Annotated in this window: 116 protein-coding genes, 1 tRNA gene, 5 pseudogenes and 3 other annotated features (1 of these 125 running past the window's edge); of the genes and pseudogenes, 85 read left to right on the forward strand and 37 right to left on the reverse strand. The window is 48.2% G+C overall.

The features are described from left to right. Window positions 1-329: 329 nt before the first annotated feature. Entirely contained in the window at window positions 330-704 is a 375-nt protein-coding gene (locus IEW48_RS00005) for a YtpI family protein (protein ID WP_188622038.1), read from the reverse strand. 139 nt (window positions 705-843) lie between these two features. Between IEW48_RS00005 and IEW48_RS00010 the strand changes: the two genes are divergently transcribed. Together IEW48_RS00010 and IEW48_RS00015 are read left to right on the forward strand one after the other, a co-directional pair. Further along, on the forward strand, window positions 844-1,575 hold the full coding sequence (locus IEW48_RS00010; RefSeq protein ID WP_007504352.1) for an ABC transporter ATP-binding protein: 732 nt from the start codon (window positions 844-846) through the stop codon (window positions 1,573-1,575). Further along, window positions 1,568-2,761, forward strand: coding sequence for an ABC transporter permease subunit (locus tag IEW48_RS00015; RefSeq protein WP_188622039.1), 1,194 nt, complete (start codon window positions 1,568-1,570; stop codon window positions 2,759-2,761). The genes IEW48_RS00010 and IEW48_RS00015 overlap by 8 nt, the downstream gene beginning before the upstream one ends. Before the next feature lie 402 nt (window positions 2,762-3,163). On the opposite strand, the pseudogene IEW48_RS00020 reads toward IEW48_RS00015, so the two are convergent. Next, a pseudogene (locus tag IEW48_RS00020) lies at window positions 3,164-3,934 on the reverse strand (transposase). A 314-nt stretch (window positions 3,935-4,248) separates the two neighbouring features. Here IEW48_RS00020 and IEW48_RS00025 point away from each other — a divergent pair. Beyond that, a complete protein-coding gene (locus IEW48_RS00025; protein WP_188622040.1) occupies window positions 4,249-4,560 on the forward strand; it encodes a hypothetical protein in 312 nt (103 codons plus the stop codon). 13 nt (window positions 4,561-4,573) lie between these two features. On the opposite strand, the pseudogene IEW48_RS00030 reads toward IEW48_RS00025, so the two are convergent. Together IEW48_RS00030 and IEW48_RS00035 are read right to left on the reverse strand one after the other, a co-directional pair. Then, window positions 4,574-4,762, reverse strand: a pseudogene (locus IEW48_RS00030) (IS1634 family transposase N-terminal domain-related protein); the annotation flags it as partial. A gap of 191 nt (window positions 4,763-4,953) precedes the next feature. Then, the gene (locus IEW48_RS00035; protein WP_188622041.1) at window positions 4,954-5,844 is read right to left on the reverse strand and encodes a manganese catalase family protein; all 891 of its coding nucleotides are present in this window, start codon (window positions 5,842-5,844) and stop codon (window positions 4,954-4,956) included. A 138-nt stretch (window positions 5,845-5,982) separates the two neighbouring features. On the opposite strand from IEW48_RS00035, the gene IEW48_RS17570 reads away from it, so the two are divergent. Then, window positions 5,983-6,309 (forward strand): transposase family protein, encoded by a 327-nt coding sequence (locus IEW48_RS17570; protein ID WP_371874788.1) that lies wholly within the window; start codon window positions 5,983-5,985, stop codon window positions 6,307-6,309. Window positions 6,310-6,520: 211 nt separating this feature from the next. On the opposite strand, the gene IEW48_RS00045 is transcribed toward IEW48_RS17570, so the two are convergent. Then, window positions 6,521-7,690, reverse strand: a complete 1,170-nt coding sequence (locus IEW48_RS00045; RefSeq protein WP_188622043.1) for an IS256 family transposase — start codon at window positions 7,688-7,690, stop codon at window positions 6,521-6,523. An 80-nt stretch (window positions 7,691-7,770) separates the two neighbouring features. On the opposite strand from IEW48_RS00045, the gene IEW48_RS00050 reads away from it, so the two are divergent. The 7 genes and pseudogenes from IEW48_RS00050 to IEW48_RS00080 all read left to right on the forward strand — a co-directional run. Next, entirely contained in the window at window positions 7,771-7,929 is a 159-nt protein-coding gene (locus tag IEW48_RS00050; protein ID WP_229703887.1) for a zinc ribbon domain-containing protein, read from the forward strand. A 464-nt stretch (window positions 7,930-8,393) separates the two neighbouring features. After that, window positions 8,394-9,593, forward strand: coding sequence for a CRISPR-associated protein (locus IEW48_RS00055; protein WP_188622044.1), 1,200 nt, complete (start codon window positions 8,394-8,396; stop codon window positions 9,591-9,593). A gap of 2 nt (window positions 9,594-9,595) precedes the next feature. Next, the gene (locus tag IEW48_RS00060) at window positions 9,596-9,922 is read left to right on the forward strand and encodes a TM1812 family CRISPR-associated protein (RefSeq protein WP_188622045.1); all 327 of its coding nucleotides are present in this window, start codon (window positions 9,596-9,598) and stop codon (window positions 9,920-9,922) included. A gap of 109 nt (window positions 9,923-10,031) precedes the next feature. Next, complete coding sequence (locus IEW48_RS00065) at window positions 10,032-10,229, forward strand: hypothetical protein (protein WP_188622046.1); 198 nt, start codon at window positions 10,032-10,034, stop codon at window positions 10,227-10,229. A gap of 1 nt (window position 10,230) precedes the next feature. After that, the gene (locus tag IEW48_RS00070; protein ID WP_188622047.1) at window positions 10,231-10,569 is read left to right on the forward strand and encodes a LapA family protein; all 339 of its coding nucleotides are present in this window, start codon (window positions 10,231-10,233) and stop codon (window positions 10,567-10,569) included. Between the two features lie 65 nt (window positions 10,570-10,634). Then, window positions 10,635-10,811, forward strand: a complete 177-nt coding sequence (locus IEW48_RS00075) for a hypothetical protein (protein WP_188622048.1) — start codon at window positions 10,635-10,637, stop codon at window positions 10,809-10,811. 108 nt (window positions 10,812-10,919) lie between these two features. Continuing rightward, window positions 10,920-11,192, forward strand: a pseudogene (locus tag IEW48_RS00080) (winged helix-turn-helix domain-containing protein); the annotation flags it as partial. Window positions 11,193-11,263: 71 nt separating this feature from the next. On the opposite strand, the gene IEW48_RS00085 reads toward IEW48_RS00080, so the two are convergent. After that, on the reverse strand, window positions 11,264-11,680 hold the full coding sequence (locus IEW48_RS00085; protein ID WP_188622049.1) for a hypothetical protein: 417 nt from the start codon (window positions 11,678-11,680) through the stop codon (window positions 11,264-11,266). Window positions 11,681-11,876: 196 nt separating this feature from the next. On the opposite strand from IEW48_RS00085, the pseudogene IEW48_RS00090 reads away from it, so the two are divergent. After that, window positions 11,877-12,022 (forward strand): annotated as a pseudogene (locus tag IEW48_RS00090) (MgtC/SapB family protein); the annotation flags it as partial. Window positions 12,023-12,211: 189 nt separating this feature from the next. Here the strand turns inward: IEW48_RS00090 and IEW48_RS00095 are convergent. Then, window positions 12,212-12,775, reverse strand: coding sequence for a GbsR/MarR family transcriptional regulator (locus IEW48_RS00095; RefSeq protein ID WP_188622050.1), 564 nt, complete (start codon window positions 12,773-12,775; stop codon window positions 12,212-12,214). 73 nt (window positions 12,776-12,848) lie between these two features. On the opposite strand from IEW48_RS00095, the pseudogene IEW48_RS00100 reads away from it, so the two are divergent. The 5 genes and pseudogenes from IEW48_RS00100 to IEW48_RS00120 all read left to right on the forward strand — a co-directional run. Beyond that, window positions 12,849-13,463: pseudogene (locus IEW48_RS00100) on the forward strand (CBS domain-containing protein); the annotation flags it as partial. Then, entirely contained in the window at window positions 13,456-14,307 is an 852-nt protein-coding gene (locus IEW48_RS00105) for an ABC transporter permease (protein WP_188622051.1), read from the forward strand. The pseudogene IEW48_RS00100 and the gene IEW48_RS00105, both read left to right, overlap by 8 nt. A gap of 7 nt (window positions 14,308-14,314) precedes the next feature. Then, window positions 14,315-15,247, forward strand: coding sequence for a glycine betaine ABC transporter substrate-binding protein (locus IEW48_RS00110; RefSeq protein ID WP_188622052.1), 933 nt, complete (start codon window positions 14,315-14,317; stop codon window positions 15,245-15,247). Between the two features lie 220 nt (window positions 15,248-15,467). After that, window positions 15,468-16,328 (forward strand): sensor domain-containing diguanylate cyclase, encoded by an 861-nt coding sequence (locus IEW48_RS00115; protein ID WP_268236510.1) that lies wholly within the window; start codon window positions 15,468-15,470, stop codon window positions 16,326-16,328. A gap of 82 nt (window positions 16,329-16,410) precedes the next feature. Beyond that, the gene (locus IEW48_RS00120) at window positions 16,411-16,623 is read left to right on the forward strand and encodes a YtpI family protein (RefSeq protein ID WP_229703888.1); all 213 of its coding nucleotides are present in this window, start codon (window positions 16,411-16,413) and stop codon (window positions 16,621-16,623) included. A 158-nt stretch (window positions 16,624-16,781) separates the two neighbouring features. Here the strand turns inward: IEW48_RS00120 and IEW48_RS00125 are convergent, their stop codons facing one another. Continuing rightward, complete coding sequence (locus IEW48_RS00125; RefSeq protein ID WP_188622054.1) at window positions 16,782-18,407, reverse strand: methyl-accepting chemotaxis protein; 1,626 nt, start codon at window positions 18,405-18,407, stop codon at window positions 16,782-16,784. Window positions 18,408-18,620: 213 nt separating this feature from the next. Between IEW48_RS00125 and IEW48_RS00130 the strand changes: the two genes are divergently transcribed. Together IEW48_RS00130 and IEW48_RS00135 are read left to right on the forward strand one after the other, a co-directional pair. Beyond that, window positions 18,621-19,304, forward strand: coding sequence for a DsbA family protein (locus tag IEW48_RS00130; protein WP_188622055.1), 684 nt, complete (start codon window positions 18,621-18,623; stop codon window positions 19,302-19,304). 92 nt (window positions 19,305-19,396) lie between these two features. Continuing rightward, entirely contained in the window at window positions 19,397-19,864 is a 468-nt protein-coding gene (locus tag IEW48_RS00135) for a disulfide oxidoreductase (protein WP_007503683.1), read from the forward strand. 79 nt (window positions 19,865-19,943) lie between these two features. On the opposite strand, the gene IEW48_RS00140 is transcribed toward IEW48_RS00135, so the two are convergent. Together IEW48_RS00140 and IEW48_RS00145 are read right to left on the reverse strand one after the other, a co-directional pair. Next, entirely contained in the window at window positions 19,944-20,237 is a 294-nt protein-coding gene (locus tag IEW48_RS00140) for a GGDEF domain-containing protein (protein ID WP_188622056.1), read from the reverse strand. Next, window positions 20,209-20,736 carry a hypothetical protein gene (locus tag IEW48_RS00145; protein WP_188622057.1) on the reverse strand — a complete coding sequence of 176 codons (528 nt, stop codon included), beginning with the start codon at window positions 20,734-20,736 and terminating at the stop codon, window positions 20,209-20,211. Before IEW48_RS00145 ends, IEW48_RS00140 begins: the two co-directional genes overlap by 29 nt. 102 nt (window positions 20,737-20,838) lie before the next feature. Between IEW48_RS00145 and IEW48_RS00150 the strand changes: the two genes are divergently transcribed. Further along, a complete protein-coding gene (locus tag IEW48_RS00150; RefSeq protein ID WP_188622058.1) occupies window positions 20,839-21,849 on the forward strand; it encodes a HEAT repeat domain-containing protein in 1,011 nt (336 codons plus the stop codon). Between the two features lie 66 nt (window positions 21,850-21,915). On the opposite strand, the gene IEW48_RS00155 is transcribed toward IEW48_RS00150, so the two are convergent. The 10 genes from IEW48_RS00155 to IEW48_RS00200 all read right to left on the reverse strand — a co-directional run bounded on the left by IEW48_RS00155 (window position 21,916) and on the right by IEW48_RS00200 (window position 28,757). Continuing rightward, on the reverse strand, window positions 21,916-23,322 hold the full coding sequence (locus tag IEW48_RS00155) for a glycosyltransferase family 2 protein (RefSeq protein WP_188622059.1): 1,407 nt from the start codon (window positions 23,320-23,322) through the stop codon (window positions 21,916-21,918). 90 nt (window positions 23,323-23,412) lie between these two features. Continuing rightward, window positions 23,413-23,733, reverse strand: a complete 321-nt coding sequence (locus IEW48_RS00160) for an SCP2 sterol-binding domain-containing protein (protein WP_188622060.1) — start codon at window positions 23,731-23,733, stop codon at window positions 23,413-23,415. A 49-nt stretch (window positions 23,734-23,782) separates the two neighbouring features. Further along, window positions 23,783-24,130 carry a TraB/GumN family protein gene (locus IEW48_RS00165; protein ID WP_188622061.1) on the reverse strand — a complete coding sequence of 116 codons (348 nt, stop codon included), beginning with the start codon at window positions 24,128-24,130 and terminating at the stop codon, window positions 23,783-23,785. Between the two features lie 16 nt (window positions 24,131-24,146). Continuing rightward, a complete protein-coding gene (locus IEW48_RS00170) occupies window positions 24,147-24,902 on the reverse strand; it encodes a P-II family nitrogen regulator (RefSeq protein WP_188622062.1) in 756 nt (251 codons plus the stop codon). Continuing rightward, window positions 24,874-25,623 (reverse strand): DUF1538 domain-containing protein, encoded by a 750-nt coding sequence (locus tag IEW48_RS00175; RefSeq protein WP_188622063.1) that lies wholly within the window; start codon window positions 25,621-25,623, stop codon window positions 24,874-24,876. The genes IEW48_RS00170 and IEW48_RS00175 overlap by 29 nt, the downstream gene beginning before the upstream one ends. Further along, a complete protein-coding gene (locus tag IEW48_RS00180) occupies window positions 25,623-26,315 on the reverse strand; it encodes a DUF1538 domain-containing protein (protein WP_188622064.1) in 693 nt (230 codons plus the stop codon). The genes IEW48_RS00175 and IEW48_RS00180 overlap by 1 nt, the downstream gene beginning before the upstream one ends. 280 nt (window positions 26,316-26,595) lie before the next feature. Beyond that, entirely contained in the window at window positions 26,596-26,784 is a 189-nt protein-coding gene (locus tag IEW48_RS00185; RefSeq protein WP_188622065.1) for a YtzJ family protein, read from the reverse strand. Window positions 26,785-26,942: 158 nt separating this feature from the next. Further along, the gene (locus IEW48_RS00190; RefSeq protein WP_188622066.1) at window positions 26,943-27,449 is read right to left on the reverse strand and encodes a sporulation membrane protein YtrI; all 507 of its coding nucleotides are present in this window, start codon (window positions 27,447-27,449) and stop codon (window positions 26,943-26,945) included. Then, complete coding sequence (locus IEW48_RS00195; RefSeq protein ID WP_007505691.1) at window positions 27,446-27,784, reverse strand: YtrH family sporulation protein; 339 nt, start codon at window positions 27,782-27,784, stop codon at window positions 27,446-27,448. The genes IEW48_RS00190 and IEW48_RS00195 overlap by 4 nt, the downstream gene beginning before the upstream one ends. Before the next feature lie 166 nt (window positions 27,785-27,950). Continuing rightward, complete coding sequence (locus tag IEW48_RS00200) at window positions 27,951-28,757, reverse strand: Cof-type HAD-IIB family hydrolase (RefSeq protein ID WP_007505693.1); 807 nt, start codon at window positions 28,755-28,757, stop codon at window positions 27,951-27,953. A 156-nt stretch (window positions 28,758-28,913) separates the two neighbouring features. Here IEW48_RS00200 and IEW48_RS00205 point away from each other — a divergent pair, with 156 nt between their 5' ends. The 9 genes from IEW48_RS00205 to IEW48_RS00245 all read left to right on the forward strand — a co-directional run bounded on the left by IEW48_RS00205 (window position 28,914) and on the right by IEW48_RS00245 (window position 39,509). Further along, the gene (locus IEW48_RS00205) at window positions 28,914-32,366 is read left to right on the forward strand and encodes a DNA polymerase III subunit alpha (protein ID WP_188622067.1); all 3,453 of its coding nucleotides are present in this window, start codon (window positions 28,914-28,916) and stop codon (window positions 32,364-32,366) included. A 105-nt stretch (window positions 32,367-32,471) separates the two neighbouring features. Next, window positions 32,472-33,707 carry an NADP-dependent malic enzyme gene (gene ystJ / locus IEW48_RS00210; RefSeq protein ID WP_188622068.1) on the forward strand — a complete coding sequence of 412 codons (1,236 nt, stop codon included), beginning with the start codon at window positions 32,472-32,474 and terminating at the stop codon, window positions 33,705-33,707. 39 nt (window positions 33,708-33,746) lie between these two features. Then, window positions 33,747-33,932, forward strand: a complete 186-nt coding sequence (locus tag IEW48_RS00215) for a glutamate decarboxylase (protein WP_188622069.1) — start codon at window positions 33,747-33,749, stop codon at window positions 33,930-33,932. A gap of 26 nt (window positions 33,933-33,958) precedes the next feature. Next, on the forward strand, window positions 33,959-34,828 hold the full coding sequence (gene accD / locus IEW48_RS00220; RefSeq protein WP_188622070.1) for an acetyl-CoA carboxylase, carboxyltransferase subunit beta: 870 nt from the start codon (window positions 33,959-33,961) through the stop codon (window positions 34,826-34,828). Beyond that, complete coding sequence (accA, locus tag IEW48_RS00225; protein WP_188622214.1) at window positions 34,825-35,796, forward strand: acetyl-CoA carboxylase carboxyl transferase subunit alpha; 972 nt, start codon at window positions 34,825-34,827, stop codon at window positions 35,794-35,796. The genes accD and accA overlap by 4 nt, the downstream gene beginning before the upstream one ends. Before the next feature lie 73 nt (window positions 35,797-35,869). Then, window positions 35,870-36,829 (forward strand): 6-phosphofructokinase, encoded by a 960-nt coding sequence (pfkA, locus tag IEW48_RS00230; RefSeq protein ID WP_188622215.1) that lies wholly within the window; start codon window positions 35,870-35,872, stop codon window positions 36,827-36,829. A gap of 69 nt (window positions 36,830-36,898) precedes the next feature. Continuing rightward, window positions 36,899-38,653 (forward strand): pyruvate kinase, encoded by a 1,755-nt coding sequence (gene pyk / locus IEW48_RS00235; RefSeq protein ID WP_188622071.1) that lies wholly within the window; start codon window positions 36,899-36,901, stop codon window positions 38,651-38,653. A gap of 15 nt (window positions 38,654-38,668) precedes the next feature. Then, complete coding sequence (locus IEW48_RS00240) at window positions 38,669-39,082, forward strand: acyl-CoA thioesterase (protein ID WP_188622072.1); 414 nt, start codon at window positions 38,669-38,671, stop codon at window positions 39,080-39,082. Between the two features lie 34 nt (window positions 39,083-39,116). Next, window positions 39,117-39,509 (forward strand): FxsA family protein, encoded by a 393-nt coding sequence (locus IEW48_RS00245; protein ID WP_188622073.1) that lies wholly within the window; start codon window positions 39,117-39,119, stop codon window positions 39,507-39,509. 77 nt (window positions 39,510-39,586) lie between these two features. Here IEW48_RS00245 and ytvI read toward each other — a convergent pair whose 3' ends face one another. After that, window positions 39,587-40,699 carry a sporulation integral membrane protein YtvI gene (gene ytvI / locus IEW48_RS00250; RefSeq protein WP_188622074.1) on the reverse strand — a complete coding sequence of 371 codons (1,113 nt, stop codon included), beginning with the start codon at window positions 40,697-40,699 and terminating at the stop codon, window positions 39,587-39,589. 381 nt (window positions 40,700-41,080) lie between these two features. On the opposite strand from ytvI, the gene citZ reads away from it, so the two are divergent. The 12 genes from citZ to IEW48_RS00310 all read left to right on the forward strand — a co-directional run bounded on the left by citZ (window position 41,081) and on the right by IEW48_RS00310 (window position 54,024). Further along, complete coding sequence (gene citZ / locus IEW48_RS00255; RefSeq protein WP_188622075.1) at window positions 41,081-42,190, forward strand: citrate synthase; 1,110 nt, start codon at window positions 41,081-41,083, stop codon at window positions 42,188-42,190. Between the two features lie 117 nt (window positions 42,191-42,307). Next, on the forward strand, window positions 42,308-43,609 hold the full coding sequence (icd, locus tag IEW48_RS00260) for an NADP-dependent isocitrate dehydrogenase (protein WP_188622076.1): 1,302 nt from the start codon (window positions 42,308-42,310) through the stop codon (window positions 43,607-43,609). 27 nt (window positions 43,610-43,636) lie between these two features. Further along, window positions 43,637-44,578 (forward strand): malate dehydrogenase, encoded by a 942-nt coding sequence (mdh, locus tag IEW48_RS00265; RefSeq protein WP_188622077.1) that lies wholly within the window; start codon window positions 43,637-43,639, stop codon window positions 44,576-44,578. Between the two features lie 147 nt (window positions 44,579-44,725). Further along, a complete protein-coding gene (locus IEW48_RS00270) occupies window positions 44,726-45,421 on the forward strand; it encodes a response regulator transcription factor (RefSeq protein ID WP_188622078.1) in 696 nt (231 codons plus the stop codon). Next, window positions 45,414-46,808 (forward strand): two-component system histidine kinase PnpS, encoded by a 1,395-nt coding sequence (pnpS, locus tag IEW48_RS00275; protein WP_188622079.1) that lies wholly within the window; start codon window positions 45,414-45,416, stop codon window positions 46,806-46,808. The genes IEW48_RS00270 and pnpS overlap by 8 nt, the downstream gene beginning before the upstream one ends. A 32-nt stretch (window positions 46,809-46,840) precedes the next feature. Further along, window positions 46,841-49,486, forward strand: coding sequence for a DNA polymerase I (polA, locus tag IEW48_RS00280; RefSeq protein ID WP_188622080.1), 2,646 nt, complete (start codon window positions 46,841-46,843; stop codon window positions 49,484-49,486). 66 nt (window positions 49,487-49,552) lie between these two features. Beyond that, window positions 49,553-50,404, forward strand: coding sequence for a DNA-formamidopyrimidine glycosylase (mutM, locus tag IEW48_RS00285; protein ID WP_188622081.1), 852 nt, complete (start codon window positions 49,553-49,555; stop codon window positions 50,402-50,404). 71 nt (window positions 50,405-50,475) lie between these two features. Then, entirely contained in the window at window positions 50,476-51,132 is a 657-nt protein-coding gene (ytaF, locus tag IEW48_RS00290) for a sporulation membrane protein YtaF (protein ID WP_188622082.1), read from the forward strand. A 21-nt stretch (window positions 51,133-51,153) separates the two neighbouring features. After that, window positions 51,154-51,762, forward strand: coding sequence for a dephospho-CoA kinase (gene coaE, locus IEW48_RS00295; protein WP_042685773.1), 609 nt, complete (start codon window positions 51,154-51,156; stop codon window positions 51,760-51,762). After that, window positions 51,759-52,337: a lytic transglycosylase domain-containing protein gene (locus IEW48_RS00300; RefSeq protein ID WP_007505715.1), complete on the forward strand. Its 579-nt coding sequence runs from the start codon at window positions 51,759-51,761 to the stop codon at window positions 52,335-52,337. Before coaE ends, IEW48_RS00300 begins: the two co-directional genes overlap by 4 nt. A gap of 103 nt (window positions 52,338-52,440) precedes the next feature. Continuing rightward, a complete protein-coding gene (locus tag IEW48_RS00305) occupies window positions 52,441-53,478 on the forward strand; it encodes a glyceraldehyde-3-phosphate dehydrogenase (protein ID WP_188622083.1) in 1,038 nt (345 codons plus the stop codon). A 153-nt stretch (window positions 53,479-53,631) separates the two neighbouring features. Beyond that, window positions 53,632-54,024, forward strand: coding sequence for a cytosolic protein (locus IEW48_RS00310; protein ID WP_188622084.1), 393 nt, complete (start codon window positions 53,632-53,634; stop codon window positions 54,022-54,024). Window positions 54,025-54,166: 142 nt separating this feature from the next. Here IEW48_RS00310 and IEW48_RS00315 read toward each other — a convergent pair whose 3' ends face one another. Beyond that, window positions 54,167-55,024 carry a metallophosphoesterase gene (locus IEW48_RS00315; RefSeq protein WP_188622085.1) on the reverse strand — a complete coding sequence of 286 codons (858 nt, stop codon included), beginning with the start codon at window positions 55,022-55,024 and terminating at the stop codon, window positions 54,167-54,169. A 262-nt stretch (window positions 55,025-55,286) separates the two neighbouring features. Here IEW48_RS00315 and nrdR point away from each other — a divergent pair, with 262 nt between their 5' ends. From nrdR to IEW48_RS00335, 4 genes are all read left to right on the forward strand, one after another. Next, window positions 55,287-55,745: a transcriptional regulator NrdR gene (gene nrdR / locus IEW48_RS00320; protein WP_007505721.1), complete on the forward strand. Its 459-nt coding sequence runs from the start codon at window positions 55,287-55,289 to the stop codon at window positions 55,743-55,745. 53 nt (window positions 55,746-55,798) lie between these two features. After that, complete coding sequence (locus IEW48_RS00325) at window positions 55,799-57,373, forward strand: replication initiation and membrane attachment family protein (protein ID WP_188622086.1); 1,575 nt, start codon at window positions 55,799-55,801, stop codon at window positions 57,371-57,373. Between the two features lie 3 nt (window positions 57,374-57,376). Beyond that, window positions 57,377-58,315 (forward strand): primosomal protein DnaI, encoded by a 939-nt coding sequence (gene dnaI, locus IEW48_RS00330; RefSeq protein ID WP_188622087.1) that lies wholly within the window; start codon window positions 57,377-57,379, stop codon window positions 58,313-58,315. A 76-nt stretch (window positions 58,316-58,391) separates the two neighbouring features. Next, window positions 58,392-58,467 (forward strand) — tRNA-Ala (locus tag IEW48_RS00335). 255 nt (window positions 58,468-58,722) lie between these two features. Here IEW48_RS00335 and IEW48_RS00340 read toward each other — a convergent pair. Beyond that, the gene (locus tag IEW48_RS00340; RefSeq protein WP_188622088.1) at window positions 58,723-59,496 is read right to left on the reverse strand and encodes an anti-sigma factor; all 774 of its coding nucleotides are present in this window, start codon (window positions 59,494-59,496) and stop codon (window positions 58,723-58,725) included. After that, entirely contained in the window at window positions 59,493-60,086 is a 594-nt protein-coding gene (locus tag IEW48_RS00345; protein ID WP_188622089.1) for an RNA polymerase sigma factor, read from the reverse strand. The genes IEW48_RS00340 and IEW48_RS00345 overlap by 4 nt, the downstream gene beginning before the upstream one ends. A gap of 217 nt (window positions 60,087-60,303) precedes the next feature. On the opposite strand from IEW48_RS00345, the gene IEW48_RS00350 reads away from it, so the two are divergent. The 3 genes from IEW48_RS00350 to IEW48_RS00360 are packed head-to-tail and all read left to right on the forward strand — an operon-like array spanning window position 60,304 to window position 63,481. Then, window positions 60,304-61,491 (forward strand): COG1470 family protein, encoded by a 1,188-nt coding sequence (locus IEW48_RS00350; RefSeq protein WP_229703889.1) that lies wholly within the window; start codon window positions 60,304-60,306, stop codon window positions 61,489-61,491. 3 nt (window positions 61,492-61,494) lie between these two features. Next, window positions 61,495-62,448, forward strand: a complete 954-nt coding sequence (locus IEW48_RS00355; protein WP_188622090.1) for an ABC transporter ATP-binding protein — start codon at window positions 61,495-61,497, stop codon at window positions 62,446-62,448. Next, the gene (locus IEW48_RS00360; protein ID WP_229703890.1) at window positions 62,429-63,481 is read left to right on the forward strand and encodes an ABC transporter permease; all 1,053 of its coding nucleotides are present in this window, start codon (window positions 62,429-62,431) and stop codon (window positions 63,479-63,481) included. Before IEW48_RS00355 ends, IEW48_RS00360 begins: the two co-directional genes overlap by 20 nt. Before the next feature lie 136 nt (window positions 63,482-63,617). Here IEW48_RS00360 and IEW48_RS00365 read toward each other — a convergent pair whose 3' ends face one another. After that, window positions 63,618-64,040: a hypothetical protein gene (locus tag IEW48_RS00365; RefSeq protein ID WP_188622091.1), complete on the reverse strand. Its 423-nt coding sequence runs from the start codon at window positions 64,038-64,040 to the stop codon at window positions 63,618-63,620. A gap of 232 nt (window positions 64,041-64,272) precedes the next feature. Here IEW48_RS00365 and IEW48_RS00370 point away from each other — a divergent pair, with 232 nt between their 5' ends. From IEW48_RS00370 to IEW48_RS00445, 16 genes are all read left to right on the forward strand, one after another. Beyond that, a complete protein-coding gene (locus IEW48_RS00370; RefSeq protein ID WP_188622092.1) occupies window positions 64,273-64,440 on the forward strand; it encodes a DUF1427 family protein in 168 nt (55 codons plus the stop codon). Window positions 64,441-64,501: 61 nt separating this feature from the next. After that, complete coding sequence (locus tag IEW48_RS00375; RefSeq protein ID WP_188622093.1) at window positions 64,502-65,719, forward strand: NupC/NupG family nucleoside CNT transporter; 1,218 nt, start codon at window positions 64,502-64,504, stop codon at window positions 65,717-65,719. A 499-nt stretch (window positions 65,720-66,218) separates the two neighbouring features. Then, window positions 66,219-67,118, forward strand: coding sequence for a branched-chain-amino-acid transaminase (ilvE, locus tag IEW48_RS00380; protein WP_188622094.1), 900 nt, complete (start codon window positions 66,219-66,221; stop codon window positions 67,116-67,118). A 124-nt stretch (window positions 67,119-67,242) separates the two neighbouring features. Then, window positions 67,243-67,504: a binding site (T-box leader), on the forward strand. A gap of 72 nt (window positions 67,505-67,576) precedes the next feature. After that, on the forward strand, window positions 67,577-69,301 hold the full coding sequence (gene ilvB, locus IEW48_RS00385) for an acetolactate synthase large subunit (protein WP_188622095.1): 1,725 nt from the start codon (window positions 67,577-67,579) through the stop codon (window positions 69,299-69,301). After that, window positions 69,298-69,828, forward strand: coding sequence for an acetolactate synthase small subunit (ilvN, locus tag IEW48_RS00390; protein ID WP_188622096.1), 531 nt, complete (start codon window positions 69,298-69,300; stop codon window positions 69,826-69,828). Before ilvB ends, ilvN begins: the two co-directional genes overlap by 4 nt. A gap of 64 nt (window positions 69,829-69,892) precedes the next feature. Further along, window positions 69,893-70,924 carry a ketol-acid reductoisomerase gene (gene ilvC, locus IEW48_RS00395; protein ID WP_188622097.1) on the forward strand — a complete coding sequence of 344 codons (1,032 nt, stop codon included), beginning with the start codon at window positions 69,893-69,895 and terminating at the stop codon, window positions 70,922-70,924. Continuing rightward, window positions 70,911-72,479 (forward strand): 2-isopropylmalate synthase, encoded by a 1,569-nt coding sequence (locus IEW48_RS00400; protein WP_188622098.1) that lies wholly within the window; start codon window positions 70,911-70,913, stop codon window positions 72,477-72,479. Before ilvC ends, IEW48_RS00400 begins: the two co-directional genes overlap by 14 nt. Beyond that, a complete protein-coding gene (gene leuB, locus IEW48_RS00405; protein ID WP_229703891.1) occupies window positions 72,476-73,564 on the forward strand; it encodes a 3-isopropylmalate dehydrogenase in 1,089 nt (362 codons plus the stop codon). The genes IEW48_RS00400 and leuB overlap by 4 nt, the downstream gene beginning before the upstream one ends. A 90-nt stretch (window positions 73,565-73,654) precedes the next feature. Beyond that, complete coding sequence (leuC, locus tag IEW48_RS00410) at window positions 73,655-75,094, forward strand: 3-isopropylmalate dehydratase large subunit (protein ID WP_188622099.1); 1,440 nt, start codon at window positions 73,655-73,657, stop codon at window positions 75,092-75,094. Beyond that, entirely contained in the window at window positions 75,072-75,710 is a 639-nt protein-coding gene (gene leuD, locus IEW48_RS00415; RefSeq protein ID WP_188622100.1) for a 3-isopropylmalate dehydratase small subunit, read from the forward strand. Before leuC ends, leuD begins: the two co-directional genes overlap by 23 nt. A 147-nt stretch (window positions 75,711-75,857) precedes the next feature. Continuing rightward, complete coding sequence (ytxC, locus tag IEW48_RS00420; RefSeq protein WP_188622101.1) at window positions 75,858-76,802, forward strand: putative sporulation protein YtxC; 945 nt, start codon at window positions 75,858-75,860, stop codon at window positions 76,800-76,802. 410 nt (window positions 76,803-77,212) lie between these two features. Beyond that, a complete protein-coding gene (gene thrS / locus IEW48_RS00425) occupies window positions 77,213-79,150 on the forward strand; it encodes a threonine--tRNA ligase (RefSeq protein WP_007505746.1) in 1,938 nt (645 codons plus the stop codon). Window positions 79,151-79,218: 68 nt separating this feature from the next. Then, window positions 79,219-79,336: a sequence feature (ribosomal protein L20 leader region), on the forward strand. After that, a complete protein-coding gene (infC, locus tag IEW48_RS00430; protein WP_188622219.1) occupies window positions 79,331-79,906 on the forward strand; it encodes a translation initiation factor IF-3 in 576 nt (191 codons plus the stop codon). Its footprint overlaps the feature before it by 6 nt. 16 nt (window positions 79,907-79,922) lie before the next feature. Next, window positions 79,923-80,120, forward strand: a complete 198-nt coding sequence (gene rpmI / locus IEW48_RS00435; protein ID WP_188622102.1) for a 50S ribosomal protein L35 — start codon at window positions 79,923-79,925, stop codon at window positions 80,118-80,120. A gap of 98 nt (window positions 80,121-80,218) precedes the next feature. Beyond that, window positions 80,219-80,569 carry a 50S ribosomal protein L20 gene (gene rplT / locus IEW48_RS00440; protein ID WP_188622103.1) on the forward strand — a complete coding sequence of 117 codons (351 nt, stop codon included), beginning with the start codon at window positions 80,219-80,221 and terminating at the stop codon, window positions 80,567-80,569. A 188-nt stretch (window positions 80,570-80,757) separates the two neighbouring features. After that, a complete protein-coding gene (locus IEW48_RS00445; RefSeq protein ID WP_188622104.1) occupies window positions 80,758-83,160 on the forward strand; it encodes a glycoside hydrolase family 31 protein in 2,403 nt (800 codons plus the stop codon). A gap of 53 nt (window positions 83,161-83,213) precedes the next feature. Here IEW48_RS00445 and IEW48_RS00450 read toward each other — a convergent pair whose 3' ends face one another. Together IEW48_RS00450 and IEW48_RS00455 are read right to left on the reverse strand one after the other, a co-directional pair. Continuing rightward, window positions 83,214-83,957: an arginase family protein gene (locus IEW48_RS00450; RefSeq protein WP_229703892.1), complete on the reverse strand. Its 744-nt coding sequence runs from the start codon at window positions 83,955-83,957 to the stop codon at window positions 83,214-83,216. A gap of 161 nt (window positions 83,958-84,118) precedes the next feature. Next, entirely contained in the window at window positions 84,119-85,882 is a 1,764-nt protein-coding gene (locus IEW48_RS00455; RefSeq protein WP_188622106.1) for a glycoside hydrolase family 13 protein, read from the reverse strand. Window positions 85,883-86,253: 371 nt separating this feature from the next. On the opposite strand from IEW48_RS00455, the gene IEW48_RS00460 reads away from it, so the two are divergent. The 5 genes from IEW48_RS00460 (at window position 86,254) to IEW48_RS00480 (ending at window position 92,275) form a co-directional block, all read left to right on the forward strand. After that, window positions 86,254-87,552, forward strand: coding sequence for an extracellular solute-binding protein (locus IEW48_RS00460; RefSeq protein ID WP_188622107.1), 1,299 nt, complete (start codon window positions 86,254-86,256; stop codon window positions 87,550-87,552). Between the two features lie 216 nt (window positions 87,553-87,768). After that, window positions 87,769-89,088: a sugar ABC transporter permease gene (locus IEW48_RS00465; RefSeq protein ID WP_276529761.1), complete on the forward strand. Its 1,320-nt coding sequence runs from the start codon at window positions 87,769-87,771 to the stop codon at window positions 89,086-89,088. Then, window positions 89,085-89,927 (forward strand): sugar ABC transporter permease, encoded by an 843-nt coding sequence (locus IEW48_RS00470; protein WP_188622108.1) that lies wholly within the window; start codon window positions 89,085-89,087, stop codon window positions 89,925-89,927. The genes IEW48_RS00465 and IEW48_RS00470 overlap by 4 nt, the downstream gene beginning before the upstream one ends. 103 nt (window positions 89,928-90,030) lie before the next feature. Next, on the forward strand, window positions 90,031-91,068 hold the full coding sequence (locus IEW48_RS00475) for a LacI family DNA-binding transcriptional regulator (RefSeq protein ID WP_188622109.1): 1,038 nt from the start codon (window positions 90,031-90,033) through the stop codon (window positions 91,066-91,068). A gap of 124 nt (window positions 91,069-91,192) precedes the next feature. Continuing rightward, window positions 91,193-92,275: a M42 family metallopeptidase gene (locus IEW48_RS00480; RefSeq protein WP_188622110.1), complete on the forward strand. Its 1,083-nt coding sequence runs from the start codon at window positions 91,193-91,195 to the stop codon at window positions 92,273-92,275. A gap of 132 nt (window positions 92,276-92,407) precedes the next feature. Here the strand turns inward: IEW48_RS00480 and sspI are convergent, their stop codons facing one another. Next, a complete protein-coding gene (sspI, locus tag IEW48_RS00485; RefSeq protein ID WP_007505323.1) occupies window positions 92,408-92,614 on the reverse strand; it encodes a small acid-soluble spore protein SspI in 207 nt (68 codons plus the stop codon). 141 nt (window positions 92,615-92,755) lie between these two features. On the opposite strand from sspI, the gene IEW48_RS00490 reads away from it, so the two are divergent. From IEW48_RS00490 to IEW48_RS00550, 13 genes are all read left to right on the forward strand, one after another. Then, window positions 92,756-93,571: a TrmH family RNA methyltransferase gene (locus tag IEW48_RS00490; protein WP_188622111.1), complete on the forward strand. Its 816-nt coding sequence runs from the start codon at window positions 92,756-92,758 to the stop codon at window positions 93,569-93,571. A gap of 61 nt (window positions 93,572-93,632) precedes the next feature. Beyond that, window positions 93,633-93,779: a hypothetical protein gene (locus tag IEW48_RS00495; RefSeq protein ID WP_188622112.1), complete on the forward strand. Its 147-nt coding sequence runs from the start codon at window positions 93,633-93,635 to the stop codon at window positions 93,777-93,779. Between the two features lie 93 nt (window positions 93,780-93,872). After that, window positions 93,873-94,676 (forward strand): glycosyltransferase family 4 protein, encoded by an 804-nt coding sequence (locus IEW48_RS00500; protein ID WP_188622113.1) that lies wholly within the window; start codon window positions 93,873-93,875, stop codon window positions 94,674-94,676. A 31-nt stretch (window positions 94,677-94,707) separates the two neighbouring features. Next, complete coding sequence (gene phnD / locus IEW48_RS00505) at window positions 94,708-95,631, forward strand: phosphate/phosphite/phosphonate ABC transporter substrate-binding protein (protein ID WP_188622114.1); 924 nt, start codon at window positions 94,708-94,710, stop codon at window positions 95,629-95,631. 12 nt (window positions 95,632-95,643) lie between these two features. Next, window positions 95,644-96,402, forward strand: coding sequence for a phosphonate ABC transporter, permease protein PhnE (gene phnE / locus IEW48_RS00510; protein WP_188622115.1), 759 nt, complete (start codon window positions 95,644-95,646; stop codon window positions 96,400-96,402). Between the two features lie 27 nt (window positions 96,403-96,429). After that, complete coding sequence (gene phnC / locus IEW48_RS00515) at window positions 96,430-97,176, forward strand: phosphonate ABC transporter ATP-binding protein (RefSeq protein ID WP_188622116.1); 747 nt, start codon at window positions 96,430-96,432, stop codon at window positions 97,174-97,176. Window positions 97,177-97,263: 87 nt separating this feature from the next. After that, window positions 97,264-97,544, forward strand: a binding site (T-box leader). Window positions 97,545-97,654: 110 nt separating this feature from the next. Beyond that, the gene (gene pheS / locus IEW48_RS00520) at window positions 97,655-98,689 is read left to right on the forward strand and encodes a phenylalanine--tRNA ligase subunit alpha (RefSeq protein ID WP_188622117.1); all 1,035 of its coding nucleotides are present in this window, start codon (window positions 97,655-97,657) and stop codon (window positions 98,687-98,689) included. A 27-nt stretch (window positions 98,690-98,716) separates the two neighbouring features. Then, window positions 98,717-101,137, forward strand: coding sequence for a phenylalanine--tRNA ligase subunit beta (gene pheT / locus IEW48_RS00525; protein ID WP_188622118.1), 2,421 nt, complete (start codon window positions 98,717-98,719; stop codon window positions 101,135-101,137). A gap of 29 nt (window positions 101,138-101,166) precedes the next feature. After that, a complete protein-coding gene (gene zapA, locus IEW48_RS00530; protein WP_188622119.1) occupies window positions 101,167-101,439 on the forward strand; it encodes a cell division protein ZapA in 273 nt (90 codons plus the stop codon). Continuing rightward, window positions 101,436-101,948: a CvpA family protein gene (locus IEW48_RS00535; protein WP_007505313.1), complete on the forward strand. Its 513-nt coding sequence runs from the start codon at window positions 101,436-101,438 to the stop codon at window positions 101,946-101,948. Before zapA ends, IEW48_RS00535 begins: the two co-directional genes overlap by 4 nt. Window positions 101,949-102,103: 155 nt before the next feature. Beyond that, the gene (gene selD / locus IEW48_RS00540) at window positions 102,104-103,153 is read left to right on the forward strand and encodes a selenide, water dikinase SelD (protein WP_371874785.1); all 1,050 of its coding nucleotides are present in this window, start codon (window positions 102,104-102,106) and stop codon (window positions 103,151-103,153) included. Window positions 103,154-103,297: 144 nt separating this feature from the next. Beyond that, window positions 103,298-103,900: a spore germination protein gene (locus tag IEW48_RS00545; protein ID WP_229703893.1), complete on the forward strand. Its 603-nt coding sequence runs from the start codon at window positions 103,298-103,300 to the stop codon at window positions 103,898-103,900. Between the two features lie 10 nt (window positions 103,901-103,910). Then, window positions 103,911-104,066, forward strand: coding sequence for a hypothetical protein (locus IEW48_RS00550; RefSeq protein WP_229703894.1), 156 nt, complete (start codon window positions 103,911-103,913; stop codon window positions 104,064-104,066). Window positions 104,067-104,089: 23 nt separating this feature from the next. On the opposite strand, the gene IEW48_RS00555 is transcribed toward IEW48_RS00550, so the two are convergent. The 5 genes from IEW48_RS00555 to IEW48_RS00575 form a co-directional block, all read right to left on the reverse strand. Beyond that, on the reverse strand, window positions 104,090-104,890 hold the full coding sequence (locus IEW48_RS00555) for an ABC transporter permease (protein WP_188622122.1): 801 nt from the start codon (window positions 104,888-104,890) through the stop codon (window positions 104,090-104,092). Then, window positions 104,877-105,650, reverse strand: coding sequence for an ABC transporter ATP-binding protein (locus IEW48_RS00560; protein WP_188622123.1), 774 nt, complete (start codon window positions 105,648-105,650; stop codon window positions 104,877-104,879). Before IEW48_RS00560 ends, IEW48_RS00555 begins: the two co-directional genes overlap by 14 nt. 64 nt (window positions 105,651-105,714) lie before the next feature. Further along, a complete protein-coding gene (locus IEW48_RS00565) occupies window positions 105,715-106,710 on the reverse strand; it encodes an ABC transporter substrate-binding protein (RefSeq protein ID WP_188622124.1) in 996 nt (331 codons plus the stop codon). A 184-nt stretch (window positions 106,711-106,894) separates the two neighbouring features. Beyond that, complete coding sequence (gene pckA, locus IEW48_RS00570) at window positions 106,895-108,484, reverse strand: phosphoenolpyruvate carboxykinase (ATP) (protein ID WP_188622125.1); 1,590 nt, start codon at window positions 108,482-108,484, stop codon at window positions 106,895-106,897. 202 nt (window positions 108,485-108,686) lie between these two features. Next, window positions 108,687-109,226: a gamma carbonic anhydrase gene (locus IEW48_RS00575; RefSeq protein WP_188622126.1), complete on the reverse strand. Its 540-nt coding sequence runs from the start codon at window positions 109,224-109,226 to the stop codon at window positions 108,687-108,689. A gap of 186 nt (window positions 109,227-109,412) precedes the next feature. Here IEW48_RS00575 and IEW48_RS00580 point away from each other — a divergent pair, with 186 nt between their 5' ends. The 3 genes from IEW48_RS00580 to IEW48_RS00590 all read left to right on the forward strand — a co-directional run bounded on the left by IEW48_RS00580 (window position 109,413) and on the right by IEW48_RS00590 (window position 112,416). Further along, window positions 109,413-110,498 (forward strand): tetraprenyl-beta-curcumene synthase family protein, encoded by a 1,086-nt coding sequence (locus IEW48_RS00580; RefSeq protein ID WP_188622127.1) that lies wholly within the window; start codon window positions 109,413-109,415, stop codon window positions 110,496-110,498. Between the two features lie 29 nt (window positions 110,499-110,527). Beyond that, on the forward strand, window positions 110,528-110,923 hold the full coding sequence (locus IEW48_RS00585) for an OsmC family protein (RefSeq protein ID WP_188622128.1): 396 nt from the start codon (window positions 110,528-110,530) through the stop codon (window positions 110,921-110,923). A gap of 128 nt (window positions 110,924-111,051) precedes the next feature. Continuing rightward, window positions 111,052-112,416 carry a YjiH family protein gene (locus IEW48_RS00590; protein ID WP_188622129.1) on the forward strand — a complete coding sequence of 455 codons (1,365 nt, stop codon included), beginning with the start codon at window positions 111,052-111,054 and terminating at the stop codon, window positions 112,414-112,416. 118 nt (window positions 112,417-112,534) lie between these two features. Here the strand turns inward: IEW48_RS00590 and IEW48_RS00595 are convergent, their stop codons facing one another. The 4 genes from IEW48_RS00595 to IEW48_RS00610 form a co-directional block, all read right to left on the reverse strand. Then, complete coding sequence (locus tag IEW48_RS00595; protein WP_188622130.1) at window positions 112,535-113,392, reverse strand: ATP-binding cassette domain-containing protein; 858 nt, start codon at window positions 113,390-113,392, stop codon at window positions 112,535-112,537. 75 nt (window positions 113,393-113,467) lie between these two features. Then, on the reverse strand, window positions 113,468-114,289 hold the full coding sequence (locus IEW48_RS00600; RefSeq protein ID WP_188622131.1) for a hypothetical protein: 822 nt from the start codon (window positions 114,287-114,289) through the stop codon (window positions 113,468-113,470). Next, window positions 114,270-114,842: an RNA polymerase sigma factor gene (locus IEW48_RS00605; RefSeq protein WP_188622132.1), complete on the reverse strand. Its 573-nt coding sequence runs from the start codon at window positions 114,840-114,842 to the stop codon at window positions 114,270-114,272. Before IEW48_RS00605 ends, IEW48_RS00600 begins: the two co-directional genes overlap by 20 nt. 16 nt (window positions 114,843-114,858) lie before the next feature. Continuing rightward, window positions 114,859-115,343 carry the 3' portion of a hypothetical protein gene (locus IEW48_RS00610; RefSeq protein ID WP_188622133.1) on the reverse strand. Its footprint extends 211 nt past the window's final position, so only the last 485 of its 696 coding nucleotides appear in the window; the start codon falls outside the window, past its right edge; the stop codon is at window positions 114,859-114,861.

The raw sequence follows: 115,343 nt of genomic DNA on the forward strand, positions 1-115,343 counted from the left end.
TGTTGGCTTCCTAGTCAACTGAACCGTGGGACACACGGGGATCGCTTGGTCAATAAACGGCTGGTAGGCTGTTGTTCCCAAGAATCCCCCACCTCTAAGCGAAGCGTAGGTGGTGGGAGTGTTCAATGCCGATCGCGATAAAAAGCAAATTCCGCCCGAAGTGCAACAAGAACTGCTGGACATGATTGCAGCGATGATGGATCATCAATCTCTTCTTGATTAAATAATTAATGAAAGTTAATGAAAAAAGGGTAAAACGGCAGGGGTTGCCCCACGATATGAGTCATTTCTAAGTGGGCAACCCCTATTTTTCGTTCCGGAATAAAGCATTAAGTATTCTTGGCTGTATCTGCGTACACTTTGGGGGCATACGTCCGATAATGGCGGATGCCCATGATCAGGTTAAACAGGCCCAGAGCTAAAAAAGCAACAGCCACGCCGATCACCCAGCCATTAAGGTCACTGAACATAAACTGAATCATGGCCATAGCGGTCAGCATTGTTCCCATGGCAATATTGGTTTTGGCGTTGTAGTATTTCATCATGTGAAATGCTTGTTGCTCTTTCTTTTTGGGTTTCTTTTTTGTCTTTTTAAAGGCTGCAATTTCGTAGTATTGTTTACGGTAAGAGCGGGTTTTGAAGCTGTAATAGATAGAAAAGCTGGCGGCAATTACGACTGTAAACATCAACAGAATATGTATCATTGCCGATCACTCCTTTTGTTATTCTTTTGCCGTGCTGGACATCTTCTACTATTGTAGCTTGTTAAGCATCATAATTCTACCTTTAGGAAGCGGTGGTATATACTAGAGAGGTAGTTTGTTGAGGGAAAGGAGCTCGGTTATGATCCGTGTTGAAGAGCTGACCAAAGCCTTTAGAACAACAGTGGCCATCAAACATCTCTCATTTTCAATTGGCAAAGGAGAAGTGGTGGGTCTTTTGGGCGAAAACGGTGCGGGGAAAACCACCACTTTGCGTTTGATCGCCAGTGTGTTGAAACCTACGTCGGGCAGGATTGAGGTCGCGGGTTTTGATACAGTGAGACAGGCACGGGAAGTAAAAAAGCGCGTGGGCATTTTATTTGGCGGGGAAACAGGGCTGTATGACAGGCTAACAGCAAGGGAAAACATCGCTTATTTTGCCCGGCTTTATGAACTGCCAGAAGAGGAAACGGAACAGCGCATCACACGGCTGGCCGATATTTTTGACATGTATGATTTTCTTGACCGGCCGGTGGGCGGGGTTTCCAAAGGGATGCGCCAAAGGGTGGCCATTGCCCGCTCCATCGTGCATGACCCTGAAATCATTTTGTTTGATGAGCCTACCTCGGGATTGGATATTATTGCGGCCAACGACATGCGCGGCTTGATCCGGCATTTCAGTGAGCAGGGTAAAACCGTTGTTTTTTCCAGTCACATTATGAGTGAAGTGCAAAAGTTATGCCAACGTGTGCTTATATTACATAGAGGCGAATTGCGTTTTGACGGTACGCTGGAAGCATTGTACGCCGCTTACGGTCATGATGACCTGGACCGGATCTTTTTGGCGGAGATAGGGAGGGAGAGACATGTTTAAGCAAAGCTGGCCCATATTTAAGAAAGAGATGACGGATCTGTTCCGGGACCGGAAAACCTGGATGACCAGTATCTTGCTTCCTGTCGTGCTTTATCCGGCCATTATGTTTTTGATTGGATTTATTATGCAGTCAACGGTGGAAAATGCCCAAAGCGATATTCCCATAACCATTAACGATCCATCGGGTATCATTGAAGCCCATCTGTCCCAGCACAATGTTTTCCGCATTCTGCCTCCCAAAGATGATGTGGAACAGGCCATCCTCCAGGGAGAGATCCGTTTTCATGTTGAGGTGGATCCCCACTTTGAGTCCCAGCTGGCCAATATGGAAAGCGGCAGCATTATCATCTACTACGACCGTTCCAATACTAATTCGGAAATTGCCTATGCCGTGCTGAGAGAGATGTTGGCTCAAAAGTCAACCCAGTTGCTGGAGGAACGTCTGGCTGCCCTTGGTCTTAGTGATGCTGCAATCCAACCTTTGGAGATTAAGGATGTCAGTGTGGCTCCCGAAGGCCAGGAGATCGGCAGCTTCTTGTCGTTTATTATTCCCTTGTTTTTATTGATCAGTTGCATTTCTGGAGGATTGCCTGCCTCAACAGATCTTGTGGCGGGAGAAAAAGAGCGCGGTACATTGGAGGCGCTGATCACAACACCTGTAGGCGGAGGACCCATAATGACCGGTAAACTGTTGACGGTGACGGTGATGAGTTTTCTCAGTGCCATTCTCACCTTTCTCAGTCTCATATTAGTTTTTGCCGTGATTCCGGTTTTGTTCCCGCTCTATTTACCCGAAGGGAATATAGTGAGCTCCATCTTTACATCTGAATTTTTCCTAGTCAGTGTCATGTTGCTGCTTTTGGTCTCTGCAATGATCGGTGCTTTGCAATTGTCCATCAGTACGGTGGCCAAAAGCTTTAAAGAGGCCCAAGCGTACAACACGATTGTGGTGTTTGCTGTCATGTTGCCTGTCTATTTACTGATGATGACGCCAGCTGTGGAGATTCCCTTCCATTACTTTTGGCTCCCTGTCATCAATGTCGTTGCGATTTTTAAAGAGGTGTTTGCCGGGCTGATTCATCCGCTTCACCTGTTTATCTCCATGATCAGCAGCCTGTTCTACGTGGTGGTCGCCATTGTGTTGTTTGCCTATCTGTTTAAAAAAGAGCGGTTTATTTTAAAGTAACCATTACTCAATAATAGCCAAACATCGCCCAGGACTTAAGGGTTTAGTCCTGGTTTTTTTGGCTTGTATTATATAGAAGTAGAGGCATTTTGGCAGGGTCTATGGAACCATTTCAGGAATCTGAGGACCAATTTTAGGAAAATATGTTTACAAACAAATGGCTTAGTTTTATACTTCGTGGCAAATGGAAGAAAAATTTGCCAGTAGAAGCCAAAAAATGATTATCGTTGTCTTTTTTGTCGAGTACCGTCAAGAATTTTGTGTAATGTAAGATAGATAGGGTTTCTCTGAAATGGATTTGGAATGAATAGGGAATCGGTTTCCTCCACACAGGAGACTGAATATTCAGTCTCATGTGAGGAAAGGGAAAATCCCCCTATTTTGTTTATTTACAGTATTTGGTTAATGATAACGTTCTTCAAACATTCGTTGAAGGGCTTCATGCGCTTCGGCAAATCCTCGCAACTTTCGCCCTGCCCATTTCTCGTTAAAGTCCTGTATCGTCAAATATACGACTTTTTCAGCGGCTTCTAAACTGCTCAAACTGTTCATCGATTTTAGGCGTTTCCGAATCTCCTTGATCGTTCGTTCGATGGCATTGGTCGTATAAATCACACTTCGAATACTGCTTGGATAGTCCATAAAGGTGAGAAGGACATCCAACTCATTTGCTCAAGATTGGACTTCTCTCGGATACTTGCTGGACCATTTCGACTCAAACTGTTGAAACATTTGTAACGCCATCTCCTTATTCGGCGCGCGATAAATCAGCTTGAGATCCTCGGCCACTTCGAATTGGTCTTTTTTCCGAACACGGCTGAGGGTGTTGCGGACTTTGTGCACGACACAGCGCTGCACATCGGCTTTCGGATACACCGCCTTAAAGGCTTCCTCCAGCCAGCCCGTGTGCCGTTGGTAAGGGGCAAACAACTGTGTTTGAAATTCCCCGTTTCGGTCTCTTGGAACCAAAAGACCCTCAATCCTGCCATATTGCGTATCTAGATTTCGTTGATAGTAGCCGTTTCTCATATTCGGCGTTCCAGCCTGTTCGATTTCGAGGAAATTTTTGATTTCTTCCCGCATGATCAGTTCTAATTTTTCTTTTACAAACTGACGAATGACACTTTCCTGTTGATTTGCCCAGTCGACATTCGGTATACTTCTTTTAGACATAGGTAGGGTACTCCTTTCTCTAAGATTTTTGGTCCAATCAGAGAATACCCTACCTTTTTTCTTTTGTTCTAGCAAAATGCTTTACACAAACTTTTATACATCATCATGAATCTTCTCTTGAAAAAAATTAGTTACACCATTATTTACATTATCTTTCGTTTGAATAACTTCATTTTGAATTCTCATAATGTTATCACCTCCAAAAATCATAAATAACTTTTTTACCGGCCAGAGGCCGGTAAAAAAGTTACACGGATTAATTAGGATTTGCTGAAAAACAAAAAAATGTTGATATTTAAGGAAAAAAATGTATTATGGGCGAAATTAAGTGCAAGGGTTTTTCAAAAACCACCTACAAAAACCTTGCACTTGGAGGTATTACTGTGTATCGCCATAACCAGGATCAGCTCATCATGCCACATGAATTCTTCCTGCCTTTTGGTGGTCAACTGGACCCCAACAACCGTTGGGTATTACTTCCTCAAAGAATCCCATGGGGCAAAGCGGAAGATCTGTATATCGGGAAGCTCAAATCAACAAGTGAAGGCCGTCAGGCCTTTTCTGTGCGCATGGCTTTGAGTGCGCTTATCATTAAAGAGCGTTTAGAAAGAGCGTTTAGGCACTAGCGATCGTGAAACAAAGGAATCGCGAAATGCTTTTGGTCAGACGCTCCAGGACCGCACGGTCCAATTCATCTTCCCGACCGAAAGAATAGATCACCTTCGCTTTTGAATATTTGGCCTTCGGATCCCATTCGTTATGAGCAAGTTGAAGATAAGCGGTGACAGATCCATCTTTGTTTTTACGAGTGACTCGACGTATATACATGCCTACTGTCGAACTCAGGCTTCAGATTCCGCCTCACGGCGGACACCCTTGCTTTCAGCTAACGGTAGGCGCTCGCCAGCCCCCGTTCGGGACTTTCACCCTATAGTCACGCACTCATGCCGGACGTACCAAAAAAGTAAACTCCTGTCCTTAAGCAGACAGGAGTTTCTTCAGAATTTGGCTTGATGCCATTAGAGATTTTTTTGCAGTTTCTGGGCAATTTCATACAAGTCTTCCGGTGTAAAGCCCGGGGCGTAGGATTCAGGCTGCGCCTCCATTTCCAGCACGGGTCCCCCTTCGGGCAATGTATCTGAGACAATCAACTCTTGCCCATCATCTGGGTGTGTTCCGTTCCAGATCAATTTAATGTCTTTATAGTCATCTGGGCTGAAGCGATACAAGGTACGGTGGTATCCTTTGTCTTCAAATTTTCTGGCCTCAGGGAATTTGCTGTTATCAATGTCTGGAATAGGGAGCATTTTCTTCACATCAACGCCAGTTAATGTTTCCAGTGCTTTGGCATAAGCCAGTGCGTGAACACCCCCGCGCACCAGCAAGTAGCCAATCATCTCCCGGGCCACGGGATTGTCTGTCATTTGATACACCCGGATTTTCTGGGTGCGTGCCCCCACTTCAAGGAAGAAATTATGGAGCAGATCAAGAACCAAGTTACCGCTGTTGAAGACATAATCTCCTTGCCAAGGTTGTCCCATAGAATTTCCAACCAGTGTTGCTTGTCCCGTTGCTATGAAGTGATGGGTATTGCGGACATCCTTGGCAAAGCCAAAAGGTGTTTGATCCGGAGCCTTGTTAGGTGCCGTATTTTCCAGCAACGCATTCACCGTAGCGGAAACCAATTCAATATGCCCCAATTCTTCTGTGGAAATATTGGCAATTAGGTCATAGTAAGGTTTAAGCTTCTTCTTTTCGCGGAAATTAAAAGACTGATACATATAATTCATCAATGTAGACATTTCCCCAAAGCGTCCGCCCAGCAACTCCTGCACAGCAGCTGCAGCGTTGGCATCCCCTTCTTTTGGATTGGGCAATTCAATTTGTAACTTGTCGACACGCATGAACATAGATGATCTCCTCCTTTGTTGATTCATGGTCATTTTTTGCGAGTGAAAACAGATATCCGTTTACCACTAGGATTGCCAGAGTTTATGGTTTTAAAACAAGAAATCACGGAAAATAAAGTTGTGATTCAGGTGGAGACAATGGATCCCCCTGAGCGTTGTCCTTACTGTGGTTTTCAAGAGTTGAAAAAGCATGATCAACGCCTGAGAAGCGTACGTGACCTGCCCATTCATAACCGACCGGTTTATTTGATCATCCAACTCAAGCATTGGCACTGTACCAACTGTCAGAAAATCTTTGATGATCACCTCCCATCTGTACCAAAAAGCAAACATCAAACTCATCGTTTCAGAAAATATGTTTTCGACATGTGTCACGGAGTGACCATCAGTTATGTGAGCGGCAGGTCCATCTGCCCTATAAGACCGTTGAACGCATTTATTACGACCTCGCTGAACAGGAAATAAATAGGGTTTGCTGAAAAACACAAAAATGTTGATATTGAAAGGAAAAGACCGGTACCGTCAAGAATTTTGTGTAATGTAAATGGGGTAGGGTTTCTCTGAAATGGATTTGGAATGAATAGGGAACTAGTTTCCTCCACACAGGAGACTGAATATTCAGTTTCCTGTGTGGAAAGGGAGAATCCCCCCTATTTTGTTTATTTACAGTATTTGGTTAATGATAACGTTCTTCAAACATTCGTTGAAGGGCTTCATGTGCTTCGGCAAATCCTCTTAACTTTCGCCCTGCCCATTTCTCGTTAAAGTCCTGTATCGTCAAATATACGACTTTTTCAGCGGCTTCTAAACTGCTCAAACTGTTCATCGGTTTTAGGCGTTTCCGAATCTCCTTGATCGTTCGTTCGATGGCATTGGTCGTATAAATCACACTTCGAATACTGCTTGGATAGTCCATAAAGGTGAGAAGGACATCCAACTCATTTGCCCAAGATTGGACTTCCCTTGGGTATTTGTGAGACCATTTGGATTGAAACTGTTGAAACATCTCCAATGCGATTTCTTTATTCGGAGAACGATAAATGAGTTTCAGGTCCTCCGCCATTTCGAATTGGTCTTTTTTCCGAACACGGCTGAGGGTGTTGCGGACTTTGTGCACGACACAGCGCTGCACATCGGCTTTCGGATACACCGCCTTAAAGGCTTCCTCCAGCCCCGGTAGTCCATCGAATACGCCCAGAAGCACTTCCTTGACGCCTCTTTTGTAGAGCTGTTGGAGAATCTCCCGCCATCCATAGGCGCTTTCTTGTCCTCCCACGAAGAAATCCAGAATTTCGCGATATCCTTCTTCATTCACTCCTAACACCACATAAATAACTTCTTTCTCTACCGTATCCCGGCGAAGTTTCACGTACAAGCCGTCCAAATATAAGACAGAATAACGTTTGGATAGTGGACGATGGTGCCATTTCTCGATGTCTTCTTTCACAACATCGGTAATCCGGCTGATCGTCGCTGGAGAATAAGCATTTCCTAGAATTCGTTCAATAAACTTGCCAATTTCCCGTGTACTCATGCCACTTTGATACATCCTGATGATGGCTTCCTCCAGCCAGCCCGTGTGGCGTTGATAAGGGGCAAACAACTGTGTTTGAAATTCCCCGTTTCGGTCTCGTGGAACCAAAAGACCCTCAATCCGGCCATATTGCGTATCTAGATTTCGTTGGTAGTAGCCGTTTCTCATATTCGATGTTCCGGCTTGTTCTATTTCGAGGAAATTTTTGATTTCTTCCCGCATAATCAGTTCTAATTTTTCTTTTACAAACTGACGAATGGCATTTTCCAGTTGATTTGCCCAGTCGACATTCGGTATACTTCTTTTAGACATAGGTAGGGTACTCCTTTCTCTGGAATGTGTTGTGGTCCAAATCAGAGAATACCCTACCTTTTTTCTTTTGTTCTAGCAAAATGCTTTACACAAAATTTTATACATCATTCCGGGTGAACGTGTCTCTATCGCTTTCCGAACGTCTATTTCGTTGTGCATGCGGTTTTGTGGCAAACAGAGACACCAACGCCGCCATCAATATCCACAAAGAAGGCTTGAAACAGTTAGGGATTGCCTGACTGGATCTCGAACCGTGGGGCACACGGGGATCGCTCGGTCAACTTCCCATCATGAGATGGGATTACCCGAGAAGCCCCCACTTCTAATCGTTAACGTAGGTGGTGGGAGTATGTCACGGAAGATTGGAGAAATTAATTTTTTTGTTATTTTTAGAGGAAATTCTAAACATCTTGACGAATGTCAAAAATATAAGATTTACCTGCATTCCGTGACATGATGACTTATAGACACCAAAATGATCACAAAATATTTAAATATCTACATGCAGACTGTCCCCTGCCTGGCAGATTTTGATGGCATGTCAGAGACGCCCTGGTCACAAGGCGTTTGAGTGACACAGGTCAAATGTCTGGGGGAGGTTGCTGATAGGCAGTTCTAGTGTAGCCAAGCTGATGAGGATTAAGAGCTGAGCCTTCCCGATCAGGAGGCCGATTGAAGACTGAAGGAGGTCATTTTGTCAAATATGTACCACACAGTTGTGTTAACTGCTGGTATTTCGATGTTTGTAGGAAGGAATAATGTGTTTGCCATCCACCGGGAGGATCTCCCCAAAATCCCTGTTTCTCTTCAGGACAGGCTATCAACTCAGGAAATTCAAGGCCAAATCGACGATTGGATCGATAAATTAAAACCTTTTTTTGAACAGATCAAGGAGAATCATTCACGAGTCAGTGCCGAATATTCTATGGTTCATACCCTGAAAAATCAGGGGAAGCTGGGTGACCGCCCGCTTATCATTATGTTTGTTACGAACACAGTCGGTGGATATGCCGGCGAAAAGATTCACCGGGAGCTTTTTGAGAAGCAATTTCAGGCGGATGTCAAGGTGTTTTATGTCGATATTCACGTAGATCATCCAGAAGACTTGAACAGAGAAATAGGTGAATATATGAAAAAACTTGCCGAAGCCCTTGAGGCCGGTGAACCAAACACGACTTGTTTTGCGCCGATTGGCGGCTACAAGGTCATGACATCTTTCGGGTATATCGTCGGTTCTTTTCTCGGTTATCCTACCGCTTATTTACATGAGGATCATCAAATTTTGCATGAAATTCCTCCGGTTCCTATCCAAATAGATCTCGAACAAATTGAACATTACACCTCACTCCTTCGTCAATGTCAAGCCGATTATGTGGAAATTGATAACTTGGGGTACGATGAAAAACAGTTTATCAAACAGTTTCAATCGCTGTTTTATGTTGAAGATGGTTGGGCATGTTTAAATCCGTTTGGACGATTCTTGTTTGAGCGTACGAAGTACAAGCACATTTTTGAAACCAAGTATCTTGTTTCAGACCAAGTCCGTTCATTTATGAAGACGTCCAACCCCCAGTCTTTATTTATCAAACAACAAATGCGGGAACTTGTAAAGAAGCTTCAGAGTGGGGAAGCACGGCAAAACGAAATCAGGCATGAACTTGACTTTGCAACATTGGAACGGGATAAAATTCAGTTTCATCTGTATAAGGGCGCAAGCAATGGCCGACATGTATTTCGATTAGCCTATCGTTATGACGACAAAGATGATGTCCTTTACGCCAATTACGTCTGGCTTGATCACAATCGTTATGAACGGGAAGCGTCTGTGGGCAAAGGCCTTTATCATCCGGTTTCGGAATTCACCGATATTGCGGAACGTGAAGTGATGTCTAAGGAGCGATGACCATGACCAGACATGTGTTATTCTCATTTTTGGGTAAAAACCGGTACATACCTTGTTACTACGTATTTAGGAGAAAGAAAGCTTCGTACAGCCGGTTTGTCCAGACTGCCATTTATGAGCATGTGAATGATGATGCACATTTAGAAGTGGTGATTTTTGCGACCAAAGGAGCGATCGCGGCAAACTGGCATGACAATGGTAAACAAACGGACCATTCGTATGAAAATGAGGGATTACAGAGCGCTTTTAAGCGAATCGCTCCAGAAGCAAATGTTAAGAACACGGATGGATACAGCCAGGCTACACATCACTTCAGGAAAACGTCGTGACAGCGATTTGCAAAGCCTATGGTGTAGAGCCGACCGGTCATCAGAAAAGAACGCAAATCACAGTTGTTGAAGTTATTGTCATGTGCAGCAGAGTGGACGGCAAAAGCGCTTGAGGCAAAAAAAGGAAATTGAAAGAAGAAAAAAACGTCAGGCAGAAGAAGCATGGTTAGCCCAAATGAGTGATGAGGAACGTTTGCTTTACCGCATAACAAATTTGACAGATAATCAGGAAGATGAACGCTTTAAGCAAATCAGACATTTACGCAGAAGTGATAAGGCAGAAAAATGTGGAAAAAGGAGACGGTAACGTGAGCGGTCAATGGCGGTTGATCCTGGCTCTGGCGGCCTCATTGGTGGTGGCTGTGTTTGCCGTGATTAATGTGGATCCGGTGCAGGTGGATTACCTGTTTGGCACAGCTGAATGGCCTTTAATCTTAATTATTATCGGTTCTGCTCTCTTGGGGGGTTTGATGATTGGCTCGGTGGGAATGTGGCGCATTTACAGGCTGCAGCAAGAGATTAAACAGTTGCGCCACAAAGCAGAGCATCATGAGCAGTCAAGCACGGACACCCCCTCTCCGTCAACCGGTCTGAAACGTCAGGAAGCCGGACAAGAAACCGAACAAAAGGATGAGCCGAAAGCATAGATCTTGCTGGCAAGGATGGACCGGTCAATCTTGGGCTAAACCTGGCTGGTTCAGGCTGTGCATCATTGAAACGGGCGGTCAAATATACGGCAAACCAGATGGAAAATGAGTTGGACAATTACACTTTCGAAACGTTGTTCAGCGTCAAAGTGGGCGAACAAACCTTGTACCAGCAAATGACCGCGACCATGGCTAAAATTGACCGCGGACAGATGGCCATGGAGGAAAAAACGGTTTCCTAGCAAGCTGACGGACAGATCTATGCCAGATATTTTTACCGGGATCAGACGATGTCCATCAGCAGTAATAATACAGGAGAGACCTACTATGTGTATGAATTTGGACATTAAGTGGATAAGAAGGCGCGCCGGGTGTTTGTCGATGGCCGGGAAGTGGTGCTGGCTCACAAGGAATTTGACTTGCTCCTGTTTTTGATGGAGCATCCCAACCGTGTTTTCAGCAAGGAGGCGTTGTTTGAACGGGTATGGGGGATGGATGCCTTGAGCGACGCCTCCACCGTGACGGTGCACATCGCCCGTATCCGTGAGAAAATCGAACAACACCCCTCCAAGCCCCAAAAAATTGAAACGGTGTGGGGATCAGGATACAGGTTGAGGGTGTGAACGGTATGTGCGTCTGCTGCTGGCTAAAGGCAACAGCCCGCATGAATATCAGCATGCCTGTCAGGCAAGGTTCAGCAATTGGGGACGGCCCAACCAGTAGCCTTGCCCTTTTGCAATAAGAACAGAAAGCTTTCTTTCTCCATCTTTTCCAGCCATACGTCAAGCGGTTGGGCTTCTTCCCACCATTGGAACGGTTGGGTTTTCGGAGGGCTTCCGTTTAACGCCTGGTCTTTCCGAAGTTTGATCAAGATATGATTGTCGGCCAGCCGGGGATTATGGGGCTGGAGAAGTTTGGCCAGTTGGAAAAGATCTTCCCTGGCTTTAAAATCAGCCATGAGTGACAAAGGCAAGGTTTGTTTGACCTCCCAGGAGAGGAGTGTCTCAAGCTGCGCCAGCAGATGGGCTGGCAAGGGGGTTTGACTCGTCAGTTGAATCTGCCCTCTGACAGGCAAACTTAAGGTTGGATGGCAACGCTGGCAGTCGTTCATGTTTCTCTTCCTTTCATGCGGGGCTCACGATGCTGTGTAACATCTTGCGGGAAATGGTTTACAAACGTTTACATATACTTGTATACTTTACCATCTATATCATCATTCGAGTTCTATCCTGCTAATTCCTGCTGTGGGGCAAATTTTTCTTTCTGGTTATTCATTGCAGTCGCAATGACATACGATGATGGATCCTATGCCTCCTATGCCTTTAGCGGCCCAAATCGTCAGGGGCATCGGCTTTTTGGAGCTGGTGTCATTTTGCGTCGCAGCAACGCTACCATCACCGGTTTAACGACTGCAGCGATGATCTGGGCTTCTGCCGGGATTGACATTGCCGTTAGTCCATAGTGCAGAATGACCGTTTGAACACATATAACATTCACTGGGAAAAAAGGGGTGGGATGTTGGTGCATGAAACGGCCTGCTAGAAAAATAGCCATGCTAACAGGGGATCTCTGTAAGACAGAGATCCCCTGTTACTGTTGAAAAGCGGATGGATCGTCATCCGGAGGAATGTTTCGGTTTTTGTTAGGTGGATTTACTTTTTTTGGGTATCCATTCAAAGATCTGTCCGGATTCAAAACTGGCCACCAGGCGTCTGAGCCAGTCATAATAGTTTAGCGAGTGCTCCAGTTTGGCTAGATCGCATTCGATTTTGGAACGTAAGGATTTATCAGTGCATTCCTGATACAGTTCGGTTAAGGCGGTGAAGGCTTGCCGCACCTGTTGTTCGTTGCTTTCCAACGCTTTTTTCCATTTGGTCCCGAACAAGCTGACAAAGGTTTGGTACCAGTCTTCTTCAACTTGGTATAAGTCTTTACGCACTCCTTTTTGCCAGATTTTGTGGACCATCTGTATTTCCTGCAGCGCCCGCACACCGGTGCTCATACTCGTTTTACTCATCCCCAGGGCCTCACACATTTCATCCAGCGTCATGGGCCGGTCTTCAAAATACATGATGCCGTACAAACGCCCTACACTGGGGGTGATGCCAAATAAGTGCATGTTCTGGGAAATGGTTTGGATCACTTTTTGCCGGACCTGGTGCCACCTTTGCCACTGTGTATGCGCTTGTTGTTCATTGCTCTGCATGTCAGGGGCCTCCCTCCAGCCGAAGCTGTTCATGGTTCATCGTTCGTTGTCTCACATTTGATTGTATCAAAGGGATCCTTTGATTCGCAAAGACATGCAGGATGAGCTGCTGGAGTTGCAGGCGCAGATGAAGAAAACGATTGTGTTTATTACGCATGATCTGGATGAGGCTTTGCGACTGGGAGACCGCATTGCGCTGATGAAAGACGGCCAGATTGTCCAGATCGGCACACCGGAAGAAATTTTGATGCACCCAGCCAATCATTATGTGGAACGCTTTGTAGAAGATGTGGATTTATCCAAAGTGTTAAGGGCGGGTCAAGTCATGAAGCGGGCGGAGGCGGTGACCTTGGGCAAGGATGGCTTGCGCGTGGCTTTAAAGCGCATGCAGGACCAAGGCCTGTCCAGCATCTATGTGATTGACCGCCACAAGGTGCTGGTGGGTGCGCTCACCGCAGACCAAGCCCTGCAAGCCTTAAAAGACGGGCAGACAGATATGGAAGAGATCATGATCCGCGAGATCCCCACGGCTGATCCCTCTACCCCTCTCTATGAACTCTTTGAACGGGTCTATGATACGGCCATTCCGCTGGCGGTCGTGGATGACAAACAGCGTTTGCGCGGTGTGGTTGTACGGGGGGCCATTCTGGCTGCGCTGGCCGGAAACGGGGGAAAAGCGGATGCTTAACTGGCTGAGTGAGGGCATCCCCCTTGGAGACTGGCTGGAAATGCTCGTGGAGTGGCTGAAGCAGTTTACCTTCTTCTTTGATGGGATAGACTGGATCATTTCGACGATATCCAGCAGCTTGGAAAGCGTGCTGTTTTTGTTCCCGGTATGGCTGCTCATCGGGCTTTTGGCCCTTTCTGTGTGGTGGAAAGCGAGAAGCTGGGGTTTGCCTCTGTTTATTGTGCTGGGTTTGGGACTGATTTGGAATCTGGGTTACTGGGATAATATGGTTTATACGTTGTCCCTGGTGTTAACCGCCGCCTTGATCTCTGTGACAGTGGGCATTCCTGCCGGCATTGTGGCCGCCAGAAAAGGGTGGATCAGGGAGCTTTTGACCCCTGTGCTCGATTTGATGCAGACGATGCCGGCCTTTGTCTATCTGATTCCGGCTGTATTTTTCTTTGGTATTGGCACGGTGCCAGGGGTGGTGGCTTCGGTGATCTTTTCTATGCCGCCGGTGATCCGCTTGACCATTCTGGGCATCCGGCAGGTTCCTGCGGAAATTGTGGAAGCGGCTGACGCCTTTGGTTCAACAAACTGCCAAAAGTTGTTCAAAGTCCAGCTGCCCTTGGCCAAGCAAACTATCATGGCCGGTGTCAATCAGACCATCATGCTGGCTTTGTCCATGGTGGTGATCGCCTCCATGATCGGGGCCCGCGGCTTGGGGCGTGATGTTTATCAAGCGGTGACCCAGAATCAGATGGGCAAAGGGTTTGAAGCCGGTTTGTGCATTGTGGTTTTGGCTATTTTGTTAGACCGCATCACCCAGTTGATGGGTCATAAACAACAAACTAAGAAAGGATGATGAACAGATGTTTGTGTGGCAAGGAAAACGTCGTTGGGGATGGTGGGTTGTTTTGATCAGTATGGCTGTGATTGCGGCTGGATGTGGAGCTGAAGAGGCGCCTGGTACAGAGGAAACAGGCGTTGACAGTGAGACAGAAGCCGCTGAGCCTGCTGCGGGAGGATTTGACCATATTACCGGTATTGATGCCGGAGCGGGGATTATGCAAGCAACCGAAGAAGCGATAGAAGCTTATGGTCTGGATATTGAGCTGGTACCCAGCTCCAGTGCGGCCATGACTGCGGCTTTGGCCTCCGCCATTGAAAATGAGGAGTGGATTGTGGTGACCGGGTGGACCCCGCATTGGAAATTTGCTGCTTATGATTTGAAGTATCTGGATGACCCGCTGGGTATTTATGGTGAAGAAGAAAGCATCCATACCTTGGTGCGCCAAGGGCTGGAGGAAGATCATCCCAGTGCGTATCAAGTGCTGGACAATTTTTACTGGACACCGGATGATATGAATCAGGTCATGGTGGACATGGCCCAGCATGGCTTGAGTGAAACAGAAGCGGCCCGGCAATGGATTGAGGCTAACCGTGAAGTGGTGGACAGCTGGATTGAGGGTGTGGAACCGGTTGACGGTGATCGGATTGAGCTGGTCTATGTCACCTGGGATTCGGAAATTGCCTCAAACAACGTGATTGCGCTTGTTCTGGAGGAAATCGGCTATGAAGTGGAATTAACACCGGTTGAAGCCGGAGTGATGTTTGCCGGGGTGGCTAGCGGAGAAGCCGATGCGATGGTGGCCGCTTGGCTCCCAGGCACCCATGCTGCTTATTATGAAGATTTCAAGGATGACCTGGTTGATTTGGGGCCCAATTTGGATGGAGCGAAAATCGGGTTGGTTGTGCCCACGTATGTAGATATTGACAGCATTGAGGAGATTCGTCCGCGGTAAAAGCAAGGCATCGTTCAAGGAAGGCATGTTTAGCCGGACACGAGTCACCTTGTCCAGGCTGGCTGGTTGCTTTTCGGTAAGACAGGATTGAAAAAGGCTGCCCGTTTTGACGGGCAGCCTTTGTTGGTACGCCCGGCATGGGTGCGTGACTATAGGGTGAACGTCCTTAAGCACGGTTAAATATAAAAGGAAAGCGATCAATAAAGCCTTCCGCAATACAGTGGAAGAGACCGGATACAGCGGGATGGAACTGTTTGGCCCCCAACAGCGCTGGAAAACACTGATTCATGCAGAGGACCGGTACAAGCTGCTGGAAGCTGAAAACAAGGTACTGCGGGGCCTGTCAACGCAAGTGGAAATTAGATTGAAACATCCGGAACAGGGTTTTAAGTGGTTTGCGGCACGTCTCAGACCCCTCAAAGATCAGGAGGGCAACGTCACGCAGATTGCTGCCCATTTTGTGGATATCAACGGTTTCAAACAAAAAGAGGAACAATTGCGCAAGATGGCGTATTATGATGAGCTGACCAGTTTGCCCAACCGGAAAATGCTCCATGTCCACCTGCAAAAAGTGTTGGCCAAATCACAGCGGCATCAACATACCTTTGCCGTGATGTTTATTGATATCGATGATTTCAAGCAGGTGAACGACACTCTTGGGCACGAAGCGGGTGACCAACTTCTGAAATTGATCGCCCGCCGCATGGAAGCCAGCATCCGTCAAGAAGATATTGTGGCCCGCCTGGCTGGTGACGAATTTGTGGCTGTCTTTGAAGAGGTGTCCCAGGAAGAAGTGAAAAACATTGCTCAACGGCTAATCCGCTCCGTTTCAGCGCCGTATCAGATTAAAGAACAGAAGACAAAGATCTCCTTAACGATTGGGGTCAGTTTTTATCCCAATCATGGCGAAGACTTGTTCACCTTGCTGGACCGGGCCGACCAAGCCATGTATATAGCCAAGAAAAAAGGAAAAAACCGTTTCGAATTATATGATGACAAATTGATGCAAGAACTGAAAGAAAGCGGAAAGTTATTGGAACAGTTTCTGCACTACTTTCGCAGGGAATACCGTAAACCTTGACTTCAACCTTCTCTGGATTGTGTCAGCTGCCAGATTGTGTCTCACACGCTACAATAGTAAGAAAGAGGAACATGTTTATCACATGATGAAGTATTACAACGCGAAAACCAATATTGCCATGGGAACCATGCTGTCCGCCATGGCCATGATTCAGTTTATGTTCAGTGAGCTCACCGGCTGGGTGATCGGTGTGGCTATAGCTTTTTTAGCGTTGGGCTTGTTTAATCTGATCATGGGCATCCGCCATTACCGGATGTATGCCCCAAAAGTGTACGCAGACACCAAGCATACCTGACCCTTTCTGCCGATAGGGGGATTGGATGTAGCGCGGTTAATCGTGATAAATCATTTTCACCGTCATGCCGCTGTCAACGACCAGATTTTGTCCCGTGATAAAGGCCGGCACCACTTGGGCGGGTTGCTCAAGTACCATTTTCTTGTTGAGTGGTTTAATCAGCCAATGTTAAACCGATTGACAATGGCCTTCAATTCTTGAGACTGTTGAGCTAACACTTGGGCTTCTGTGGCTAATGTTTGTACCACTTGTACTTGTTCGTCCATAGCTGTCGAGGTTTGGACGGCCGCTTGGGTAAATTCATCTCCGATTTCGCCTAAACCATCGATCAATTGATTTAACTCCTTGCATTCTGTTAACAATTGGGCCGCTTGTTGGTGATTCACGGCAATTTGGTCGCGGGTTTGCTGCACAATATGATAGAGTGCCTTAATGGATCGCCCGGTATCAGTCACCGCACTGACTCCCGACTTGATGGCTTCCACACTCTCATGCACTTCTTTCACGGTTTGATCCACCTCGTCTTTCGTTTTGGCCAAAATATCGATGATACTTTTGGCAAAGACAGATGTGGATTCAGCGAGATGACGCACTTGTTCAGCCACGACGGCAAAACCCTGCCCGGCTTCACCGGCACGGGCCGCTTCGATCGAGGCATTTAAAGCGAGCATGTTGGTCTGTTTAGCGATATCTGTTATCGCTGATACTTTGGATAACACTTCCCCTGCGTCATGTGAAACCCGCTCAATCATGCGAGCCGTATGATTGACGGTCTGCTCAACACGCCTCATCTTGTCCTCAGTTTCTTGGACGTAGCGGCTGCCTTGATTGGCGGTGGAAAATGCATCCTCTCCTAACTGCAGCGCGTGTTGAGTGTTAAGTCTTGTTTTTTCAATGGTGGCTTGGACATGAGCAATCATCTGTTTGGCCTGTTGCAGGGAAGCCAGCTGCGTTTCAGCTCCCGCCCGGAACGCTTCTGTCACAGTCTGTAAGTTTTGAAAACTGCTAGACAGCTCTTCAGCTTCCTGAGCCTGGGCTTGGCTGATTCGTCCCGTTTGATCAGCGGCAGCAGCCAGTTCGCTCACGATCGTCTTGAGACCTAAAGTCAGCTTATTCAATTCTAAACCGATTTGTTGAAACCGGTCTCGGGAATGTTGCTCCAGTGTGACGGTTAAATTTCCCGCTGAAATCTGTTTGCTCAACTTTAGCCACTTGTCCACCTGACGGAAAATATGCCGGACCACGACATAGGCGCCGGCACCGCCTGCCAGCAAACCGCTTCCTGTCAGCACGGCCACTGTTGACGTTTCGACGCCCAGAGCAGCAGCTGCGCCACCCGCTGCCACAGCGGGAAACAAACCGGCTGTCCAAATCAGAGGAGCCAGAAAAGGACGGTGCACAATTCGCCCAAGACGCAAGTTGTAATGGCGGCCCCTGCCACGCACAATGGGGCAGGAGGCATCGATCAGCCTCTCTTTTGTGTCCCGCTCGTAAAGTTGGATCAGTCCTGTCTCCGTCCGGGCCGCTTTAAGACCGACCGGATCGTTGAATAAAAGACCTTCCCGCAAACGGTTGGTATGAACCAACGCTCTTCCGTCCCGGTCCACCACCAACAAATATTCCTCAAATTGCAAATGTTCGTCCAATATTTGGCGCACCTTGTCGCTCACTTCTGAAAATTGATGGACGTCCTCTAACACCGGTTTCAGTTTGGCAGCAATTTTTTCGGCGCGCTTTAGCGCCTGTCTGGCTCTTTTCTTGCTGAGCAAGGCTTGGTCATTCACCTGACATGCCCCCTTCGCTTTTCATGCTTTTCTCTGGTCTGAGAGATCTCAATTCATGGGTGTTTAGGCAAAAACAGATCCTCAATAATATTAATCGTCAGATGGCCCGTCTAATTTAATAACCATGAACGATCTGTTATATAAATCGGCCATCAGATTGACACCCAAAATCGTACGACAGATATGCTAGAATAGAGAGCAGAGGTGATCCACATGGCCCAACAGAATAAACTGGCCAGAACCTTAGTGCTTTTTACTGCCATTTTTGCCGTTTTGATCGTGCTGTTGATTATGATCAACCGGATCACGGCTAATTCTCCGGAGAATATCATGACAGATATGGCACCGCCGGTTGAGGGACAACCCCTGTACGGAGACCCTGAAGCCAAGGTCAATATCATTGTGTTCAGCGACTATTTGTGTCCCGCCTGTAAAGTATGGCATGAGCACATTTTTCCCCGGTTGAAAGCCGGTTATGTTGAGGACGGAACAGCCAACATCGTGCATATTAATACTTTGTTTCATGGCGAACAGTCGCTGCTGGCCTCCTTGGCGAGTGAAGCAGCCTGGGCTCAGGATCAAGAAGGATTTTGGGCGTTTCACGATGCGTTATATGACCATCAGCCAGCTGAACACAGTGAGACAGCCTGGGTGACCGCAGAACTTCTGTTGGAGATTGCCGAATCGGTTCCTTCGCTCAGTGCGGCCCAGCTGATTGAAGATGTGCTGCAACAGACGTTCCTGCCGGAGGTGGAAGAGGATATGCGGCTGGTTCGGGACTATCAAATTCAATATACGCCCAGCGTGATGGTGAATAATGTTTTATTGGCTGATCCATTTGATTATGATGAGTTGGTGAACGTGATTGAAAGGGCGTTAACAGAGGAATCTTCTTAAGTGAGGAAAGTGGGCGACCGGGCCAGTGCCGGCCGGCAGGCAAACATGGTGAACATAACCAAGGAAAGGAACCAGGGAAAGGAGGTGCTGCCGTGTCCAAAGACAGCCTTTCCCACTCAACCTGGCCTGCTTATACCCTTTATCTGGCCTGGCTGGTAGCTGTTGTGGCTACGCTAGGCAGTCTGTATTTCAGTGAAGTGCGGGGATTTGTGCCTTGTGAATTGTGTTGGTACCAGCGCATTTTCATGTACCCGTTGGCCGTGATGCTCGGCATTGCCGCCTATCGTGGGGATGCGGGGATCAAAGTGTATGTTTTGCCTCTGGCCATGGCAGGGGGATTGATCTCCTTGGTGCATTATTTACAACAGAAAGTGCCCGCTTTGGGGGCCATTGCTTTGTGTACCCAGGGAGTGCCTTGCACGGCCGTTTATATCAATTGGCTGGGCTTCATCACCATTCCCTTTTTGGCTCTGATGGCGTTTGGTGCCATTACCATTTTGATGCTAGTGACGCCAGGATCAAAAACTGCCTGTTCCAGGCCTGAGATGTTGCGGCATTGATGAGAACACTGGTGCTGGCCAAGAACGGAATTGGAACCATCACATACCACACACATGGTCGGTCTTGCATTGATCGGCGTTAGCGCTGAAAAACAATGACCCGGTTTTTGCCTTGCTGTTTGGCGGCATACAGGGAACGGTCAGCCTGCTGAAACAAATGGTCCACCGATTTGTGCGGATCGTCCTGGGACCAGCTAGCCACCCCGCAGGAGACCGTGACACTCGGACTGCTGTAACGTTCCACTTTGCCTCTGATCCGTTCGGCTACCCGCACAGCCTCGCAAAGACCCGCACCGGGCAGATAAACGGCCAGCTCTTCTCCTCCCCACCGGGCCGGGATATCATCAGGGTTCCTGGGCTTTGTGCACCGCATCCAATATCGGACAGTCATGTCTATTGAATCGTTTGTCAAGGGCGCTTGGCGAGGATGAAGCCACCACTTGATAGGCCCGTTCACCGGTTATATACAGCAGAAAGTGTACACTTTGCGGAGCAAATATTTCTTTAATTTTGGCCACGGTGTATTGGATGCTATGCTGGACATCAAGCTGTCCATGTAACTGTTGGGCGGCCTCATTGATCAGTTGCTGTTCCTTAAGCAGCCCTTGCAATTGATGGTACAGCCGGACTCTTTCTACCGATTTCCCCAGCGCTTCAGCCAGAGAAACGATCATGTCCAGCTCCGTTTGGATACTGTCCCGATTTTCAAAAAAACCGATTTCCAATAAACCATAAGTGCCCTGTTTTCCTTTAACGGGGACGTAAACTGTGCAGCCATCCTCTGATGTGTCAATTTTTACCTTTCCGTGCAGAAAAGCTTGATGAGCCAGTTGCAGAGGCCTCTGATGCACATCAAGCAATTTAACCGGCACATCAGCTTCCACTTCCTGGGAGGACCAGAGCGTCAGGTCTAAAGCAGGATAAAATTGCCGAAATGCATTTACAAATGTGGTAACGAAAAGGAGTGTGGGCACTTGCTGGTTGCTGTTACAGTCACTTTGTTTGTGCTTCAAATCTTGCTGTGGATGTCCATAGCCATCAAAAGGATGTGGGAAAAATGGCTGGCCACCAGGGAAGCAGAGTGGAAAAAGCGGCTGCAGGCTTTGCTGGATTTCGTGCAACAGAGTGAGACCGCGCTGCCGCGCTATAAAATTCGCAAGCGGCATGAGGCCCTGTTCATGGCCCGTGAGTTGAGCAAAACGGTTCGTGAGATGACGCCGCAGATGCGCCGCAAGGTTGGATATGTGGCCGATCACCTTTTGTCACCTTGGCTGGGGCAAGAGCTGGAAAGGGGCCGGTGGGCCAGCAAGTTGAATGCCCTTTATTATATGGAGGATCTCGGTCTGAAAAGTTTGGCTGATCAAGCCTGGCGCGTGGCGCAATCTGCCCATGGACAAGATGAGCAGCTGGCTGAACAAGCTTTACGGGCTTTAGCAAAGATAAAGGATCACAGAGCCTTGGCCATTTTGTTAAGGGATGAACATTTTCCGCCCTATTTTTATCTTGATCTGTTGCGGCGTTACAGTCCGCTTCATCTGTCTGACCTTAAGCGGGTCTGGAACAGTCACGCCAAAATGAGAAGGGGATTGGTGTTGACGCTGCTTGAGCATCAACAGCCCTGGGAGCAAGAGTTGCTCAGGCAAGCAATGGATAGCGAAGAGCTGGATATTCGTTTGGCCGCATTAAAGGTACTTGCCACGAGACCTGAACTGTGTCCGCCTCATGGCCAGCTGGACCGTTTTTTGCACAGCCCCCATTGGCAGGAACAGGCCCGGGCGGCCTATTTGATTGGCCAGCTGGGTTGGGATCACTATTTGCCGGACCTGGTAACACTGCTTCAGCATAAGATGTGGTGGGTCCGCTACAGAGCCGGGGAAGCGTTGGTAAAGCTGATGGATGCTGCTGAACAATCTTATTGGAGCAGCCGGGTGACAGACCGCTATGGAAGGGACATGCTCCAACACTGGCTCACGGTGTACCGCTGATGCATCACCATTCTTCAATGAAGTTTTTGCAGCGGACGTGAAGTGCGCATTGTGACATAGACAGCTTCAGCCTTGTTCCGTCAACCCTTTGCGCTCCATTTCCCCCCATGTTGATTCTCCGAGCCAAGCCTTGTACTTTCCTTCCAAGCGGACAGCCAACAAAAAGGGACGGTACCACAGGGATTCGCTCAACGCCCACAGGTAAAGATAAAACAACTGGCTCAGCCGGCGGTGACGGTGTGAGGTCCATTCGGTCAACAACAATGCCAAGGAACTGAGAAATGAACCGATGGCAAAGGTGGCCAGCATCCACAGCAAAAACAGCGCTGACTGTCCGGAATCGGTGATCCACAGCACGAGGAAAGCAATTAAACCGAGAACTTCAACAATAACGGATAACCATTCCACCAAAAAATAGAAGGGCATGGCGATCAGGCCCACTTTGCCATAACGGGGATTGAACATCATGACTCGATGCCGCCATAAAACCTCGGTCAACCCCTGATGCCAGCGGCGTCGTTGGCGGCGCAACACCCGCAGGGAGTCTGGCGCTTCTGTCCAACAGACAGGATCGGCAATGTAGATGATACGGTGGTTCCCTTGTTGCTCCTTAATCAGACGATGAAGACGCACAGTCATTTCCATATCTTCAGCAATCGTATCTGTGGCAAATCCTCCTGCCCGAATCACCCATTCTTTGTTAAACACCCCGAAGGCACCGGACACAATCAGCAAGGAATTTAATCGGCTTAAAGCGATGCGGGTCAGCAAAAAGGCCCGTATATATTCAATCACTTGCATGATTAAAACTGGTTTTGTGGGCAGGCGCTGTTCAATGACCGCTCCATCCCGCACCACCGAACCATTGGCAATACGGACTGTGCCTCCAGTGGCAATCACGCCTTGTGGGTCACGAATGATCGGCAACATGGTTTTGACCAGCGCGTCCTTGTCCAGGAGACTGTCTGCATCGATGCAGCAGAAATAGGGGTAACTGGAACAATTAATCCCGGCATTGATGGCGTCAGAACGGCCACCGTTCAGTTTGCTGACCACCACCAGCTCTGTCAAGTTTCTTGAACGGTAAACCGCTTTGACTCTCATACAAGCCAGGCGCATGTGCACCGGTCTTTCTACCTCGTACAGGTCAAAATGTTTTTTCAAGACGGCCAACGTTTGGTCGGTGGAACCGTCATCCACAACGATGATTTCTTTCTCGGGATAGTTGACTTGGCGCAAAGAATGAACGGTTTGGACAATCCCCCGCTCTTCGTTATAACACGGGACAATAATGGAGCATGGGAAAACTTCCATATCCTGCAACACATCTTCTACCACCTGCCGCCGGTCAACCCCATGTTCTTTGCGGACGGCACCTATTGCCAGGCTGAACAAGCCCAGCTGCATCAGCACAACCAGAAACAGATAAGTACTGATCACATATAAACTGGTATTGAGTATCCCCTCAAACATGCCAGTAACAAAGATTTCCTCTCCCTCTGAAATATGTCGTCACCCATTCCCGGGTCTGGGCTAATAATTGTAGCGGCGGTGGCCAGCATGTCACAGCCGTGACTTGAGCAGGTTTTGCAGCTTCATGGCCTGGCTCATATCTCCTTGTATTTTCAGTTTGCCGGTCATAAACGCGGTTACTGGATTAAGTTGTCCATTCATCAGTTGGTGAAACGTCTGGTCAGACAGCTGGACCGTGCAATCGGGCTGATAAGGACATCCTTCAGCCAGTACCGCTTTTTTATTTTCCACCTTCACTTGATAAGATTGGCCGGAGACATTAAACTGATAGACAGTGTTCAGCCCGGCGAGTGTTTCCGGAGACTGATTGGCCCGCTGGACAACCGACTCTAATACAGCATAGACGGACATGGACTCCATCCTCCCTCAACAATATCATTAATTTTGGCATCATTTTGTACTATATACCAAAGCAAAAGAAGAGTAAAGCGATCAGGCTTTGGATCTCGGTCATCACTATGATTTGGAGCATTTCAAAAAAGAGACCCAGCAAGTTGTTATGCGCATATTGTCTGGTTGTTAACGAGCAACACGATTTAAAAATATCCATCTGCTGCCACTGGTCTCCGGCTACAAGCGCTTGATATCTGGACTGATCCAGTTCCACACAGACGGCATCGGGCTGTTCTGTTTCAATCACTTGTTGCACCTCTTGGACACTGTGACGGGAAATATGGGCGGTGGCCACCAAAATGATCTCTTTGTTTTCCCAGGTTATTTTGTGGACGTTCGTGTGCACGTGCTCCATTGGATCGTTTCCTTTTTCATTTCTGCTTTTTCTTCCAGTGTTCATTAATCATGCGGTTTAAGGCATGATTGATTCCCACTACAGTGTCCACTGGCAAGACAAAGGCAATGCCTTTCCCCGGTTTGTTCAATTCCGCTTCGTCTAGGATGCGTTCGAGTACCTGCTGGGTCAGCTCCCGGTTGATCAGGGTGAGCACCACCTCTTTTTCAGGTTCAATCAAGATGTTAAACAACTTGGCATGTTCATGAATACCGGTTCCCCGACCGGAAAGAATGGTTCCTCCCTCGGCTCCTGCTTTCCTGGAAGCTTCCACCACAGTCTCCGCATGTCCTTTGTTGACGATGGTGACGATCAAATCATACACAATTGGTGTTTCTGTCATCCGGTTTTGTTCCTCCTTGTGCGTTTTTGCCCGTTCCCCCGGTTTTGGCCCGCTGGTTGACTGGGAGAGATGGCAGATGCCCCCCACCTGTGTGGTATCGATCACAAAACCGATACCTTTTCCCGGTTTGTTTAAGTCGGCCGCTTCAACCACCGCTCTAAGCACGCTGGCCACATAGGGCTCAAGCACAATCATGACGATGATTTCTTTCTCCGGCTCAATCTCTATGCCCCAAAAACGGGCTTTTTCACGGATGCCTGTACCTTTGCCAAACAGTGTGGTGGCCCCTTCTGAGCCGGCTTGTTTGGCCGCCTTGACCACTGTAGATGCTTGTCCCTTTTTGACAATGATGACGATCAGTTTACAGTTCACGTCCAAGGTCGCGTTCATTTTCCCTCTCCTTTCTGCGATACAGAAGTCCCAAGACAAGCACGGTCAGAATGGGGGCCAGTGCAACCAGGGCAATCATGCCGAAACCGTCCATCAACGGGTCCCTGCCTTCAGTGACCGAGGCCACCCCCACCGAGATGGCCAGAATGAAGGTGACGGTCATCGGACCGGTTGCCACCCCGCCGGAATCGAAGGCAATAGCCACAAAATTTGGCTTGGAAAAATAGATGAGCACCAATACCAGTATGTAGCCGGGAAGAATAAAGTACCAAAGCGGAATGCCAGCCAAGATGCGGAACATGGACAAGGCAATGGACAAGGCGACACCGAGTGACAGGGTATACAGCATCACTTTTTGGGGAATGTAACCGCCGGACACTTTTTCTACTTCATGATTTAAGACGCGGACGGCCGGTTCGGCAAATGTGGCCACAAACCCCAGAATAAACCCCAGGGGAATCAGTATCCAGGCATGGTCCACAGCACCCAGACTTTCACCCATGCGCTCCCCGGCAGGAAAGAAACCCACTTTGACACCTTGCAGGAACAGAGCCAGACCCAAAAAGGCGAGAATCAGGCCTTTGATCACATCTTTCATTTTCTTCGTGGGTAGCTTGAGGAAAAAGATTTGAAAAAATAGAAAGAAAATGATCAGCGGGATCAGGGCCAGAGCGACTTCGATTAGTATATCTCCAAAACCAGTAAATATGTTGATGTCCATTATCCGTACATCACCCCTAACAGCATCACGGCCAGAATGGGACCGATGGAAGCCAGCGCCACAAGGCCGAAACCATCAGCGGTGGAGGATTTGCCTCCCAAAACAGAGGCCACACCGACGCCCAAAGCGAGGATAAATGGCACGGTCATCGGGCCCGTGGTCACGCCTCCCGCATCAAAGGAGATCGGGATAAATTGGGGGGGTGTAAAAGCAGCCAGCACAAACACCAGACTGTATCCCCCTGCCAGTAAATAGCTGAGCGGAATTCCCAGTATGGTGCGCAACATGGCCAAGCCGACAAACAGGCCCACTCCCAGCGCAACCGAGTAGATCAACACACGGCTTGAAATTTCCCCGTTAGAGACAAGATCGACTTGCATGGCTAAAACCCGCACATCCGGTTCAGCCACTGTCACGACAAAACCAAGCAAAAAACCGAAAAAAACGATCAGCGGCACGCGTCTTGTTTGGGGCAAGGCGGCACCGATGGCTTCGCCGACCGGCAACAGACCAATATGCACGCCCAATAAGAACAGGGCTAAACCCAAAGTGACCATGACAGCGCCTATCAGAAACTGAACAAACAGCTCCCAGGGCAGCCAAATCAGGGTGAATTGCAAGATGATAATCACCACCGTTAATGGCAAGACGGCATACACCACTTCACTAAAGGTGTCTTTCACGTTTTGCATGTTGTCACTGTTCTCCCCTCATCAAAATGGCTCCGGCTTACGGCACCTCTTTAGACATTATCTTCATTATAATGGATCAAACAGACGGCTGTAAATGAACGGCCGTATCTACACGCACGGAGGAGGACACAGCTGGCGTTTTTTCCTGTCATCCTGAGCGCGTAAAAAGACCGGTCTTTGCTATCTGTGGCAGAAAGACCGGTCTTTTTACGGGGGTTGAGCCCCAGTCTCATCCTGGGCGTCGTAATTAATGTTAACTGAAGCGATATTCATTACTAGTTTACTCCTCGTCTTTAATTGGGATAAACCATGAACCTAAAGGTGTGCGGTCAATATGGACGCGAAGGCTATGTTTCTTAATCTCCCGCTCCAAATGAAAAGCAACTTCTGTTGACTCTGTATAAGCAGAATATCCGTTTTTAAGTTGTTCAAGTTTTGCTTTTGCCAGATGTTTACGACTGATAACCAATATATATCCTCCTTTCCTTACATTACAATTTAAAATACCGTACATTTATTGTACATAAAAAAAGCGCGCGAGGCGAGGGGTTTGTATGAAGTTCCACAAAATGTTCATGCTTATGCAAAATATCATCTCTAATGCCTGTACACCTAAAAATGATGGCACTAACTCATTTTATGCACGGAAATTTTAAAGGTGATGGTCGTATGAATAATCATGGAGTGGAGTTTCACTTCATATTCATCATTGGTTTCAAATTTGATCGTTTTGCCATCAATCAGCCTGGCGTGGGTCTCGGCTGTTTCTGCCACGGATTGGACAGAATAGCCCTCTTTAATCAAGTACTTTAACTCTTCACGCAAGCGCTCGATAATGTCCGTGGCGGTGAAGCCGTCAATCTCCTCCTCGTTGACAATGACAATTTCTATTTTTTTAACCGAGATCTCTTCCTGATTCTGTTTGTTGAGATCCTCTGCTTTCTTCTCCAGATAAGCCACTTCATCCCGCAGATCTGTCAGTTCAAGTGCGAGGCGGCGGTTTTCGAACAAGATTTTGTCCAACATGTGGGCGTGCTGGTAGTGAAAGATCAGGGCGCCCATAACCATCCCTAATATGAAGGAGACGAGCAAACGGCCCCAGGTGCGAGTTTGGGCTGGATGGGGGGGCTTCATTGGATATCCCCTATCATCCAGCGGATAAGCAGGCTGGCCGTATGAGCACCGAAAAAAGCACTGCCGATGTAGAGCAGATGTTTCACCATTTCGCCGTAGTATTCATTGAAGACGCCCTTTTCAATCGCGGTAATGGTGTCAAAGGTGCCCCCGATCGCGGCGACAAGGGCCCAGATCTTTAGCTTATCCACATGATTTTGCACCCAGTTCATAGGGGGTTCACCCACGAGAAAAGCGCCTAATCCGCCAATGAGACACCCGCCGAGCAAAACCCCAAAGGCGACAAAATAGTCAATGATCATCATGGAGACCAGGCTTCTCATCTCCTCGTTCACTCGTCTCACGTCCTTTTTAAGTCTTTTTGCGTGGGTGTTCAAACCGTGTCATATCTATATATATGGACGGGAAAAGAAAGATATGACAGGCCCGGGTGACGGCGTGAGACGGAAGCTTAAGCAGCCTGAAGCATCGAGGCTAACCGGCCGTGTTCTTAACATGCTTTCAGACCAGAACGTATTTAGCCAAGAAACGGGCGATACCGTCATTATCATTATCCAGTGTGACGACATCGGCCACTTCTTTAATCTGCTTGATGGCATTGCCCATGGCTACGCCGCAGCCGGCAAACTGGAGCATTTCCACGTCGTTGTCTTCGTCTCCAAAGGCGATCACATTTTCAGGGGGAATGTTCAGGGAGTGGCACACTTTTTCCAAACCGACGGCTTTATTAATGCCAGCCCGGATAATTTCAATCACGTGCCAGGGCGCTGCCCATTGGCGATGGTCGACCACCTCGGCATGGTGGTCGCTCAAATACTGGCGCAGCTGGTCAACATGGTGTTCATAGGGATGAATGAGTACGGATGTGGGCTTGGTGTGTATCACCTGGGGCAAGGTGTTCACATCTACCGGCGGGTCGAAGAAAGTTTGCATGATAACTTCGTCGTGTTCCTTGAGATAGACTTCATCCATTACTTCAATCATGATATTTTTGACGCCAAATTTTTCTGCTGTACGAAGCACGTCTTGGGCAACATCAAGGTCGAGGGGCGTATGGAAGAGTCCCCAGCGGGGATCGTGTGGATGGTGGACCAGCGCCCCGTTAAAATTGACAATGGGAGTATCCAGGTTTAATTGGTCATAGTAGGCTTTGCTGGACCGGAATGGCCGGCCGGTGGAAATGACCACATAATGGCCCTGGCTGGCAGCCTGTTGTAAAGCGTGCTTGGTTTTGGGGGAAATCTGTTTTCTGCTGGTCAGCAGTGTGCCATCCAAATCAACGGCAATGAGCAGAGGCTGTTTTGGCATAGTACCTTCAACCCTTTTTTGATATGATTAAAGCATGGAATGGACGTTTTTTTCAGTTACACAGTTGGACTGAGATGATGTATTTTACCTATTATAACGGATTTTGGCTTGGATGGAAAAGTGTTTGCCGGCTTTCTCTGTGAGAGGGGATGGAAGATGCAGCACACAGATTTTGTCCATCTGCATGTCCATAGTGAATACAGCTTGCTAGACGGGGCCAGCCGCATTACTGAGCTGGTTAAGGAAGCAAAACGGCTGGGCATGAAGGCGCTGGCTCTGACCGACCATGGGGTCATGTACGGCACCATTCCGTTTTACAAGGCATGTCAGGCGGAAGGCATCAAGCCGATAATCGGGGTGGAAGTGTATGTGACCAACAAGCCGTTGGATGAGAAGGTGAAAAAAGGGGAAGAGCATTTGTACCATTTACTGCTTTTGGCCGAAACATATGAGGGCTATCAAAATTTGATGAAGCTCTCCACCAAGGCCCACCTGGAAGGCTTTTATTATAAGCCGCGGGTAACCAAGCACTGGCTTCGTGAATATCACCGGGGACTGATTTGTCTCAGCGGCTGCCTGGCCGGAGAGCTGCAACAAGCGCTTTTGGCTGGTGACGTCGAACGGGCGAGAGCAGTTGCTTTGGAACATCGGGACATCTTTGGCCGGGATCACTACTTCATTGAATTGCAGGATCATGGATTGCCTGAACAGAAAAAGCTGAATCCCCGTCTCATCCGCTTGGCCGAGGAACTGGATATCCCTCTGGTGGTGACCAATGATGTCCATTACACCCGGGCAGAGGATGCGGTGGCCCATGATTGCTTGCTTTGCATCGGAACTGGCAAAAAAATACAGGATGATCACCGTCTCAAATTTCCCTCCCCAGAGTTTTATTTGAAAAGCGGGGAGGAAATGGCCCAATTGTTCCCCCACCTTCCCCAGGCCTATGAGAATACGCTGCGCATTGCCGAGCGTTGCCAGGTGGAGATCCCTTTGGGTCAGGAGATTTTGCCGTCTTATCCGGTACCCCAGGGAATGACCGCTATGGGCTACCTGCGCCAAAAATGTGAAGAAGGCCTGCAAGAACGCTATGAGATCATTACGGATGAGATCCGCAAGCGGCTTGACTATGAGCTGGAAGTGATCGGTCAGATGGGCTATGCCGATTATTTCCTCATCGTCTGGGATTTTATGCGCTTTGCCCATGAACAGGGAATCATTACCGGGCCGGGGCGGGGATCCGCTGCCGGCAGTTTGGTGGCTTATGTGTTAAAAATCACCAATGTGGACCCGATCAAGTATAATTTGTTGTTTGAACGCTTTCTTAACCCCGAGCGGGTCACAATGCCTGATATTGATATTGATTTTTCCGACCGGCGGCGGGACGAAGTACTCCATTATATCGTAGAGAAGTATGGAAAAGACAGGGTGGCCCAGATCATCACCTTTGGAACGCTGGGAGCCCGGGCCTGTGTCCGTGATGTGGGGCGTGTGCTGGGGCTTCCCGTTCCCGTGGTGGACCGTGTGGCCAAATGCATTCCGGCTGGTCCGGGCATGACGCTGGACAAAGCGCTGGCTTCCTCCGCAGAACTGCGGCAGATGATGGAGGAAGATGAACAGGTACGTCAGCTGATCTTAATGGCCAAGCCCTTGGAAGGTTTGGCCCGGCACACTTCCATCCATGCTGCAGGGGTGGTGATCAGTGAAAAGCCGCTCACCCATTATGTTCCCTTGCAAGAAGGACAGGACGGCATTCCGCTCACCCAGTATCCCATGGAAGATTTGGAAGCCCTGGGTTTGTTAAAAATGGATTTACTGGGCTTACGCAACTTGACCATGCTGGAAGAAATATTGCGGATTATCAATCACGGCCGCCGGGAAGATGAACGCTTGACGCTGGATGATATTCCCTTTGATGATGAAGCGACATTCCGTTTGTTAAGTGAAGGGGACACCGCTGGGGTCTTTCAGCTGGAGTCGGATGGAATGAGGAGCGTGCTGAAACGGCTCAAACCCACAACATTTGAAGATATTATCGCTGTTTTAGCTTTATACCGGCCCGGTCCTATGGATAACATCCCCTTGTTTATCCAAGCGAAGCACGGCAAAACAAAGATTGAGTATCCCCATCCCGACTTGGAACCCATTTTAAAAGACACCTATGGCATCATTGTTTATCAGGAGCAAATTATGCAGATTGCTTCTAAGATGGCGGGGTTCAGCCTGGGTGAAGCCGATTTGTTACGCCGGGCCGTGGGTAAAAAGAAGCGGGATATTTTAGAAAGGGAGCGGGATCATTTTATTAAGGGCTGTCTGGCACGGGGGTACGAACAGGAGGTAGCGGAACATGTTTACGATCTGATCGTCCGTTTTGCCGATTACGGGTTTAACCGTTCCCATTCTGCCGCTTACGCTGTCATCGCCTACCAATTGGCCTATTTCAAGGCCCATTATCCGGTCGCTTTTCTGGCTGCACTCCTGTCCATGAACCTTTCCTCCCCTGAAAAAGTGGCTGACTATTTGCATCAGGCAGCCAAACGGGGCATTAAAGTGCTGCCACCTTCGGTGCTGCACAGTGAAGAGGGGGTCACGGTGGAACAGGGTCACATCCGCCTGGGCTTGAGTGTGATCAAGAATGTGGGGGCGGCCGCTGTCCGGGAAATTAAGCAGGCCAGGCAGGAGGGGCCGTTTAGAAATGTGCTCGATTTTTGTCAACGGGTCGATTTACGCATATGTAACCGCCGGGTGATCGAGGCGCTCACCCTGGCAGGGGCACTGGATGAGCTGGGGATGCACCGGGCACAGGTGCTGGCCAATTTAGATGAGATATTGGACATGGCTGAAAGGGCACAAGGGTTAAAAGCCAGCGACCAGCTGTTCTTTTTTGCCGATGAACTGCCTGATGATTACACCTGGCATGAAGTGACGCCTTTTTCCGCCCATGAGCAGTTAAAATATGAAAAAGAGGTGCTGGGTTTTTATTTATCCGGCCATCCATTGGATGCTTACCGCGATCAGGTGAAGCGCTTTGGGGTTATCCCCCTCCCTGAGCTGCTAGAGACACCACAAGGGAAGCGGGTGCGCACTGTTGGCTATGTGTACCGGGTCAAAAGGATCACCACGAAAAAAGGAGAGGCGATGGCTTTTGTCCAATTAGAAGATCAGGGCGTAGAAATGGACACTGTCGTTTTCCCTCAAGTGTTTGCCAAAGAGCCTACTTTGTACAGGGAGGACAATCTGCTTTTGGTGGAGGGCAAACTGGAGGAACGGGAAGACCGCAAACAGTTGATCATCACCCGCGCCGTTGACCTGACTAAACTGGAGCCCCAAAAGCAGCAAGATCAGCTTGTGAAGGAGGATGCCTGTCAGCTCTTTGTCAAGATCGCCCCTGAAATAGAAGAAGGCGGAAAATTAAAGGCTTTGGAAGCATTGTTACGCCAGCACGGGGGGAAAACGCCAGTCTATTTGTTCTATGAGCGCCAGCGCAAAACCATCCGCTTGGGGGAGAGTTACCATGTTCAGTTAAGCGAAACCTTACTGGACAAGCTAAAAACCCTCTTAAACGACCCAGAAGCGGTTAAGGTCAGAAGAGTGTCCCCGCCCCGGTGAAGTTAGAAGCAGGTGTTAAAAATAGCTGTTGTACTCTGTTTACACTTATTCTCCATTTGTTATAATGAAAATCAAGTGATCAGTTTCGATAAGGAGCGTGAAACGATGCCCACCATCAGGGAAGAGTCCTTGCATTTGCACCGTCAAAACAGGGGGAAACTGGCGGTTAAATCCAAGGTACCTGTGCGCAATGCCAAAGATTTGAGTTTAGCTTATTCGCCAGGGGTGGCAGAACCTTGTAAAGAGATTTTCGATAATCCGGAAGCGGTTTATGAATATACCATGAAAGGAAATGCGGTTGCCGTTGTATCTGATGGAACGGCTGTCCTCGGCTTGGGCAATATCGGGCCGCGGGCAGCGCTGCCTGTGATGGAGGGAAAAGCGGTCTTATTCAAATCATTTGCCGGTGTCGATGCCTTTCCTATTTGTTTAGATACGACGGATGTGGATAAAATTGTAGAGACGGTAAAATTATTGGAACCGACCTTTGGCGGGGTCAATCTGGAAGATATTGCGGCTCCCAATTGCTTTGAAATTGAAGAACGCCTCAAACGGGAAACGAATATTCCTATTTTCCATGATGACCAGCATGGCACAGCGATTGTGACCCTGGCCGGACTGGTCAACGCCTTAAAAGTGGTTGGTAAAGAACTGTCCCGTGTCAAGGTTGTCATCAATGGTGCCGGTGCAGCTGGCATTGCCATTATCAAGCTGTTGTATCGCATGGGCGTGCGGGATATGATTTTATGTGACTCTAAAGGGGCTATTTACGAGGGACGTCCCTATGGGATGAATTCCATTAAAGAGGAAGTGGCCAGAATAACCAACCGCCACTTTATAAAGGGCGCATTAAGCGATGCCATCCGCGAAGCAGATGTGTTTATCGGGGTTTCTGTGGCCGGAGCTCTCACGAAAGAGATGATTAAATCGATGAATGAGGACCCAGTTATTTTTGCCATGGCCAATCCGGTGCCTGAAATTATGCCGGATGAAGCTTTTGAAGCGGGGGCCAAAGTAATGGGCACCGGCCGTTCCGACTTCCCCAATCAAGTGAATAACGTTCTGGCTTTCCCCGGCATTTTCCGGGGTGCCCTGGATGTCTACGCTACGCATATTAACGAGGAGATGAAGGAAGCAGCGGTATATGCTATTGCAAACTTGATTAGTGATGATGAATTATCGGCCGACTATGTGATTCCGGCTCCGTTTGACCCCCGGGTGGCTCCCGCTGTGGCTGCGGCTGTGGCCAAAGCGGCAATGGAAACAGGGGTGGCCAGACGCCGGGTTGATCCTGAAAAAGTGGCCCAGAAAACCAGGGCACTGGCCATGATCGAGGGCTAACCAACTGTGTGTTGATAAAACAAGGAGGACAAATCGGCAATGTGGACGGTCATTTATATTGCACCCAGTGCCAAAATAGCTGAAAAAATTCAAGATCGTCTGACCGAAGAAGGTTTTCTGGTGAAAGTGAGATCAATCCAGCATGGCAAACAGTATGAAGTCCTTGTACCTGAAAGTGAACTTGATGATGTGCGTGAAGCACTGGCTTACATCTTACAATCCTAAACATGCTTAACATGTGAGGTGTTCATGTGTTAAAGGATCTGTTTTCCAAACGTCGCAGGTATGCCACCATCCTGTCTGAGCAAGCAAAAAAAGAGATTCCGGAAGGGTTAATGACCAAGTGCAAGCAGTGTGGAACGATTACCTACACCAAAGAACTAAAGAAACAGCTCATGGTGTGCGCAGCATGCGGCTATCATTTTCCCGTGACTGCCCGCGAGCGGATTGAGATGACCCTTGATGAAGGCCGGTTTTTTGAATATGATAGCGATATGGTCTCCAAGGATCCCCTTGGCTTTCCCGATTATCCGCAGAAATTGAAGCAGGATATGGAAAAAACAGGGCTTCATGAGGCTGTGATTACGGGTGAGGGAACCATCAAGGGGTACCCTGTGGTCATAGGTGTGATGGATGCCCGTTTCCGCATGGCCAGCATGGGCTCCGTCGTAGGAGAAAAAATTACCCGGGCTATTGAACGGGCAATCCAGAAACGCTACCCCTTTGTCTTGTTTTCTGCTTCTGGCGGAGCACGCATGCAAGAAGGGGTGCTCAGCCTGATGCAGATGGCCAAAACCAGCGCTGCTTTAGCCCAGTTGGATAAAGCAGGCATTCTGTTTATCTCTGTTTTGACCAATCCAACGACCGGCGGGGTGTCGGCAAGCTTTGCTTCCCTGGGCGATTACAACATTGCTGAGCCCAAAGCCCTGATTGGTTTTGCCGGCCGGCGGATTATTGAGCAGACGATCCGTCAAGAATTACCAGATGACTTTCAGACGGCTGAATTTTTGCTCTCCCATGGACAACTGGACATGGTTGTTCACCGCCAGGAGATGAGAGACCGTCTGGCCGATATCCTTGACATTCATGCCCATGTCCATGCCGAACGGAGGGGGAAATAATGGCAGTTTTGCCCTTTGAGCGCCCTCTTATTGAGTTGCGCAAAAAAATAGATGAGTTGAAGCAATTTACCAAAGAAAAGGGAATTGATTTTTCAGAGGAGATCAATCGCCTGGAAGAAAAAGCACGGCGCTTGGAAGAAGAGATATACAGCAACTTAACGCCTTGGCAGCGGGTTCAAATTGCCCGTCACCCTGACCGGCCCACTACCTTAGATTACATAAGCTTGATCTTTGAAACCTTTGTGGAAATTCATGGCGACCGTCTGTATGGAGATGACCCGGCCATAGTGGCGGGCATCGCCAAGCTGGACGGCCAGCCTGTGACCATTGTTGGCCATCAGAAGGGAAAGGATACGAAAGACAATATCGCCCGTAATTTTGGCATGCCCCATCCCGAAGGCTACCGCAAAGCGCTCAGGGCCATGCAGCAGGCCCATAAATTTTCCCGTCCCATTATCTGTTTTATTGATACGCCCGGGGCCTATCCAGGCAAAGCGGCTGAAGAGCGGGGACAAAGCGAAGCGATCGCCCGCAATCTACGGGAAATGGCCCGCTTTGAAGTCCCTATCATCTGTGTTGTGACAGGAGAAGGGGGAAGCGGCGGTGCCCTGGCTCTTGGCGTAGGTAACCGTATTTACATGCTGGAGAATGCCATCTACTCTGTCATTTCTCCCGAAGGAGCGGCAGCCCTGTTGTGGAAGGATGCCGGACTTGCCCAGCGGGCGGCAGAAACAATGAAAATCACCGCTCAGGATTTGTATGATCTCAAGATTATAGACGATATCATTCCTGAACCGCGAGGAGGCGCCCATCGCAATATGCAAGAGCAAGCCAAGCAAATCAAAGCGTTTCTGCTTAAAGGACTCGAAGAGTTACAGGGATTGGATGGAGCTGCTCTGGTGGAACAGCGTTACCACAAGTACAAAGCCATCGGGGAATACGGTTTTGTAACCGATTCCAATAGCTAGAGTTCGTGTGCTTCTGTTTGGTGCAGAAGCACTTTTTATATAAAATTAGGAGAAATAGAAAGGGTTGAGTAAGATGAAAAGAATTGGTGTACTCACAAGCGGAGGAGACTCCCCGGGTATGAATGCAGCGGTGCGTGCTGTAGTCCGTAAGGCCATTTATCACAATGTGGAGGTTTACGGTATCTATCAAGGTTATCATGGCTTAATGAACGCCAGTATCAAAAAATTGGACCTTGGCTCTGTAGGAGATATTATTCATCGCGGCGGAACCATTTTAGGGACGGCCCGCAGCGAAGAATTTAAAACGGAAGCAGGACAAGAGAAGGCTGTACAGGTACTGCGCCAGTATGGCATTGAAGGCCTTGTTGTCATCGGCGGCGACGGCTCTTTCCGCGGGGCGGAAAAGTTAAGCCAGAAAGGCATCGCCACCATTGGTGTGCCTGGAACGATTGACAACGATATTCCCTGCACTGATTTTACCATCGGTTTTGACACTGCGCTAAACACCGTGATCGAAGCCATTGACAAGATCCGGGATACAGCCACGAGTCACGAACGCACCTTTTTGATTGAAGTGATGGGACGCAATGCGGGAGATATCGCCTTGTGGGCCGGGTTGGCCGATGGAGCGGAAACGATTCTGATTCCGGAAGCGGAATATTCCCTCGATGAAGTGGTCGACCGTCTCAAACGGGGGCATAAGCGAGGCAAAAAGCACAGCATCATTGTTGTGGCAGAAGGAGTGGGCAGTGCTGTTGAGATTGGTAAGGAAATTGAAGCTAAAACGGGCTACGACTGCCGTGTGACTGTGCTGGGCCATATTCAGCGCGGTGGTTCACCTACCGCCTTTGACCGCATGCTGGCCAGCCGGATGGGCGCTTTTGCCGTGGAGTGTTTGTTAAGGGGTGAGAAAGGTAAAATGGTGGGGATTCGCAATAACCAGATGGTTGCCACGCCCATTAGTGAAGCCTTGGCTCAAACCCATACGGTTGATTTATCTCTCTATCAATTAGCCAAAGAACTGTCCATATAGTAAAGTTGACCGGATGCCCGGTTTAGATGCCTGCCAGCAAGATAAAATAAAGCCAGAGGAGTGTGGAGAATGAGAAAAACAAAAATTGTGGCCACGATCGGCCCGGCAAGTGAAGCAGTGGAAACTTTAAAACAACTGCTCCAAGCAGGTGTGGACGTGGTGCGTCTTAATTTTTCCCATGGTGACTATGAAGAACATGGCCAGCGCATTAAGAATGTGCGCCAAGCTATGCGGGAAACAGGAAAAAATGTGGCCATTTTGCTGGATACCAAAGGGCCGGAGATTCGCACCGGCGTGTTGAAAGAAGAGCCGGTTGGATTAAAAGAGGGCGAGACCTTGATCTTAACCACAGAGGAGCTGCAAGGGGATGCCCGTAAAATCTCGGTGACTTACGCTGGTCTCCCCCAGGATGTCCGGCCAGGCAGCAAAATTTTGATCGATGACGGCCTGATTGAAGTTGAAGTGGAGAAGGTGGAAGGAAACGAGATCATCACCCGTATCTTAAATGGGGGTGAATTGAAAAGCCGGAAGGGAGTCAATGTGCCGGGAGTGTCGATCAATCTGCCCGGCATTACAGAGAAGGATGCTAACGATATCCGTTTCGGGCTGGAACAAGGCGTGGATTTTATAGCCGCTTCCTTTGTCCGTAAAGCGAGCGATGTCCTAGAGATCAGAGAGATTTTGGAGGCCACCGGTCACACAGATGTGCAAATCATTGCCAAGATTGAAAACCAGGAAGGCATTGACAATCTGGATGAAATTTTAGAGGTGGCCGATGGCATCATGGTGGCCCGCGGTGACTTGGGTGTGGAAATTCCCGCTGAAGAGGTTCCGCTGATACAAAAAATGATGATTGCCAAATGCAACCAAATGGGCAAAGTGGTGATTACGGCCACCCAAATGCTGGATTCCATGCAGCGCAATCCCCGCCCCACACGGGCCGAGGTCACCGATGTGGCCAATGCCATCTTTGACGGAACTGATGCCATCATGCTTTCCGGGGAAACGGCGGCGGGGAAATATCCGCTGGAATCGGTCAGAACGATGGCCCGCATTGCTGAACGGACAGAAGAAGCGATTGAATACCGGGAATGGCTGTATCATCGCCGCACGGACCAGCAGGAAACCATTGCCGGTGCCATCAGTCAGGCCGTTTCCAATGCAGCTTTGGATTTGAATGCTTCCGCTATTTTGACGGCAACGGAAAGCGGCTATACGGCCAGACTGATTTCCAAGTACCGCCCCAAGGCACCCATTATTGCTGTGACGCCCCATGAACAAGTGGTGCGTAAGTTGGCCTTGTCCTGGGGGGTGTATCCCATTTTGGCCCGCGAAGCCAACACAACAGATGAAATGCTGGAAATCTCTGTTGACGCTGCCTTAAAAGCAGGATTGATTTACTATGGCGATCTTGTGGTGATTACGGCTGGCGTTCCTGTGCGTGAAACCGGCACGACCAATCTGATGAAAATTCACGTGGTGGGCGATATTGTCGCCAAGGGGCAAGGGATTGGCAAAAAAGTGGTCACAGCCAAGGTGGTGGTTGCCCAGAGCAGTGAGGAAGCGGTGCAAAAAATGGAAGAGGGTGCGATCCTGGTCGCCACAGCGACCGACAAGGATATGATCCCTGCCTTTGAAAAAGCAGCCGCAGTGGTGACAGAAGAAGGGGGGCTGACCTCCCATGCAGCCATAGTGGGGCTCAGTTTGGGCAAACCGGTTATTGTCGGCGTGGAAGGCGCCACGGAAAAGTTTAAAGACGGAATGGAAATTACAGTGGATCCTGTCCGGGGCCACATTTATACCGGACATGCCAAGATTTTATAAAAGGGAGCACCTGTGATGGGTAAACAAGCTAAAGCCAGTTTGCGGGTCCGGTACCAGGAAACAGACCAGATGGGTGTCGTTCATCATGCCAATTACATCAAATGGTTTGAAGTCGGACGAACAGAATTGTTGCGGGAATTAGGAACGGATTACCGGACGGTGGAGGAGCAGGGACTGTTGCTGCCCGTGATAGAAGTCACGTGCCAATATAAAAAACCGGCCCTCTATGATGATGAAATTCTTATTCTGTCCAGGGTCAGTAAATATACGGGCGTTAAACTTACATTTGCTTACGAGGTGTATCGTGGAGATGAATTGCTGGTCACAGGGACCACGACCCATTGTTGGACAACCCCTCAGTTTAAACCGGTCAACCTGAAAAAAGCCTGGCCAGAGCTGCATCAGCTGATTGCCAGCTGTGTCAGCTGAGCGTTCAACAGCCACAAAAAAGGAGTTGCCCTCAATGTTTCGTATTTTAGCTTTATTGATGATCGTTGTCCCCGTTATGGAATTATGGGTGCTCATGACTGTGGGAAAATGGATAGGTGCTTGGTACACGATTGGGCTGGTCATTTTAACCGGTGTGATAGGGGCGTGGCTGGCTAAGCGTGAGGGGCTCCATACGCTGCAACTGATCCGCCTCCAGCTTTCACAAGGCCAGATGCCGGGTTCCGCATTAATTGACGGAGCCTGTATCCTGGTGGGCGGGGCCACCCTGCTCACCCCGGGCTTTATTACTGACGCCGTCGGATTTTTGCTGCTTGTGCCCTATACCCGCAATATCTTCAAAGCCTGGATGCGCCGCTTGTTCGAACGGTGGATCAAAAACGGGACGTTTATTATCATCCGGCGCTGAGTGGACACGAAAAGAAACTCCCCTGTTTATTCCAGACAGGGGAGTTTCTTTTCGTTTAAGGGAGTACAGCAACAACTTTACGCTGTTCCTTTCACAAACTGCCACAAATCCCGGAACACCCCGGCCCGGTGCAAGGCACCCAGGAACACCATGCTGACAGGGCCGATGATGAGGCCGATCATGCCGAACAGCTTGAAGCCCACAAACAGGGAAAAAAGGGTGACCAAAGGATCGAGCCCCACATTGTCTCCTAAAATTTTGGGTTCAATCATTTGCCGCTGGATAACCACAATGGCATACAAAACCGACAGTCCGATCACCAGAAAGTAATTGCCGCTGATAAACAGATAGATAATCCAGGGGATGAAAATGAGACCGGGGCCCAGATAGGGAATCAGATCCACCAAGCCAATAAACAAGGCGATCGTTAACGCGTATTCCACCCGCAGAATCCAAAACCCGATTAACACAATCAGAAACGTAATGGACATCAAGGTGAGTTGAGCGCGAATGAAACCAATAAAAGCGCTTTTTAAATCTTGGATCACGGAGCGGCTGCTGACCTGTACCCGCTCCGGAATGACACGCAAGAAGAAAGCCTGCCACTTTGGCCAGTCTTTGCTAAGGAAGAAAAAGGCCAAAAGGGAAATAATAAAGGCTGTTGCGATCATGGGAATAGAGCGGAGAAAGGACAGAATGCCGTTAATCAGCCCTCTTCCTGCTTCCGTTAAGGATTCAGCCATTTGTGTGGAAAAATTTTCGACCTGATGTTCAATGTTGCGCTGAACCTCCCCATCCAGGGTGCCGTAGAGGGAAATAATGCGGTCATAAATCGGAAAGAGCTGGTTTAATATGAAGAATTCTACTTGGGCCATATAGTCCGCAAACAGATAAGGCAGGTGCTCTTGCAGCCGGTTCAATTCAGATACAATTTCCACTATAACCAAGGTGATCAGCGCGGCAAGCAGGGCCAAGAGCAGGATGATGGTCGATAAAACGGCCAGCCATCTTGGAAAACGCCCCTTTTCTTCCAGCCAATTGACGACAGGATTCATGATTAGGGCTAAGAGTAAGCCGAACAAAAAGGGATAAACGAGTGGAAAAATGAGGTATGCAGCCAGAATTAAGCCTGTAATTGCAGAGATTACCACTAAGCCACGTACGGAAGCAAGCAAAATGGACCGTTCCAAAAATGAAACCTCCCCCAAACTAAAATATCCGCTAGCCGGTCGTAAGTAAAAGCTTACCTAAATATTACCTGTTATTATGCGGCATGACAATGCATGACGATTCAGCCCGAGAATAAAACAATCGGGGTAGAAATAAAGACAACTTGTCTGATGTATGTTAAAATAATAAGGGTTTGATGTAATCGTTCCCAAGCGCAAGCTCATCCCTTATACTTATTCGTAGCATTGATATTCATCATGTAGCATTTGATATTCATCATTATGCTGCTGCTTTAACCACTATTTAAGCCTTGCTGTATTTCCCTTAAGTTTATTTAAATAATTTTTTATTTAAAGTGTTGGTATATTTCCCTTAAATTATAGATAAAGGAGAGATGCCAAATGACCACGAAAGGATTGGAAGGAGTAGTTGCAGCCGAGTCATCTATCAGCTCCATCATTGACGGTGTTCTCACTTACCGGGGCATTCATATTGATGACTTGGCGGAAAACGCCAGTTTTGAAGAAGTGATTTATCTTCTCTGGTACGGAAAACTGCCTAACAAAGCAGAGCTGGATCAGCTGAAGAGAGATTTGGCTGTCAATGCCCACATCCCCGATGAATTAATCAAACACTTGAGTCTTATGCCCAAGACGGTCCATCCCATGGCTGTTCTGCGCACCGCAGTCTCTGCCCTCAGCCTGTATGATGACGAAGCCGATCAGATGGACAAGGAAGCCAACTTACGCAAAGCTGTGCGCCTGCAGGCCAAGATTGGCACTATCGTAGCTGCTTTTGCCCGGTTGCGGGAGGGAAAAGATCCTGTTGCTCCCCGTAAAGATTTAAGTTATGCAGCCAACTTTTTGTATATGTTAAAAGGGACAGAACCTGAGGAAATCCAGGAAAAAGCCTTTAACAAAGCGTTGGTCTTGCATGCTGATCATGAATTTAACGCCTCTACGTTTACGGCACGCGTCACAGTGGCCACCTTGTCTGATATTTACTCTGGCATCACATCTGCCATCGGTGCTTTGAAAGGTCCCCTTCATGGCGGTGCAAATGAACGGGTGATGGCCATGCTGGAAGAGATTGGTGAAGTGGACAAAGCCGAAGCGTATATATTGGACAAGCTGGCCAACAAGGAGAAAATTATGGGCTTTGGCCATCGCGTCTACAAAAATGGTGATCCCCGGGCCAAACACCTGCGTGAAATGTCCCGTCAACTGACGCAATTGACTGGTGAACCCAAATGGTTTGAGATTTCCGTCAAAATTGATGAAGTCGTTCAAAGGGAAAAAGGCTTGCTGCCTAACGTTGATTTTTACTCTGCATCGGTCTATCAAAGCTTGGGAATTCCCCGCGACCTGTTTACGCCTATTTTTGCAGTGGCCCGTACGTCAGGATGGGTGGCTCACATTCTTGAACAGTATAACAACAACCGCTTAATCCGTCCGCGTGCCGAGTATGTGGGTCCGCAAAAACAGGCTTATGTGCCTCTTGAACAGCGTTAAGCGTTGAATGATAAGGAATGATAAGGCAGAAACAGGGAAGCGGAGATACTGGCTTCTTAGAGACATATAGGTTTGTAGTGAAAACCAATAAACTTCATAAAGGTGGAGGTATGAATCATGGCAAATTTCAAACTCTTTGACCCGCCAGCTACTGGTGAAAAAGTGACAATGGGTTCAGATGGAAAATTAAATGTGCCTAATCATCCCATTATTCCATTTATTGAAGGAGACGGAACAGGGCCTGACATTTGGGCTGCTGCGTCCCGTGTGTTGGATGCCGCTGTGGAAAAGGCCTATAAGGGCGAAAAGAAGATTGCCTGGTATGAAGTTTATGCCGGGGAAAAAGCCTATCACAAATTTGGTGAGTGGCTGCCTGAAGATACTTTAACAGCCATTCGTGAATATTTAATTGCCATCAAGGGTCCGTTAACCACACCGGTTGGAGGCGGGATCCGTTCTCTGAACGTGGCTTTGCGCCAAGAACTGGACTTATATGTCTGCTTGCGTCCGGTACGCTGGTTTACCGGAGTGCCCTCGCCAGTTCGCCATCCTGAATTGGTGGACATGGTTATTTTCCGTGAAAATACGGAGGACATTTATGCGGGCATTGAATGGCCGGCTGGCTCAGACGAAGTGAAAAAAGTGATTGATTTCTTGCAAAAGGAAATGGGTGTCACCAAAATCCGCTTCCCAGAAACATCAGGTATTGGCATTAAGCCTATCTCCAAAGAAGGAACAGAGCGCCATGTCCGCGCAGCCATTGAATATGCGATCGCAAACAACCGCAAGAGCGTGACCCTGGTGCATAAAGGTAATATCATGAAATTTACCGAAGGGGCTTTCAAAAACTGGGGCTACGAACTGGCTGAGCGGGAATTCGGTGACAAAGTGTTTACTTGGGCCCAATATGACCGTATTGCTGAGGAGTCCGGCAAAGAAGCCGCCAACGAAGCCCAGGCTAAAGCTGAAGCAGAAGGGAAAATTATCATTAAGGATGCCATCGCTGATATCTTCTTGCAACAAGTCTTAACCCGCCCGGCTGAGTTTGACGTGGTGGCCACCATGAACTTAAACGGCGACTATATTTCCGATGCCTTGGCCGCTCAGGTCGGAGGAATCGGTATTGCCCCCGGTGCCAACATTAACTTTACCACTGGCCACGCTATCTTTGAAGCCACGCACGGGACGGCACCGAAGTATGCCGGTTTAGACAAGGTCAATCCGTCTTCCGTGATTTTGTCTGGAGAGATGATGTTGCGTCACCTTGGCTGGCATGAGGCTGCTGATTTGATTATTAAAGCAATGGAAAAAACCATTGCCTCCAAAGTGGTGACTTATGACTTCGCCCGTTTGATGGATGATGCAACTGAAGTGAAATGTTCCGAGTTTGGCGATGCCTTAATTAAAAATATGGAATAAATATGAAGCAAAGGAGAGGAGCCACAAATGGCAATTAAACGGCGTAAAATTTCAATCATCGGCAGCGGCTTTACAGGTGCAACCACCGCTTTGATGGTAGCTCAAAAGGAACTGGGTGATGTGGTTTTGGTGGACCTGCCCCAACTGGAAAATCCCACCAAAGGGAAAGCGCTGGACATGTTGGAAGCCGGTCCTGTGCAAGGGTTTGATGTGAACATTACCGGCACAAGCAACTACGCAGAGACGGCTGACTCCGACATTGTGGTGATTACGGCCGGTATGGCCAGAAAGCCTGGCATGAGCCGCGATGATCTGGTCACCACTAACGCCAAAATCATGAAGTCCGTGACGGAGCAAGTGGTGAAATACTCACCCAACAGCATTATCATTGTACTGACCAATCCGGTTGACGCCATGACTTATATGGTGTACAAAACATCCGGCTTCCCCAAAGAGCGGGTAATTGGCCAGTCGGGAGTGCTTGACACTGCCCGCTTCCGCACCTTTGTGGCCCAGGAGTTGAATGTATCTGTGGAAGACGTAACCGGCTTTGTGCTTGGCGGACACGGTGATGACATGGTGCCGCTGATCCGCTACTCTTACGCCGGTGGTATTCCGCTCAGCAAACTGATTCCCCAAGACCGTTTGGATGCGATTGTCGAACGCACGCGCAAAGGCGGCGGTGAAATTGTCAACTTGCTGGGCAATGGCAGTGCTTATTATGCCCCTGCTGCTTCACTGACGCAAATGGTGGAAGCCATTCTGAAAGATAAGCGCCGCATTTTACCTGCTGTGGCCTATCTGGAAGGGGAGTACGGCTATTCTGATATGTTCCTTGGTGTGCCAACCATTCTGGGCGGAAATGGTTTGGAAAAAGTGATTGAGCTTGACCTGACGGAAGAAGAAAAACAAGCGCTGGATAAGTCGGCACAATCTGTGCGTAAGGTGATGGCGTTGCTTGATCTTTAATGCCAATATTTTCTAGGGGGCCCTGCCCCCTTTTATTCTTTATGGCAATTTTTGCTTGCCCTTTTTTGGTCAGAAGCTGGTGATGTACCAGAGGGGCCTGTTTGTTGTATAGTAATGTTATAAGATGACATTACTGGAGGTTAACGCATGACCAAAAAAATTTTAGTTGTAGACGATGAACACTCCATTGTCACACTGCTCCAATTTAATCTGGAGCAAGCGGGCTATACTGTGGTGACGGCACTGGATGGAAAAACCGCATTGTACCTGGCTGACAAAGAAAATCCTGATCTGCTCATCTTGGACCTGATGTTGCCGGAAATCGACGGACTGGAAGTATGTAAAACTTTGCGTAACCGCAATAATTTGACCCCCATCATGATGCTGACCGCTAAAGATGACGAACTGGACAAAATTTTGGGACTGGAACTTGGAGCCGATGATTATTTAACCAAACCATTCAGTCCCCGGGAAGTGGTGGCCAGAGTCAAAGCCATTTTAAGGCGGACCGATCAAAATAAGGGGGAAAATGCCCGTCCCGCTCAAAAAATTGCCATTGGCGATCTGGTCATTAATCCCGAGCAGTTTGAAGTGCGCTTTAAGGATAAAATCGTGGAACTTACCCCAAAAGAGTTTGAACTGTTGTTGTATCTGGCCCGGCATAAAGGACGTGTCCTGACACGGGAACAACTGTTAAATGCCATATGGAACTATGACTATATCGGTGATACACGCAGTGTTGATGTGCACATTTCCCATTTGAGGGATAAAATTGAGCCTTCTATGATTAAAACGATAAGAGGGCTGGGTTATAAACTGGATTGGCCTGATCGCGATGAATAAATGGTTTGTGCGCTTTTTATTCCCCATTTTGGGCATGACCGCCCTCATTCTGTTGATTTTCGGTTACTTTTTATATCATTTTCCCTTTCTGACCGGCCGGCTGCCTGCGCTGGTCATCACCTTGTCTCTGCTTTACCTGTTTATTGCCTTGTGGACAGTCGCCTATTTGCGCCGTCATTTAAAACCTTTCGACGAGATTCTCGCCATGATCAAAGGTTTGAGTAAAGGGCATTACTGGCGGCGCGTCTACCCTCCGCTTTCATCCGGGATCGGGAAGGAGTTGGCCGTTTATGCTAACCGGCTAGCCGAGCGGCTGCAAGCCGTGACAGAACACCAGCATATCCATGCCGACCGGCTGCAAGCCGTTATTGAGCATATGGCCAGCGGACTGCTGTTTATCGATGACAAGGGGCGCATTGTCCTGACTAATAATAAACTGCTTGAACTTCTCAAATGGAGCGACCCCCATCACCAACAACTGTACTATGAATCCCCCTTGCCTGAGACGATTATCGAGATGATCCAAAACACCTTCACGTTTGAAAAGGAACAGCAGCAAGAAGTGACAATTGAGGTGGGAATCAAGCGCATTGACCTCGAGGTGCTGGTGGCTCCTGTGCTTGACCCGGAGGGGCATAACCGTGGGATTGTCATCGTTTTTCACGATATCACCCAGTTGAAAAAACTGGAAAGGATACGGCAAGATTTTGTGGCCAATGTGTCCCACGAATTAAAAACCCCCATTACCTCAATCAAAGGTTTTGCAGAAACCTTGCTGGACGGAGCCATGTATAAGGAAGAACATCTTAAACACTTTTTGTCTATTATTCACAAGGAGGCAGAGCGTCTTCACCGGTTAGTAGAGGATTTGTTGCAGCTGTCCCAAATTGAACAGCGCCGTTTTGGACTGAACTGGCAAGAGATCAATTTAACAGAAGTGCTGCATAACAGTTTGCAGGTTGTCAGAGCCAAAGCAGAGGCTAAAAATATTGAGCTGATTTTTATGCCGCCAGATGAACCCGCTGTGGTGGAAGCAGACCCCGACCGGGTGCAACAAATTGTGATTAATCTGTTAAGCAACGCCATAACCTATACGCCTGAAGGGGGAGAAGTCCGCCTCAGTATTGACCCATGGCCAGATAAAGGATACCGTATATGTGTAAGTGACACGGGAATGGGCATCAATAAAGAAGAAATTCCCCGCATTTTTGAGCGTTTCTACCGGGTGGACCGGGCCCGCAGCCGGGCTTCCGGGGGGACCGGCCTGGGATTGGCCATCGTGAAACACCTGGTTGAAGCCCATCGCGGAGAAATTACAGTAGAAAGTGAACCGGGGAAAGGAAGCAACTTTTGTGTTTATCTTTATCAAAAAAGACAAGAACAATAAAATGACAGAAAATAACTAAAGACAGGTGATAGATGTTGAAAAAATTAGTCCTGATCGACGGAAACAGCATTGCTAACCGGGCCTTTTATGCCCTGCCTTTGCTTAATAACGATCAAGGGATGTATACTAATGCTGTCTACGGCTTTACAACCATGCTGCTAAAGCTCTTGGAAGAAGAACAGCCAACCCATATGTTGGTTGCCTTCGATGCAGGGAGGGAGACGTTCCGCCATCAGGAGTATAAGGAATACAAAGGCAAGCGGCAAAAAACCCCCTCTGAACTGCGGGAACAAATTCCTCTCATCCGGCGTTTGCTGGATGCTTTTTCCATACCCCATTATGAACTGGACAATTACGAAGCCGATGATATTATCGGCACGCTGGCCCAAGCTGCTGACCAGAAGGGTATTCCCACCCGGATTGTGACTGGGGACAAAGATTTGTTGCAGCTGATTACAGACCATGTCCATGTCATGTTGACTAGAAAAGGCATCAGCGAAGTTGAATATTATGATCAGCAGAAACTGGAAGAAAAATATGGCTTAAAGCCCTGGCAAATCATTGACATGAAAGGACTGATGGGGGACAGTTCAGATAACATTCCCGGCGTGCCGGGGGTTGGGGAAAAAACGGCCTTAAAATTGTTGCACCAATTTGGCTCCATTGAACAGATCTATGGAAATCTGCATGAGGTGAGCGGCAACAAGTTAAAGGAGAAGCTGGCCCAATACAAAGACCAAGCGCTTTTGAGCAAAGAATTGGCCACGATTGAAAAGGAAGCCCCGGTCACCGTTACCCTCGATGACATCGCCTATTCCGGTTTTGATAAACAACAAGTGATCCCGCTGTTTAAAGAATTGCAATTTCAATCTCTCCTGGAACGGTTGGGTGAAGATGAGGACAAGACAGAAGCGGCTCAGCCGGCCCTGAACGTGACATCAATTACCAGCACTGATGATCAAGCATTTGACCGGGCCCTGACTTCACCAAGTGCGCTGATTGTGGAACTTGAGGGAGAACGGTACCATCAAGCGGCCCTTAAAGCATTTGCCCTGTGCAACGAAAACGGACTGTTTTTTATCGATGCCAAGACAGCGTGCCAGACGTCAACTTTCCGGGAGTGGCTGGCCGATGAAAAACAACAGAAATGGGTATATGGCGCCAAAAGAACCCGCGTGGCGCTTAAGTGGCATGGCATCACCTTAAACGGCATTGCCTTTGATTCCTTTCTCGCTTCCTATCTGCTTAATCCAACGGAGGCGGCGCACAGCTTGAAAGACATTGCCCGCAAATATGCCAACCTCTCTATTAAGGATGATGAAGAGGTATATGGCAAGGGGGCGAAACGGAAGGAACCGGATCAGAAGACCCTGGCCCAGCATCTGGCTTCCAAGGCGAAAGCGGTGTATGACTCCTATCATGCCCTCAAGGAAGAACTGGACAAGCACCATCTCTTGTCTTTGTTTGAAGATTTGGAGCTGCCCTTGAGCCACATCCTTGGTGACATGGAATTACATGGTATTAAAGTGGATCAGGGCCGGCTGAAAAAAATGGGCGAAGACTTAAAAGAGCGGATTGAAACGCTGACCAAGGAGATTTACGAACTGGCAGGGGGCGTGGAATTTAATATTAACTCGCCCAAACAATTGGGAGAGATCCTGTTTGATAAATTAGGGCTGCCGGTGATCAAAAAAACCAAAACTGGATATTCCACCAGTGCTGATGTATTGGAAAAATTGGCGCCCCAGCATGAAATCGTGAGCAAAATCCTGGATTACCGGCAGCTGGTCAAACTGCAAACCACCTATATTGAAGGCTTGTTGAAAGAAATCAATGAACAGACAGGTAAAGTGCATACCACCTTTCAGCAAACGATCACGGCCACAGGACGGCTCAGCTCTACCGATCCTAACTTGCAAAATATCCCCATTCGTTTGGAAGAAGGGCGGAAGATTCGCCAAGCTTTTGTCCCTTCCAGCGAAGACCAGGTGATTTTGGCCGCAGACTATTCCCAAATTGAACTGAGGATTTTGGCCCATCTTTCTCAAGATCAGGGGCTTGTCGAAGCGTTTCGCCAGGGAGAGGACATCCATACCAAAACAGCGATGGATGTGTTTCATGTCAAGCGGGATGAAGTTACGCCTTTAATGCGCCGGCAGGCCAAGGCGGTTAATTTTGGCATTATCTACGGCATCAGTGACTATGGGCTGAGCCAAAACCTAAACATCAGCCGCAAGGAAGCCAAAGCGTTTATTGAACGGTATTTTGCCTCTTACCCAGGTGTCAAAGCTTATATGGATCAAATTGTGAAAAAAGCCCGGGAAGACGGTTATGTGACCACATTACTTCACCGCCGGCGCTATATTCCTGAGATTAACAGCCGCAATTTTAATTTGCGCAGTTTTGCTGAGCGGACCGCTATGAACACCCCCATTCAGGGGACAGCAGCCGACATTATCAAAAAGGCGATGGTAGAGATTGCAGAGCGTTTAAAAGAGGAACAACTTTCCTCCAAACTTCTCTTGCAGGTGCATGACGAACTGGTTTTTGAAGTGCCCAAAAGCGAACTGGAAACCATGATGGAACTGGTGCCTCAGGTGATGGAGTCCACCATTACCTTGGCAGTGCCACTCAAAGTTGATCTGGCCTATGGGCCCACTTGGTATGATGCCAAATAGGAGTGGTTCTTGTAGTGCACGTTGTATCATACAGGAAGACGATGAGATGTAAAAGAGGGAGAGCACATGCCAGAACTGCCAGAAGTTGAAGTGGTCAGACGAACCCTTACAAAGGAAATCACCAATAAAGTCATTAAGCAAGTTGACGTGTTCTGGCCCCGCATCATTACCTATCCTGATAACCAGGACGAGTTTAAGCTGGGGCTGGAAGGACAAAAAATTGGAAAGTTGGGGCGCAAGGGAAAGTATTTGCTCATTGAAATTGGCCAGCATCACGAACTTGTGGTTCATTTCCGCATGACCGGTAAATTTAAACTGTTGCCACCAGAGGAACGCTTCCAAAAACATATTCATCTTTTCTTTCATTTCCAAGGGGAAAAGGAAGGCCTGGCTTATCACGATGTGCGCAAATTCGGGGATTTTTTTCTGGTGCCCAAAGGAGACTATCGCGTGATCAAGGGGTTGTATCAGGCAGGAATTGACCCGTTGGATGCGTCCTTCACCTATGAGCGGTTTCACGGGCTTCTCAAATCAAGGAAGCGCCAGGTAAAAGCCTTGCTTCTGGATCAATCGGTCATTGCTGGCCTGGGCAACTATCTATGTGATGAATTGCTGTGGTTCCCAGGTGAACAAGGGGTTCACCCCGCCCGGTTAAGCCATGAGTTAAACGAACGGGAAATGAAAGGCATGTATCACAGGATGCTGGACGTGATCCACCAATCCATTCGTTTGGGCGGCAACAGTTTCCGTGACTTTTCCTATGGGAATGGCATCAAAGGGCAATTTAAACAAATGCTCAAGGTGTATGCCCGTGAAGGGGAACCTTGCTTTAACTGTGGCACGCCGATTAGAAGAGAAACAGTGGCGGGAAGATCTTCCCATTTTTGTCCCGCTTGCCAGCCTGATTCAATCTCATAGGCAGATGTCACCCTTTTTATCCTCTTCCATATCATATACTATCGAAGCCTTGATATGGAGGAGGAGAAGCGGTGATTGAATTTGCCTCTTTATTGGTCTTAGCATTTGCCGTCAGTTTAGACAGTTTTGGAGTCGGGATGACCTATGGGTTACGCAAAGTGCATCTTCCCCTTCGTTCCATTGTGATTATCGCGTTGTGTTCATTCACCATGATTTTTGTGGCCACTGGTGTGGCCCAGGGAATACTTTATTTCCTTTCCCCTCATGGCACAGAGAAAATGGGGGGCATCATTCTGATCGGGCTGGGCTTGTGGGCTTTGTATAATGTTTCTAATTCGAAAGACCACGGTCATCTCCCCGTGGCGGTGAATGAACACCCCCAAGATAAAATGATCTGGACCCTTGAATTAAAGAAGATAGGCATTGCCATTCAAGTGCTGCAGAGACCCATGGTGGCTGACATGGACCGCTCCGGCGTCATCTCTGGCGCTGAAGCACTCATTTTAGGCTTCGCCCTTGCTCTTGATGCTTTTGGGGCGGGGATCGGGGCGGCACTGATGGGGTATGCGCCTTGGTTAACAGCAGTTAGTATCGGTGTCATGAGCAGTTTGTTTGTTTTCCTAGGCATAAAGTGCGGGGCCCTGTTCGCTGAACTGAAATGGATGAACCGCCTGATCTACTTACCGGCCGTTATTCTTATTTCGTTTGGCATAATGAAACTATTATAGTTGCTAACTAAAAAAGGAAGGATAGCCATGGTGATCGGTTTAACTGGAGGGATAGCCAGCGGGAAATCAACAGTCTCGAGGATGCTTGATGACCTCGGGGCTGTTATTATCGATGCGGACAAGATTGCCAGAGAAGTGGTGGAGCCTGGTCAAGCGGCCTGGCAGAAGATCAAAGAGACTTTTGGCGAAGACGTCCTTCAACCAGACGGGCGGCTCGACCGGGCAAAATTAGCAGAGATCATCTTCCGTGACCAAGAACAGCGCCGGAAGTTGAACAGCATTGTTCACCCGGAAATCAGAAAACAGATGCTGAAGCGGAAAGAAGAGGCGCTTCAACAGGGAGAAGAGCTGATTGTGCTGGATATCCCCCTCCTGTTTGAAAGCAAGCTAGAGCATATGGTTGATAAAATCCTGGTGGTCTATGTCCCCGAAGAGGTTCAGATCCGCCGTTTAATGGAAAGGGACAAGATTGACAGGAAGTATGCTATACAAAAGATTGAAAGCCAAATGCCCCTGGAAACCAAAAAAGAGATGGGACATGCCTATATTGACAACTCCGGAACACGGGAAGAAACACGAAGACAATTGTTGCACATTTTAAAAGAGTGGGGGATTAAAATCGAGGTATGAATGTGGCCATTGTCATACACTTTACTAAAAAACAGTGGTTGTGCGCCATCCTGTTGTTTCTTGTGTTCCTTGTCCTCAACAGCACCACCTTTTGGAAATTGATGTACCCTATTCAATATGTGGAGGAAGTCAAAGAAGCTGCTGAACACTTTCAGGTGGATCCCTTCCTGATTTTAGCCGTCATGAAAATCGAAAGCGGTTTTAAGCAGGAGCGGTCCTCTAGAAAAGGGGCGGAAGGCTTGATGCAACTCATGCCTGAGACGGCCCGGTGGGCCAATGAACAAAGCGGCTTAAACAAAGACCCCCATTCTTACCGGTACGACCCCAGGGACAATATTTTGCTAGGAACATGGTATCTCTCGTATTTATTGGAAAAATACGAAGGGGATTATGTCAAAACACTTGTGGCCTATAATGCCGGGCAAGGAAATGTGGACCGTTGGCTGGATGAAGGGGTGTGGGACGGACGGGAATACACCGTTGACCAAGTTCCTTTCGGTGAGACACGCCACTATGTGAAGCGCGCCTTGTTTTACTATGACCGCTATAAAACGATCTATAAGGATGAATTTTAGTAAATTATGACATAAAAATACGGGTTACAGCTTGCTAAATGTGTTATACCGAATATAATATAAATAGGATACAGTGTGTCATATTTTTTAAGGAGGCGCGCAAATGACGACAACAATAGGGATTAATGGCTTTGGACGCATCGGACGCATGGTATTTAGGAAGGCCATCACAGATCCGGAACTGGACGTTGTGGCCATCAATGCCACGTATCCCGCTGAAACATTGGCTCACTTAATCAAATATGATTCCGTGCACGGATATTTTAATGTTGACATAGAAATTGAAGAGCAGGCCCTTATCGTGAATGGACGCCGTGTCCGGCTTCTGGCTACCCGCGATCCGCTGGAGTTGCCCTGGGGTGATCTGGGGGTTGACGTGGTGATTGAAGCCACCGGAAAGTTCAGAGACCGGGAGGGAGTGGAAAAGCATTTTGCCAGCGGGGCCAAGAAAGTGGTGCTGACTGCCCCTGGAAAAGAAGAGGATGTCACTATCGTCATGGGGGTCAACGAACACGTTTATGATCCTGAGCGGCATCATTTTATCTCCAATGCTTCGTGTACCACAAACTGCCTGGCTCCCATTGCCAAAGTAATTGATCAGCACTTTGGCATTGAACAAGGCTTGATGACAACTGTTCACTCTTTTACCAATGACCAGCGCAATCTGGATAACCCCCATAAGGATCTGCGGCGGGCCCGTGCTTGTGCCCAGTCCATCATTCCCACGACGACAGGTGCGGCTAAAGCGGTGGGGAAAGTGCTGCCCCATCTGGCTGGAAAATTAAATGGGCTGGCCCTGCGTGTGCCTACGCCTAACGTCTCCATTGTGGACCTTGTGGTTGATGTGCGTGAAAGTGTCACTGTGGAGCACGTAAACCGGGTCTTGAAAGAGGCCAGTGAAGGAGAATTGCGAGGGATTATCCAGTATACAGAAGAACCTTTGGTTTCAATCGATTATGTGGGCAATGAACATTCAGCCATCGTTGACGGTTTATCCACCATGGTGATGGGTGAAAAACAATTGAAGGTGTTAGCCTGGTATGACAATGAATGGGGTTATTCTTGCCGGGTGGTTGATCTTGTCAAATATATTGGCCGCACAATGGGCGTTGTACCAGCCTACTCTGGCGCTACCGTGTAGATCCCTGGCTCAGGGAATGGTTCAGGTGATTTATTTGACAGCGTGAGGGTAGGAAAAACAAAAAGATTGTGATAAACTTATGGGAGACAGTGTACCGACAGTGTGCTGTCTCCTTATTTTTTATGGCAGACCCGGAGGCAGGAGGTTAACTGAATGGGCTGGCGAGATTTTTTTAGCAACAGAGTTGAAACAAGTGACACACATCCCAACGAGAATTTAAAAACCCGTTACTACAAAACCACCCAACAGCAAGCGATGCGGTTTTTAAAGGATCTGATTGAGCAGGATTCAAGACTTCGCTTGCTCAGCTATTCAGAAGAGCATGCTGAAATCACAGCGGAATATATCAAGCCCAAAAAAGCATTTATGGTGATCAGTGTCATCATGGTCTTTCCCTATCGCACCGCTGTTGATTTTACCATTTCGACCCAAACCCTGTGGCCCACCGATTGGGGTTTTAGCCGGAATCAGGTTCAATATTTTTACCGGAAATTGGACGGGCGCTTTGAATTTGCCGGAACGGGCTTGGGAGCGCAAAAAGGCTAAAATGGAAGGACCGAAGGATTAAAAATAAATGGAAATACGGGATCAATAAAAATACCGGATCCTGAGACCAGGAATCCGGCTATTTATTTGTATTAACTCTGTAGCTGTCATCATGTTTAGTATGAGCGCCAGGCAGCCATCCTTATCCTGCGTGGGCGACCCTTTCATCCGCTGCGGCCTGATTGGACTGGGACACCTGCTCAATATGGTGAATGGTAATCTCCGGCCGGCAGCCGATTCTAAGGTTGGCTCCTGTCTGCCCCAGCCCGCCACTAATGTAGTAGGTTCCTTGCCTAGAACGATGCAAACCGCACAGATGTTTGCGAAAGGGTTTGATCCCCCAGGTCAGGGAATGGAGGGGCAAGGGGTAATAGATTTGCCCCGAATGCAAGTGGCCGCACAACAGATAATCAAAGGGATAAGGCATGTGATTGACGATTAGGGGATCATGGGTTAAGACTAGGCGAAATCCGTTCTCCGGCACATCTTGGAACGCTTGTTCCACATTGCTGTGACCTGAATGATGGTCATCGATGCCAATAATATGCAACTGTCCCCCAGAATGGCGGGTGGTCACCGACTCATTGCAGAGTACCGTGACCCCCAAGGATTCCATTTTCTGCTTTAAGCGGGGAAGGTGCGGCCCGATAACCCAGTCATGATTGCCCCATACGGCATAAATCCCGAAGCGGGTTGGAATCTGGGTGATCCCCTTTAAAAATTGAATAAAGCGGTCAATGCTTTTCACTTTATCCAAATAGTCCCCTGTCAAGGCGATAAAATCGTAGGTTTCTTTTCCAGCCAGTTGGATCACCTTTTCAGGGGTGACTGATAGTTTCTCAATGTGTATATCAGACAGATGTAAAATTCGCATTTGTTTTGCACCAAGGTTGTGAACGGTTTTTAAGCGGATATGTTTCACCTCAGGGTGGAAAGTATTCCAATATCCTTTGGACAAAAGGCACAGTCCCCCCAAAGTGAGTGCGCTGGTTAACAACATTGGCGGTTTCTCTCCCTTTTTGTTTCCTTGATCTGATGTACCCGGCTTTACGCCTCTTGAGCGGACAGTGATCTTTAGCTCATGCTGAACACATGAACAATAAGTCTATATACCATCATAACGGATTTGGGAGCAAACCGCACTGTTAATTTATGGGCTGATGGTTGTGCTAGACTGGGATGAGAACTTTCCTGGCACTGACTTGACGGAACGGGCAGAATAGGCCACACTAAAGGTAACAACAAAGTGGAGATGATCGGTGATGCGCTGTCCGTATTGCTCTCATCTGGGAACCCGGGTGCTGGATTCCCGTCCCTCCAATGAACATCGTTCCATTCGGCGCAGACGGGAATGTGAAAAATGCCAGCGCCGCTTTACCACCTTTGAAATTGTGGAAGAGCGTCCGATTATGGTGATTAAGAAAGATGGAACACGGGAAGAGTTTAGCCGGGAAAAAGTGTTGCGCGGACTGATCAGAGCGTGTGAGAAACGGCATGTATCCCTGGAAACGCTAGAGAACATCGTCAATGAAATCGAAACCGAGCTGCGCAACGGAGGAAAACAAGAATACCCTAGCAAAGAAATTGGCGAAAAAGTGATGGACAAACTCTATCATGTGGATGAAGTGGCGTATGTCCGTTTTGCTTCGGTTTACCGCCAATTTAAAGATATTAATGTGTTTGTCAAAGAGTTGACGGAGCTGTTGCGTAAATCCCGCTAGGAATCCCCGGAACGGATGAAACATCAAGATGAATGCTCAGATGGAGTGGTAACATGGCCGCAACATGGAAATATGTGCGCCCTATTGACCGCTATAAAGTCAGGATTATGGATCAGCCGGATGCTTTTCAGCTGAAAGTTTTGAGTCAGCTGTACCAGCCTTTGATCGGTCCTGAAGCCATTTCCCTATATTTCACTTTGTTTAGTGAGACAGATGGGGACCGCCGCTATTCGGCAGAGAAACAGCATCACTGGCTCATGAAGGCCATGGCCCTTCCCCTGGACCAGATTTATTATGCCCGCTTACGTTTAGAAGCGATCGGTCTGTTAAGAACCTACCGCAGGCAAACAGAAGAAGGGGCGCTGTTCACATACGAACTGTATCCCCCGCTTTCAGCCGAGCAATTCTTTGCCGATGATGTACTCAGCATTTGGTTGTATAATCAGGTTGGACCGGCACATTTTAAACAGTTGCGCGCCCGTTTCTCCTATTATCTGGTAGAAGAAGGGGAAGCGGTTCAGGACGAGGAGATCACGAAGCCGTTTCATGAGGTGTTTACCTCCATTCATCCTTCGGAGCTGGCTGTTCAGGAAGGGAGTCAGACCGAACAAGATCTTAAGGAAGCAGCCCAAGCGTATCCGTTGCCACTGCCTAAAGGAAGGGAAAGGAAACCTCTTTCCTTTGACGGTTATGAGTTGGACGTGGATTTATTGAAAAGTTTGCTGATGAAAGGGCTGGATCCAGATTCGATTTTAACCCATGAGAATGTTCAAGAAATAAAAAAGGTCGCTTTTTTTTATCAATTGGATGAATGGCGGTTGAGCCAGTTGATCCACGATGCCTTGACACTTGATGACCGTTTAGATATGGCTCAATTGCGGCGCCAGGCCAAATGGTATTATCGTTACCAATACGGTCGTCCTCCCCAAGTGCGCATGCGCATGCCTGCGGAAACCAAGAACAAGAGTAGGCCACAGGCCGAAAGGGAGATAGCCACCAGTCAGGAGACCCGTCCCGAAGAAATGACTGAGGAAGAGCGGCATCTTTACGTGCTGCAAACGATGAGTCCGCTTGAGCTTTTGGCTGCCTATCAAGATGGGGGAAAGGTGGCTGAAGCGGATGAAAAGTTGGTAGAAGAGCTGATTTTTGATTATCAACTTGAACCAAGCGTGGTCAACGTTTTGATTGAGTACATTTTGCTGACCAACGACTTCCGGCTGCCCCGCAGCTTGGTGACCAAGGTGGCTGCTCACTGGAAAAGGCTGAAGATTACCGACATGAGACAGGCCCTTGAAGTGGCCAAAAAGGAGCATCGGCAGTATAAAAAATGGCAAGAGAAACGGCAGCAAGGGGAGCGTCAAACGGCTCAACAGAGCACCCCTGCACGGGCCAAGGAGATGTCCGCCACAAAGGGGAAAGGAGTGCGCAAAGACGTTGTTCCATCCTGGGTTCAAGAGCAAGAGCGGGAACAATCCCTGGATTCCAAAAAGTCCCTGGATTCTAAAAAGCGGCAGGAGCAGGGTGAGAATCAACCCGCGTCAGGTGCCCAAATTTCCACACTGAGCGAGGAGCAAAAACGGGAGCGCATCAAATCTTTGTTAAAAGCATTGGGAGAGTGGGAGGAATAGGCCATGGAAGCCATCAAGCGGTCATTGGAAGCCTTTGTGAAAGCGCGGAATCTGGAACAAAAAATCCAAACTGACCTGTCTGCTTTGTTAGATCATCCCCTGGTCGAGGACTGGCTGAGCCGGCATCCCCAGTGGACGAAGACGAAATTGGAACGTTTTTCTATAAAAGTGAAGCACTATATACGGGAAGAAGAAAACTGTCAGAAGTGCCCTGGGCTGGACAGATGCCCCAATTTACTCAAAGGGCATAAAGCGGAGCTTTTAGCCTATAGTGGCATGGTGGATGTGACCTATACTCCTTGCCGTTATCAAAAGCGAGCCCTTCAAGAAGCCAGGAAAGCCAAATTGATTAAAAGCCACCACATTTCTGCCGATATCTTGCAAGGAAGTTTCCGCCATTTTGACCGGAACGATGCGGGCCGGCTGGATGCCTTTCAAGCCGTGCTGGACTTTTGCATGACCGTACAACCTGGGAAAAACCCGATGGGAATCTATCTCTATGGTCCGTTGGGGGTGGGGAAAAGCTATTTGCTGGGCGCAGCAGCCAATAAATTGGCTGAACGGGATATCGCGACATATATGGTCTATACCCCTGAATTTTTTAGGGAAGTGAAAGGTGCCATTGCTGAACAGAAGGTAGAGGAAAAGATTGAAGCGTTGCAGAAAGTGCCAGTGCTCATATTGGATGACATCGGTGCTGAAACGATTACAGCCTGGGCGAGGGATGAGGTGTTAGGTGCCATATTGCAGTACCGGGTGATTCATAAACTGCCTACCTTGTATACATCCAATTATGATTATGACCAGTTGGAGGATCATCTGGCCTATTCTCAAAAGGGCGGTATTGAACAGATGAAGGCCAAGCGGATTATGGAGCGCATTCGCCATTATACCCGTGCCTACTTTATGGAAGGACCTAACCGCCGTACCCAAATGAAGTGATCAACAAAAAAATTTGCGGTGCCCCCTTGCATTGTCTGCATGGACCTGCTATAATACACATTGTCGGTAATGACACGGGGCATTAGCTCAGCTGGGAGAGCGCCACGCTGGCAGCGTGGAGGTCAGCGGTTCGAGCCCGCTATGCTCCACCATACATAAACGAAAGCAAAGCACGATATCTGGTCTGGATATCGTGCTTTTTAGTTTGGCATATTTAAAACGGTTTTTGTTTTTCACATTAAAAAAAACAGTTAGTTAAGATGTTTTGAAACGGCCGATCAGTTGATACAAGTTGTTGGCCATCTCGTTGAGGGCATTGACTTATTTAGGCTTATGTTAATAGTCCAAAAGACCTATACCAGCTGTTAATAAAAACCCCCAAGAGACTTGTTCTCTTGGGGGACCGGTTAACGGGTATGATATTGATATAAGGGGATAAACAGGGCTTCTGGCCCAGTAGGCACCTGGCTGCCTCCTTTGGGCTCAATACTGATCCGGATAAATTCAATTTGTGTTGAGTCCTCGCCGCTCCAATATATATAACCTTTTCCTGAATCCATTTCAACCACACCTGCATTGTTTTCCCGTTGGCCAGCACTGATCCACACCTGATAATCCCTGTCAGCCAAAGGGCGTAACCCCTCAAGAAAGATAATGACTTCCTGGCTGGTATGGTTGATCCACAGATTTCCGTTTACGTCATAAGCGAGCAATCCGCTTTGCCGGGAATGGGGGTTGTTGGCCATGCCGATGCGGTAATGCACCGTTTGCGGGTCAATCAAAAATTCAGCTTCCCGGAAGACATGACTTTGGTGTTGGGATGTTTCCTGGTAAATCTCTTGGTTCACATGCCATCCCTTGGCAAAACTGAGACCAATAAACAAGCAGAGCGTAAGGATAACCACCGCTGGTTTTCTCCACAAGGGAGTGGGTCTCCGCTTGTGCAAGCCGATGGTCTTCTTTAACCGCTTATGAATTCGCGGCAATGCTGTCGCTATTTCCTTGTCCACTCCAGGTTGGGATTGTGCCTGAAGCAGCGTCATCCATTCATTGCGGCTCCTCTGGCATCGTGCACACGCTTGAAGATGGCGCTCAATCTCTTCCATTTGCTCAACCGGAAGTTTGGCCAACAGGCTGTCGACGATCATTTCATCAGTTAAACACTGCTTATGATTGTTCATCGGCTTTCCCCTCCTCCTGGCCCGCTCCAATTCCATTCTTCAAGCTGTTTCCTCATGTTTTTCAGACCGTAACGAATCAGGGATTTAACCGTTCCCAGCGGCCGTTTCAACTGTTTTGCAATTGAGCGGTGGCTTTCTCCTTTGAAATAGGCATGTAGAAGCACCTGCCGCTGGGCTGCCGGAATCTGATTTAAAGCTTTGGCCAGTGCTTCTTTTAACTCCCGGTATAAAGTGTGTTCCGCCGTTGGGTCTTCAAAAGAAGCAGGACGGCGGATGTTGACAGCTTCTTCCGCTTCTTGTAACAGATGTCTCTTGTGAATTCTCAGGCGGTCCAAACATTTGCTTTTGGTTTTGACAGCCAGCCAGGATTCAAAGGAACCTCTGGAAGGGTCATAACGCTCCGGGTGATTGAGCACCTCCAAAAAAATGTCATGGCACACATCTTCAGCTTCCTGCCTGTTTTTTAACATCGCCATCGCTATGCGTAAAATGAAAGGAAGGTATTTTTCGTACAGATAATCAAAAGACTCCTCTGATCCCCTCTTTACCCGTTCAACCAATAGCAGGACCTCTTGTTCCCTTTCCGCCATTTATCTCCCCCCAACAACTCTTGCCTCTCTTTTTTATGTACCAAATTTTTTGTCTGTTGGAAACCTGTCTCTAATGGCCTGTAACTGTGAAATGTTACCGCTATTTTGACGCAAAAAATTTTAATCTTCCTAAATCCAGTGAACGGTTTTCATCGTAAATACAATGAAGATACCTATCCAATGGAAAAAACAAAACAGTGATGCAGGAGGGACATGTATGGTAATGGCGGTTAAAAGGATGAACCGTGGGCGCTTGATTCGGTGGGTGATGATCGTTTTACTGGGGGTGAGCCTGATTGGGATAGGGCAAATAAGTGCCGCGGCCCAATCCCAGTTGCAGCTCTTTACTCCTTATCCTGGGGTGTCAGTTACTCCGGGTGAGTCGCTTAACTATGAGATTGAGGTGATTAACAATGGAGCCGGCATTCAGTATGTCACTTTCCGGATCGAAGGATTAGATGACAACTGGAACTATCATTTGACAGCGGACGGACGGGATATTAAACGTCTGTCAGTGCGGCCGGATCAAAATGAAACTGTTTATTTGCAAGTGGATGTGCCCCTAGAAATCGAAAAAGGAGAATATGAATTCCGCTTGATTGCTTCTGGCAGAAACAACGAACAGGCGGTCTTGCCCATTACAGTGGATGTGACTGAGGAAGGAACCTTCCGGACAGAGCTGACCAGCGACCAGCCGAATATGGAGGGGCACGCCGATTCCAGCTTTACATTTAAAGCCAGCTTGCGTAACAGAACGGCAAGTGAACAGCTGTATTCCTTATCGGCAGATGTGCCCCGGGGCTGGCAGGTGCGCTTTCAATCGGGAGGCCAGTATGTCACCTCGGTCAATGTAGATCCAAACGGGGTTCAAGATATCAACATTGAGGTGAACCCGCCTGAAGGCGTTAAAGAAGGTAAGTATACCATTCCCATCAAGGCTGCCACTAGCGGCACTTCCGCTACCCTGGAATTAGAAGTGGTGATTACAGGAACCTATGATCTTGTCCTCAGCACACCCAGTGAACGCTTAAATTTTGATATCACGGCTGGCAGAAGCAAAACGATTGAACTGGAAGTAACCAATCAGGGAACGGCTGACTTGCGGGATATTGAATTGGATGCTTCAACGCCAGTCAACTGGGAAGTGACATTTGAACCAAACCGTATTGACATGTTGCCAGCAGGCGAGTCAGCCCGGGTACGGGCAACGGTGACAGCAGACTCTAATGCCCTGGCTGGAGATTATATGCTGAATCTTGAAGCCCGTGCACCAGAGGTATCCCATTCTGCTTCTTTCCGGGCCACAGTCAAAACACCCCTGTTGTGGGGATGGATTGGCATCTTGATTATTGCCGGCGTTATTGGGGGTATTGGTTACTTGTTTAAAAAGTACGGGAGGAGATAGCCCATGGCTGTGATTGAACTGAAAGGATTAACCAAGGTATATGATGGTTATACCGCAGTGGACCATATTGATCTGGCTGTGGAGCAGGGTGAAATCTTTGGCCTCTTGGGTCCTAACGGAGCCGGGAAAACAACCACGATTTTGATGATGCTGGGTCTGATTGAACCGACGTCCGGTTCCGTAAGGGTTTGTCAGCTTGATTCCATTCGCAATCCCATTGAGGTGAAAAAGCGTGTGGGCTATCTTCCTGATGACCTCGGTTTTTACGATGAACGGACAGGGCTGGAAAACTTGCTGTTAACCGCTCAATTAAACGGCATCCCCCTCACTGAAGCGCGGCAAAGGGCGGAAACCTTGCTTGACAAGGTAGGATTGGCCCATGCAGCCCAGCAGAAAGCGGGAACCTATTCCCGGGGGATGAGACAACGGCTGGGACTGGCCGATGTATTGATGAAAAAACCGGAAGTGGTTATTTTGGATGAGCCTACGCTGGGACTTGACCCTGAAGGAATGCAAGAATTGCTGGCGTTAATCCAGTCCTTAAGCAAGGATGAAAACATGACCGTTCTGTTGTCCTCCCACCATTTATACCAGGTGCAGCAAATTTGTGACCGGGTAGGCTTGTTTGTGGGGGGGAAGCTGATGGCGGTCGGCCCCATCGACCAACTGGCCAGAGAATTGTTTAAGGATGAACCGCTTGTTGTCTTTGTCAAATGTACGCCCGTTTCTGACCGTCTGAAGGAGCAGGTGCTGTCCTTGCCGGGTGTTCTGGAAGTAAAAGCAGAAGCAGAACCGTGGGAAGTCATCTGTGAGAGGGATGTCAGCGGGGAGATTGCCCGCACCGTTGTGGAGAACGGTGCACGGCTGGAACACCTTAGTACCAAGGATTACGGCCTGGATGAGATTTACCGCCGTTACTTTAAAGGAGGGGATATGGGTGACGCGTCCCAGCCTTAAACGCTGGATACCTGCTCAATTAATGTTTTGGCGTCAGGTAAAAGAGGATCAAGCTAAACACCAGGAAACAAAAGCGCAAGAACCTCTTCACCCGTTTTGGGTACTGGTTCAAAAAGAAGTGACGGATCACATGCGCAGCTGGCGGTATCTCATTTTGCTGGCCATTCTTGTGTTAACGTGTATGGGTTCGCTGTACACCGCTTTGATGAGCATCAGGGATGCGGTCTCTCAAGAAGGACCGGAGGTTGGTTTTGTCTTTTTAAAACTGTTTACAGCCTCCGATGGCTCTCTGCCCCCTTTTATCACCTTTGTCGGTTTTCTGGGTCCTTTACTGGGGATTACCTTGGGCTTTGATGCTGTTAATTCGGAACTGAACAAACGGACCTTGATTCGCATTTTGTCCCAGCCGGTTCCCAGGGATTATGTCATCAATGCCAAATTTGTCGGGGCGTTAATGATGATTGCGCTTTTGTTTTTCGCCCTCGGTTTTCTCGTCATGGGGTTAGGGTTGATGATGATTGGCATTCCGCCTACGCCTGAGGAATTTTTGCGCATACTTGCCTTCCTGGTCCTCAGTGTCGTCTATGTGGCTTTTTGGCTGAATCTGTCCATTCTGTTCTCCATCCGTTTCAGGCAGGCGGCCACTTCTGCCCTGGCCAGCATTGCTGTCTGGTTGTTTTTCTCTGTATTTTACCAGCTCATTGTCAATATGATCGGCTTGGCCCGGGCCAACACAGGGCTGGCACAGGAGGCATCGGCTTCGGTTGAACAAATTCAGTTGGTGCAAGCCTTGTTAAGGTTATCCCCCAACCACCTGTTTAGCGAGGCGACCATGACACTGCTGGTGCCATCGATCCGCAGCCTGGGTCCGTTGACCATGGAGCAAGTGTACGGAGCGCTGCCTACGCCCTTACCGCTGGGACAAAGTTTATTATTGGTCTGGCCCCAGGTCACCGCACTGGTGGCGGTAAGCATGCTCTGTTTTGCTTTCTCATACGTGTCCTTTATGAGACAAGATATTCGTGCCAGATAGACGAAATCAGATAGACGAAAAGGGCTTGAGGCGAAGCACCTTGACCAGGGCTTCGCCTTTTGTGATGCAGGTGCCTATTTTAAGGCAAACGACCAAAAGTGGGAAGAAATCTAACATGGCTCCAGAGATGACTTTGCTAACGGGACTTAATCGTATAAATCATAACAGGAAATTCCCCCTGTTCATCGTAAAGAATATTAATATCCTCCATGCTGACCTCTCCGCGTGCCAGAGGATCGTAGCTCATATGGGGAATCATGCTGTAATAATACCGCTGGCCATCCACTTCAATCCCTTCCACATTGCTTTTCTTCACCCACACACCCGGTTCTGCTTCAATGAACGGATCATCATCCCTTACCGTTTGGGCATAAGTGAGCACGTGTTTAACAATCTTCGCTTGGACTTTGTTAGTTGTTTGATTCGCCGCTTGAAAGCCCTGTTCCATGTTTCTCTCTAGTGAAGGAGGATGGGCAGAGGATGAAAGGCGGCTGTCCAGGCCTGCCATGAACAGCAAGATACACAAAACTAAGATCGCCATAAGCCACGTGCGTCCCATCTGGATGCCCCCTTTCGGTACAAAAATAGTGCTTAATCGTCACTGTTCCCATTCCGGCCCTGATTCAAACCCGGCTTGTCCAAAACAATGGGTATTTGCTTATTTGATATAGTTATATGTTCATCGCATAAATTGATGACTGCAGGTGTAAGCTCAATTTAATATTCATTCATATATTTTCCACTGCTGTCGCATACTAAGTTTGTGATCTTTTCCAACAGGAGATGAGCGCATGAATGAAGTGTTGTTAAGTCTGCTGGTGGGGATGGTGGTCGGCTTCCTGTTTACACTGCTGAAACTTCCCTTGCCCGCCCCGCCAGTGCTGGCCGGCGTCATGGGCATTGTAGGCATTTATGTGGGAGGAACAATCGCACAAAAAGTATTGCATTACTTAGGCTGAATGTGGTATGAACATATAAGCGGATGTCCCACTGATTATTGTCAATGAAAGGGTGTTTTATGTGAATTATATCTGGGGTATATTTGGTATTTTAGTGATTTTTGCAATCGCTTTCCTTTTTTCGGCCAATAGGACGCGCATTAACCTGCGCACCATCTTGGGAGGATTAGCCATCCAAATCACTTTTGCTTTCATAGTCTTAAAATGGGAATTTGGACGGACGATCTTTTTGGGGATTACGCAGTGGGTCTCCAAGATTATGGATTTTGCCCGGGAAGGCTCACAGTTTTTGTTTGGCGGCTTGTTTAATGAATACAACGACTTTATTTTTGCCTTTGAGGTACTGACCATTATCATTTTCTTCTCTTCCTTAATCTCTGTGTTGTATTATCTGGGTGTCATGCAGTGGTTTATCAAAATTATCGGGGGTGCGTTGGCCAAAGTGCTGGGGACAAGCCGTCCTGAATCCTTGTGTGCGGCGGCTAATATTTTTGTGGGACAAACTGAAGCACCGCTGGTAGTTAGGCCCTATATTGAAAAAATGACCCAGTCCGAATTGTTTGCTGTGATGACCGGCGGACTGGCCTCCGTGGCCGGATCCGTTCTGTTCGGCTATGCCGCTTTAGGTATCCCCCTGGAATATTTGTTGGCGGCCAGTTTCATGGCTGCTCCGGCGGGTCTGATCATGGCTAAAATGATCATGCCAGAAGTGAACAAGCAGCAGCTTTCCGACGAAAAAGTGGATCTGGAAAAAGATAAAGAATCTGCCAATGTGATTGATGCTGCTGCCCGGGGAGCTTCTGTTGGTTTGAAACTGGCTTTGAACGTGGGGGCTATGTTACTCGCGTTTATTGCCCTGATTGCCCTCATCAACGGCATATTAGGAGCTGTTGGTGGTTGGTTAGGTTTTCCAGAGCTTACCTTGGATCTGATCTTTGGCTATGTTTTTGCCCCCATTGCCTTTGCTATTGGTGTGCCTTGGTCTGAAGCGGTATCAGCCGGTTCATTTCTCGGACAAAAAATTGTGCTTAACGAATTTGTCGCCTACGTCAGCTTTTCAGAAGTGATGGCGGAACTAACGCCGAAAACAGTGGCTATTCTCAGCTTTGCTTTATGCGGATTTGCCAATCTGAGCTCACTTGGTATTTTGCTGGGCGGGATTGGCGGCTTGGCTCCCAGCCGGCGTCCGGATATTGCCCGTCTTGGGCTCAGGGCTATTTTGGCCGGCACGTTGGCTTCGTTGCTGAGCGGCGCAATTGCCGGCATGCTGATTGGCTAGCCTGTCCGTTTATCCCGCAGCACGGCTGTCCCTAAAATGTTTTTCTGGGGACAGCCTTTTTGTGTGCCTGAACCCGCCCGGAAAAAAGTTTGAAAAGCCATAAATTCACGCCCAGCAAGTGAGTAAGCGTTTTCAACTTTTTCGTTAAATCGAAAAAGTCAAAAAATGGTCTTGACTCCGCTAGAACCTGGTATTAAAATAGCTATCAAAATTAAAAAAGCACTGAATATTGAGGGGTCAGGAGGATATCTAGGGTTCCGCTGTAAGCTTGTTTCATGAGTTAGTGTGTCATATAAGCTTACAGGTCTGGTCCGAGCGATATCAGCACCATGGGATATGGTGTACACCGTGAGGACAAAAGCCTCTGCGGATAGGTTCTGACGTTAAAGCGACGTTATGGCTTATTTGCAGGGTTTTTGTCCTTTTTTGAAAGGACGTTGCGCCAATCTTTCTACAACATGACAGTTCAAAAAATTTCCTCAAAGGGAGCGTGCTCAAAGTGGATCAGTGGATCTTCATGGACGGTGAGTTTGTCACCAAAGATGAAGCAAAGGTATCGGTCTATGATCATGCGTTTCTTTATGGCGATGGCGTGTTTGAAGGCGTGAGGGCCTACTCCGGCAATGTGTTCAAACTGAAGGAGCACCTTGAGCGGCTGTACAATTCGGCTAAAGTGATTATGCTTGAGATTCCCTACACGATGGACGAGATGGAACACATTGTCTGTGAAACGTTGCGTAAAAACAGCTTGGAGGATGCTTACATTCGCATTGTCGTCTCCCGGGGAAAAGGCAACCTGGGTTTAGACCCCTTTACTTGTGGCCGTCCTCAAGTGATTGTTATTGCTGAAGCATTGGCCTTATATCCTAAAGAATTTTATGAAAAAGGGCTGGAAATTGTGACAGTTGCCACCCGTCGCAACCGCCCGGATGTTCTAAGTCCCAAGATCAAGTCGCTTAACTATTTAAATAACATTTTAGTCAAAATTGAAGCCCATCTGGCTGGAGTCAAGGAAGCGATGATGCTGAATACGGAAGGTTATGTGGTGGAGTGTTCCGGTGATAACATTTTCATCATCAAAGACGGCGTGCTGTACACACCGCCAACCTATTTGGGCGCCTTAGAAGGCATTACCCGCAACGCCATAATCGATTTAGCCCGGGAAAAGGGCTATGTGGTGAAGGAGGAACCATTTACCCAATATGATGTCTATACCGCCGATGAAGTGTTCTTAACGGGAACAGCAGCCGAAGTAATTGCGGTTGTAAAAGTGGATGGCCGCGTGATTGGCAATGGCCGGCCGGGCCCGCATACCCAGGTTTTACTGCAAGCCTTTCGTGAATTAGTGGTCACTGACGGTGTAAAGGTTTATCCGGAAAAAAAGTATCAGGTGGGCTGATATTCAAGTGAACAAGGTTCTGAATCTGAGAGCTTAAATGTGAGATAAGACCAGGGATTTAAGAGCAATTGAAGGAGCAGAGGTTGAAGATTCAGGACTTTTTGATAACTGATAACTCTATAACGTTAAAACGTTGAAGGGGAAAAGTAGTCTTAAGCCTGTGTATCTACAGAGAGCCGGGGCAGCTGAAAACCGGTGATACACACTTAAGATGAACTCACCCCTGAGTGTCTCGCTGAACGCTAGGGCAAGTAGGTGAGGCCGGGTGCACTGCACTCGTTATTAAAACGGACGGAGTGGATGGCCATTCCGTTCATGAGGCATTGTCCGCAAGGGCAATGTGAAGAAGGGTGGTACCATGGAAAGGAAATCTTTTCATCCCTTACTTGGCCGGACGGTCGTGGTGTGGGGAAGAAAAGGTTTTTTTATTCGCCAAAAACAGATTAGAGGGGATGAATATGAGCGTAAAATTGCAAGCGGAAGAAACGGCCGCCCATGGTGGCCAGAAGATGATGTCTGGGGCACAAATGCTGGTTGAGGCGTTGAAAAAAGAAGGAGTAGAAGTGATTTTTGGTTATCCGGGAGGAGCAGTGTTAACCATTTATGATGCTTTGTACGATGCTGGCATTCGCCATATTTTAACCCGGCATGAACAGGGGGCCATTCATGCGGCTGAAGGGTATGCCCGGGTGACAGGCAAAACGGGCGTGGTGATTGCCACATCAGGTCCCGGCGTGACCAATATCGTCACCGGTTTGACCGATGCTATGATGGATTCCCTGCCTATCGTGGTCATTGCTGGTCAGGTTAACACCTCCGTCATGGGTACCGACGCTTTCCAGGAGGCCCCCACGGTAGGGATTACCATGCCCATTACGAAGCACAATTACCAGGTGAAATCGGTCACTGATCTGCCCAGGATCATCAAGGAAGCGTTCCATATTGCCAGCACGGGACGTCCAGGGCCAGTACTTATCGATATTCCCAAAGACATTTCCAATCAAGAAGGGCTGTTTGATTATCCTGAACAGGTGTCCCTCAGGGGATATCAGCCGACGATCATCCCTAACCGGCTGCAGATTCAAAAAATTGTGGCTGCGGTCAAACAGGCCAAAAAGCCGGTTATCCTGGCCGGGGCTGGCGTGCTCCATGCCAAAGCCCACCGGGAGCTGAGAGCCTTTGCCGAACGCGTTCATATCCCGGTCGTCAATACGCTCTTAGGCCTGGGTTCCTTCCCGGGAGATCATCCCTTGTTTTTGGGGATGGGGGGGATGCATGGCACGTATGTGGCCAATATGGCTTTGTATGAAGCAGACCTGATCATTAATTTCGGTGCCCGTTTTGACGACCGCCTGACAGGCAATCCCAAACACTTTGCCAAGTATGCCAAAGTGGCCCATGTGGATATTGATCCGGCCGAAATCGGCAAAGTGGTTAAGACAGATATTCCGGTGGTGGGTGATGCCAAAGAAGCGTTAAAGATGCTCTTGGAAGAAGATCTGGTGCCTGGGGAGACCGCAGAGTGGTGGCGCCACCTGGAACGGCTCAAAAAAGAGTATCCCTTATGGTACAACGAGGATAACCAAACCTTGAAACCCCAGCGGTTAATCGAAATGATTCATGAATTAACCGGCGGTAACGCCATAGTGACCACTGATGTGGGCCAACATCAGATGTGGGCAGCTCAATATTACCCCTTTAAGGAGCCGCATCGCTGGGTCACCTCAGGGGGACTGGGCACCATGGGCTTTGGCTTTCCGGCAGCTATCGGGGCTCAAATCGCCAGGCGTGACCAAACGGTGCTGGCGGTTGTCGGAGACGCCGGTTTCCAGATGACCTTACAGGAGCTTTCTGTCCTCACCGATTATGATTTGCCGGTCAAAGTGATCATTGTCAATAACTATGCCTTGGGCATGGTCAGACAGTGGCAGCAGTTGTTCTACCGGGAAAGATATTCAGAGTCTTTGTTGCCTAATCAGCCTGACTATGTGAAACTGGCTGAATCCTATCAGATCAAAGGGCTTAAAGCTGATACGGAACAAGAAGCAAGGGCAGCGATCAAAGAGGCGCTGAACACCCCTGGCCCCGTCTTGGTTGACTGCCGGGTGACGCCTGATGAAAATGTGTATCCCATGATTCCGCCGGGCAAGGGGATTCACGAAATGGAGGGGGTTAAACCATGAGGCGCATTTTAAGCGTCATTGTCAATGATCACCTGGGTGTGCTGAACCGGATCACAGGTTTGTTTTTGCGCCGCGGTTTTAACATTGAAAGCATTACCGTTGGCAAGACAGAGACGGAAGGCTTGTCCCGGATGACTATTGTGGTCAATGTGGAAGATGAGCGCACCAATGAACAGATTATCAAGCAACTGCACAAGCAGATTGATGTGATTAAGGTGATCGACATCACCAATGAGCCTGCTGTGGAGCGGGAACTGGTGATGATCAAAGTGCTCAGTCCTCTGCAAAAAAGGGCAGAGCTGACCAACCTGATCGAACCTTTTCGGGCCTCGATTATTGATGTCACCCTGGAAAGTGTCACCATTCAAGCCACGGGTAATCCAGAAAAAATAGAGGCTTTGATTGAATTGTTACGCCCCTATGGCATTAAGGAGCTGGCCCGTACAGGGGTGACCGCCTTTAAGCGGGGCGGGGAACGGGAGCGGGAAGTTCCCCGCATCAAGCACGATTCGCTCTCGCTAATTTAAACGGGCCCCGTCATCATTTAGAGATCAATGTATTTCAATAAAAAGTAAAAAAGGAGAGGTTACCATGGCAAAGATGTACTATGATCACGATGTTCAGTTAGATGTGCTGCAGGACAAAACAGTTGCTGTGATTGGTTATGGTTCCCAGGGCCATGCTCATGCCCAAAACTTAAGAGATAACGGCATCAATGTGGTGATCGGTCTGCGGCAGGGAAAATCCTGGCGCAAGGCGGAAGAGGACGGTTTTCAGGTCTATCCTGTATCCAAGGCAACCCAACAGGCGGATATCGTCATGCTGCTTTTGCCCGATGAAAAACAACCACAAGTCTACGAACAGGAAATCAAACCCTATTTAAGAGCAGGTCAGGCGCTCGCTTTTGCCCATGGGTTTAACGTTCATTTCAACCAGGTAGTCCCGCCTGACAATGTGGATGTCTTTTTGGCTGCCCCCAAGGGACCCGGCCATTTGGTCCGCCGTGTGTTTCAGGAAGGCGGCGGGGTTCCCGGCTTGATTGCCGTTTATCAGGATGTCACCGGCCAAGCCAAAGAGATCGCCTTGGCTTACAGCAAAGGAATTGGCTGTACCCGTGCAGCGGTCATTGAAACGACTTTCAAGGAGGAAACAGAAACAGATTTGTTTGGAGAGCAAGCGGTGCTGTGCGGCGGAACCACGGCGCTCATTAAAGCAGGGTTTGAAACGTTGACAGAAGCGGGTTACCAGCCGGAAGTGGCTTACTTTGAATGTTTGCACGAATTGAAACTGATCGTGGACCTGTTGTACGAAAGCGGCTTGGAGGGTATGCGCTACTCTATCTCTGATACTGCCCAGTGGGGAGATTTGACGGCAGGACCGCGTATCATTAACGAACAAACGAAACAAGAGATGAAAAAGCTTCTGGAAGAAATCCAATCCGGGGAGTTTGCCAAAGGCTGGGTGCTGGAAAATCAAGCTAACCGCCCCATGTTTAATGCCTTGACCCGGAGGGACAATGAGCATCCCATTGAACAGGTGGGACGCCGCCTGAGAGAGAAAATGCCCTTTATTAAAGGAAAAAACAGTGTGGCAAAGGATGTGGTGACGAGTGCGAAAAATTGACATCTTTGACACCACACTGAGAGACGGGGAACAGTCTGCCGGGGTGAATCTCCATTTCAATGAGAAAGTGGAGATCGCTTATCAACTGGAACGGTATGGTGTCAATATTTTGGAGGCTGGCTATCCAGCCTCCTCTGAAGGAGACTTCCGGGCGGTTCAATACATCGCCAGAACCATTAAAGGTTGTTCTGTTACCGGTCTGGCCCGCTCGGTGCAAAGCGACATTGATGCTGCCTGGGAAGCCTTAAAGGATGGGGTGGATCCCCGCTTGCACGTCTTTATCGCCACCTCCCCCATCCATATGCAATACAAATTGAAGATGTCAGAAGAAGAATTAATCGAAACGGCCGTTTCCGCTGTGAAATATGCCAAACGTTTCTTCCCCAAAGTGCAATGGTCGGCGGAGGATGCCACCCGCAGCGATTGGGATTTTCTGGTTGAGATCATTACCAAAGTGATTGATGCCGGCGCTTGTGTCATCAATCTTCCAGATACCGTCGGTTACATGCATCCTGAAGAGTATGGCTCTCTGTTCCGTTACATCCGGGAACATGTGCCCAATATTGACAGGGTGAAGCTCTCTGCCCACTGTCATGATGATTTGGGTATGGCGGTGGCCAATTCCCTGGCAGCCATCGAGAATGGAGTGGAGCAAATAGAAGGAACCATTAACGGCATTGGCGAACGGGCCGGCAACGCCGCTTTGGAAGAGATCGGTGTAGCCTTGTATACCCGCCGGGATCATTATCAGGCCGAAACCAGTCTCGACCTGTCCCAAACCATCCGCACCAGCCAGCTGGTCAGCAAATTGACCGGGATGCCTGTTCCGCCAAACAAAGCGGTGGTTGGGGCCAATGCCTTTGCCCATGAATCAGGCATCCATCAGGATGGAGTACTGAAAAATAAACTGACCTATGAAATTATTGAACCCGAGTTGGTTGGCCTGTCTTCTAACCGCATGGTGCTGGGCAAACATTCTGGCCGTCACGCCTTCAGAGAAAAATGCAAGGAAATGGGGCTGCAGCTGTCCGAAGAAGCGTTCCAAAACCTGTTTAAAGCTTTCAAAGATCTGACAGCCAAAAAGAAAGAAGTCACCGAGGACGATATTTTGACCTTGCTCATGAACACCAACGTGCAAGCCAAAGAAGAACGCTATGAACTGCAATTCTTACAGGTGGCCTATGGGTCTACGGTAGTGCCCACCACCACAGTGGGGATTAAATTGCCCAGCGGTGAGGTCGTGCAAGAGTCAGCCACAGGCAAGGGCAGCGTTGAGTCCTTGTACAATGCGATTCAGCGTGTACTGGACAGTGAGGTCAAACTGCTCGACTACCGTATCCAATCCACCACGAGCGGCATTGACTCGCTGGCCGAAGTCTACGTCAAAGTGAACTATCACGGGCAAACATCAAGCGGGCGGGGTATTGAGCATGATGTGCTGGAAGCATCGGCTAAGGCCTATTTGGATGCAGTAAACCGCATCTTGTTTAAAGAGCAATATATGCAAGTCCAGAACAAACAGAGTGAAGAAATAAAAGGAGTGAAAGCCCTTTGATCAAGCAGATTGCCGTCCTGCCAGGGGACGGGATAGGACCTGAAGTGACTGAAGAAGCTGTCCGGCTCTTAGAGGAAGTGGGAAAACAGTTCGGCCATACATTCCAGTTCCAATTTGCTGACATCGGGGGATGTGCCCTGGACAAAACGGGGACTCCCTTGCCTGAAGAGACATTACAAATCTGCCGGGAAAGCGACGCCATCCTGCTGGGGGCGGTGGGCGGCCCCAAGTGGGATCATGGCCCCGGGGAGAAAAGGCCTGAAGCCGGTTTGTTGAAATTGCGCAAAGAATTGCAGCTCTATGCCAATCTCCGGCCTGTAATCGTTTTTCCAGCACTGGTTAATGCTTCAACCCTGAAACCGGAAGTGTTGGAAGGCGTTAACTTAATGATTATCCGGGAATTAACAGGCGGACTTTATTTTGGTCAGCCCAGGGGACGAAAAGAAACAGACGAAGGGCTGGCTGTGGTAGATACACTGTACTACACAGAGGCTGAGATCGAACGGGTGTTGCGGAAAGCCTTTGAGATTGCCCGGTTGAGAAAGAAACATTTGGTCTCAGTCGATAAAGCCAATGTATTGGATAGCAGCCGTTTGTGGAGAGAAACCGCGGATCGGATCGGAAAAGAATATCCCGATGTCAAGCTGGAACATATGCTGGTTGACAATGCGGCCATGCAGTTGATCAGAAGGCCCGGCCAGTTTGACACGGTAGTCACAGAGAATATGTTCGGAGATATTTTAAGTGATGAAGCGGCCATGTTAAGCGGATCCTTGGGCATGCTCCCATCAGCCAGTCTGAGCGATAGCGGGCCTGGTCTGTATGAACCGGTCCACGGCTCAGCCCCGGATATTGCCGGACAAAATCTGGCTAATCCGCTGGCCACCTTTTTGTCCGTGGCCATGATGCTCAAATACTCCTTTAACCTGGAACAAGAAGCCCAAGCCATTGAACAGGCGATTCACAAGGTCCTTGAAGACGGCTACCGCACCCGCGATTTGGCCCAAGAAGGTGAGCGGTATCTGACCACAACAGAGATGGGTGAAAAAGTGCGGGCTTATCTGAAACAGGAAGTTCCTTCCTAATTAGAGGACCAAGGTTCGGTGAAAGAGATCAAGGACACAGAAAAATAAAAAGCAATCGTCAAGAGATATTGTTAAAAGAGGTGATCAACATTGAGTCCCAAAACTATGATCGATAAAATTTGGGAGCAGCATGTGGTGGTGGAAGAAGAAAACAAACCCAGCCTGATTTATATTGATTTGCACCTGATTCACGAAGTCACATCTCCCCAGGCCTTTGAAGGCTTGCGGCTGGCCGGGCGCCGGGTGCGCCGGCCCGATTTGACCTTTGCCACGATGGACCACAATGTACCCACGGATGATCCCTTTTCCACCAAAGATGAGATTGCCGTCAAACAAATGAAAACATTAACGGAGAACTGTAAGGAGTTTGGCATTCCTTTGGCCGACTTGCACAGTGAAGAACAAGGCATTGTCCATGTAATCGGACCTGAGCTGGGGCTCACCTTGCCGGGCAAAACCATTGTTTGCGGAGACAGCCACACCTCCACTCATGGCGCCTTTGGGGCCTTGGCCTTCGGCATCGGGACCAGTGAAGTGGAACATGTGCTGGCCACCCAGTGTCTGTGGCAAAAGCGCCCCCGGACCATGCGGATTAATATCACAGGCGAGCGCGGATTAGGCGTGATGGCCAAAGATGTGATTTTAGGGTTGATCGCCACATATGGGGTAGACTTTGGCACGGGTTATGTGGTGGAATATGCCGGTCCCGTGATCAAAAATATGACCATGGAAGAGCGTATGACCATCTGTAACATGTCGATTGAATTTGGTGCCAGAGCCGGTTTAATCGCCCCAGATGAGACCACTTTTGAGTATCTCCGCGGGCGGCTTTATGCACCTAAGGGAGAGGCCTTTGAACAGGCTGTGGAGGAGTGGAAAGCGCTGGCCACTGACGAGGGGGCCACATTTGATAAAGAAGTCACCTTTGATGTGTCTGACCTTGAGCCGCAGGTGACCTGGGGCACCAACCCTGGCATGGGCACCGGGATCAGCGGGGTCGTGCCAGATCCCAGCGATTTTGAAAGCGAAGTGGAACAGCGGGCAGTTGCCCAGGCTCTGGAATATATGGGGCTGAAACCCGGGACTAAGATCACTGAGATTCCCGTCGATTATGTCTTTATCGGTTCGTGTACCAACTCCCGCATTGAGGATTTGCGGGAAGCGGCCCGCATTGTGAAAGGGCGCAAGGTGGCACCTGGTGTAACGGCACTTGTCGTCCCCGGTTCCAAAAAAGTGAAGCGGCAAGCAGAGGAAGAGGGATTGCACCATATCTTTATCGAGGCTGGTTTTGAGTGGAGAGGAGCAGGATGCAGCATGTGCCTGAGCATGAACCCCGATGTGGTTCCGCCTGGCAAGCGGTGTGCTTCCACTTCTAACCGCAATTTTGAAGGCCGCCAGGGCCGAGGCGCTAGAACCCATTTAGTCAGCCCGGCGATGGCTGCTGCTGCAGCTGTGTTTGGTCATTTTGTCGATGTACGTGAACTAGATGTGACAAGGAGGGATCAGCATGGAGCCCCTCATTCGGCATAGAGGTTTAGTGGCACCATTAGATAAAGTGAATGTGGATACGGACCAGATCATTCCCAAACAATTTTTAAAGCGTATCGAACGCACAGGTTTCGGACAGTTTCTGTTTTATGACTGGCGCTATTTGGATGACGGGTCGCCCAACCCCCAATTTACCTTGAATGAAACCAGGTATCAGGGTGCCAGTATCTTGCTCACCCGTCACAATTTCGGGTGTGGCTCCTCTCGCGAGCATGCCCCGTGGGCACTCTTGGATTACGGGTTTAAGGTGATCATTGCGCCCTCCTTTGCCGATATCTTTTATAATAACTGCTTTAAAAACGGTATTTTGCCCATTACCCTGGATGAAAAGGAAGTCGACCAGTTGTTTAAGCGGACATTGGCCACCGAAGGATATGAACTAACTGTAGATCTTGAGAAGCAGGAGATCTATGATCAAGCAGGATGGAAAACGTCGTTTACAACGGACCCTTACCGTCGGGAGATGTTGCTCAAAGGATTGGATGACATTGGTGTAACGGAGTTATATGCCGAAGAGATTGCTCGCTATGAACAAACCAAACGCAAGACGTATCAATTAATTCACGGGCTTGAAGCAGGAAGCCAAAGTTCCACTTAATGAAGCAGATGGATGAAAAGCGGGTTGTTGATTAAACGGTAAAACGGCTTGGCTAAAACGGTCAACGGCTCTTTATCTTGCATGTATAGATCACCCCCTCCGACCATAGACTAGGTAGAAATGGTGGTTCGGTGAGGGGGTGAATTGTTGTTTATTATTCAGTTTGAGCCAGGAGCGCATTCCCTGTGGAATCAGGAATGGATGCTGTTTGTGGAGGATATGTACCAGTCGGTCAAATGGTTTGAACAATTGGATTTCGATGTTCAGTTTGAGTATACGCCTCAGACATTAACCCTTCGCTGTCTCAGCTATCCGGAGAGGCTGTCTACGGATGAAGCCCGCAGGATTTGGCAGCACGTGCTCGGCTCCTTGATAGCTGATTTTGTTGTGGATAAATTAGAGGATTTCCTGCTGGTGGACTTTATTCAGCATACTTATGGCTACCGCCAACTGCAAGAGCTTAGCCGCCTTTATCTCTATTGTGACCAGTTGCTCAACGCACGGGAAGATGAAGAGGACTTAGGATGGCTGGATGAAGATCAGGTAATGGAAAGAAAACAATTGATTTACCAGCAGGTGTATACCTATCTGAGTGATGCTGAGGCCCTTAATCTCCAGGGATTTTTCCAATTTAGACTGAAGGCGTATTGCCAGAAATTGATGGAGGCTATTGAATGTGCCATTGATGAATACGTGCTGGACCAGGAGTATGATCGCTTTCTGCAATTATTGCGGTTGTTTGTCAGGTCCCAGATGCCTAAATGTGCTCTCCTGCATGTGGTGCACATTGGCCAGCACCTCTTCCATGTTTTTGATCAGAATAGTCACCCGGTGAGCCAAGAAAAACTGATGGAACGCCTCTCAGAATGGACGGGCTCCTTCACCAGCCAGGATGAATTAATCATCAGCGCTTTGATCAGTTATCTGCCACGCCGCATCATTTTGCACACCCCCTGCCCCGATCAACCGGTGATCCGCACCTTACAGCACATTTTCAGCGATCGGCTGACGCTTTGCACGGGTTGTGAGCAGTGCGACCAGTGGAAACGAGAGATACAGATTCAGTCACCAGAACTTGACTATCATGTTTAGGACCGTTATAATACAAAATTAAATTGGATGTTATCATCAATGCGTTATAGTCGATAACAGCGATGAGGAGGACATGAACCATTCTCCCCTCTCTTTGCCAGAGAATGGAGCCGCAGGCTGGAAGCTCCTAAAGAGAGAAGAATGGTTTACCCCCTCCAGAGCTGCTGCGGGGAAATGACTGCCTTGAGGTCAGAGTAACTGCAGCCGGGCCATCCCGTTACGATGCAGAGCATGAAGCAGGCCGTGCTTGAGAGCGTGTATCAAGCAATGCTTGAGCGGCTTGTTTCATGGAATTAGGGTGGAACCACGACGATGCTCGTCCCTAAGAGGGGGGCGAGTTTTTTGTTTGTCTCCAAATGGATCTGTTCTCGCCATGTTTAACAGTAATCATTTGAGGAGGAGTGGTGACCGTGTCAGCTGTATCTGTTGTTTTACCTGATGGCGCACAAAAAGAAGTGGAGCAAGGCAGCACGATTGAGGATGTAGCTGCTAAAATCAGCCCTGGATTAAAAAAGAAAGCCATTGCTGGAAAAATAAACGGCAAACTTGTTGATCTCTCCACCCCTGTCCAGGAGGGAGACCAGGTGGAAGTGGTCACGATTGATTCGGAAGAAGGTCTGGAAGTATTGCGACACAGTACAGCCCATCTCATGGCTCAAGCCGTCAAACGGCTCTACGGATCTGACAAAGTGAAACTGGGTGTTGGCCCCGTCATTGAAAACGGATTTTACTATGATATGGATCTGCCTGAGTCCCTTTCCCAGGACGATCTGGCCAAAATTGAAGCTGAAATGAAGAAAATTGTCCAGGAAGATCTTCCGATCAAACGGCGGGTAGTCTCCCGGGAAGAGGCTCTGCGCTTGTATGAAGAGATTGGGGATCAATACAAACTGGAGCTGATCCGGGAGCTTCCCGAGGATGAGGAAATCACTATTTACGAGCAAGGGGAATTTTTTGATTTGTGCCGCGGTCCCCATGTGCCTTCCACCGGCAAGCTGAAAGTGTTTAAGCTATTGAGTGTATCCGGGGCATACTGGAGAGGCGATTCGAATAACCCGATGCTGCAAAGAATATACGGAACCGCCTGGCCCAAACAATCACAATTGGAAGAATACCTTAAACAGCTTGAAGAAGCGAAAGAACGGGATCATCGCAAATTGGGCAAACAATTGAAAATCTTTACCATGTCTCAGGAAGTGGGCCAAGGTTTGCCGTTATGGCTGCCAAACGGGGCAACGGTTCGGCGCATCATTGAACGCTATATTGTGGACCTTGAAGAAAAATGGGGTTATAAACATGTTTACACCCCCCATTTGGCCAATGTGGAACTGTATAAAATTTCCGGCCACTGGGATCATTACCACGAAGATATGTATCCACCGATGAAAATGGATCATGAAGAGCTTGTCTTACGGCCGATGAACTGTCCGCACCATATGATGATTTACAAGGAAGAATTACGCAGCTACCGCAACCTGCCCTTGCGCATTGCCGAATTAGGCACCATGCACCGTTATGAAATGTCGGGAGCTTTAACAGGTTTGCAACGTGTACGCTCCATGACTCTTAATGATGCCCACATTTTCTGCCGGCCGGACCAGATCAAATCTGAGTTTATCCGGGTGGTTCAACTGATGAACCATGTTTACAATGATTTCGGAATCAAGGATTACTATTTCCGGCTTTCCTATCGCGACCCGAACAATACGGAGAAGTATGTACAGAATGATGAGATGTGGGAAAAGGCACAAAGCATGCTGAAAGAAGCAATGGACGAGCTGGGGTATGAGTATGTGGAGGCAGAGGGTGAAGCTGCTTTCTACGGACCTAAATTAGATGTGCAAGTGCGTACCGCTTTGGGTAAAGATGAGACCTTGTCCACCATCCAGCTCGATTTCCACCTTCCAGAACGCTTTGAACTTGAGTATATCGGCGAAGACGGGCAACCCCACCGACCTGTGGTGATCCACCGCGGTGTGGTCGGTACAATGGAACGTTTTGTGGCTTTTCTGCTGGAATACTATAAAGGGGCTTTCCCGCTGTGGCTGGCTCCGGTACAAGCTAAGTTATTGCCGATTGCTTCCACTCATGTGGAATATGCCGAAATGGTGGCAGATCAATTGCGGCAAGCAGGTATCCGCACCGAAGTGGATGCCCGGGATGAGAAAATCGGGTATAAAATCAGAGAAGCCCAGTTGCAAAAGATCCCTTACATGTTTGTCATCGGTGACAGGGAAATTGAAAACAAAACCTTGGCTGTCCGCAAGCGTGCCGAAGGGGATATTGGCGCCCGGCCGGTTAATGAAGTGATTGACATGCTGGTTGACGAAATTAAGAACAAACGGTAAATTCACCTTTAAAGCTTGACAGGTATCAGGCAAACATGGTAATATCTCATTTGTAACCGTATATGGGACACAACAAGCAGAAGCGACCCGCTTCTCACCTGATCGACTGAAATGTTGGCAGGTTCATGAATGATAAGTGCTGAGGAGATTAATGCGGGCGACCTGTGCCCGCATTTTTTGATGGGTGTGGTGCAAGCTCAAGTTGTGTGGTCCTTTAATCTTGATGGAGGTGTGAGGGTTATTAGCAAGGAACATTTAGTAAATGAGAACATTCGCGCACGTGAAGTGCGGCTCATTGACGTGGATGGGAACCAGGTGGGAATTGTACCGCTCAAAAAAGCGCTGCAAATGGCGCGAGATGCCAATCTTGATCTGGTCAACGTTGCACCGCAGGCCAAGCCCCCCGTTTGCCGGATCATGGATTATGGCAAATTCAAGTTTGAACAGCAGAAACGGGAGAGGGAAGCCCGCAAAAAACAAAAGGTGATCAACGTTAAAGAAGTGCGCTTTACCCCCAATATTGAAGAGCACGATTATAACACCAAAATGCGCAATGTGCAAAGATTCTTAAGCAAAGGGGATAAAGTGAAGTGTACCATCCGTTTCCGGGGCCGTCAAATTACCCACGCTGAACTGGGACGGGAGCTCTTAGAGCGCCTTGCCCAAGATGTTGCTGAAGTGGGGGTTGTGGAGAAAAAACCCTCAATGGATGGACGGAACATGATTATGTTCCTGGCCCCCAAGACCGAGAAATAAGAAGGAGGATTTCATCATGCCAAAAATGAAAACCAAACGCGCCGCTGTGAAGCGTTTTAAAAGAACTGCCACAGGCAAACTGAAACGTTCCCATGCCTATACCAGCCACCTTTTTGCCAGCAAAACAGCAAAGCGCAAGCGCCAGCTGCGCAAACCTGCTCTGGTAAGCAAAGGGGACTACAAACGTTTGAAAGACGTGCTGTATAACCTGTAAGCAGGAACGTTGACTGTTTTTACTGTTTTTATAAGCGGATATAAGATGAACGAGATTTGATATAAGAAGACTTTAGTGTCACAAGGAGGGAATGGACGATGCCACGTGTAAAAGGTGGATATGCCACCCGTCGTCGTCGTAAAAAGATCTTAAAATTAGCCAAAGGTTATTTCGGTTCCAAACACCGTTTGTTTAGAACAGCTAATCAACAAGTGATGAAATCTTTGATGTATGCTTATCGTGACCGCCGTCAAAGAAAACGGGATTTCCGTAAATTGTGGATTACGCGCATCAATGCGGCGGCACGCCAGCACGGTTTATCTTACAGCCGTTTTATGCATGGCCTGAAGCAGGCTGGCATTGATATCAACCGTAAAATGCTGGCTGATCTTGCCGTCAATGATAAAGAAGCCTTTGCCCAGCTGGTGAGCAAGGTCAAAGGAGAATAATCGTTTGCCAGGCGCAACCTAAACACTTAGGGTTGCGCTTTTTTAAGCATTGAAAAAAAGTGATGTATGGTTGTGGAATGGTATGGTATAATAGTTAATGCAAACGGTTGCATCACCCTCAAATTTTATTATCTGCTAATTTTTTAAGGTGAAATGAAAACCTTTTAACCTACGAGAGGAGTGACCGCATGAAAGGGAGCGAAGCCATTCATCCGAATAAAATCTCAGTAGAAAAAGGTATCACTCACTTCTATATCGGCCAAGTGACAGTGATGCGCCATGACAAGGCAAGTATCTACTTTAATTGCGGCCCGGCTCAAGTGTTATTGCGTTTTTTAAGCCCGAGTCTGTTCCGGGTGGTTCTAAATCCCTATGGAGAGGTGGACGAGAAAACCACCGATGCCGTATACAAACGTGACTGGCCGGAAGTTGAGCTGGATGTCAGCGAAGATGACGAATATTATCACTTGACAACGTCCCAGCTTAAGGTAAAAGTTCAAAAACGTCCTTTGCGCCTGGCTGTTTATACGCCTGAAGGAAAGGTCATTCATCAGGATGATCCCGTGCGGGGCATGGGATGGACCGAGCAGAAGCAGGTGTTTTGTCATAAAACCATGCACGGGGATGAGAAATTTTATGGCTTTGGGGAGAAAGCAGGTTACTTAAATAAACGGGGCACCAGACAAATCATGTGGAACTCCGATGTCTATGCTCCCCATAATGAGGAAACCAATGCCTTGTATCAGTCCATTCCCTTTTTTACAAGTTTGAGTGAAAAAGGCGTGTACGGCCTTTTTCTCGATAACCCTGGCAAAACAATTTTTGATTTAACTGGAGAAGAGAGCTACTCCTTCACAGCAGAAGCGGGCAAACTGGATTACTACTTTTTTTATGGCCAAGATTTGAAGGATGTGGTCAGCCAATATACGGAACTGACAGGACGCATGCCCTTGCCGCCCAAGTGGGCCATTGGCTACCATCAGTCCAGGTACAGTTACCAGACAGAGGATGAAGTGCGGGAAGTGGCCCGGACTTTCAGGGAAAAACAGATTCCTTGCGATGTGATTTATCTGGATATTCATTATATGGATGGTTACCGCGTCTTTACCTGGCATCCCGCTCGCTTTCCAAACGCCCCCCAGTTAATTCAGGACCTGAGCCAACAAGGTTTTCATGTGATCCCCATTGTTGATCCTGGGGTGAAGAAAGACCCTTCTTACCGGGTATATCAGGAAGGGGTCAAACAGGATTATTTCTGCCGCTATCTGGAAGGGGATATCTATACGGGCGAGGTATGGCCTGGAGAGAGTGCTTTTCCGGATTTTACGGAAGAAAAAGTGCGCAAGTGGTGGGGGAAGCTCCATGCCCATTACACTGAAGCGGGGATTAAAGGCATTTGGAATGATATGAATGAGCCTGCTGTATTTAACGAGACAAAAACTATGGATGTGGATGTCATTCACAAGAATGACGGTGATCCCAAACCGCATAAAGAGCTGCATAATTTATACGGGTACTATATGAGCAAGGCGACTTACGAAGGATTGAAGGAATTGTTAGCAGGTGAACGGCCGTTTGTGGTGACCAGAGCCGGATATGCAGGCATTCAGCGTTATGCCGCGGTGTGGACAGGAGATAACCGCAGTTTTTGGGAACATTTGGCCATGTGTATCCCGATGTTTTTGAATATGGGCATCTCAGGACTCCCTTTTGTAGGCGCGGATATCGGTGGCTTTGCCCATCCGGCTAACGGCCCGCTTCTGGCCCGCTGGACACAGTTGGGGACTTTTACACCGTTTTGCCGCAATCATTCTGCTCTCGATGTGCCCCGCCAGGAACCGTGGGTATTCGGAGAAGAGATTGAGGCGATTTGCCGTCGTTATATTGAGCTCCGTTATCAATTACTGCCCCATTTGTATACTTTATTCTATCAAGCTGCCGAGACCGGACTCCCGATTTTAAGGCCGCTGGTCATGGAGTTTCCGGATGATCCTTTGACCCACGATTTGGCCGACCAATTTATGGTGGGAGAGGATATCCTGGTTGCTCCGGTTTACCGGCCAGATATGCACGCCCGTGCGGTTTATCTGCCGCGCGGACAATGGATCAACTACTGGACGAAGGAAGAGGTAAGCGGCGGCCAATATGTCTTGGTTCCGACGCCTTTAGAGATCATGCCCATCTTTGTGAAGAAAGGGGCGATCATCCCCCACGGTGTCGTGGAGCAGTATGTTGGGGAGAAACAGGGTGCGCCGTTGACCATGCATGTTTTTGGTCTGCATGGTGAACAGCGGTATACGTTGTATGAAGATGACGGATACAGTTTTGAGTATGAAAAAGGATGCTATAACCTTGTGGAGTGGTGTGTCACTGAAGACTCAGGGAAGGTGACTGTCACCTATCAGCCTCACCATTACCAATATGACAGCGGGCGTAAGGAATGTCATCTTGTCTTGCATGGTGTGGACGGGGTGCAGGAAGTAAGGGGTAACACCGTGAAGGAATGGCAGTATGAACGGGAGCAGAAGCGGTTAACGGTGACGGTTGAAGCAGGATCTCATCCAGATACTTATGTGATTGACCTTAAATAGATGTTGCCATAAATGAAACATGGGGGACTGGCCATGGATGAGACATCGCCTCCTTAGCAGCTGGAGGCGATGTCCATGATGGCCCGGTTGGCCCGTTCGTTTTTATGCACTGCATCCATATAGGTTACATCACCTAACGGATCATAAGGAAGCTCGCCGCAGACATCGATACCCAGAATTTGTTTGTGACGGCCGATCGCCTTCAGCAGCCGGAGTAAAAGAGGCAAGCTCATGCTGCCTTGATCCCAGTTTGTGGAAGCGAAGGCTGGGTCCAAGACATCTTTGTCAATACTGATATAAACGTGTTCGGTTTTAATCCACTTTAGAATTTTGGCTTCGGGACGGTTTAAGAGGTCAGCGGTGGGCACGATACGCACCCGGCTGAAATATTGGGGCGGAATAGAGGTGCTGTACTTGGGATGAAGGCCGATGATGATCACTTGCTCAAGCAATGGGAGTTCGGACAATGCTTTGGTAACCCACGAACCACAGGATAACAGGGGATAAGGTTCTCCGGTATCGGAATGGTGGTCAAATAAGACCAGGTCGCAAGGTTCGGAGATCTTTTCCAGGAACAGATAGGTCACGTAATGATAGTTGCCGGTGCCGATAAACGTTAACCGGGGTTGTCTTACCGGTCTGATACGCCGGCTAATCTCTTCTAATGTTTCCTGGGAACAATACATGTTGGCTTGTTTCAAGTCACTCAAATCAATCCAACAGTGCTTGTGCTGCAAAAGATGAGGCTGATGGTGATACGTATGATCAAAGTTCAATACGGTCACATCAAACCTCATCATCATTCCCCCCTTACAATGATTATATAATGATTAATCGACATAATTGAATGATTATTGAGGGAGAAGTGATTAGAAATTGAAACTGGGGTAAAACAAAAGAAGCGCCTGTAGGTTGCGCTTCTTTTTTGTATGAGCGGAAGATGGTGTTTTTCACAACGTCATAACTGAATGATGAGAGGGCTGCGGGCTTTTAGTCTTAGCTCCAAATGATCCGTTTGGACTCTTATTTGTTTTTGCCCACCTAAGACAATGTTAAGATTATACCCTTTTTTTGGATCGAGATCTAAGTCAGACCAGTGGATAATGACTTGTACGTCTTCTGCTTCATTGTTTAGAAATACGAGGAGTCGGTTAGCCTCATCCTGCCGTTGGTAAGCTACAATGTTTTGCTCAGAATGAAGGTTAATAAATTGGAAGCTCCCGTCTCTTAAGGCCCGGTATCTCTTGCGCAGCTGAATCAGCTGTTGATAGAAGCGGAACAACTCCAAATCTTGTTTATCTTTCTCCCAGATCATGGGCTTGCGGCAATCAGGATCTCCTTCACCTGTCATGCCAATCTCATCACCATAGTAAATACAAGGCACCCCCATATAGGTCATCAGGAAAGTGACAGCCAGTTTCAGCTTGCGCTTGTCTTCTTTGCAGACTGTAAGCAACCGGGGAGTGTCGTGGGAGCCAAGCAAGTTAAATTGGACTTGGTTGACTGTTAATGGGTAAATGCCCAGAAGATGACTGATCTCCTCTACAAATTGCCGGGCGGAGATCTTTTCTTTGCAGAAAAAGTTTAAAACTGATTCTCTGAGTGGATAATTCATGGTGGCGTCAAACTGATCCCCTTGTAACCATGGCAATGCTTGATGCCACACCTCTCCTAATATGTAGGCATCAGGTTTCACCGCCTTGACGACTTGGCGGAATTCCCGCCAAAACTGATGGTCTACTTCATTGGCGACATCAAGCCGCCAACCATCTATCCCCACTTCCTCAATCCAAAATTTGGCCACTTTTAACAAATAAGCTTTCACTTCTGGATGCTCTGTATTCAACTTGGGCATGAGCGGTGTGAAAGCAAAAGTGTCAAAATTGGGGATAGGATCGGTTTTAAGCGGAAACTCCCGAATATGAAACCAATCCTTATATTTAGATTTTTCCTGGTTTTTTAAGACATCCTGAAAGGGAGGAAAATAATAACCTGCATGGTTAAACACCGCATCCAACATGACGCGGATGCCCCGCTTGTGACACAGTTCAACCAGCTTTTTTAATAATTTAATATCCCCGAAGTGGGGGTCCACTTTAAAATAGTCAATGGTATCATACTTGTGGTTGGAGGGGGCCTCAAAAATAGGAGTAAAATAGATGGCGGTAATGCCCAGCTTGCTTAAATAGTCCAAATGATCAATCACCCCTTGTAAATCCCCGCCAAAAAAATTGTCAGGTTTGGGTTTTCCGCCCCATGGCTCAACGTTTTCCGGGTCATTGTGAGGATCCCCATTTGCAAAGCGTTCCGGAAATATTTGATAAAACACTGCCTCCTTAACCCATTGAGGGGATTGGTAGACATCAACCGGATTGATAAAAGGAAATTCAAACAGGCCCATGGCTGTGTCGGGCTGATTTTTTTGGAACCCTTTTTCAGTCAACCACACCTTTTCGTTCCCGTCAGAAAGGAGAAAGGCATAAGCACACCGTCTAAACAGCGGCTTGATTTCCCCTTGATAATAGTCAAAAAGATCATCTGTGGCAAAGCAGTTCATTTTGACCAGTTGCGTTGACTGGGGCCAATCGTACTTATCCCCGTGCAACAGGTAAACGGCTGACATATCTCCTTTTTTTGTTCTTAGCCTGATGTGCAATGTCTCCGGATCCACCGCATAAGCAAAGTGAGACTTTGGAAGATGAAACACTGCTTCCAGATTCATCAAATATTCCCTCCATATCAATTTATGATCACTAAAAAAGGTACAACCCCCGCTAGAATGCCGAGGTTGTACCTGTAACGGTAACATTGCCTTCACATTGTCAACTTAATTTTATTATAGACAACAAAAAACATCTTTTCAAACGGTTTAAAATATGATTTAATAGAATTGTGAAAACGGTTGCCTTAATTAAAGGAACTTTTTTCACAGTATAGGTAACTTGCACAGTATAGGTAACTCTTTTTAACATTTTATGCAACCGTTTGCAAAACAAAAAGGGAAGGTGGTGAGATGCTCAGCAGAACGTCTGGATTGTCAGCGTCTTTATTGATTGTCAATATTATCAAGTCTTCAAAAGGGGGTAACACAAGATGAGGAAAACAATCTTTATTCTTTTGGGATTAATGTTAGTGCTTTCTTTAGCGCTGGTAGGATGCGGGCCAGACCGGGATGCTGATGAGCCTGTGCCAGAGGAAGGTGAGGCGGGTGCACATGGGGAAGCTGATCAAGATATGCCAGAGAAACCGGCTAAGTTATCTATCTGGGCCAATGATGAGGAAGATCAGTTGGCTGCGATTACAAAAATTGCCGAAGAATACACTGATAAAACAGGGATTGAAGTAGAAGTCATTCCCTTCTCTATGCTGGAACAAACGGAAAATATCGCTTTAGATGGTCCGGCCGGAAGAGGTCCTGATTTGTTTTTCCAGCCCCATGACCGTCTGGGAGATGTGGTGTTGCAAGGCTTGGCTCAACCTCTTAATGTCCCTGAAGATGTTTTAAACCAGTATACACCGGAAGCCCTTGATGCTTTCAGTTATGAAGGAGAATTATATGCTCTGCCGATGGTGATTGAAACCTATGGCCTGGTGTACAATACCGACCTCGTGCCAGAGGCACCTGAAACCATGCAGGAATTGTTACAAATTGCGGAAGAATTGACGAATGCCGCTAATGATGAATATGGCTTTTTGATGGAAGCAAACAATTTTTATTTTGCTTATCCATTCATTTCAGGTTACGGAGGCTACGTATTTGGTTTTGATGATGATGGCTTTAATGCTGATGATATTGGCTTGGCTAACGAGGGGGCCATTGAAGGTGCCGAGTTGATCAAATCCTGGTTTGATGCAGGTTACATTCCCCAAAGCATCACCGGAGATATTATGAATGGATTGTTTACCGATGGCAAAGTGGGTGTGGTGGTGACAGGTCCATGGAGTATTGCTCCCTACCGTCAAGCGTTAGGGGATAAGGTGGCAACTGCTCCGCTGCCCCAATTGGATAATGGGGATTATCCAAAGTCATTTATTGGAGTTAAAGGCTGGCTGGTCTCCGAATACTCTGAACATCCGGAATGGGCCACAGATCTGGCCATCTTTATGACCAGCTATGAATCAGCCAAAACCTATTACATGATGGCGAACGAAATTCCTCCCCGTCCTGATTTAATTGAAGACCCGCTCATTGCAGATGACCCGATAGTAGCAGGTTTTGCTGTTCAAACCACCCGCGGTGAACCAATGCCCAATATTCCTGAAATGTCCATGGTTTGGGGTCCGATGAATGATGCGCTGAACTTTATTGCTCAAGGGGAAGATCCACGAGAAGTGTTGGAAGAAGCTGTAGAGCTCATTAAGGAACAAATTGCTATGCAAAGGGGTAATTAAATTTAGATTTAAATAAATTGATATCAACAAGGTCATGTCACATGGGAATCTGGCCCAAACCGCATTTTTCAATCACCTGTAGAAACAACAGGTGTTGAACACACACCATTATATAACTTTAGAAATTAAGAGCAAAGCAATAAAACAATTTGGCTAAGATGGGAAGATGAGTTTTCTTCCCATCTTATCATTGCCAGCACTAAAGGGGGATGAACCGTGACTTCTCAAAATGGCAATGCCCAAGTGGATCAAAAGCACCCCTTTCACAACCACAAACCGGTTTTGGCGCTTGTGTTGTCCATTCTGTTTGCCGGTCTGGGACAATTATATAACCGCCGCTGGGTTAAGGGGTTCGTTCTAATTATCTTACAAACCTCATACCTGATCGTCTTTTATGATTTTATTAACATCGGGTTATGGGGGATTGTGACCCTTGGGGAAATTCCAAGAGTGGATCATTCCGTGCTGCTCATGCTGCAGGGTATCATAGCGATTATTATCTTACTGATGGGGTTAACGGTGTATGGCATTAATATCCGAGATGCCTATCTGGATGCCCAAAAGTTGAAAGCGGGTCAACCGGTTCCCACGCTAAGGGAAGGCTTTCGAACCGTTTATGAGAAGGGCTTTCCTTACTTCTTGGTTTTACCAGGTTTATTAATGCTCATCTTTGTGGTGATCGTTCCTTTAATCTTTATGGTGCTTCTGGCCTTTACTGATTACAACCTGTATAATTCCCCGCCCAGAAATCTGCTCAACTGGGTGGGATTACAAAACTTTATTGACTTGTTAACCGTTCCGATTTGGCAGTCTACATTGATTAATGTTTTATCGTGGACTATTGTCTGGACCTTTGTGGCCACCACCTTACAGATTGCTCTAGGGATGTTTTTGGCCATTCTCGTGAATGATGAACGGGTTAAATTTAAACGGCTTATTCGTACCGTGTTTATTCTGCCCTGGGCTGTGCCGGCCTTTGTCACCATCATTATCTTTTCGGCCATGTTTAACGATCAGTTTGGGGCCATTAACCGGGATATCTTGGGCCCGCTGTTGGGGGTTCAAATCCCGTGGCTCTCAGATCCATTTTGGACCCGGTTTGCTTTGATTATGATTCAAACCTGGCTCGGTTTTCCCTTTATTTTTGCATTGTTTACCGGGGTACTTCAAAGTGTATCTAAGGATTGGTATGAAGCAGCAGAGGTCGATGGTGCTTCACGCTGGCAAAAGTTTAAATATATCACCTTTCCCCATCTGATGTATGCCACAGCACCACTCTTGATCATGCAATATGCGGGCAACTTTAACAATTTTAATATTATCTATCTCTTTAACCAGGGAGGACCAGCCATCAGAGGACAAAATGCAGGTGGAACAGACATACTCATCTCCTGGGTCTACAAGCTCACTTTTGATTCCAACAACTATAACATGGCTGCAGCTATTTCGATTATCATGGGTTTGTTTGTGGCCGGATTTGCTTTCTATCAATTCCGGCGCACCCGTGCCTTTAAAGAGGAGGGGAAAATATATTGAGCCGCAAACTGAAAAACGCACTGGAATTGACCGTGATTTATGGGATCATCTTGGTTATGTTTATCATCATCTTTTATCCTTTGCTCTGGGCTTTCGGCTTATCTTTAAATCCAGGAACCAGTCTGTATGCTGCTTCCATGATCCCCGAGAATTGGAGTTTAGAACATTATAAATGGCTGTTTTTTGATGAGCGCAGCAACTATCTCACTTGGTATAAAAACAGCCTTATAGTGGCTTTCTTTACTTCGGTGTTCTCAACCGCTCTCGCTGCCGTTGTGGCTTATGCCTTTTCCAGATACCGGTTTGTGGGGCGTAAATATGGTTTGTATGTTTTTCTGCTGTTGCAAATGTTCCCTGTACTGATGGGAATGGTGGCGTTATACATCATGCTTAATATGGTAAACCTTTTAGATACCTTAACAGGGTTGATCCTTATTTATGTGGGAGGAAGCATTCCGTTTATGGCTTGGCTGGTTAAAGGCTATTACGACACCATCCCACGGGAATTGGATGAAGCGGCCAGGATTGATGGTGCAGGGCATTTCCGCGTATTCTTCACTATTATGCTGCCTCTGGCCAAACCCATTTTAGCCGTCGTGGCACTCTTTCAATTTATGGCGCCTTTCATGGACTTCCTTTTACCGCGGATTATCTTAAGAAGTCCTGAAAAATTTACCTTGGCCTTAGGACTGTTCAATTTTGTCAATGACCAATTTGCCAATAACTTTACCCGCTTCGCTGCTGGTGCCATTTTGGTTGCTGTTCCAATTGCCATCGTTTATCTGCTCTTACAGCGATACTTGATTACAGGATTGACAGCAGGAGGAACCAAGGGTTAGAAGGGTGAAAAAGACAACATTGTGACATGATGAAACTAAGTATACAAAAGCTGAGTGTAACGAGAACGGTACGAATCAGGCAACGCAGAAAGGAGAACAGAAATTGTCGGTAACCATCAGAGACGTTGCCAAGCTGGCAGGTGTAGCCCCCTCAACGGTGTCCAGAGTGATTGCGGGCAGTAACCGTATCAGTCAGGCCACCAAAGAACGGGTCTATGAAGCTATGGAAAAATTAGGATACCACCCCAACTACAATGCCCGCAGCTTGGCTGTGAAATCGACCCGTTCCATCGGGATTATTATGCCCCGTTCCACAGAGCAAGCGTTTCTCAACCCCTTCTTCCCCGAAGTGCTCCGGGGCATCAGCGTCCGGGCCAATGAGAAGGGGTATGCCCTGTTCCTCTCCACGGGTAAAAATGAAGAGGAACAAAAACAGGCGGTAATGGATATGGTGCAGGGCAGACGGGTGGATGGTGTGATTGTGCTATACTCCAGGTTTGACGACCCTGTTGTGGATTATTTAATGAACAAAAATTTCCCGTTTGTCATGGTCGGTAAGCCGGCCCATCACGCGAGCAAGATCTCTTATGTGGATAACGACAACATTTTGGCCGGTAAAGAGATTACCCAGCATCTGATCGATTTGGGCCACCAGCGTATTGGTTTTGTTGGGGGCTCCCGTCAATTTGTGGTAACAATGGACCGCCTGGCCGGATATCAAGAGGCGCTGAGTGAAGCAGGTATTGCTTATGATGCCCAGTTGTTGATTGAACAGGATTTTCTCCCTGAGGGCGGTTACCAGGGGATGAAACAACTGATGCAAGTGGAAAATCCTCCTACCGCTCTGGTGGTCGTGGATGACATGATGGCTTTGGGGGTCATTAGTGCCTTGGATGAACTGGGGTTATCTGTGCCTGAAGATGTTTCTGTGGCCAGCATTAATGACTTTTATATTTCCAGGGTATCGACCCCTGCCTTAACAACCGTGAACATTAACATTTTCCGGCTGGGTTACCAGGCCACAGACAAGCTGCTCTATTGGTTGGAAAATGAGGAAGCGGACTTATCCCCCACAATTGTTGGGCATGAATTGAGAATCAGACATTCCACAGCGCCGGTTGCTGCCCTTAATAAGGATTGAGTGAATAAAAAGCTCAATCCTTTATCTATTATCTGTAATTATTTGGTGGGCCAGACAAACTTGTAGACGCTTCCATCCTTAGGTATAATCAGGTAACAGATACATAAAATTGGGAGGAATAATCATGACACAATTAGATGAAACCTTGCGCATGTTTAAAGAACTGACTGAAACTCCTGGCGCCCCAGGGCATGAACAACAGGTGCGGGCCGTGATGCAGCGCTGGATAGAGCCTTACGCTGATGCCGTTGAAACGGACAATATAGGCAGCCTCATTGCCAAAAAAACGGGCCAGGCAGATGGACCCAAAATCATGGTGGCTGGGCACTTGGATGAGATCGGTTTTATGGTGACCCAGATTACGGAGAAAGGGTTTCTCAAATTCCAAACCCTTGGCGGCTGGTGGGAGCAGGTGATGCTGGCCCAGCGTGTGTTGGTCGTCACCCGGGAAGGGCAAATTGAAGGGGTGATCGGTTCCAAGCCGCCGCACATTTTGCCGGCTGAAGCACGCAAAAAGCCGGTAGAAAAAAAGGATATGTTTATCGATATTGGTGCTTCCAGCAAAGAGGAAGCAGAATCGTGGGGTGTCCGGCCGGGTGATACGGTGGTACCCATTTGCCCGTTCACCGTGATGAAGAATCCAAAACTCTTGATGGCCAAGGCCTGGGATAACCGCATCGGCTGTGCCATTGCCATTGAAGTGCTCAAGCGTCTCAAAAATGTAGACCATCCTAACCAGGTATTTGGTGTAGGCACCGTCCAAGAAGAGGTCGGCTTAAGAGGAGCCCAAACCTCCGCTCATCATATCCAGCCTGATATTGCCTTTGCTGTGGATGTGGGTATCGCCGGGGATACACCGGGGGTTAAGCCAGAGGAGGCCTTGTCCAAGATTGGTGAAGGCCCGCAAATCGTGCTGTATGATGCTTCCATGATTGCCCACAAGGGACTGAGGGATCTTGTGGTAGAGGTGGCAGAAGAGCACAACATTCCTTATCAGTTTGACGCTATGGCCGGCGGGGGAACAGATGCTGGGAAAATGCATCTCGCGGGCAATGGTGTTCCGTCTTTAGCCATTACAGTGGCTACCCGCTATATTCACAGTCATGCGGCCATTTTGCACCGGGATGACTTTGAACATACGGTGAAACTTTTGGTAGAAGTGATTAAGCGGTTGGATTGGGATACGGTGAAACGGTTGCGGGGCTAAGGGAATTCTAAGAGGAAACTTGCCCCCAACGAATAACTGACAGGTCCAAAGAGCTGATTACACCAAAAAAGGATCTTCGGCCATGAAGATCCTTTTTTAGTGTTAACTTGATATTACGATTGGCTTCGACGCTTATTGCAGCCCCTCTTTAATATATTGCACAATTTCCTGTTGCGTTTGTTCGTCTGCATTTTGCCACATCAGCTCAAACAGAACACCCAGGCCGGGTAGCATTTTTTCTTCTCCGCTCTGAATGGCGTCCACAATGGTATGGCGGATTTGGGCTTCATCACTGCCAGACATGTTGTTTTTAATGGCTTCACGCAAGTTTAAATCCATCACAGCTCCTCCTTATTGTTGTGGATGTCCACACATTTTTCATTTACAATGGCAAAGCTTCCCTTTATTATGTTTTATTATGCTTTGCATCAGCCCGGAATATGTACGGCCACACTAAGTCTAAAGAGGAGGTTCAGTTTGGTGTATAAAATTCGTTCTAAGCAAAATCCCCGCTTTAAATCATGGAAAAAATTAACAACCAAGAAAGGCAGAGAACGGGCCGGTTTATTTCTGGTCGAGGGGGAGCATCTGGCCCAGGAGGCCTTGGCTTCCGGCTGGTCCATAGTTGACATGATCATAAGTGAAGATTATGATATGCCAGGTGAATGGGTACAGGCTGCGGACAAGCACCAGATAAGGTGCTGCATGGTGCCACCTGACCTGTTCAATGAACTTGCGGAAACACAGAACCCCCAGGGCATTGCCCTTGTGGTGCAGAGAGCGCCGTTTCCCATGCTGGAGGAATATCTGGACAAGGGAGCGCTCCTGCTATTGGTAGACAGTATTCAGGATCCTGGAAACCTTGGGACCCTGTTCCGCACTGCTCTTGCAGCCGGGGTGGATGCGGTCATGCTGGGGAAAGGCACTACTGATCCACTGGCGGGAAAAGTGTTGCGGTCAACCCAAGGGGCTGTGTTTCATCTTCCTTTTTACCAAGTGGATTTAATGAGTCTCATTCCGGAGTTGCACATGCACAATTGGCGGGTTATTGGCACGGATGTAAAAGATGCCATTGATATGCGCCAGTTATCCGTAACAGAGAACCAGAAAGTGGCTTTGTTAGTGGGTAATGAAGCCCGAGGGGTCCATCCTGTGCTCAAACGCATGACTGATCAAAATGTAAAAATCCCCATGTTTGGCAAGGTTGAATCGTTGAACGTCAGTGTAGCTGCGGGAATTTTACTGTATCATATTCAAGGCCAAAAACACGCCAGGTGTAATGGGCAGAAGAAATAGAGGGTATAAGAAAATACCGGAGAGCATCAGGTATGACAAAAAGTGAAGGAGTGTATTATAATTGGTTATGGCTCAGCGGATTTTATTTTTAACGCCTTATATGACAGGCGCAAGAGGCAATGCCATTACTGCACAACGCATCGCTGACGGTTACCGGGCCCGGGGATATGAGGTCCGGCTCCTGGCCTATGCGGAGGGAATGAGCTGAGAGACACTGTACAATGAACTCCGTGAGGGTCCATGGATTCATATTTTGCATTTCACCCGGTTTGCCGTCTGGTTGGAGCAGGAGAACTGCGAGTTGCCGAGACCTTATCTGGTCACCATGGGCGGTACTGACATTCATGTAGATTGTGAGCAATGGGACAGTGGTGACGTTCCGCCATCTGTTCAGCATGTCCTGGATCAGGCCCAAGTGATTGCCCTGTTCAGTGAGGAAGCGAAAGCGATTGTTGCCCGCCTGAGTGACCGCTGGGCGGATAAATCAGTCGTCGTACCCCAGGGAATTGTGCTTCCCCCGGCAGAAAAGGTGCAGCCTGTTATCAGCTATGCTGATGCGTTAAAAAAGGGATACCGCATTCTGTTACCTTCAGGATTGCGCCGGGTAAAAGATGTGCTTCATCTCTTGGATGCCTGGCAGCAGCTGTACAGCCTCTTGCGGGGGTTAAAAGTGACCATTATTGGTGAACGTTTGGAAGCAGACGTGGCGGACAAGGTACAAGATGCTTGCCGGGCCTTTCCTTTTCTTCAATACCATGAGCCGGTTCCCTTCAAAGAGATGGGAAAAATTTATGCCCAGGCTGATCTGGTGGTGAACAGTTCGCTCCAGGAGGGACAATCGGCAGCTTTGTGTGAAGCCCTGGGATTAGGGATTCCTGTCATTGCCCGGAACAATGCGGGCAACCGGGGGGTTATCACCCATGGGGAAACAGGATTGCTTTATGATCAGCCAGAGGAGTTTGTCCGCTTGGTTTTGCAATTGTTGAGTGATCCTGTCAAGACCCAACAGATGGTAGAGAAAGCCAAGGCAGAGTTTCACGAGCGGTTTAACCCGGATCTTGAAATTGAGCGCTACCTGTCTTTATTGCAAACCATCTACAGCTAACCATCAAAGCAAAAAGGAGGAAGAGGAAATCATGAAAAAATTGGGGATTATCTTTTGTGCGGTGGTCATGATTTTGGCTGCATGCGGCACTACAGCCGATGAAACCGCCCCTGATCAGGAGAGTGGAACGGTTGGAGATGAGACTGCTGTTGAACAACAGTTTGACGTGTTTAAAATCGGGGTTATCCCGGCCTTAACTGAGGGAGATTATGAAGTGCCCATGCAAAAACTGGAAGCTATTTTGGATGAGGCTTTACCCTATGATGTTGAGATTGAAGTTTACCCGGATTATAATGCCGTGGTTGAAGCTTTAAATTTCCATCATATTCAAATGGCTTACTTGGGACCGGCCACTTATGTGATTGCCAATGAACGTTCCGGTGCCCAAGCCATTGTGACTCAGCTTATTGACGGCAAACCGTATTATCATTCTTATATTATCACCCATGCGGATGCACCATGGGATTCATTGGATGAACTGGTCGCTGATGCTGAAAACGTCAGTTTTGCCTTTGGAGATATTAACTCAACCTCCGGTTCCTTGGTGCCCGGTGCTGAATTAAAAAGAAGAGGCGTGTTTGAAGACGAAAACAATCATCAATTTAAAGATGTCCGCTATCTGGGCTCCCATGATGCGACAGGGCTAGCGGTGCAAAACAAACATGTGGATGCAGGGGCGATAGACAGCGCCTACTTCGATACCTTGATCAACCAAGGTAAGCTGGATAAGGATCAATTTAAAATCATTTGGGAGTCTGAGCCCCTTTACCAATATCCATGGGCAGTTTCCTCTGAAGTGGACGATGAATTGATTAAGCTGATCCAGGATACGTTTGTCAACATCGATGATGAAGAGATTTTGCGCGGGTTCGGCGCAACCGGATTTACCACCACAAGTGACGAAAATTATGATGAAATCCGCAAGGTTATGAAAGAAATGGGTAAATTGGATTAAGGTGAACAATCGATGTGGCTCACACCTCGAAACATAATCTTTGCTGTTATTTTGGTGATGCTTACCGTCTGGAGCGCGGTAGCAACCGGATTTAATCTGTCCAAACTGCTGGACTCGCTCTGGAGGTTTAAAGAAATTTTTGAGCTGTGGTTTCCCCCCAATTGGGAACGGGCCGGCTCTGCTTTTAATGCTGTCTTGATCACGATGCAGATGGCCTTTTTGGGGACGTTTCTGGCACTTGTCATTGTGCTCCCCCTCAGCTTTTTAGCGGCAGTCAACATGTCACCAAACATTGTCATATGTCAGGGCATGAGGGGGATTTTCAGTTTTTTGCGCTCCATTCCTGATGTTGTCATTGGCCTGATTCTGGTCATGGCGATTGGTCCAGGCACTTTTCCCGCTGTGATGGCCATTTTGCTGCATAACATCGGAGTGCTGGGCAAACTGATTGCCGAACTGGTGGAAGCCAGTGACAAAGGTCCGCAGGAAGCGGTCCGCTCTATGGGGCTGGGATCGACCATGGTGGCTTTGTACGGCATTCTTCCCCAGATTATGCCTAATGTGCTTTCCCATTATTTTTACCGCTTTGAAGTGGCCATCCGCTCATCCGTTATCCTGGGCTTTCTGGGCGGGGGCGGGATTGGCCAGTTATTGTTTAATTCGTTCCGCACCTTTCAATATACAGATGTGACCACATACGTCATCTTTGTGATGCTGCTGGTGATTCTGGTGGACATGATCGGCGGCTGGATTCGCCAGCGTGTCATCTAAAGCATTAGTTGACATAGGAGGCCCGCCATGGCACTAGTGATTGAAGGACTGACGGTCATTTACAACACAAAAGGCAAACAAGAACCCGCTTTGCAGGATATCGATCTCACTATCCAGACTGGGGAGTTTGTCGGCATTTTGGGGCGAAGCGGGGCCGGTAAATCGACCTTAATCCGCAGCATTAATCAATTAGTTAAACCTGTCGCGGGCCGTGTCAACTGGAACGGCACGGACATGACCAAGCTGTCCGGCCAGGCCCTCAGGCAGGCCAGACGGGAGATGGGCATGATCTTTCAGCATTTTTATCTCATACCCCGTTTAACAGCCCTTCAAAATTGCGTTTTAGGCCGTTTTGGCTATCGTCCCTGGTGGAAAAACCTCCTTGGCATCGTCACGGCCAGAGAAAAGGAGGAGGCATTGGCAGCTTTAGACAGAGTGGGCATTGGCCATCTGGCCCACAAACGGGTTGATCAGTTGAGTGGCGGGCAGCAGCAGCGGGTAGCCATTGCCAGAGTGATCATGCAAAAACCCAAGTTATTGTTGGGGGATGAACCGGTAGCCAGCTTAGACCCTGTTACCAGCAATCAAGTGCTGGATCTCATCAAAGAGATTCATCACAGTGAACAGATGACCACCATTCTTAACCTGCATGACGTGGAGCTGGCTTTAAAGTATTGCGACCGGATCATTGGTTTAGCACACGGCCGCAAAGTGTTTGACGGTTCTCCCAGGCAGGTGAATGACAAAGTTTTAGAGCAGATTTATCAAAAATAGCTGGATTGAGGCCATTTGTCAAATTCATCGTTTTTCCTTATAATATATGTCTAATAATGCATGTTTAAATGATCCAATAGCATATCGCCATCGGCAAAGAAGGAGAAGAGTAGGCAGCCTTACCCCTTCCAGAGAGGAGATGCCCTGGGCTGGAAGCATCTCTAAGGTGGAAGCTGTTGAATTCCCTCCGGAGCTGTCCTGTGAGCCTTTCCGTTTAAGGAAACGGGGTAGCAGTGACCGGGTCAATCCCGTTATCGACAATGAAGTGAGCCAGGCAGCATCTTTGTATTTGATGTAATGGAATTGAGATTCAACCCCAGTAACTGGCCTGGCTAACAAGGGTGGTACCGCGAAGTCTCGTCCCTTACTGGGAGAGACTTTTTTCTGTTTTTAGCAATCCTAGACACCATTCAGTCTTACTGTTAGTCTGCTTTGCGTTTTAAACTGAATCAACTTAAGAAGGAAAGGGTGGACAAATATGCAAGACAAGCTACTCGCTTTAAGAGACGAAGCGCTGGCCCAAATCCATGCTGCCCAGGAACCGCGTCAATTGCAAGAGGTTAAAGTGAAGTATCTGGGCAAAAAAGGGCCGATTACCGAAGTGTTGCGTGGAATGGGTGCATTGCCGGCGGAAGAACGTCCTAAAGTGGGTCAACTGGCTAATGACATTCGCCGCCAAATTGAGCAAGCGTTACAAGCGCGTGCTGTCGAGTTGGAGCAAAAACAACTGGAAGAAAAATTAAAGCAAGAAAAGGTGGATGTGACCTTGCCGGGACGCCCGGTTCACCAAGGAGCCACCCATCCCTTAAGCGGAGTGATTGAACAAATTGAAGATATTTTCTTGGGAATGGGCTTTAAAATTGCCGAAGGTCCTGAAGTCGAGTCCGATTATTATAACTTTGAAGCGTTAAACTTGCCCAAAAACCACCCAGCCCGGGATATGCAGGACTCCTTTTATATTACGGAAGAGATTTTGCTCAGAACCCATACCTCTCCCGTACAAGTGCGCACCATGGAAGAGATGAAAGGGAAAGTGCCTGTTAAAATTATTTGTCCTGGTAAAGTGTTCCGCCGGGATACGGATGATGCCACCCACTCCCATCAGTTTATGCAAATTGAGGGGCTGTACGTGGATGAGGGGATCAGCATGAGCGACTTAAAGGGCATTTTGTTGCAGTTTGCCCGGGAAATGTTTGGACAAGACCAAGAGATCCGTCTCCGTCCCAGCTTTTTCCCCTTTACTGAGCCCAGTGCAGAAGTGGACATTTCATGTATTTTGTGCGGCGGAAAAGGGTGCCGGGTCTGCAAGGACAGCGGCTGGATTGAAATATTAGGTTCGGGCATGGTTCATCCCTGGGTGTTAAAGCGGGCCGGGTACGATCCCAACAAGTATACGGGTTTTGCTTTTGGCATGGGTGTGGAACGCATCGCCATGCTGAAGTACGGTATTGATGACATTCGTCACTTTTACACCAATGATGGACGCTTCTTACATCAATTTCAACGCATATAGTGAATAAGCCGAAGGAGGAAGTTGAGCATGCTGGTGTCCTATAACTGGTTACGTCAATATGTGGACTTAAGCGATGTTGTGCCCGAAGAGCTGGCTGAACGGTTAACCAAGGCCGGTATCGAAGTGGAGCAGGTGATCAAGAGGGGCGCGGGAATAAAAGACGTCGTGATCGGTTACGTGGTTGAGCGGGAGAAACATCCCAATGCGGATAAATTAAGCGTCTGCCAGGTTGACCTGGGAGAAGGTGAACCTGTGCAAATTGTCTGCGGAGCCAAAAATGTGGCCCAGGGTCAAAAAGTGCCTGTGGCCAAGGTGGGGGCTGTGTTGCCCGGCAATTTCAAGATTAAGAAAGCGAAATTGCGCGGGGAAGTCTCTGAAGGCATGATTTGTTCGGCACAAGAACTGGGCATTGATGAACGTTTTGTGGCCGCTGAACATAAAGAGGGTATCATGGTCTTGCCTGAAGATGCCCAAGTGGGGGAAGATGCAATCGCCTACCTGGGGTTGGATGATACGATTCTGGAGCTGAGCTTAACCCCTAACCGCTCAGATTGTCTGAGCATGCTGGGTGTCGCCTATGAGGTGGCAGCCATTTTGGACCGGGATGTTCACCTGCCCGACATTAATCTGGCCGAGAGCAGCACCAGAACGGAAACAGAAGTAACAGTACAGCTGGATGCACCTGATCTGTGTCCCTATTATGTCGCCCGTAAAATAACAGGGGTAAAGATCGGCCCCTCACCCATGTGGCTGCAAAATTACCTGGTTGCAGCTGGCATCCGTCCCATCAATAATGTGGTTGATGTGACCAACTATGTGATGCTTGAATATGGCCAGCCATTGCATGCTTTTGATGCCAGCAGGGTCAAAGACGGCCGGATTATTGTCCGCAAGGCACGGCAAGGAGAAAAAGTGGCCACCCTTGATGATCAGGAACGCACCTTGTCTGAAGGAATGCTGCTCATTACCGATCCAGAGAAAATTATTGCCGTTGCCGGTGTAATGGGGGCAGCCAACTCAGAAGTGACAGCAGAGACAACCGATGTGATTCTGGAGTCAGCCTATTTTGACAGCCTGTCCATACGCACCACCTCTAAAATGCTGGGCTTGCGTTCTGAAGCCAGCACCCGTTTTGAAAAGGGGGTTGATCCTGAGCGCGTACAGGAAGCGTGTGACCGGGCAGCTGCTCTTTTGGCAGAGTTAGCTGGCGGCATCGTTCTCTCCGGCACTGCCCAGCAAAAAGTAAAAGATTTTAGGCGCCAGCGCGTTTCCCTGCATCTGGTCAAACTGAACAATGTGCTGGGAACACAGTTTAATACAGGACAGGTGACGGCGATCTTTGACCGTTTAGGCTTTGATTATGAAAATCTGGGGCATGAAATCAGTGTGGAGGTTCCCACGCGCCGGTCCGATATCACTATTGAAGAGGATCTGATTGAAGAGGTCGCCCGTCTCTACGGTTACGACAACATCCCGACAACCCTGCCTAAAGGGCGGACAACACCCGGAGCGCGGACACCAAAGCAATGCTTGCGGCAACAGATTAAGCGCTATTTGCAAGGAGCCGGGTTAGATCAGGTGGTCACCTACTCGCTGACCAGTGAACAGTATGCCTTGTGGGGAAGCTGGTTTGAAGAGGATGTCGAACCGATCAAGCTGGCCATGCCCATGAGCGAAGAGCGCAGTCACCTGCGGACCACGTTGATCCCCAGCCTCCTGGAAGTGGTACAATATAATAAAAACCGCAAGCAGACGGATCTCTTCCTATTTGAAATCGGCCGTACGTTTTTAACAAAAGAGACCCATTTGCGTGAATTGCCCCGGGAGAAAGAAGTGGTGGCTGGTGTGCTCACCGGTTTGTGGCAATCCCATCCCTGGCAACATGTGAAAGTGCCTGTTGATTTCTACGTGGCTAAAGGCGTAGTGGAAGGATTGCTGCATCAGTTAGGCATCCAAGGTGTACAGTTTAAAGCAGTGGAGCGGGAACACTATCATCCTGGACGGACCGCGGAAATGGTTATCGGTAGGGAACGGATCGGTTTTGTGGGCCAAATTCATCCGCAAGTGCAGCGGCAACTGGAGTTAAATGAAGTCTATGCTTTTGAACTGGATATTGAGCAGTTGTTCAACCACCTGCCCGGTCAGGTCAGCTTCGATCCCTTGCCCAAATTCCCCAGCATCCAGCGGGATCTGGCTGTGGTGGTCTCCAAAGAGATCACAGCGGGTGAACTGTTAAACACAATTAAGGACGCAGGCGCTCCGCTCCTGAAACATGTCCACGTCTTTGATGTGTATACAGGTCAAGGCATTGCAGCAGGCAAACAAAGCATCGCGTTCTCCCTTACTTATTTTGACCCTGAACGCACCTTGACAGATGAAGAAGTACACCAGGTTCATCAGCGGATCGTTGAGAGACTGGCTGAAAAATGGGGAGCCGTGTTAAGATAAAAGAAGCAGAGTGTTAGGAGGGATTTTTAGTGAGAAAAGATCCGGTGACGAGAGTAACCGTGGAGATTTTTGGTCAAAAATATACATTAAAAGGAGAAGCCTCCGAAGACTATATCAGGGAGGTTGCTCAGTTTGTCGATGAGAAGATGAGAGAGCTGTCCGCTAAAAATCCCTCATTAGATACAACCAAAACAGCGGTTTTAACCGCTGTTAACCTGGCGGATGAATATTTTAAGCTGCAGCAGGAGTATGAAGATCTGATTAAACTGATTGAAGCTGAAACAAGGGGTAAAGAGTCATGAACATACTGGATTTCATCATTGTCGGTCTGTTGTTCACCGGCATGGTGATGGGGTACCGGCGGGGATTTATTATGCACACAGCCAGGCTGATCAGTTTTATTGTCGCCGTGATCGTAGCTTTCCGCTACAAAGGACAGCTTGACCCTCTTCTGAGAGAGTGGCTCCCCTATCCCCTCAGTCAACTGGAGGGAGAATGGATCTGGCTGGCTGTGTTCAATGCTGAGGGTATTTTCTACGGGGCCTTGGCCTTTATCCTTTTGTTTTTCGCCACCAAACTTGTTTTACATGTGATTTTTCGCATCTTAGATGGCATCAGCCGCTTGCCTGGCCTCAATTTAGCGAACCGGAGTCTGGGGCTGTTGGTTGGGGCTTTGCAAATGGCCATTGTAGTTTTTCTCATGGTCCATGTCCTCTTCTTTCTCCCATGGGAAACGGGGAAAACCCTGCTGTTAAATTCTGAGCTTGCCTCGTGGTTGATGAAGAAAAGCCCGCTCTTCTCTCTGCTGTAAAGAAGCCGCTCTGTCCGGCCAGCAGCAGGTTGCAAGGGGTTGCCGGCAGAGGGAGGAGATGGGCACCACTGGTGGTCTTATGGCCGGCTGATGCCCAACCGACGACTGATGACAACCAGCGTGTTTAAAATGTAGAGTGCAAAGGAGTGAGCGGTGTGGCGGATGGAAAAGTGAAATTAACCGCCCTTTCCTCCAAGGGTGGATGAGGGTGCAAAATTGGTCCTGAGGACCTGGCGCACGTGTTGCGTCATTTGCCAGAAACGATTCCTGATCCCAATCTGCTTGTGGGTCTGGATACCTCTGATGATGCCGGGGTGTACCGCTTGACAGACGAGTTAGCCTTGGTTCAAACCGTCGACTTTTTCACCCCTATTGTTGATGATCCCTATATGTTCGGCCAGATTGCTGCGGCCAACTCACTGAGTGATATTTACGCCATGGGCGCCAAGCCACTGACTGTGCTGAACATTGTTGGCTTCCCGGTTAAGAAGCTGGACAAGTCAATTCTGGCTGACATCCTGCGCGGGGCGGCGGACAAAGTGGCCGAGGCAGGGGCCACCCTGGTAGGGGGGCACTCCATCGACGATGCCGAGCCCAAATTTGGCTTGGCTTGCACCGGTATTGTCCATCCGGATAAGGTGCTTAAAAATGCAGGGGCCAAACCGGGAGACCGTCTCCTGTTGACCAAACCTATCGGGGTTGGCATCCAAACCACGGCCATCAAACGGGATTTGCTCAGTGCAGAAGAGTTACAACAGGTGATGCAGGTGATGGCCGCTTTAAATAAAACAGCGGCAGAAGTGATGGCTGACTTTGAGGTTCATGCTTGCACGGATATAACCGGGTTCGGGTTGCTGGGTCATGCCGCGGAAATGGCCAAAGGCAGCCAGGTTGGCTTGGTGATTCAACACTCGAAGGTTCCGGTCTTGCCCGGCACCCGCAGGTTAGCGGAAAAGGGTATTGTCCCTGGAGGAACTAAAGCGAATCACCGCTGGTTAAGTGACTGTGTCAGCTACGCAGAAGGCATTGACGAGCTTGAGCAATGGATCCTGTGTGATGCAGTCACCTCAGGCGGTTTGCTCATGGCGGCAGCTGAACAAGATGCAGCAGGACTTCTTGCAGCGTTGCATCAGCAAGGTGTGGATGCAGCTGAGATCGGTTATGTGACCAGTGATCACCCTGGCTGCATTAAGGTCACAGACTGATAGAATCATGGTTTATAACAGCATACTCTCTTTGAAGCTCGCTTAAGACTGTTTCCTATACATTTGGGAAGCAGTCTTTTTTTGTGCATAATTCGCTATCCACCTTTACAACCTAGAGAAAAGGGCAGAAGGGAGGTGTTTGAGGTGGTCCGCAGATGGAGAAAATGGTTGAGCAAAGCTGATGAGCATAAAACAAAAGCTTTGGAAGAGAAAATCAAACGCAATCCCCATTTAAACAAGCAAGAACTGCAAACACCTTTATCAGCCTCCTTGACAGATAACGAACAAGTGCTTCGTTCACTGTACAAGAATTGCTATGATGTTATCTTTCGTTCCTTTTTTATTAGTGGAAAAACGAAAGCCATGTTGATCTACATAGAAGGAATGTCCAATGTTGAAGAATTAAATGATAATCTCCTCGCCCCGTTAATGAAAGAGGAGGCCGGCCAGCCTCATCCTAAGCACAGCATACAAGAGCTGCTCGAAAAGAGGATCAATATTTCTGCTGTGAAAGAAGTTCAAACGTTTGCCGATGTGATAGAAAAAGTTTCGATGGGACACCCTGTCATTCTGATAGATAAGCAGAATACAGGTTTATCTGTCGGTATAGAAAGATATGAGCAACGTTCTCTGGAAGATCCTCCTGCTGAGAGATTGGTCCGAGGCCCCCGTCATGGATTTATCGAAACCTTACAGGTTAATATTTCCCTGTTACGGCGCGGTCGTCATATTCATCGCCCTGTATGAGTGGCCGAAAATGAATCGAGATGAAATCAAAGAGAAAAGGGCATTTATTGTGCTCACCGTTATGGGCTGGGGCCTTGCGGTCATGCTCCTTTATTTCCCTGACCTGCCGGGCCCCAATGATTGGGTGGAGAAGATCTTTGCCCCATTTAAAAAATTTGTGGAGTAAGAATCAAAGATCTGTCAGCTTACTCAATTGCCCAACAGCCGTTTTTCCAGATAATAAACCCCCTGATACATCACGGTGGCCAGACAGGCAATAATCAGTAAGCTCATCAGCACCAATGTAAAATTAAACACTTGAAAGCCGTAAATAATCAGATAACCAAGCCCTTGTCTAGCTACCAAGAATTCACCGACAATCACACCGACCCAGGCCAAACCGACATTTACTTTCAAGGTGGATATAATCGTGGGAAAAGAGGCTGGAAAAATCACTTTTTGATACACTTGCCGCTTGTTTCCGCCAAATGTTTTGACCACCTTGATATAATTGGGATCCACTTCTTTAAAACTGGTGTACACCACAATTGTGGTAATAATCACGGTGATGGCCAGTGCCATCCCCATAATGGACAAGAAGCCGGGTCCCAAGCCTACAATAAGCAAAGGTCCCAAAGCCACCTTGGGCATACTGTTTAAGACCACCAGATAGGGTTCCAGCACCTTATCCAGAAAGGGAGACCACCAGATCATGGTGGCCAAGATGGTCCCGCAAATCGTGCCGAGCAAAAATCCTGCCAATGTTTCCAGAAAGGTGACGGAAACGTGGGGCCACAGCGAACCGTCTGCCATTTTTTCGATTAACAGGTTCCAGATGCGTGACGGCTGGCTGAAAATCAGCGGATTAATCCATTTTTGGGCGGAAGCCAGCTCCCACATGAACAAAAAACCAATTAAAAGCGCCAGTTGCACCATGGTTACCTTCAGCCGTTCCCGCCGTTTGGCTTGGAGATAGCGTTGGTGAATCTGCCTGGGATCAATCTTCATCATCATCCAGCTCCTTCCAAATCTGACGGAACAAATCATAAAAGCCTTCAGCCTCCCTGGCGTCGAAGGGACGGGCCTGACGTATGTGGTCGGGGATGATAAGCTCCCTTTTGATCCGCCCCGGATGTTTATCCATGACAATGATACGGTCGCTCATGGCGATGGCCTCCCCGATATCATGGGTCACCAGAACGGCTGACTTGCCGTGCTTTTTTAAGGTCTCAAAGACCAAATTCTCCAGCTTCAGCTTGGTTTGATAGTCCAAGGCGGAAAATGGCTCATCCAGGAGCAAAATATCCGGATTAGTGACCAGGGTACGCACCAGAGCCGCCCGTTGCCTCATGCCTCCTGAGAGCTGGGACGGGTAAACATGTTTATAGTCGCCCAACCCCAGTTCATTGAGCAGAAACTCGGCATGTTTTTTCGTCTCGTGGCGCAGCTGACCCATCACTTCCAGACCAATCAGAACATTATCCAGGATGGTGCGCCAGGCAAACAAGTAATCAGCTTGCAACATATAGCCAACTTGGCGGCAAGGTCCTTTGATTGGCTTGCCACCCAGCAGGACATGGCCTGCTGTGGGTTGCAAAATTCCGGCCAAACAGGACAGGACAGTCGTTTTGCCACAACCGCTGGGACCGACCAGCGAGACAAATTCTCCGGCTGCGATGGAGAGGTTGATATTCTCAATCGCCTTTATTGCTTCGGATACAGTGACATAAACATGGGTCACATTTTGCATTTTAAGCAAAGGGCTTGACATCAAATTCCCCTCCTTGATCAAAAACGAATGAAGAAAAGAGGCGGATGAAGGCCTTCATCCACCTTTATTGACTCATCGCCAGTTCGGCAAATGTGGTGTTGACCAGAACCTCGTAGTCTACGCGTTCTTTCAGTTCCCCGGCTTCCTCAATAATATCTTGCAACAACTCCCAGTGAGACTTCTCCAACAGTGGATCCGGTTTATAGGATGCTTGAGCCTTGTAACGGTCGATCACTTGCACCAGAACGTCGTGATCTGTATCTTCAAAGAACGGGGCAATGGCTTCGGCCACTTCTTCACTAGGTTGTTCATAAACCCATTGTTGTGCCCTGTACAAGGCATTGGTAAAGCGTTGGATCACTTCTTCATTTTTGGCGATAAAGCTTTGTTTGGCCATGTAAGATGTGTAGGGAACATGGCCGCTTTCCACTCCAAAGGAGGCCACTACGTGGCCGATCCCCTCCATTTCAAAAATGGTGGCCTGGGGCTCAAACAACTGGACAAATTCACCTGTTCCAGAGGCAAAGGCATTGGGGATGTTGCCGAAATCGACGTTTTGGATCAGCTCTAGATCACGGTGAGGATCAATGCCATGTTTTTTCAACACATATTCGCCCACCATCTGGGGCATGCCCCCTTTGCGTTGCCCCAGAAAGACACGGCCTTTCAGGTCATCCCAGGAGAAATCCTCAATTTTTTCTCTGGAAACCAGGAACGTGCCATCTGTTTGAGTGAGCTGGGCAAAGTTAATCACCGGGTCTTCACTGCCTTGCTGATAAACGTAGATGCTGGTTTCACTTCCTACCAGGGCAATGTCTGCCCCGTCAGACAAAAGCGTGGTCATCGTTTTGTCCCCGCCCCAGGTGGTGGTGAGCTCCACTTTGAGTCCTTCTTTTTCAAAGAATCCTTGGGACAGGGCAACGTATTGCGGAGCGTAAAAGATCGAACGGGTCACTTCTGCCACACGGACCGTTTTTAGCTCTTCTTGTGCTGCGAAACATCCGCTCAAAATAACGGACAAACTGATCAACAATAAGAAGCAGATGGAGAGCTTCTTCATGGCCGACACACTCCTTAGCATAAGATCATTTTACGGGTGATGTATTTTATTCAAAAAATACAAATGTGTGTTAGTCGATCAATGTTTTTAGAAGACAGCGGGTGCAGATTAGATAAGAGAGCTCCAAAATAAAAACCTCCCAACCCATAAGGTTGAGAGGTTTCGCCAGGCGGCATGTGCTTGATCAAGTGAGCCGGGGCCCGGCTTGTTTGATTGCCTGTGGTACACCGGCAAATTTTTCAAAGTTGGCGATGAACCGCCGCGCCAATTGACGGGCGCTTTCATCGTAAGCCTCAGGATCAGCCCATGTGTTGCGGGGGAAGAGGACCTTTTCCGGCACATTGGGGCATGTTTTAGGAATAAACAAACCGAAAACAGGATCTTGAACGTATTCTACTTCTTTCAGTTCTCCGTTTAAAGCGGCGGTGACCATAGCCCTGGTATAAGGCAAGTGCATCCGTTGGCCAACGCCATAAGGGCCGCCTGTCCAGCCGCTATTCACAAGGTATACATCGGTGTGATGTTTTTCCATTTTCTCCCCTAACATTTCCGCATAAATGTGCGGAGCAAGGGGCAGAAAAGGAGCGCCAAAGCAAGTGGAGAAAGTGGCTTCGGGCTCCGTAACTCCCCGTTCGGTTCCGGCCAGTTTGCTGGTATAGCCGGACAAGAAGTGATACATGGCCTGCTCTTTGGTCAGCTTAGCAATAGGAGGCAACACACCAAAGGCATCGGCTGTCAGAAAAATAATGGTTTTAGGATGTCCAGCGACACTGGGAATGCGGGCATTGGGAATATACTCAATGGGATACGCCGCCCTTGTGTTTTCTGTGTAGCGGTTGCTGTCATAATCGACCGCACGGGTCTTTGGATCCACTTCCACATTTTCTAAAACCGTTCCAAAGCGGATAGCATTCCAAATTTGGGGCTCTTTCTCAGCCGAAAGATTAATGCACTTGGCGTAGCAACCCCCTTCAATATTGAAAATGCCGTCTTCGCTCCAGCCATGTTCGTCATCACCGATCAGCTGGCGGTTAGGATCAGCGGACAAGGTCGTTTTTCCTGTACCAGACAGCCCGAAAAACAAGGCCACATCCCCGTTTTCGCCAACATTGGCGGAACAATGCATGGAAAGGACGCCCTGCTGCGGCAGCAGGTAGTTCATCACGCTGAAAATCGATTTTTTCATCTCTCCGGCGTACTCTGTTCCGCCGATTAAAATGATCCGTTTTTCAAAACTGATGATGATAAACGCTTCAGAGTTGGTGCCGTCTACTGCCGGGTCGGCTTTAAAACCGGGGGCAGACACAATGGTAAATTGAGGTTCGTGATGGTTTAACTGATCAGCTCTTGGCCGCACAAACAGCTGGTGGGCAAATAAGTTATGCCAGGCATATTCATTAATCACCCGGATCGGAATTTGATAACGTTCATCACAGCCGGCAAAGCCGTCAAACACAAAGCGTTCTTTATCTTTTAAGTAGTTGACCACCTTGAAATACAAGCGTTCAAACACCTCTTCAGCAATGGGTTGGTTGACGGAGCCCCAGTGAATCTGGTCCCGGACAGAGGGTTCATCAACAATAAATTTATCCTTGGGAGAACGTCCGGTATATTTGCCGGTGTACGTGCTTAAGGCTCCATTAGAGGCTAAGTACCCTTCATTGCGCCGCAAACTGTGTTCAATTAACCTGGCGGGCGGCAGATTGCGATGGGCGTCCCCGTGCAACAATTCAACTAAAGCTTGCGGATAACTGACAATGCTCACAGTCAACATCCCTTTCTTTCATACTCTGTTATAGCGTTCAGCATCACAGTTATAGAAAATGTATATGCTATTCTAATCTCTTTGTTCATAAAAAGTATAACATATTAGGTTAAATGTTGTATACTATTTTTTATCGTTGCTTATAAAAAAGTGACTCTTGTTTTTATGATTGACAAAAAAAAATCGCCGCAAGGGGCAGGTTAAAGGGGCATCATGACTGACTCCGGTTGCCTGTCCACTGTTGTTCCAATTGTTTATAATACTGCCCTTTTTCCACATAGGACTGGCGGATGCGCTGCATCTCGGCATAATCGGCTTCATTTAATTTCCGGGCCACTTTGGCCGGAGAGCCGATGACCAGCGTCCGGGGAGGGATTTTTTTGCCGGGCGGAACAAGGGCGCCTGCGCCCACCATCGCATCCTCGCCAATTTCTGCCCCGTCAAGGACGATGGCACCCATGCCAATAAGGGCTCCTTTTTTAATATGACAGGCATGTAAAATAACGTTATGTCCCACTGTTACATCGTCTTCAATAATTAACGGACGGTCAGGACTCTGATGCAAGGTACAATTGTCCTGAATATTGACCCGATTGCCGATGATGGTCGGCGCCACATCACCACGCAGCACCGTATTGTACCAGATGCTTGTCTCTTCGCCGATTTTGACGTCACCGGTGATGATGACCCCTTTTGCGATAAAAGCGGTTGGAGCAATTTGTGGCGTTTTGTTTTTGTACGGTAAAATCATGTGACGGACCTCCGATCTTTCATCTTTTAATATTTATTAATATTTTACACTTTGCTAGCCTGACAAGATAGGCTATTATAAGAGGGACGATTTTTGTGTATATACCTAGTCTGGCTGTTGCTGTTTGATTGGCACAGTATGTTAATTGGTAAAGAAATCAGATGATCAGAGGTAAGGGAGATCGCGATGGACACGATTGCAGCCCCCCATGTTCCTGAACATCCAATTTCGCTGATGCGGGATATTTATAAAAAAATATTGCCAGAGGTTCATTTGCAACTGGATATTTGGAAACGGAAAGCGGAGCGCATCCCGGATGCTGAGCTGAGACATCAGGCGTTGGCCAGCATGACAAGCAAGCAGTTTCACTGTGAAGGCGGCGGCGTCTATGCCTTGGTCGCCCGGCCGGACTGGCTGCCAAGCGTGGTCAGGTTTATTGTGGCCTATCAAACCATCAGCGATTATTTGGACAATTTGTGTGACCGGAGCGTATCTTTAGATGAAGCGAACTTCAGGCAATTACATCAGTCGATGATCGATGCCGTGACTGGCACCTTCTCGATTGATAACTACTACCAGCTGCAGGCTAATCAAGAGGATGGCGGTTATTTACGGGCTCTGGTTCAAACCTGCCATGACACACTGGCACTATTGCCCAATTATGATTTGTACAAGGACAATATACGCACATTGTGTGAACTGTATTGTGATTTGCAAGTGTATAAGCACATTGCCCTGGATAAGCGGGAACAAGCTTTACATACCTGGTGGGAAAAACACCGTGAACGCTTCCCTGAGCTGGAATGGTACGAATTTGCGGCGGCAACAGGCTCGACGCTGGGCATTTTTTACTATGTGGCGCTAGCCAGCTATGAAGAAGGAACAGAAGATTTAAATGACACTGTCTTTGACGTATATTTTCCTTACATCCAAGGCCTGCATATCCTGTTGGACTATCTCATTGACCAGAAAGAAGACCGGGAAGAAGGGGACCTTAATTTTTGTTTTTACTATCCTTCTGAGGAAGAGAAACTTCAGCGGATTGAGTGGATTACCCGGCAAGCCAGAAAGAAAGCCAGCCAGTTGCCCAATGCACCGTTTCACCGCATGATAGTGGAAGGGCTTTTGGGCATGTATTTGTCCAGCCCTAAGGTGAAGGAACAAGACGATGTGCTTCAGATTTCCAAACGCCTGTTAAAGCGCCGCAAGTTGTCCACCTGGTTTTTCTTTTTAAACGCCTGGTACATCCACCGCAAAGGACGAAAAATTTAGCTGCACAACTGACAAAATACGAGTGAGGTATGCGTACCGATTTTAAAAGCCAAAAACATGAATGGGTGATTGATGAACCTGAGAGCATGGGCGGGCAGGACAGCGGCCCGGATCCGTTGACCACCCTCTTGAGTGCACTGGCTGCCTGTGAAAATGTCACTGCCCGTTTTGTGGCCAAAGAACTTAATTTTAACTTGAAAGGGATGCGTTTTCAAGTAGAGGGGATCCTTGATCCACGGGGTTTTATGGGGGATCCAAACGTGAAACCGTACTTTGAGCAAGTATCCATTAAAGTGATTGTCGAAACCGATGAATCAGAGGAGCGCCTTGATGAATTAAGGCGTGTGACAGATTCCCGGTGTCCTGTCTACAACACCTTGAAAGCTGCCGGAATCAAAGTGAAATCTGAGTGGACGAAAGGTTAAACTAACCTGAGCCTTCGTCTTGTTATAAACAGGCTAAATATCACCAAATACTTGAAAACTATTTACAACAATCCTGAATAAAGATAAAATCATCATGTATATTCATAAGACGGAGGCTTAACAAGAAGATGAAGAAACATCCAAGATTGGACCATTCGCCTACCATATTAGACTATTTAAAATTTGCTCTTCCCTCTCTCATCGGTATCATGTTGTTTATGGTCCCGGTTCGTTATGAAGGTGAAGTGACCATCTTGGTGGCCTTGCTTGCCAAATGGGCAGAAGGACAATTCCATGACATTCTGCCTGCTTTCATGACCGTTGTGTTTATGCTAACTGCGCTGTTAACAGCGGTAACAAAATGGCTCAAACCGGAAGCCATTTTAAACCGGCCGTTTTTAAAAGCATTGTTTGATGTCACTTATTTCTGGTTTGTCATGCGCATCCTGGGCGCTGTTTTTGCAGTGATGACCCTGTATCAACTGGGGCCCTCCTTTATCTGGTCGGAAGACACCGGCGGACTGGTTTTATACGATCTCGTCCCGGTACTAGCCGCGATTTTTGTCTTTGCCGGTCTCTTTTTGCCCTTGCTGTTAGGCTTTGGCCTGCTTGAGCTGGTCGGGGCGCTGATGACCAAAATTATGCGTCCTGTGTTTACCCTGCCGGGCCGCTCGTCCATTGACTGTTTAACCTCATGGATGGGAGACGGTACGATTGGGGTGCTCTTGACCAGCAAACAGTATGAAGACGGCTATTACACGAAGCGGGAAGCAGCTGTTATTGCCACCAACTTTTCCGTGGTTTCGATCACTTTCAGTTTGGTGGTGATCAGTTTTATTGATCTTGGTCACCTTTTTGTTCCGTTTTACTTCACCGTGATTTTGGCGGGAGTGGTGGCTGCCATTATTATGCCTCGCATCCCGCCCTTATCCCGCAAAGAGGACACCTATTATGAGCCTGTAGGCAAGCAGATTGACGAAACGATTCCAGAGGGCATGTCCGCCCTGAGATACGGTCTTTTGCAGGCAGCGGCAAAAGCAGGCGAAGTGAAAAGTGTTGGTTCGGTGCTTAAGCGGGGCGTTCAAAACATTTTAGATATGTGGATCGGTGTTGTGCCGCTGGTCATGGCCCTGGGTACCCTGGCCTTGATTATTGCTGAATTTACCCCGCTGTTTGTCTACCTGGGTTATCCGTTTGTGCCCATTTTGAGCGTGCTTCAGGTGCCAGATGCAGCTGAAGCGGCCCAAGCCATGGTGGTCGGGTTTGCCGATATGTTTTTGCCGGCTGTGATTGGAACGGGGATTGAGGATCCCATGACGCGTTTTATCATTGCGTGTGTGTCGGTCACCCAGCTGATTTATATGTCCGAAGTGGGCGTAATCTTGCTCCGTTCCAAGCTGGATTTAAATTTATTGGATCTGATGATTATCTTCCTGCAACGGACATTGATCACCCTGCCGGTCATTGTGCTGATGGCCCATCTCATTTTTTAACTAAATTTAGCAAGAAATCCCCCACCTCTATAGGTGGAGGGAGCATGTCACGTTCATAGCAGTAAAAAAGGCGGCTGTTTATGGCCGCCTTTGTTGTTTCTAGGGAACTTTTTTCCCGTTACAGGCTCCTGTTCCGAATGAAATAGGCCTCTTCCAGGGATGGCTCTACGGGTTGAAAGGAAGGAGAGGGACGTTGGGAAGCGATGACCCTGATGCTGAAGTGGCCATCCCCTGAAGGTTTGCAGCGAATGACATCTGTTGGAGGGAACTGCTCCAGCTCATTCGCCTTGATTTTTCCTTCCCAAATACGGCGTACGGTGGGGCACTTCCATTGTTCGGGGGAACCATAAAAACGGACACGCCCCTTATCCATCCACAGCACATGATCACAGCAGCCTTCCCACTCTTCGAGGTCATGGCTGACGACAACTGCTGCTCTCTTCCGGCTATAGTTCCGGTTTAAAACTGAGATGACGCGTCTTTTCTCCATGCTGTCCAGATAGGTTAACGGTTCATCGAGGAACAGAAAATGGGGCCAACCGATGAGGGACTGGGCAATAGCGATTCTTTGCTGCGTGCCTTGGGACAGGGATTTAATCTTATAGTTTCGGGCAGAGTTAAGTTGAAACAGTTCAATGAGCTCCTCCACCTCTGCTTTTGCTGCTGCTGGCCTTTGCCCTTTCAGTTCAGCAAGATAAAGAAGCAGACGATGCACAGTCATATCTTGATGCAACTCGATGCCTGTAGGCAGAAACCCAATTTCGGCACGGAGCAGCGGCAAGGGGCAGTCGGGGACATTGGCATAGATAATACGTCCCTGGTCTGGTTCCAAAACGGTGGCCAGCACATGGAGAAGGGTCGACTTCCCCGCCCCATTCTGTCCAACGACGAGGGTGATCCCTGGCTTGATGCTCAGGTGGTCAATACAAAGCTCAAAATGGTTGACTCTTTTGTTTAAAGCATGTACTTCAATCATAGCCTGGTGCTCCTCACATCCGGTTTAACTAAATTTCCAGCACAAACTCAAAAGGTTGGTATAGAGTGGGACAGTTTAATCTAACAACAAATGGTTAAACCTGTACTGGGTCAAACCCCGCTTATAAGCCAGCCATAGTAATCCGATGCCAGCGATCAATAAGCAGACATGTCCTGCGACCAACAGTGCTTCCCACTTAACAGGATCATTTATCAGGTAGGGATGGGCTGCCAAAGCGGCCCATAATATAAAAGCAACTGTAAATCCGGTCTTTATCCCTTTCCAAAACAGCACGTAAGCCAAGACCCCAAGTAAGAATAAGGCCGGGGCAATCCAACTTAACAAAAAGGTGTGCAGTGCAAACGCTTCAACCCTAAAAGCCCAGTAGAACGTGCTGATCAAGCCCAAGCCCAAATTGATGGCCAGCACGATTAACAGACGGCTGTACAGCAACAGGGCCGGCGGATAGGGGGTAATCATTTCCACCAGGCGCATGGCTTTATTCCAGGTCTGATAGTGATACAATGCGCCGATCAAGACAAACAGCGGGACGAAATGGACAAAAGGTTGATCAATATACAGTAACGATGGGCGGGACGGATCGGAAATTAAAGTCAGCATGGCGAAGACAGCGATACTGACTATCCATAAGGGCCACTTACAGATATGCAGCTGGCTCCGGCAAAAGCGCCACAGGGAAGGCCGTTCTCGATTCAAAGCGTTCTCCTCGTTAAATGTACTACTAGCAGTGTAATCCCTGTCCAACTCTTCCTCCAGATTGATTAACAGACGATGTGTATCGGAAGCTGAGGCCGGTTTTACTTGATACTTTGACAAAGACTCTGATAAATCCCTTTCCAACTCTTCCAGCTCCCGGTCAAGACATTCTTTGTTCACGCGGTGCTCCCTCCTTCCCCTCTGCCAATGTGGACTTCAGTGTTTGTAAGGCCCTATATAAATACGTTTTTACAGTGCCAAGGGGGATATGAAGTGTGTCACTAATCTCTTGCAATTTCAGTTCTTGATAAAACCTTAAGATGACAATCTGTTTTTGAATGTCAGGCAATTCATCCAGCGCCCGGATGATGGCTTGCCGTTCTTCTTGCCGTTCATAGATTTCGATCACGGAAGGGCGGGGATCTCGTTGTTCGGGAATTTGCTCCAACCCCTTTCTTTCAGCGCGGTAACCAGCGCTCTTCCAGTAATCGCGGCACAAGTTAAGGGCCACCTGGTAGATCCAGGGCCTGATTTTGGCCGGAGGCTGGCCTTTTTGTACATAGCGGATGATCCGGATGAACGTTTCCTGCACCAAATCTTCCGCTTTTTCTGTATCATGCAGCATGCGCTGCAGAAAGCCAAGCAGGGGACTGTGATAACGGTGAACAAAAGCCTCAAATGCAGCTTTATCTCCATGTTTAAAGGAGCGGATTAATTCTTCATCTGACAGCATGTGCCATGCCCCCTCCCTAATTGAGTTCATCTGTGATGATCCATTTGTGCCGTTGGCTGGTCCAATACATGGACAATGTCAAGAGCACAACACTGATGGCCACAAGCAACAGACGGTTAACACCAAATGCCGTGTTTTCGGGGATATAAATGGTATAAAGCGTCAAATACTTTAATATCTCTCCCCGGGACAGCCCCTCCAGTATCCATAGGGAAAATCCTGCGCCCAGTCCCCCATATATTTTCTTGGTGAGTACCATGCCAAACAAGGTGAGCATGGCCAGCAAGAGATAAGCCGGAACACTTTGGCTGAATAATTGCAGCCAGGAGATTTCTCCCACATAGGGTGGCTGATCCCGGTAGGAATACACCAGTGTTTCCATTTTACCAAACGCCCCTAGGTAAACCCAGGTCCAGGCGAGGTGAAATACGGTTATAAACACCATCAACTGCCACATTTTGCGCAAGATCATCCGTGGCATGGAAACGGGGAACGTGGCAT

The organism is Caldalkalibacillus thermarum (assembly GCF_014644735.1).
Taxonomy (GTDB): domain Bacteria; phylum Bacillota; class Bacilli; order Caldalkalibacillales; family Caldalkalibacillaceae; genus Caldalkalibacillus; species Caldalkalibacillus thermarum.

What these genes read in the sequence shown, in the direction of transcription:
- phnE (WP_188622115.1), top strand. Translation starts at nt 95,644, where the DNA reads ATGTGGCTCACACCTCGAAACATAATCTTTGCTGTTATTTTGGTGATG.
- IEW48_RS00170 (WP_188622062.1), bottom strand. Translation starts at nt 24,902, where the DNA reads ATGAACGCGACCTTGGACGTGAACTGTAAACTGATCGTCATCATTGTC.
- IEW48_RS00605 (WP_188622132.1), bottom strand. Translation starts at nt 114,842, where the DNA reads ATGCTGTCAGATGAAGAATTAATCCGCTCCTTTAAACATGGAGATAAA.
- IEW48_RS00085 (WP_188622049.1), bottom strand. Translation starts at nt 11,680, where the DNA reads ATGAACGACTGCCAGCGTTGCCATCCAACCTTAAGTTTGCCTGTCAGA.
- IEW48_RS00025 (WP_188622040.1), top strand. Translation starts at nt 4,249, where the DNA reads ATGGGCGAAATTAAGTGCAAGGGTTTTTCAAAAACCACCTACAAAAAC.
- ilvN (WP_188622096.1), top strand. Translation starts at nt 69,298, where the DNA reads ATGAGGCGCATTTTAAGCGTCATTGTCAATGATCACCTGGGTGTGCTG.
- IEW48_RS00555 (WP_188622122.1), bottom strand. Translation starts at nt 104,890, where the DNA reads ATGATGAAGATTGATCCCAGGCAGATTCACCAACGCTATCTCCAAGCC.
- IEW48_RS17570 (WP_371874788.1), top strand. Translation starts at nt 5,983, where the DNA reads ATGGATCCCCCTGAGCGTTGTCCTTACTGTGGTTTTCAAGAGTTGAAA.
- icd (WP_188622076.1), top strand. Translation starts at nt 42,308, where the DNA reads ATGGCAAATTTCAAACTCTTTGACCCGCCAGCTACTGGTGAAAAAGTG.
- pckA (WP_188622125.1), bottom strand. Translation starts at nt 108,484, where the DNA reads ATGTTGACTGTGAGCATTGTCAGTTATCCGCAAGCTTTAGTTGAATTG.
- IEW48_RS00190 (WP_188622066.1), bottom strand. Translation starts at nt 27,449, where the DNA reads ATGAAGCCCCCCCATCCAGCCCAAACTCGCACCTGGGGCCGTTTGCTC.
- ystJ (WP_188622068.1), top strand. Translation starts at nt 32,472, where the DNA reads ATGCCCACCATCAGGGAAGAGTCCTTGCATTTGCACCGTCAAAACAGG.
- IEW48_RS00445 (WP_188622104.1), top strand. Translation starts at nt 80,758, where the DNA reads ATGAAAGGGAGCGAAGCCATTCATCCGAATAAAATCTCAGTAGAAAAA.
- pnpS (WP_188622079.1), top strand. Translation starts at nt 45,414, where the DNA reads ATGAATAAATGGTTTGTGCGCTTTTTATTCCCCATTTTGGGCATGACC.
- nrdR (WP_007505721.1), top strand. Translation starts at nt 55,287, where the DNA reads ATGCGCTGTCCGTATTGCTCTCATCTGGGAACCCGGGTGCTGGATTCC.
- IEW48_RS00345 (WP_188622089.1), bottom strand. Translation starts at nt 60,086, where the DNA reads ATGGCGGAAAGGGAACAAGAGGTCCTGCTATTGGTTGAACGGGTAAAG.
- IEW48_RS00155 (WP_188622059.1), bottom strand. Translation starts at nt 23,322, where the DNA reads ATGTTTGAGGGGATACTCAATACCAGTTTATATGTGATCAGTACTTAT.
- IEW48_RS00120 (WP_229703888.1), top strand. Translation starts at nt 16,411, where the DNA reads ATGATGAAGTATTACAACGCGAAAACCAATATTGCCATGGGAACCATG.
- IEW48_RS00200 (WP_007505693.1), bottom strand. Translation starts at nt 28,757, where the DNA reads ATGCCAAAACAGCCTCTGCTCATTGCCGTTGATTTGGATGGCACACTG.
- IEW48_RS00310 (WP_188622084.1), top strand. Translation starts at nt 53,632, where the DNA reads ATGGGCTGGCGAGATTTTTTTAGCAACAGAGTTGAAACAAGTGACACA.
- IEW48_RS00010 (WP_007504352.1), top strand. Translation starts at nt 844, where the DNA reads ATGATCCGTGTTGAAGAGCTGACCAAAGCCTTTAGAACAACAGTGGCC.
- IEW48_RS00340 (WP_188622088.1), bottom strand. Translation starts at nt 59,496, where the DNA reads ATGAACAATCATAAGCAGTGTTTAACTGATGAAATGATCGTCGACAGC.
- IEW48_RS00480 (WP_188622110.1), top strand. Translation starts at nt 91,193, where the DNA reads ATGACACAATTAGATGAAACCTTGCGCATGTTTAAAGAACTGACTGAA.
- infC (WP_188622219.1), top strand. Translation starts at nt 79,331, where the DNA reads ATGGGTGTGGTGCAAGCTCAAGTTGTGTGGTCCTTTAATCTTGATGGA.
- leuD (WP_188622100.1), top strand. Translation starts at nt 75,072, where the DNA reads ATGGAGCCCCTCATTCGGCATAGAGGTTTAGTGGCACCATTAGATAAA.
- dnaI (WP_188622087.1), top strand. Translation starts at nt 57,377, where the DNA reads ATGGAAGCCATCAAGCGGTCATTGGAAGCCTTTGTGAAAGCGCGGAAT.
- IEW48_RS00595 (WP_188622130.1), bottom strand. Translation starts at nt 113,392, where the DNA reads ATGATTGAAGTACATGCTTTAAACAAAAGAGTCAACCATTTTGAGCTT.
- IEW48_RS00350 (WP_229703889.1), top strand. Translation starts at nt 60,304, where the DNA reads ATGGTAATGGCGGTTAAAAGGATGAACCGTGGGCGCTTGATTCGGTGG.
- IEW48_RS00535 (WP_007505313.1), top strand. Translation starts at nt 101,436, where the DNA reads ATGAACATACTGGATTTCATCATTGTCGGTCTGTTGTTCACCGGCATG.
- rplT (WP_188622103.1), top strand. Translation starts at nt 80,219, where the DNA reads ATGCCACGTGTAAAAGGTGGATATGCCACCCGTCGTCGTCGTAAAAAG.
- IEW48_RS00575 (WP_188622126.1), bottom strand. Translation starts at nt 109,226, where the DNA reads ATGATTTTACCGTACAAAAACAAAACGCCACAAATTGCTCCAACCGCT.
- IEW48_RS00045 (WP_188622043.1), bottom strand. Translation starts at nt 7,690, where the DNA reads ATGTCTAAAAGAAGTATACCGAATGTCGACTGGGCAAATCAACTGGAA.
- pheT (WP_188622118.1), top strand. Translation starts at nt 98,717, where the DNA reads ATGCTGGTGTCCTATAACTGGTTACGTCAATATGTGGACTTAAGCGAT.
- ilvB (WP_188622095.1), top strand. Translation starts at nt 67,577, where the DNA reads ATGAGCGTAAAATTGCAAGCGGAAGAAACGGCCGCCCATGGTGGCCAG.
- IEW48_RS00370 (WP_188622092.1), top strand. Translation starts at nt 64,273, where the DNA reads ATGAATGAAGTGTTGTTAAGTCTGCTGGTGGGGATGGTGGTCGGCTTC.
- polA (WP_188622080.1), top strand. Translation starts at nt 46,841, where the DNA reads ATGTTGAAAAAATTAGTCCTGATCGACGGAAACAGCATTGCTAACCGG.
- IEW48_RS00325 (WP_188622086.1), top strand. Translation starts at nt 55,799, where the DNA reads ATGGCCGCAACATGGAAATATGTGCGCCCTATTGACCGCTATAAAGTC.
- IEW48_RS00365 (WP_188622091.1), bottom strand. Translation starts at nt 64,040, where the DNA reads ATGGGACGCACGTGGCTTATGGCGATCTTAGTTTTGTGTATCTTGCTG.
- IEW48_RS00160 (WP_188622060.1), bottom strand. Translation starts at nt 23,733, where the DNA reads ATGTCCGTCTATGCTGTATTAGAGTCGGTTGTCCAGCGGGCCAATCAG.
- pheS (WP_188622117.1), top strand. Translation starts at nt 97,655, where the DNA reads ATGCAAGACAAGCTACTCGCTTTAAGAGACGAAGCGCTGGCCCAAATC.
- IEW48_RS00140 (WP_188622056.1), bottom strand. Translation starts at nt 20,237, where the DNA reads ATGCGGTGCACAAAGCCCAGGAACCCTGATGATATCCCGGCCCGGTGG.
- IEW48_RS00240 (WP_188622072.1), top strand. Translation starts at nt 38,669, where the DNA reads ATGGGTAAACAAGCTAAAGCCAGTTTGCGGGTCCGGTACCAGGAAACA.
- IEW48_RS00050 (WP_229703887.1), top strand. Translation starts at nt 7,771, where the DNA reads ATGCTTTACACAAAATTTTATACATCATTCCGGGTGAACGTGTCTCTA.
- citZ (WP_188622075.1), top strand. Translation starts at nt 41,081, where the DNA reads ATGACCACGAAAGGATTGGAAGGAGTAGTTGCAGCCGAGTCATCTATC.
- IEW48_RS00095 (WP_188622050.1), bottom strand. Translation starts at nt 12,775, where the DNA reads ATGCAGAGCAATGAACAACAAGCGCATACACAGTGGCAAAGGTGGCAC.
- IEW48_RS00560 (WP_188622123.1), bottom strand. Translation starts at nt 105,650, where the DNA reads ATGTCAAGCCCTTTGCTTAAAATGCAAAATGTGACCCATGTTTATGTC.
- IEW48_RS00460 (WP_188622107.1), top strand. Translation starts at nt 86,254, where the DNA reads ATGAGGAAAACAATCTTTATTCTTTTGGGATTAATGTTAGTGCTTTCT.
- IEW48_RS00550 (WP_229703894.1), top strand. Translation starts at nt 103,911, where the DNA reads ATGAATCGAGATGAAATCAAAGAGAAAAGGGCATTTATTGTGCTCACC.
- IEW48_RS00180 (WP_188622064.1), bottom strand. Translation starts at nt 26,315, where the DNA reads ATGCAAAACGTGAAAGACACCTTTAGTGAAGTGGTGTATGCCGTCTTG.
- mutM (WP_188622081.1), top strand. Translation starts at nt 49,553, where the DNA reads ATGCCAGAACTGCCAGAAGTTGAAGTGGTCAGACGAACCCTTACAAAG.
- IEW48_RS00565 (WP_188622124.1), bottom strand. Translation starts at nt 106,710, where the DNA reads ATGAAGAAGCTCTCCATCTGCTTCTTATTGTTGATCAGTTTGTCCGTT.
- IEW48_RS00300 (WP_007505715.1), top strand. Translation starts at nt 51,759, where the DNA reads ATGAATGTGGCCATTGTCATACACTTTACTAAAAAACAGTGGTTGTGC.
- sspI (WP_007505323.1), bottom strand. Translation starts at nt 92,614, where the DNA reads ATGGATTTAAACTTGCGTGAAGCCATTAAAAACAACATGTCTGGCAGT.
- IEW48_RS00590 (WP_188622129.1), top strand. Translation starts at nt 111,052, where the DNA reads ATGAAGAAACATCCAAGATTGGACCATTCGCCTACCATATTAGACTAT.
- ilvC (WP_188622097.1), top strand. Translation starts at nt 69,893, where the DNA reads ATGGCAAAGATGTACTATGATCACGATGTTCAGTTAGATGTGCTGCAG.
- IEW48_RS00455 (WP_188622106.1), bottom strand. Translation starts at nt 85,882, where the DNA reads ATGAATCTGGAAGCAGTGTTTCATCTTCCAAAGTCTCACTTTGCTTAT.
- mdh (WP_188622077.1), top strand. Translation starts at nt 43,637, where the DNA reads ATGGCAATTAAACGGCGTAAAATTTCAATCATCGGCAGCGGCTTTACA.
- IEW48_RS00580 (WP_188622127.1), top strand. Translation starts at nt 109,413, where the DNA reads ATGGACACGATTGCAGCCCCCCATGTTCCTGAACATCCAATTTCGCTG.
- IEW48_RS00585 (WP_188622128.1), top strand. Translation starts at nt 110,528, where the DNA reads ATGCGTACCGATTTTAAAAGCCAAAAACATGAATGGGTGATTGATGAA.
- phnD (WP_188622114.1), top strand. Translation starts at nt 94,708, where the DNA reads ATGAAAAAATTGGGGATTATCTTTTGTGCGGTGGTCATGATTTTGGCT.
- IEW48_RS00215 (WP_188622069.1), top strand. Translation starts at nt 33,747, where the DNA reads ATGTGGACGGTCATTTATATTGCACCCAGTGCCAAAATAGCTGAAAAA.
- pfkA (WP_188622215.1), top strand. Translation starts at nt 35,870, where the DNA reads ATGAAAAGAATTGGTGTACTCACAAGCGGAGGAGACTCCCCGGGTATG.
- IEW48_RS00110 (WP_188622052.1), top strand. Translation starts at nt 14,315, where the DNA reads ATGTTTGTGTGGCAAGGAAAACGTCGTTGGGGATGGTGGGTTGTTTTG.
- IEW48_RS00305 (WP_188622083.1), top strand. Translation starts at nt 52,441, where the DNA reads ATGACGACAACAATAGGGATTAATGGCTTTGGACGCATCGGACGCATG.
- IEW48_RS00060 (WP_188622045.1), top strand. Translation starts at nt 9,596, where the DNA reads ATGACCAGACATGTGTTATTCTCATTTTTGGGTAAAAACCGGTACATA.
- IEW48_RS00165 (WP_188622061.1), bottom strand. Translation starts at nt 24,130, where the DNA reads ATGGAGCACGTGCACACGAACGTCCACAAAATAACCTGGGAAAACAAA.
- IEW48_RS00015 (WP_188622039.1), top strand. Translation starts at nt 1,568, where the DNA reads ATGTTTAAGCAAAGCTGGCCCATATTTAAGAAAGAGATGACGGATCTG.
- IEW48_RS00175 (WP_188622063.1), bottom strand. Translation starts at nt 25,623, where the DNA reads ATGGACATCAACATATTTACTGGTTTTGGAGATATACTAATCGAAGTC.
- IEW48_RS00005 (WP_188622038.1), bottom strand. Translation starts at nt 704, where the DNA reads ATGATACATATTCTGTTGATGTTTACAGTCGTAATTGCCGCCAGCTTT.
- pyk (WP_188622071.1), top strand. Translation starts at nt 36,899, where the DNA reads ATGAGAAAAACAAAAATTGTGGCCACGATCGGCCCGGCAAGTGAAGCA.
- IEW48_RS00245 (WP_188622073.1), top strand. Translation starts at nt 39,117, where the DNA reads ATGTTTCGTATTTTAGCTTTATTGATGATCGTTGTCCCCGTTATGGAA.
- IEW48_RS00105 (WP_188622051.1), top strand. Translation starts at nt 13,456, where the DNA reads ATGCTTAACTGGCTGAGTGAGGGCATCCCCCTTGGAGACTGGCTGGAA.
- IEW48_RS00055 (WP_188622044.1), top strand. Translation starts at nt 8,394, where the DNA reads ATGTACCACACAGTTGTGTTAACTGCTGGTATTTCGATGTTTGTAGGA.
- IEW48_RS00130 (WP_188622055.1), top strand. Translation starts at nt 18,621, where the DNA reads ATGGCCCAACAGAATAAACTGGCCAGAACCTTAGTGCTTTTTACTGCC.
- IEW48_RS00035 (WP_188622041.1), bottom strand. Translation starts at nt 5,844, where the DNA reads ATGTTCATGCGTGTCGACAAGTTACAAATTGAATTGCCCAATCCAAAA.
- IEW48_RS00205 (WP_188622067.1), top strand. Translation starts at nt 28,914, where the DNA reads ATGCAGCACACAGATTTTGTCCATCTGCATGTCCATAGTGAATACAGC.
- IEW48_RS00450 (WP_229703892.1), bottom strand. Translation starts at nt 83,957, where the DNA reads ATGAGGTTTGATGTGACCGTATTGAACTTTGATCATACGTATCACCAT.
- IEW48_RS00270 (WP_188622078.1), top strand. Translation starts at nt 44,726, where the DNA reads ATGACCAAAAAAATTTTAGTTGTAGACGATGAACACTCCATTGTCACA.
- IEW48_RS00355 (WP_188622090.1), top strand. Translation starts at nt 61,495, where the DNA reads ATGGCTGTGATTGAACTGAAAGGATTAACCAAGGTATATGATGGTTAT.
- rpmI (WP_188622102.1), top strand. Translation starts at nt 79,923, where the DNA reads ATGCCAAAAATGAAAACCAAACGCGCCGCTGTGAAGCGTTTTAAAAGA.
- phnC (WP_188622116.1), top strand. Translation starts at nt 96,430, where the DNA reads ATGGCACTAGTGATTGAAGGACTGACGGTCATTTACAACACAAAAGGC.
- IEW48_RS00315 (WP_188622085.1), bottom strand. Translation starts at nt 55,024, where the DNA reads ATGTTGTTAACCAGCGCACTCACTTTGGGGGGACTGTGCCTTTTGTCC.